We start from the raw sequence: 115,343 nt of genomic DNA, 5'->3' as shown, positions 1-115,343 counted from the left end.
CGGCGACGTGGGCAGGCAGGCCCTGGAGCGGCTGGACCCGGCCCACCTGACGGCCGTCCACCTCTACAGCGGTGCCGACTACCGGCTGATGAAGGCGTTCCTCAACGGCGAGCGGTTCGGCGCCGGGATGGGGCGTCGCCTGGTGCGCCTCAACACCTGGACGATGACCCGGCAGATGGCCGAGGTCGGCGCCGCGGACCTCCTTCCGATGACGCTCCGCCGACAGCCCGGTTTCGCCGCACTGTTCGACGCGATGTGGGAGGTGGACGACCTCCAGGAACCGACCCCCGAGGTGGCCCGCCTGCGCCGCCGCCTGGACGCGATGGCCGACTCGCTGTACGAACAGCTCTCGCTGCACGTCGACATGGCGATCGAGGCGCTGGAGATCCTGCCCCCGCTGAACGAGGACGTCTGGTGGGGCGACCGCGGGATGCCGGGGCCGCTGGGCGCGCCGCCGGCGGACGGACCGGTGTACGGCCGGGACGGCATCACGATGCCGTTCTTCCGCAGCACGGCGCGCTCGCGAGAAGAAGCGCTCGGCTTCATGTACCGGAGCAAGGGCATGCCCGGCGACTCGCATCGCGGGCTGGTGCACGTGGCGGGCTCGACGGCGCGGGAGGTCAACCCGTTCGCGGTCCTGCCGCTGGAGACGGAGGCCCTGTATCCGCCGGGTGCCTCCTTCGACATCTCCACCCGGGCGGTCGTTCCGAACGACCGGCGGGAGGAGTCGTACGAGTCCATCGATGTCACGGAGGCGACGCCGCGTCACGACGCGTCCCGTACCGCTCGGCCGATCGCGGAACTCGGCTCCACGGACGATCTGTTCGGCATCGGTTCGTCGACCGCTGCCGCCGAGGACGGGCCGCGCCCCGCGCCGGTGGTGCGGCCCGTTCACGGGGAGGACGGCGAGCTCATCGGTGTGGCGTCGTTCGACGACGCGGACTGGGCGGTGCGGCGGGAGCAGTACGCCCGGCTGGGCAGTGCGACGGGCTTCGTGTCGTGGGAGCGGGACGGCGAGGACCGGCCGGTCGCGACAGAGCGGGAGCTGCCGGGTGGCGGCACGGCCGACGGTACGTTCTTCTTCGCGTCGCACGGCGGTCCCGAGGGGCTCGCGCTGGTCACCGAGGACGGTGGCGTGCGGCGGGACGACGGCTCGTACGCGGGGCGGTTGCTGCGGGCGGCACGGGGCCGTGGCTTCCGCAGTGTGACGGTGCTCGCGTGCGGACCCGGCGATGTCCCGCGAAGCGAGGCGGAGGCCCGGGCGCGGGCCAGGCGGATGGCGAACGGGGCGGGGCTGCCGGTCCATCTGCCGGTGGGACGCTCGGCGGTGTCCGACGGGCTGCCGCAGCTGCTGGAGGACGCCGACGGGCGGGCCACGGGATGGGTGACGGAATATCCGGACGGCTTCTCGGGTCCCCGCGTACCGGCCCCGGGCGCGGGAACCGGCGGGCGCGTCACGTTCGGCTATCCGGCCCCTGAACAGTTCAACGCCACGGGCAGTGTGCGGGACGCCACCCCGGAGCAGATCGAGGCCATCGACGCGGCCGGGGAAGCGACCTGGGCGGTGTCGGCCTGGCAGCCGACCGGGGCCCCGGACACGGCACGGTTCACGAGCCTCTACCGGGACCGTGAGTGGCGACAGGCCGGCGTCGACTGGGAGGACTCCCTCGCCGAGGTGCTGAGCGATTCCCCCGAACTCGCCGAGGCGGTCGGGGACGTGGTGCGAGGGGTCCTCGACATGCTCGCCGAGCGCAACGGGGAAGAGGCCGCCCTGCGCGCCTTCTTCGCCCCGGACGAGACGCCGGCGGACCCCGTCGCCGAGCTGGGACAGCTGCTCGACGCGCCCCCGGGGTCAGAGGCGCTGGACGGGCTGATGAGGGCCCTCCTCCACGCCGCGTACGCCGTCCAGGGGCTGCCCCGCCAGGTCGAGGAGGCCCTGGACGGGACCGGCGACGGCTTCGGACGGGGCATGGCGGACAGCGCCTACCGTGCCGTGTACGACAGCCGTGGTTTCCGTCGGGTGGGCGGTGCGCGAGGTCCCGCGCTGCGCCTGCTGCGGATGGCCGCCGCGCTCGACCTGCCGTCCACCCTGCTGCCGGCGTTCCGGGCCGCCCTGGTCGCCTGGATGATTCCGACCCATCTGCAGTCGCTGCACGAGGTTCTGCGCGCCTCCCACCTGATCGGAATGGGCACCCCGGACGAGCGTGCCGCCGCCGCCCGTGACGGTGCCTCGCTGCACACCTGGGCGGTGGGCCACTTCTTGGAGAGCGGGCTGATATCGCCCGACACCGACGGCGGCGCGCTCGACGCCCTGGCCCCACCGCATCAGGCCATCTACCAGCAGCGCATGACGTTCCCGTCCGAGGTCACCGAGACGATGGACGTGCCCGACGCCCTCGTCGCGATGGCCGATGCCGCGCTCGACGGCGAACTCCCGCCCCGGCCCACCGGCAGGCTCCTCGTCATGTCCGGGTGGCTGAACCGGTACGGCGAGCGTGGCATGGAGGCGCTCAGGCGACTCACCCCGGCCCATATGACGGCCCTGTACCTCTACAGCTCGTACGACTACCGGTTGATGAAGGCGCTGCTCAACGGCGAGCGCCTCGGCCAGGGCGTCAGCCGTCACCTGGTGCGCTTCCACACCTGGCGTTACATCCTCGACTCGGCGCGCGAGGAGGAGCTGGACATGGCGCCGCTCACCCTGGTCAGCCAGCCCGACTTCACCGACGTGTACGAAGAACTGTGCGCCCTGCCCGATCTCGATGCGCCGAGCCCGGAGCTGGCCCGGCTGCGGCGCCGCGTGGACATGATGGCCGACCGGCTCCACGGCGAGCTGAAGCTGCACATCGACATGGCCATCGAGGCGCTGGAGATCCTGCCGCCCGTCGGGCGGACCTCCTGGTGGGGCGAGCGGGGAGCGCCCGGACCCCTGGACGCGCCGGCCGTGAACGGCCCCATGTACGGCGACGCGACGATCGACGTACCGTTCTTCCGCAGCACCTCACTCCTGGTCCAGGAGGCGACCGAGTTCGCACTGGGCGACAAGCCGGTTCCCGCGCGTTCGCACCGCAAGCTGATCGAGGTCAGGGATTCGACGGCGCGCGACGGCGTTCCCTTCCTCAAGCATCTGTCGGAGGGAGAGGCGCTGTATCCGCCGGGTATGAGGTTCAACGTCCTCAGCCGACGGCTCGTCGCCACCGAGAAGCGGCCGTCGATGCTGCGCGAGGTGGTCGAAGAGGCGACCCCGATGCCGGACAGCCTCGCCGCGACGTCGCAGGCCGACCCGCTTCCCTACGCCCCGGCCGAGTTCGAGGACTCGGTGGACGATCTGTTCGACCTCGGTGCCCTCGACTCCGACCTGTCCGACGCGGGCGCGTCGGACACCGACGCGTACTCCGACCTCGGCACGGACGTCGATTCCCGCCTCGGTGAAGAGGACCCCTCCGACGCACCGGCCCCCGTCTATCCGGAGCCCGACTACTGGAACACCCCGTGGGCGGGCCACGAGACCGCGCCGTCCGCGGAGGGGATCGCCGTCCAGGAGATCCGTGAGGACGGCCGGACGGTCGGCAAGGCGTCCTTCACCCGGCGCGACTGGGCGCTGCGCGAGCCCTTCTACGGCCATCTGCCCAAGGCCACGCACTACACCGAGTGGAGTCGCGGCCCCGGCGGGGAACGTGTGGCCCGGCGGCGCCCGCTGCCCGCCACGGGAGACTCCGGCACGTTCTTCTGGACGTCCCACGGCACGGAAAGCGGCTACGCCGTCGTCCGCGAGAACGACATGCCCGTCGGCGCCGACAGCGAGATGGTGGGGCGCCTCCTCGGCCAGGACCTGGCCGCGGCGGGCTTCACCAGCATCACGGTTCTCGCGTGCGACCTCGCCGCGGGCACGGGCACGGGCACCGCCACCGGCACGAACACCGGCACCGCGCCACGGGGCGACAGTCTGCGGCGCGCCGTCGAACGGGCCCGGGGCATCGCCGACGCCACCGGCCTGGACGTGTATCTCAACACCGGCCGGACGGCGGTCACGCCCGGTCGGGACGAGGAAGGCGATCCGACGGCCGACATCCACCTCCTGGAGTCCGCCGACGGCAGCCCCACGAGCATGCTGCACGTCCCCCCGAGGTCCCGGGCCGGCTCGGACCCGAGCCTCCCCGAGCCCCCGGTGTCCGCCGTGGAACCGGGCCCGCCCGCGCCCGCCGGCCCACCCTGGTCGGTGCCCGGATGGCAGGTCGCCGGAACGCCGGAGGCCGTGCACTTCGCCCCGCTCTACGGGCAGCGCGAGTGGCGACAGCTCAGCCTCCACTTCGAGCAGACCCTGGCGCGGAAGCTGGCCGCCGACCCCGAAAGCGCCCAGGGCGTCGCGAGGGCCGTCGCCCGGCTCCACCACGTCCTGGCGCGGCGGCACGGCGTGCCCGCCGCGGACCGTGCCTTCTTCCAGGGGCCGGAGGCCGAGCGGTGGCTCGGGGAGCCGGACGCGGTGCGCCGTTTCCTGGAGTCAGGGCCGTCCGTGCACCAGCTGATGCAGGCGTTCGGCCGCGCGGCCTACGGCGGCCAGGGGCCCGTCACCCTGCTCCACACCCTCCCCGGCTGGCTCCGCTCGCCGCGACCGCCCCGGCCGCAAGGGAACCGGCGGGGCGCGTACCGGACCGCGCACGACCCGCGCGGGTTCCGGTACGTCGGCGGGACGGTCGGCCCGGCCCTGTGGCTGATGCAGGCCTACCGGGCGATCGGGGCGAGCGGGCCCGAACTGATGGCCTTCCGCAAGGCGCTGCTGGCCTGGTCGATCCCGGCCGACACCCATTCCCTGCACGAGGTGCTGCGCGCCTCGCACCTGGTCGGCCTGGGTGCCGAGGCGGAGCGCACCGCGGTCGCCCGCGACGGCGCGCGGCTGCACCAGTGGGCCGGGCGCGCCTTCGGTATCGGTCCCTCCCTGCCGCACCACCACGCCTATGACCGCAGGACGCGCTTCGAATCCAAGTACCAGGTCGCCGTTCCCGAGGACATCGGCAAGGCGCTGAACGCGGCGCTGACCGGGACCCCGATGGAGTCCCAGGAGGAACGGGTCGAGGTGACCGAGAAGTGGCTGGAGCGGTTCGGGGAGCGGGGCCGGGCGGCCCTGCGCGCCCTGAGCCCCGGCCACCTGACCGCGCTGTACCTCTACACCGGCGAGGACCACAAGCTCTTCAAGACCTATGTCACCGCCGGCCGCTTCGGTGAGGCCGTCGGCCGCTGGATGATCAGGCAGCAGGTGTGGCAGTACGCGCGACAGGACGCCACGAGCGAGGACCCGATCCTGCCGGAGCTGCTGATCTCCGACGAGGACCTCGGCGACGCGATCGACGAGTTGCGGCAACTGGGCCCGGACGCGACCGGACCGGCCGTCGCGGAGGTACGCCGTGCGGTGAACCGCGTCGCCGACCGGGTGTACGACGATCTGGCCCTGCACACCGACATGGCGGTCGAGGCCCTGGAGATCCTGCCGCCGGTGAACGGACAGGTGTGGTGGGGCGGCTGGCTCCCGGGACGCCTGGACGAGATCCAGCAGGACTCGCCGCTCGTCACCGGGACCACGATGTACATGCCGCGGTTCCGCAGCACCACCGAGGACGCGTCCACGGCGGTGGGGTACACACGGGGCGACATCCAGGAGATGGACGGCGCTCAGGACCGGCACGCGATGCGGGGGTACGTGGAAGTTTCCACCGCCCGCGTGGTGACGCCCTTCTCGGCGTGGATCGAAGAGGACGAGGTGCTCTACCCGCCGGGCATGGCCATGAGCATCGTCGGCCGCGACATCGAGACCGACCCCAATACCGGGGAACTGTTCGCCGACTACGAGCTGGTGGAGGCGCCTCCCTACCCGCACACGGCCTACCACAACGCCGAGGACGACCCGTCGCCGCGGATCGTGGAGCTCGCCGACGCCGAGGACACGGACCCGGCACCGTCGCACACGGACCCGGCACCGCCGCACACGGACCCGGCACCGCCGCCCGGGGAGGACACCGCCGTCGGCCGTGAGGCAGCCGCGGATGCGGCGCCGTCGGACGCTGCCGCGCCCCGTGCCGGCTACCGGCGCACCGGGCCGTACGCCGCCGAGCTCGACGGCACCGTCTTCGCCCTCCACGAGTCGCCGGGGGAGGGCGACCGGAGCGTCGACACCCTGCTGTTCGCCCTCCGGTACGTGGCGACCGACGCCCTCCAGGAGGCGGGCATCGAGACCCTCGACGACTTCCGCGACTGGCTGGACCGCTCCCTCACCGACGACGACGTGTCCGAGGTGACGGTGCCTCCGCTCGACGGGAGCCGGAACCTTCCGTTGTGGCTCCTGGACAAGGTCGGTGAACCCCTCGACATCTCCCGGCGCACGGAGGGAATGCTCCTCGGCGATCGGCTCCCGGCCTCGCTGTTCTCCCTGAGCCCGGCCCAGCGTCTCCGGGTGCTGATAACCGATCCCTCCTACGGGGACGAGAGCGCGGAAGTACCGATGGGGCCGCTCGTGGCGACGACGGCTCGCGGGCTCGGGGTGCGGGTGGCCGTGGCGGGCCAGGACGGCGAGATGACGTTCCACGGTGACCCCACCGTCCACGGTGACCGCACCGGGAACGTACCCCCCGCCCTCCTGGTCCAGGACGGGGACCGCCACCTCGCCGGGCTTCCGGACGGGCCGGGCGACACCACCACCGGGAGCGAGGCGCGGCTGCGCCGGGTGGCGGACGCCCTGTCCTCCGCACCGGTGCCCGTACGGCGACGGCTGGCGACGCGGCAGGCACCGGGCTGGGTCCGGGGCCGCATCCGCTACATGGAGGAGGCGGAGCGCTTCGAGCAGCGGCTGGCCCGGTATCTCGGCGGTGACGAAGCGGCCAACGCCCAGCTCGGCGTGGTGGTACGCGAGCTGTGGAAGCGGGCCGTGGAGGCGGGCCGCTGGTCGGAACTGGGCTCGGACGACCCCGCCGTCGACGGGGCGGTGGGCACCGGCCGGGAGCGGCTCCAAGCGGTGGTGGAGTCGGGCAATCTGCGGGAGCGGATGGGCATGCTGTGGATCGGTGCCCAGTCGCCGGACAGGCATGGAGGACTGATCTCGGATCTGTTGGGCAGCCCTGAGTGGACCCCTGAGGTGATCACCGCCGAGTACCGGGCGTCGAGGCCGCCGTCGGATGTGATGACGGCCTACCAGGAGCTGAGCGCGCGGTCGGACAGAACGCCCGAGGAGCAGGCGCTGATGGCCGACGCCGAGCGGACGCTGCGGGCGCAGGTGCGTCCCGAGGACCTGTCGCCGCCGCTGAGCGAGGCCGAGCGGGCCCTGATGCCGGACGAGTCCGTCCCGTGGATCCCGGGGATGAACCGCTTCGAGATCGCGATGGACAGCTTCCCGCAGTCCGACGGCGAAATGGACGGCAGCCTGGTCCGGGCCGGCACGTCCGGCTCGGCCCACCGGCTGTTGGCGCAGGTCGTGAAGATGCGGGACGTATGGGGCCTGGACGTCGACCTGGGCCTGGTGCGCCTCGCGCTGATCGCCGAGATGGTGCAGGCGGAGCATCACTCCCTGGACGAGATCATGCGGGGCTCCCAGCTGGTCTTCGACGAGCTGCGGGAGCGCGGCACTCCGGAGTCACCGGACCTCGACTACACCGACAACTGGGGCCGTTACTGGCGCATCGCCCCGCTGACCGAGGCGGAGCTGCGGGAGCATGTGGCCGTCGACGGCAAGTTCCCCGATGAGCACGCTCTGGAGACGGAGGGCCGGCCGACCGGCGGGGAGCCGGCCGACCCGGAGGTGGACGCGTGGCTGGCGGCTCACCGGGACGCCCTTGAGGATGTTCTGGACGTCCTGGCGGCACTGAGCCCCGATGGTCTGCCCGGTTCCGATGTCCTGGACGTCCTGGCGGCGCTGAGCCCCGATGGCCTGCCCGACTCCGATGGCCTGCCCGACCCCGACGACGGGGTCCTGACCGCCGAGCGGCTGGAGCACCTGGTCGACGCCTGGTTCCGCGCGCGGGGCCTGACCCCGTCCGGCTCCCTGGCCGACGACCTCGGCCGCATACTGAACGACCGTGCATAACATCCCAGCGAGGAGCTCATGAACGACAACACCGCCGCCGGAGCGCCCACCGCCGAGGCCGGGCCCGCCGACGACACCGCGCCGCCGGTCCCCGCGGAGATCGAGGAAGCCGCCCGGCTCGCTCCCGACCACTGGCTGGGCATGGTCGACCCCGCGTGGTCCGGGGAGGGCGAACCGCCGAACTGGGCGGTGGTGGGTCAGTGGAGGTCCGGCCTGGACGGTGAGATCGAGGAGTGGCGCCCCAACGAGGAGTACCGCCCCTCGCCCCAGGCGCTCGGCTGGCCCGCGCCGACCGACCCGGTGGACGAGGCGGTCCAGCTCGCGGCCACCGGCTACGGCCCGGGTGAGGCGGTGCCGCGGACGCTTGCCGTGGCGGAGGTCGCCGTCCTGCTCGGCCCCGGCGGCGTCCCGTTGTCGGCCACCTCGCCCGACGGGGCGTCGGTGGTGCCCGTCTTCACGTCTCCCACGTATCTGCACGCGGCCGGGCGCTTCGGCTACGAACTGACGCCCGTGCCCCAGGTGGTGGACCGGATACCGGAAGGCCATGTGCTCTACCTCAACCCCTCCGGACCGGTCGGTATGACCGTGGAGAGCGACGCCTTGCGTCAGGCGGTCGAAGCGGCGGCCCGGGAGGCGGGGGACGGGGAGAAGTCCGAAAGGCCGTCGGCTCCCGCGCGCTCCTCGACGGCCGGTGGCGCGGAGGTGCCGAAGCGTCCGGTCACCGAGACCTCCGCCGGAGCCCGGGCGGGGGGAGGGACCGGCCAGGATCCGGCCCTCGGCCTCGACAACTGACCGCGGCGCACCGCGCACCGCTCATCGAACCCCGCACCGCGCACCGCTCATCGAACCCCGCACCGCACATCGCACATCGAACCCCGCACCGCGCACCGCTCATCGAACCCCGCACCGCACATCGCACATCGCACACCGATGGAGTTGCCTCCCATGACGAGCCCTTCCGGTCCTCCGGACCACGAGCCTGAGAACACCGCCGAGGCGGGCCCCTCCGAGGTCCAAGGCGGCCCGTCCGCCGTGCTCAAGGGCCAGGAGGGTTTCCGGGAGCCGCCCGAGGACTACGTAAAGGCCGCCAAGGTGGCCCCCAACCACTGGCTGTCCATCATCGATCGGCACTGGAGCGGTGACGAGGGCGAACCCCCGCCCTCGTGGGCGAGCCTCGGGCGCTGGCGCAGCGACGAGAACGGGGAGATCGTCGAGTGGGAGGTGAACACCGAGTACCGTCCTTCACCCGACGCGCACGGCTGGGCCCCACCGGTCGGCCCCGTGGACGCCGCCGTGCAGCTGGTCGCCACCGGATACGCCTCGGAGGATTTGTTCGCCCTGATGCTCGCCGACGCCGAGGTGGCCGTATGCGTCGATGAGACCGGTGGCCTGGCGGTGACCGAAGCGGAGGACGGTACAGAGGCCGTGCCCGTCTTCTCGACATCACCGGAACTGGAGGAGGACAAACTGCCTCCGCACGAGGTGATGTTCGTGCCCGATCTCCTGAACCGGTTGCCGGAAGGCAAGGAGGTGCTGTTCCTCAGCTCCTCCGCTCCGGTGGGGCAGCTCGTCACGGCGAGCGCGCTGCGGGCGGGCAAGGCCGAACTGGAGCAGTACGAGGCGGAGGGGGCCTTCGACGAGTGGCCGCCCGCGTCCACGTCCGCGCCTGCCGGTGGCCCGCCCGAGGGCATCGCGGATCTGCCGGACCTCGGGTCGGTCGAAGGCTGGCCCGACTTCATGACGGATGAGCAGCCGCCGACACCCGGGAAGACGGACGACGGATCCGGTACCGGCGACGGGACAGCGGAGGAGCGGAAGCGTCCCGGTCCCGGAGCGGCGGAAGAGAACTGATACGCCCGTGTCCCCGGCGGAGACCGCCGGGGACACGGGTTACGTCCTGTCAGAACCTGGGACGGTGCTTCACTTGCGCGGGAAGTACCACTGGTGGTTGTTGAAGTTCTCGGCGGCGCACGGGTAGATGATCAGGTCGCGGTTCTGGTCGTTCGCCGACTGCGAGTCCAGGCACTGCTGGTTGCTGGCGTAGTTCCGGACCCAGTACGTACCGTCCGGCCGCGGGTCCAGCCACCACAGCTGGTTGTCGGCCGTCGTGCCGTTGCAGGGAAACTCCGTGACCCTCGTCGCCACTCCCACGGACCCGTGGCCGGGCAGGTCCATGCAGAGACCGTCCATGACGTTCCGGATGAGGAAGAGGTCCTTGCCTCCCGGCCCGGCCTTGGGCAGCTTCCGCTCCAGGTTCCACAGCTGGTTGTCGTCCGTGTTGCTGTTGCACGCCGACTGGTGGACGGGACCGTCGTTGACCCCCTTGCTGAACCCGGGTATGTCGGCGCAGGTCTTGTTCGTCCAGTTCTTGACGAGCACGCTGGTCACCACGGACGGCATGCCGCCGGTGTCCGCCTTGACCACCGCCTTGGGCTTGGGCTTCGACTCCTTCTTCTTCGAGGCCGAAGGGCTCGGAGACGTCTTGGGGGCGGGCGGCTGCGTCTTCGGGGATTCGGGAGCCTTGGTCGTCTTCTTGGCGACCGGGCTCTTCGTGGGGGACGGGGATTCGGCGACGAACACGCCCGCCTTCCGCTGCTCGTCGTCTCCGAGGACGGTGTCGGCCGCGCTCGACGAAGAGGTGTTCTCCTTGCGGTCGTCATCCGAGTTGGTACCCAGGAGGAGCAGCGGTACGGAGACGAGGATGGCCCCCGCTATGGCGGCGCCGGCCAGCATGGGTTTCCTGGGGCGTCCGGGGACGCCCGGGTCGGCGGCGGAGGCGCTGCCGCCGGAGGCAGCGGTCCCGGTGGCGGCGGTCGCCGCACCACGCGGCTCGGCGTTGCTGCCGGTGGTGGCCGCGGCGGCGGTGGAGGTTCCGGCCTTGGCGGAAGTCCCGGCCTTGGCGGAGGCGCTCGTGGCCGGGGCGTCGGCCGCGGCGGCCGTTTCGGTGCGCTCGCCGGAGGCCCGCTCCTCGCTCGGGGCGCCGGAGGAGGCGCGCTCGCTCTTCCGCCCACCGGTCCCGGACGCGCTGCCGGATCCGGATGTGGTGCTGACCGCGCCGGACGTGGCCGTACGGGATGTGCTCCTCGGCGATCCGACGCCGCTCGTGGTGTCTTCGCCGGCACGCGAGGCGGTGCCGGATTCCGCCTTGCCCGGAGCGGATTCCGACTCCTTCGTCGTCCCGCTTTCTCTCTCGCTCTTGTTCCCGGCGGACGATACCTCGGCTGAGGAATCGGCGCTGGTCCGGCCGCGCGGCGCCGGGGTGCCTGAGGCCTGCTGCTGGTCGGGCATGGGTTTCTCCTCGTGGCCACGGAGTGGAGCCCGTGGCACTGGGGGCAGTTGGAGGGATCGTGGTGATGGGGCGTGCGTAGGGCGTACAGGGGTGTGTACGGGTCTCACCGGTATGGGGAAGACGGCCCTGCTGCGGTGGCGGTTCCACCACCGCGGCCGACGCGATGCGCCCGGGGCGTGCTCAGGAGCCGGTCGCCCCGGGCCCGTTCGTGCGGTGCACGGGCCGGGCGGGAGGCCGGAACGGATGAGGGCGGAGGGACCGGAGGTTACGGGGAGGGACCGGAGGGTACAGAGGGACGCCTTCCCGGTACAGTGCGCCTCATTGGTCCAGACGAGATGACCGCCACAGTGGAAATCCAGGAGTTCGGGATACCGTTGACCCTCGATCAGCGTACACAGGCCATCCTCCACGAGGATCGACCGGCGGCGGGGAACGAGTGCCTGACGATCCGTCAGAATATTCGGCCGTGGTGGGCTCGTCGGAGGAGAGGCAGTGTCGCCTCTGTCGCGACCCGGCATCCCTGGTCACTTGATATTCATCTACCGCACGCTGTCGGGCAATCGGATGGAGCGCTCGCTCAATGGTCTGCTCCATCAGACTGCCAACTGTGAAAGGTGACTTCTAAGGTGTGGAACACGTCTTGTGCTTCTGGAGGGCGTGCCGGTGAGTGAGCGCGACGAACAATCCTTCCCGGACATAGTTCCCCCGTCGGCGTCGGCGTCGGCGTCGGCCACCGGTACCGCCGGAGCCGGAGCCGGAGCCGGTGTCGGTGTCGGCGACGCGGTCGCTGCCGGTGTCGCTGCCGACGAACCGATGCCCGAACCGCCCCAGGAAGTCATCGAGGCCGCCCGGCTTCTCCCCGACCAGTGGGTGAGCGTGCCCGACCCCGCCTGGTCCGGCGACGGAGTGCCGCCGGACTGGGCGGTTCCCGGCCGGTGGCGCACGGACTCCACGGGTGAGATCACCCAGTGGGCGGACAACGAGGACTACCGCCCCTCCCCGGATGCCCTCGGCTGGCCGACGCCCACCGACCCGGTCGAGTCCGCCATCCAGCTCGCGGTCACGGGGTACGGCCCCGCCGAGGAGGTCCTCCGTACGCTGGCCGCCGCCAAGGTCGCGGTGCTCACCGGCCCCGACGGCGAGCCGCTGGCCGTGCGGTCGTCGGAGGGCGGACCGGTGATCCCCGTCTTCACCTCGCCCGCGTACTACCGCGTCGTCGGGGCGTTCGCCGCCCGGCTCGTACCGGTGGCCGACCTGGTCGGGCAACTTCCCGACGGGCATTCCCTCTACGTCAACCCGACCGGGCCCGCGGGCATGGTGATGGAGACCGAGGCACTGGTCGAGGAGATCGGGGCCCAGGAGCGTGGTGAGCCGCGGCCGACGAGCGTGAGCGAGTCGGGCGAGGAGAGGGCGCCGTCCATCCAAGCGGTACAGGTGGGGGACGCGGCGGCCGACGGTTCGGCGCCGCAGACAGCTGACCTTCCGGCGCTGACCGATGTGCCGGAGACACTTGACCTTCCGGAGCCGATCAACTTTCCGGAGCCGACCGCGCCCGCGGTCCCCGCTGACCTGTCAGGCCCGGCAGGTCAGGCGGATCCTGCTGAGACCGCGGGGGCTCCGGCCGACAGGAGGATTCAGCCGTGACACGGTGGGGCGGTGCCTTCACCCGGCGTCGCGGAGGCCGGTCCTCGGTCTCGACGGGGCGCGAGCGGACCGGAGCCGTACCGGCGAACCGGGACGAATCCACCGGTGACGGGGCGGACCAGGCCGTCCTGGTCGAGGACTACGACGGTCTGCTGCTGCTCCGTTCACCCTCGGACGAGACGCTGAGCCCGGCCGATGTCACCGATCTGGCCCGTGGGCTGTACTCCGACGACGGAACCGTGACCGTGATCGCGGGCACCGACGGCGTGACGGCCGCCGCCTTCTGGCCCCGGCTGAGTGAACTGCTCGACTCCCTGCGGGAGTCGGGCACCGAGACCGTACAACTGGTCATGGCCGGCGCCGGGCACGACACCAAGGAACGGCCCGCCACGGCGCGCCGGATCGCCGACGCCTGGCGGCTGGAGGTGAAGGCGCCGGACGGGCCCGCCGTGGTCGTGCCCGGCGGCTCGCTCTTCGTGCCGTACGCCTCGGTTGGGTCGGGTGCCTCCGCAGGTTCGGGTGCCTCCGTCGGGTCGGGAGTCGACAGAGGCTGGTGGCGGTTCGCGCCGGGGGAGAATCCGGAGCCGCTGGGACCGCGCAGCCCCGCGCCGCCGTGGCAGACGGCGTTGCGCGGTGTGCCGTCGAGGACGGACGGCGGATCCGTGGTCGAACAGATCCCGGCGGGGCTGCTGGTACGGCCCGCCGAGGCCGCCGCGTCGCGGCTGGGGGACCTGTACCACGCGGTACCGGTCGATCCCGGACGCCTGACCGTGGTGGTCGGTGTGCCCTACGGCGAGGACGTCTCGGCGGCGGAGGTCGCCGGTGTGCTCGCCGCCCTGCCCGAGTCGGTGAGGTTCCGCCTACGGCTCGCCCCTGGAGGCCTGCGCGATCTGCTGCCGCTGGGCCAGTCGGTGTCCGATCAGCTGGACACCGAGGTGGAAGTGATGACCGGTCTGCCGCTCAGCGCCTCCGGCGGCCCGATGGGCGCGTATTCCGTACGGTCCGTTCTGGTCGGTCCCGACAGTGCGCCCAGGTGGCTGCCGTTCGTGGACGCCGTCATGTGCAGCCCGGCCCGTGGTGCCGAAGAGCCGCCCGCCCCCAGGCTGTTGCGGTGGTCCCCGCCGCTGCGGGGCCCCGCCCGCCCGGAAGAGGGCGTGGTGGGCCTGGACGACCGGTGGCAGGTCACGGTGACCAGGGCGGGCCTGTGGGTCGGCCCGCGCGGAGGCCCCGGCCTCTCCCATACGACGCGCAAGGTCAGCTCCGAAGGCCCGGTCGTCGAAGTGGGTGTTCCCGGCGAGCGGATGGACGCTTCCCTGACGCCGGCCCTGTCCGGACTGCTGGACTCCTTGGCAGTGGACCTGCGCGAGCGCGCCACCCTGCACGTCCACGGCATCGCCATGGACGGCGGCCGCGAACTGCGCCGCCTGGCGGCGCAGCACGGGCTGCGGACCCTCCGTTACGCGTCGGCCGCACCGGTGGCCCGGGGCGCGGAACCGGGACGGGCCACGGTTCCTCAGCAGGCCGGGGCGGGGGAAGAGGCCGGAGGCCAGATACGGGCCGGAGGGCAGATACGGGCCGGCGGCCAGGTACGTACGGAAGGCCACGTACGGGCTGAAGGCCCGGCAACGACCCCGGGGCCGGGACAGACCGCGGGATCGGGACGGACCGTAGCGCCGGGGGCGGCCGCCGTTTCGGGAGGGCCCGCCTTCCCGGGACGGCCCGTCTCTCCGGGGCGGCCCGCTCCGGAGCGGGCCGACGAGGCGCGTCGACCCGTGGCTCCCGCACCGAACTCAGCGGATGTACGTCCGGCGACCGGCGCCGGTCCTGATGCCGGCGCCGGTGCCACGGCTGGTCCCAGGACACGTCCGGCAGCCGCTCCTGGTGCCAGTGCCAGTGCCAGTGCCAGTGCAGCCGGCGCCGGTGCCGGTCCGGCGGCCGGTTCCCGGCCGGGTCCGACCGCGGGGCGCAGCCCCGCACCGAGTGCGCCGCAGGGCCGGCCGAGGACGGCACCGAACCCGATACCGAACCCGATGCCGAACTCCGGGCCGGACACACGGTCGACGCCCGTGTCCGGAGCCGGTGAGCCAGGTACTGCCGGGCGCCCCACATCCGCCGGGCCGCGCGGGGAGGCCGAGAAGCCGGAGGACCGGAAACCTACGACGGCGCCCGGACCGACGCGTACGGTCGGCGGGACATCCGTGGCGGGAGAGGCGGGTGAGGCGGGGCACGGCCCAACACCCGTACGACGGCCGGTTTCCGGCGCGCCCGCCGGGGCCGCATCCGGCCGACCACTGGGTCAACAGCCCGGTGCCGGACCGGAATCCGCCCAGGGCTCCCCACCCGGGCCCGCGACTCGTCCTCGGTTCCCGGCACCCGGCTCGACTCCCGCTCCGGGACACGTGCCCGCTCCGGTTTCTGAGACGGCTCCGCGTCCCGAGAGGGTTCCGCGTCCCGAGAGGGTTCCGGCTCCCGAAAGGGGCCCCGCTCCCGAGGCCTCTCCGGCTCCCGCGCGGGAGAGTCGATCCACCGAGCGCGAGGGTGTCGCCGAGAAGCCCGCCGTACGGTCGGCTGCCCCCGGCGAACCGGGCGGGGCTTCGGTCCCGGCCCCGGCGCGGAAACGGACGGTTCCGGCTGCCGACTCCCCGGCCACCGGGCCCAACTCGGCCACCGGGCCCCGCCCGGACACCGGCTCAACCCCGGCCACAGGGCGCGGCTCTGACACAGCCCCCGCCCCGAACACGGGCCCCAGCCCGTCCGCATCCGCATCCTCGTCCTCGGGCCCCAGAGCCCGTATCCAGGCTCCACTCGCCCCCGCCCCGCTCGGCCCGGGGCATCGGAGTACGGATGAGGAACGGAACGCCTTCCGGGCGCTCGCCGATGCGGAGTGGGACCGGCACGGTGCGGCCGTGGCCCAGTCGCTCGCCCGTATGCCCGCCCTGCGTGGCAAGGAACAGGAGGCCGCCCGCGCCGACTTGATCGCGCTGCGGCTCTATCTGCGCACCGCGAAGGGCCCGTTGAGCCACGGTGCGGTGACCCGGGCGCTGCGCGAGTACGAGGACGAGATGCTGCCGTACGCGGCGTGCGTGGCGTCGGCGTTGAACAGGCTGCCGTCCTACCGGGGCGCGACGTTGCGCGGCACAGGCGCCGGGTCCGTTGCGGGCGGTGCCGACGCCCCGCTTCCTGGGGCGATGCTTCGCGATCCCGCCCTGGTGAGCGCGGTGCCGCTCGACTCCGCGAACGCGCTCACGACGCCGGACGCCTGCTACGTCATCTGGTCGGCCACCGGTCGGCGCGTACGGCAACTGCTCGGCACCGGTCACGGTGCCGAGGAAGTGGTGTTCGCCCCGGGAACCCTTTTCCAGGTTCTGGACGTCCGTTCCGACGACACCTCCGTACAGATCTTCCTGCGGGAACTGACCGGTCCCCACAACGCCACCGAACGCGATCTCGAAGCGGACCGCGCCGCGCTCGCCCGGCTCGACGAAGCCGTGCGTGGGCGCTCGGCCGCGGCGGGCACCGGTCAGTGGCCGGAACGCTGCGCCGGGCCCATCGGCACCGGACCGTGAGACGACACCAACCGACGACATAAAGAATGAGGGGGCTGAAATGGCCCGTCAGCAAGAGCCTTTCGCCAACACGCCGTCGGAGACGTCGAGTACGTCGAGTACGTCGAGTACGTCCGACGTGACGGTCCGCCGGGCGGTGACGGTGTCGGGGGCGACCTCGGATCCGGGCGACGACCTGGCGCCTGGTGGTCCCCGGCGGGACGGTGTTCCGGCAGCGGCGGACACGGGAAGCTCGTCGACGGGCGCATCAGCCGCCGCGAACGCCCCGACCCCGGGCCGACCGGGCGATTCGGTCCTGCAAGAGGCTGAGGGCGCGGAGCGGGAGGGGCTTGCCCCGAAGAGCACCGACCAGGGAAGCGACGAGCCGAAGAGCGCCGACCGGGGGAGTGACGAGCCGACCCCCGGGGTCGGCCCGGATGAGGCGGGGCGAGCGGATTCGGCGGCTGAAGAAGACACTTCCGCGTCGGCTTCCGCGGCATCAGCCACGGCGGCGCCTTCCGCCGCCACCGCATCGTCCTCCGCCGAAATCGCAACGTCCTCCGCGTCCGCAGCCTCCGCGTCCTCGGCCACCACAGGCTCGGCCTCCGCCGCAGCCGTCGCGCAGGCGCGGGGCGGCGGAGCGGGCTCGGCCACCGGAGAGCAGACGCCCCCGGGCGGTCCCAAGAAGCCGATGCTGGCCGCCGCGGCGATCATCGGGACGATACTGATCGCGGTCCCGGTCGTCGTGTTGCTCCAGAACGACGACGAGCCGTCCCGTCCCGACCGGATCGAGCAGGCGGGCGGCACGGTCCTGGACACCGCCCGGTCCGCGAACCCCGGGGGCGACTACACAACCGAGTCACCGTCGCCCTCGGCCTCACCGACGGTCAAGCCGAGCAACACGGTCAAGCAGCCCCCACCGGCCACGTCGGCGGCGCCGTCCCCTTCGAAGAAGACGGATCCCAAGGCCGATGCCAAGGCCGATGCCAAGGCGGCGGCCGAGGCCCTCCGCCGGAAGGCCAACGCCGCTTCCAGTGCCTCCAGGGTCCTGCTGAAGAACACGACGACCGGCCTGTGCGCCGACGTTCCCGGCTTCGGGAAGGGAGCGAACGAGACCCGGGTCAACCAGTACCCCTGCAACGGCACGGACGCCGACAACCAGCTGTGGGACCTGGTGGTCAGCGACAAGGACGGCGGCCCCAAGGGAGCCGCTCTCTTCCAGATCCGCAACAGCAAGGACAGCCTCTGCCTGGATCTTCCCGGTCGCGGTGCCACACCGGGGATGACCCGGGCCCAGCAGTACGCGTGCGATCTGGACAATGACAATCAGCGGTGGTGGCTCGACCCGCGGCCGGACGGTACGTACTGGATCCGCAACTTCGTCAGCGACGGCCTGTGCCTGAACGTGAAGGGGAAGGCGGACCGCCGCAACGATGTCCCGCTCGACCTCGGTCAGTGCGAGGACACCAGCGCCGACGACGACCGCTGGACCTTCGCCTGAGCCGAGAGTTCCACCGCTGTCCGGGCCCGGCCCGGATAGCGTCGCGGCCCGGTGTACCCGTCTGACGGGAGTACACCGGGCCGACTTGGGGCGCTCAGCGGGCCGGACCGGCGGATCCGGTCAGGGGCGCGATCAGCAGGTCTTGCGCACGTACTGGCTGTTGCCGGGAACGGTGACATTCACATCGCGCAGAACGACGCTCAGCCGGCTGCCGAACTCGGCGCACGTCTTCTTGAAGGCGGACTCCTGGTACTCGATCACGATGACGTTGTTGCCGAATCCCTCGGTGTAATCACCGCATTCATCCCACTCACCGCACTCTTCCGCGATCGCGAAGTCGAGTCCGGTCTCCGCTCGCGCGGTGGAGAAATTCACGGTGTTCTTCTGCGCCATCGCCAGATTCTTCTCATGGGCGTATGAGGAGAGCGACTTGATGAACGCCTTGGCGTTGGCCTCGCTGATCAGGCCCTCGGACCGGTCGTAGCTGTCGAGGTTGTCGGGCTCCACGGCATTGAACTTCTTGCTCGCGCAGCTGTCGATCCAGGTCTTCACCTTCGCGGCGATCCGGTCCCGCTTGGCGGCCGTACGGATGTCCAGCAGGGCTTCCCCCCAGCCGCCGTCGTACACGATCTCCCCGGACGAGTCCCGCAGCAGCAGGTCGGAGTCCCACTCGCTCTCCGCGCCTTCCTGCGCCTGGAAAGCGTTGACGTAACAGATGTTGTACAGCCCCGCCGCCGGAGAAGCCGTGTGGTCGCGGCTGACCACCTTCACTCCGGCCGGCGGTGTGTAGGCCCCGCCGATCTGATAGTCGAACCCCTCGTGAACCGGCGGCAGGGTCACGGCCTGTGCCGCCGCGCCGGCGGTGGAAGCGGCGAACAGCGGCGTGATCACCGCTGCCGCGAGGACCGCCGCCGCGGTGGTGAGACTCCGACGGGAACGGACACGATTGCTAGGCACCTTCGAACTCCAGAAGATGAGGGGGATACGTCCCCGCCTCGGACCCGAAACGGTCCTGGCGACTTTGTCCGGGCTTGCGGCCCACAGGCTGCTTACCGGCTGGGCGTACCTCTGTCGCCGAGTGCTCAACTCCGGCGTCCCATGGAGTAAAGCGAGTGGAGAACACCGTGTCAATGAAACGAAGTTGCTCGGATTGCGCGAATCCGCAGTGCATTGATACGTGAAACCCGCCCATAACAAGGGCAAGTTGCACTCGTTCGCGCAGGACGATGCTCGCAATACGCTGAAACTGAGCGTATTGCGCGGACACTTGAGGGTCTCCGGGAGGGGCAGTCGAAGACCGGCACGCGCCAGGGCAGGGGTGGCGGAAACCATTCGCCTTGGACACTCGCGCCGGAAATGGCCGGGCGTATCGGCCGGATGGCCGCGGCCGGTGACACCGCCGACGCGGAGCGTGAGCCGTACCCGGGCGCACGAGCGTGAAGCGACGAGCGGCCGGGCCCGCACGAGAGAGCCCGGCGGGGAAACCGTGCGGAGCGAATCACGCGGAAGATCAGATGTGCGCCGTCCGACCGGTGCGAACCCCTCCCGGAGGAGGGGTTCGCACCGCGCGTAGAAGTGCCCCCGGCAGGACTCGAACCTGCGGCCAAGCGCTTAGAAGGCGCCTGCTCTATCCACTGAGCTACGGGGGCCGATGGTGGCCTCGGTGGCCCGGAGTCCCAGTGGGGCTCCGTGGCCTGCCGGGGACAAGGATAAAGCTCCGATCACCTTGACCCGGTTGCTTCACGTGCGTGGCACGATGTGGAGGTTCAGTGAAGCGAACCGATAATCGCAGGCGGGTGCGATTCACGCATCGCTTTTGGCCTCTCGCGCCCCGGGTGTTGTGCACTCGTTATGCCTGTGCCCCACTCGTCCCGTCTGTCCTGTGCGATTGACCGGCGCGCAGGGATGTCCATACGCTTCAAAAAGGCTCCAAAATTGGGCATTCTTCGCATGTGGTGACCTTGGATGTACGGCCCCAGCTGATCGACGCACTCTCCGCACTGCGCGACCGTGTCGCCGCCGTGCGTCTTCCACTGCCGCTCACCGGGGCGCCCCGGGCCCGGCAGACGAGGGCCGAGCTGCTCGCACAGCTCGACGACTATCTGCTTCCCAGACTCAGGGACCCCGAAGCGCCCTTGCTCGCGGTCGTCGGCGGATCCACCGGTGCGGGTAAGTCCACGCTCGTCAACTCCCTTGTGGGGCGCCGGGTCAGTGAGGCGGGGGTGCTGCGGCCCACCACGCGCACGCCTGTGCTGGTGTGCCACCCCGAGGACCACCACTGGTTCGCGGGAATGCGGGTACTGCCGCATCTCACGCGCGTATGGCTGCCGCAGCAGGAGGAGGATGACGGGGGGCCCGGGACGGAAGGAGCCGAGAAGGAAGCGCTCCGTATCGACACCGCTTCCTCCCTGCCGCGCGGGCTCGCGCTGCTCGACGCCCCCGACATCGACTCGCTCGTCGTGGACAACCGGCTGCTGGCCGCCGAGTTGATCTGCGCCGCGGATGTGTGGGTGATGGTGACCACGGCCTCACGGTACGCGGACGCCGTGCCGTGGCATCTACTGCGTACCGCGAAGGAGTACGACGCGTCGCTCGTGACCGTACTCGACCGGGTGCCGCACCAGGTGATCGACGAGGTGTCACGGCAGTACGGGGCGCTGCTCAGACGGGCCGGGCTCGGGGACGTCCCCCGGTTCACCATTCCCGAACTGCCCGAGTCCGCGGGCGCCGGGAGGGGGCTGCTGCCCACCACCGCCGTCGCGCCGCTGCTCGCCTGGCTCGCGCACCGGGTGCAGGATCCGGCGGCCCGGCAACAGGCCGTGGCGCGTACCGCGGCCGGGGTCATCCACTCGCTGAACGTACGGATGCCGGAGCTGGCCGGGGCGGTGGCCGCGCAGTACGCCGCGTCCGTACGGCTGAAGGGCACAGTGGAGGAGGCCTACGCGGCCGAGGGGGAACGGGTACGGCGCCAGCTTCAGCGGGGCGCGGTGCTCGCCGGGGACGCGCGGACGCGCTGGCGCGGCTACCCCAGGGACAGCTCGGCGCGGGAACTGCTCGACTCGCTGGTGGAGAGCCTGGGCGCGCTGTTGCAGTGCGCGGTCGCCGCCGCCGACGAGCGGGTGGCGGAAGTCTGGCAGCGCGAACCGGCGTCCGGAGCGGTCGACGTCTCGGGCCTGGACGCCGAGTCGGCGGAACGGGTCGGGATGGCCGTCCGCCGCTGGCGCCGGGTTCTCGAGGAACTGGCCGAGGAGGAGGTGCGGCAGCTGGAACGGAACGCCGCGCCCGACTCCGAGACGGTGGCCGCGCTTCTCGCGGCGGCCCTGCTCGGCGGTCGGCGGGCGCGGCTGGCCGGGGAGCGGCTCGCGGAGCGGATCGGAGTGCAGGCGGCGGTACGGCTGCGCGACCGGGGCGGCGAGCTGGTGACGACGTACATCGACCGCGTACTGCACGGGGAGCGCGACCGGCGGCTGGCGCCCCTCGACGCGCTTGAGGTGACCCCGGAGCCGCAGGGCGAGCTGATCGCCGCGCTGTCCGTGGTGCAGAAGGAGAGGTGACCGAGATGCCCAAGATGCCCGAGGGAGCCCCCGTGACGGACGAGATCTCTGTGATGAACAAGGTCAAGGGTGCTGGTGGCGCTGGTGGCGCTGGTGGTGTGGCGGAGGCCGGCATGACCGAAGAGGCGGTCGGGGCCGGGGCGGTCCCCGTTGCCGGTGACGCCGACTCCACCGGCAACTGGGACGACGGGCTCATCGCCCGGCGCGTCGGTGAGAAGGACGATCTGGACGGCGGTACGGACGGATTCGACGGCCTGGGGGGCGGCCTGGTGGCGCTGGCCGGCCCGGAGAGCCTGAGCGGTCTCACCGGCGCACGGGACGGCGTCGTGGCCGCCCCCGGCGAGCGCGGGGCGCACACGCCCATCGGTGGCCCGTACCGGGGGCCGCTGCGGGTACGTCTCGACGCGCTGGGCGAGCTGGTCGGGCTGTCGAGGACCCGGGTCGAGGGATCCGTCCTGGCCGAGGCCGGGCGCGTACTGGACGAGGCGTCCGCCCGTCAGCGGCTGTCCTCGCGCCACACCGTCGTCGCCATCGCGGGCGCGACGGGCAGCGGCAAATCGACCCTGTTCAACGCCCTGGCCGGGGTGCCGATCTCCGAGACCGGCCTGCGCAGGCCGACGACGTCCGCTCCCATCGCCTGCACCTGGACGGACGGCGCGGCGGGGCTGCTCGACCGGCTCGCCATCCCCGGGCGGCTGCGCCGCAGGCCGCTGGCGGGCGGCGACGGCGACGAGGAGTTGCACGGCCTCGTCCTTGTCGATCTTCCCGACCACGACTCCGCCCTCGTCGTCCACCGTGAGCAGGTGGACCGGGTGCTCGGGCTCGTGGACGCGGTGATCTGGGTCGTGGACCCCGAGAAGTACGCGGACGCCGCCCTGCACGAGCGCTATCTGCGGCCGCTCGCCGGATACGCGGAGATCACCTTCGTCGTGCTCAACCAGATCGACCGGCTCCCCGGCGACGCCACCGACCAGGTGCTGGACGATCTGCGCCGGCTCCTCGACGAGGACGGCATGGCGCTCGGGGAGCACGGCGAGCCGGGCGCCACGGTACTGGCGCTCTCCGCGCTCTCCGGGCAGGGCGTGGGGGAGCTGCGCGAGCTGCTCGGACTGTTGGTGCAGGACCGGAACGCCGCTGCCCGGCGCCTCTCCGCCGATGTGGACGCGGCGGCCGGGCGGCTGCGCTCCGCATACGTCGCCGAGGGGCGCGCCGGGCTCGGCGAGCGCTCCCGCGAGCAGTTCGTGGACCGGCTGGCCTGGGCGGTCGGCGCGGTGGCCGCGGGCGAGGCGGCGGAGCGCGAGTGGAGCAGGAACGCGGGGCGCGCGTGCGGGACGCCGTGGCTGCGGCTGTGGCGCTGGTACGAGAGCAAGCGGACGCCCGGCGGCGAACTCCCGCAGGCCCCGGAGATCGTGGAGGAGGAGCTGACGGCACGGCAGCGGGTCGAACAGGCCGTACGTACGGTGGCGGAGGACGCGTCCGCCGGGCTGCCCGCGCCGTGGGCGCACTCCGTGCGCGAGGCGGCGCTACGGGGCGCTGAGGGGCTCCCCGAGGCGCTGGACGCGCTGGCGGTGACGGTGGGGGCGCCGAGCGGCCGGCCGCCGCGGCCCGCCTGGTGGCCCGCGGCCGTGCTGGCGCAGGCGTCGATGACGCTGCTTCAGTTCTACGGGGCGCTCTGGCTGGTGGGGCAGATCCTCGGCGTACTGGACCCGGGGCTGCTCCCGCCCGTGCTGGTCATGCTCGCCGGGATCATCGGCGGGCCGTTCGTGGAGTGGGCCTGCGGTGCGGCGGCCAGGGGGCCCGCACGGCGGTACGGGCAGGACGCCGAGCGGCGGCTGCGCGAGGCGGCGGCGGGCTGCGGGCGGGCGCGGGTGCTGGACCCGATCTCGGCGGAGCTGATGCGGTACCGGGAGGTGCGGGAGCAGTACGTGACGGTCTCGGGTGTGACGGCGTGACCGTACGAGCAGGCGGGCGAGGAGCCGACGCTGTGTCGAGCAAGTGGGTTTGTTCCAGGGCGAGTTGCCGTGATCGGGTGTGAGCGACTTACGGAGGAAATGGGGAGGCATACCCGCACGATCGGGTGACGGGGTTTTCCACAACTGACAGGTAATCCACAGGTGTCAGCAGATTTTTTCCGTCCGGTCCAGCATGGATTCAGTCAATGCAGCGGGCTGGAAGGGGGAGTTATGAACGACACCGTGGTGACGCTGGTGGGGAATGTGGCAACAGCGGTGGAATTCAGGGAGTCGGTCACGGGCGGCGCGGCGCGGTTCCGGTTCGCGGTGACCTCGCGCCGCTGGGACCGGCAGCGGAGCGTCTGGACGGACGGGCCGACGAGCTTCTACACGGTGTGGGCGTGGCGGACGCTGGGGGCGAATCTGGCCGCTTCGGTCTCCGTCGGTGAGCCGCTCGTGGTGCATGGCCGGCTGAGGGTGCGCGAGGAGGAGCGGGACGGGCAGCGCAGGGCGTCCGTCGAGATCGACGCGGTCGCGGTCGGCCACGATCTGTCCCGCGGGACGTCGGCCTTCAGACGTGTGGCCAGGGCGACTCCGTCACTGACGGAGCGTCACAGCGGCGCGACGCAGGGCCAGGGCCAGGGGCAGGGGCAGAGTCAAAGGCAGAGCCAAGGGTGGGGCCAGGAAAGCGGACCGGGAAGCCGTGAGCCGGTCCGTGAGCCGGCTCGTGAGCCCGTCCGCGGGGTGGTTCAGGGGGAGGCGTGGCCGTCCGGCCCGGCGGTGGCGCCCGCGGACGCTCCGGCCGAGGCGTCCGCGGTGGTTCCGGCATGATCCACCGGGGTCGACCAGGCTGCCCTGGGCGGAAGTTGTGGAGATTTGTCGATACTGCCTGCCCTATTCCGGAGCCCTGCGGGAGGGTCGATAACGATTCCGATTCGGAACGGTTGGCTGAGCGGCCGGGCGAGCTTCGGCGGTTCTCGCCTTCCTTAGTATTCCCAGTACTTACGGGGCACTTGAGTCTGCCGGCGAGGCATCCCCCGATGCGTTCACGCGCGAGAAGGCCTTGCTCGAAGGGGAATTCTGTGTTTTCTGCGATATCTGCGTCACCGGTGCGGAGGCGCGGCGCCGCCCGGCTCGGCGCCGCGGTGGTGGCCTCGGTTCTGGTGGCAATGGGCTCTCTGGTGGGCGGCGGCGCGGCCGTCGCGGACGAGGTGCCCCCGCACCAGGGCGGCGCTGCCGCCACCCTGGACGGCCTGAGGACCTACGACGGCGCCGTGCTGCACGCGGAGGGCGGGGACCAGCAACTGCCCGCCGGACTGTTCGAGATGACCGTGGACGGCGGCGGCAGTCTCAAGACGTACTGCATCGACATCCACAACCCGACACAGGACCAGGCGACCTACCTGGAGACCCCCTGGGACCAGACCTCGCTCGGGGCCAACCGGAACGCCGGCAAGATCCGCTGGATCCTGGAGCACTCCTACCCGCAGATCGACAACCTCTCGGAGCTGGCCAGGAGTGCGGGCACGGGAACGCTCACCGACAAGACCGCCGCGGCCGGCACCCAGGTGGCGATCTGGCGTTACTCCGACGGCGTCGACGTCGACGCGACGGACCCGCAGGCCGAGAAGCTCGCCGACTGGCTGGAGAAGAGCGCCCGGACCAGCGCGGAGCCCAAGGCCTCGCTCACCCTGGAGCCGGGTGCGGTCTCCGGCAAGGCCGGCGAGAAGCTCGGTCCTGTCACGGTCCGCACCGACGCCGCCGGCGTCACGGTCGCGCCGCCCGCCGACGCGGCCGACAGCGGCGTCAGGATCACCGACAAGGAAGGGACACCGGTCAGCTCCGCGGTCAACGGCACCGAGTTGTACTTCGACGTCCCGGAAGCAGCCTCCAGCGGCACGGCCTCGCTCGGTGTGCAGGCGACCACCTCCGTGCCGGTAGGCCGCGCGTTCGCCGGGGTGACCAAGAGCCAGACGCAGATCCTGGCCGGGTCCAGCGACTCCACGGTCTCCGCGACCGCGACCGCGAACTGGGCCGAGCAGGGCGCGATACCCGCGATCACCGCCGAGAAGAACTGCGCCGAGGGCGGCGTCGACGTCACCGCCGCCAACCGGGGCGACGAAGCGTTCACGTTCGACCTCGCGGGCACCGAACACTCGGTCGCGGCGGGCGGGTCCGAGACCTTCACCGTCCCCGTCGGCGAGGACGAGGCGTACGACTTCACGGTCGCGGCTGCCGGGTTCACACAGACCTTCAAGGGGGTCCTGGACTGCGTGACCACCAGCGACGCGGGACCGGTGACCCAGCAGGCCTCCTCCCGGCCCCTCCCCGCCACGGCCGGGGGTTCCTCCGCGGGAGCCACGGACAACCTCGCCGCGACCGGTTCCTCCAGTGCCACCCCGATGATCGCGGGCGTCGCGATCGCTCTCGTGGTGCTCGGCGGCGCCGCGGTGTTCCTCCTCCGTAAGAAGCAGGCCGCCGAAGCCCCGGGAGGCTCCTCGGCCTCCGAGGCCCCGTGACCCGACCCGTGACGCCACGCGTCACGGACAGTGGGTGAGTGACCCCGCGCGCTGCGTGACCACGCGTGCGCCGTGGCCCCTGGCATGTGGAAGCGTGCGGGGGCCACGGCCGTACGGTCGCCGTACCACCGGCGCGCGGCTGCCGTACGGCTCTCGACGGACTGCCCCACGGCCCTGACCTGGGAGCGTTCCCGCGAGCGCGGCCGCGAGCCGCGCGGGGACGACCGTGAAGGAGTCGCGGAGCAATCACGGAGCGGTTGGAGAGCAGAGGGGGAGGAGCGGTCCGGGGAGCGATACGGGTTTCCATCGGGGGATGGACGTCAGGCAAGATGGGGTGTATCTGCCCTCACGCGGCGGAGCCGCACATTGGCCCTTCTCGATTGCCGGACGGTTTCTCTTGGCTGAGTACATCTACACGATGCGCAAGGCGCGTAAGGCGCACGGCGACAAGGTCATCCTCGATGACGTGACGCAGAGCTTCTTGCCGGGCGCGAAGATCGGTGTGGTGGGACCCAACGGCGCCGGAAAGTCCACCATTCTGAAGATCATGGCCGGTCTGGAGCAGCCGTCCAACGGCGACGCGTTCCTGTCCCCGGGCTACACCGTCGGCATGCTCCTCCAGGAGCCGCCGCTGGACGAGTCCAAGACCGTGCTGCAGAACGTCCAGGACGGCGCCGCCGAGATCATGGGCAAGCTCCACCGCTTCAACGAAGTGGCAGAGCTGATGGCGACGGACTACTCCGACGCCCTCATGGAGGAGATGGGCAAGCTCCAGGAAGACCTCGACCACGCCAACGCGTGGGACCTGGACACCCAGCTCGAACAGGCCATGGACGCGCTCGGCTGCCCGCCCGGCGACTGGGCCGTCACCAACCTCTCCGGCGGTGAGCGCCGTCGCGTCGCGCTCTGCAAGCTGCTGCTCGAAGCGCCCGACCTGCTGCTCCTCGACGAGCCCACCAACCACCTGGACGCCGAGTCCGTGCAGTGGCTGGAGCAGCACCTCGCCAAGTACCCCGGCACCATCGTCGCCGTCACCCACGACCGGTACTTCCTCGACAACGTCGCCGGCTGGATCTGCGAGGTCGACCGCGGCCGTCTCCACGGCTACGAGGGCAACTACTCCAAGTACTTGGAGACCAAGCAGGCCCGTCTCAAGGTCGAGGGCAACAAGGACGCCAAGCGCGCGAAGAGGCTCAAGGAAGAGCTTGAGTGGGTCCGCTCCAACGCGAAGGGGCGGCAGGCCAAGTCCAAGTCCAGGCTGGCCCGTTACGAGGAGATGGCCGCCGAGGCCGACAAGATGCGGAAGCTGGACTTCGAGGAGATCCAGATCCCGCCGGGCCCGCGTCTCGGCAGCATCGTCGTCGAGGTCGAGAACCTCTCCAAGGCGTTCGGCGACAAGGTCCTCATCGACGACCTGTCGTTCACGCTCCCGCGCAACGGCATCGTCGGCGTCATCGGCCCGAACGGCGCGGGCAAGACCACGCTGTTCAAGATGATCCAGGGCTTCGAGGAGCCGGACTCCGGCACCATCAAGGTCGGCGACACCGTCAAGATCAGCTATGTCGACCAGTCGCGCGGGAACATCGACCCGAAGAAGACGCTGTGGGCGGTCGTCTCCGACGAACTCGACTACATCAACGTCGGCCAGGTCGAAATGCCCTCGCGCGCCTACGTCTCCGCCTTCGGCTTCAAGGGCCCGGACCAGCAGAAGCCGGCCGGGGTGCTCTCCGGCGGTGAGCGCAACCGCCTCAACCTGGCGCTGACCCTCAAGCAGGGCGGCAACCTGCTGCTCCTCGACGAACCGACCAACGACCTCGACGTCGAGACCCTGTCGTCGCTGGAGAACGCGCTGCTGGAGTTCCCCGGTGCGGCCGTGGTCGTCTCCCACGACCGGTGGTTCCTCGACCGGGTCGCCACGCACATCCTGGCGTACGAGGGCGACTCCCGGTGGTTCTGGTTCGAGGGCAACTTCGAGTCGTACGAGAAGAACAAGGTCGAGCGGCTCGGCGCCGACGCCGCCCGCCCGCACCGCGCCACCTACAAGAAGCTCACGCGGGGCTGATATGACCCGGCACATCTACAGCTGCCCTCTGCGCTGGTCGGACATGGATGCCTTCGGGCACGTCAACAACGCGGTCTTCATCAGTTATCTGGAGGAGGCCCGGATCGACTTCATGTTCCGGCTGGCGCCGGGGGACGGCTCGCCGTCCTTCTCCGGCGGTTCCGTCGTCGCCCGCCACGAGATCGACTACAAGCGGCCGTTGCTGCACCGGCACGAGCCGGTGACCATCGAGTCGTGGGTGACGAAGATCAACGCCGCGTCGCTGACCATCGCGTACGAGATCAAGGACGCGGACCAGGTGTACGTACGGGCCTCGACGGTCGTCGTCCCGTACGACCTGGAGGCCGAGCGGCCCCGGCGGATCACCGCGGAGGAGAAGGCGTATCTCCTGCGGTACGTGGACGATGACGACAAGGGTGCTCTCGCCGCATGACAGCACCGGTCCAGACACTGGAGTTCGCCGACGCGAGGGAGGCGGCCGACCTCGGCGCCTTCCTCGCCCGGCTGATCCACTACGACCGTGCCGCCGCCGTCCGGCTCCAGGCCGGCGGCGGGGCGCTCGCGGTGTTCGGCCGGCCGGTGTCCTTCGAGGTGCTGGCCATCCGTACGGCCAGGCTGGCCGCCCCGTACGAGCTGGACGTCACCGTCTCCGCCGGTGAACTCCTCGAATCCCTCGACGAGTCGGCGGGCAGCGCGGTGGTCCCGGCGGCCGTCACCGGCCCGCCGTGGGCCGGAATGCTGCCGCCGCGCGGAGGCTGGCAGCAGGTGGCGGGGCTGCCCGGCGAGGAGGCCATCCGGGGCGCGCTGGCCGCCGCGGTCGCCGAATTCCGGGCCCGGGACGAACAGTTGGCGCCGGACGACCGTACGCGCGCGGAGCGCGACCGGATCGGCCGCGAGATCTGGTCCCGCACGCTCGGCGACACCGGCCTCCCGCTGCGGGCCGCGCACGCCGCGCAGTCGCTGGGTTTCCTGCGCCCGGTGCGGGCGATGGTGCCGGCCGCCGCGGCGCCCGAGGAGCCGGTGGCGCTGCTCGCGTCCGGCAACTGGCTCCGGCTCCGTACGCCGTACGGCTCGATCGCGGTACGGCGCGCGGGACTCGGCGGACTCACGGTCACCCCGGCCTGAGGCCGGCCTCAGCGCATACGACGGCGGACCCGGCCGGAGACGTACGGTCGCCCCGGGGATCCGGCGTACGAGCCGGAGGGGAGACCGTCCGGCGGCGTCAGCCCGCGGTGTTCACCATCGAGGCGGCGGCGTAGGTGAGGTAGCTCCACAGCTGCCGTTCGTGCTCCTCGGACAGCCCCAGCTCGTCGACGGCCACCCGCATGTGCTTCAGCCAGGCATCGTGCGCGGCACTGTCGACCGTGAACGGTGCGTGGCGCATCCGCAGCCGGGGATGGCCGCGGTTGTCGCTGTAGGTGCGGGGACCGCCCCAGTACTGCATCAGGAAGAGCGCCAGGCGCTCCTCGGCGGGGCCAAGGTCCTCCTCCGGGTACATCGGACGCAGCAGCGGGTCCTCCGCGACCCCCTGGTAGAAGGTGCGGACCAGGCGCCGGAAGGTCTCCTCGCCGCCGACCTGCTCGTAGAAGGTCTGCTCCTGAAGCGTGCCGCGCGGAATCTCTTTCACCCGTCCATGGTCTCAGACGCGTCGGCCGAGTACATCGGTCCTAGGGCCTCTCGTTTGGATCTTGCCGGGCTCGCGTGCCCTGGCACCGCGCCTCGCCGCGTTGTCGTCACTCCACGACGCTCCGCGTCGCCTCACTCCTCCGCCTTGCGATCCACGGCACCAGACCCCGCTCCCTGATCCGGCCTGATCCAAACGAAAGACCCTAGGACTCCCGCAGATCTCTGGCGGACTCCGGTGTGATTCCGCGGGACTCCCGCGATCCCGGGGCGTGGCAAGGAGGCGAGGCGCACTCGCTTCCTGGCCGCTCACCCAGGAGAGTGGAGGGATGGGCGCACACCGTGCACACCGCGAGGACGAGTACGGCCCGGACGACACGACCGCCGCCGAGGCGCGCGCCGTGCTGGTGCGGGACATCGCGGCGGGCGGGGCACTGGACGATCCGGCCTGGCGGGCGGCGTTCGAGGAGGTGCCGCGCCATGTGTTCGTGCCGTACTACTTCGTCAGCCGCCCCGGCGGCTACGAACGGCTGTGGAGCGGGGACCCGGACCCCGCGAGGCAGCGCCGCTGGCTGAAGGGCGCTTACGCGGACGGGCCGCTCGCGACCCGGGTACGCGACGGTGAGCTGATCTCGTCCAGCAGCCAGCCCTCCCTGATGGCCCGCATGCTGGAGGAACTGGACGTACGGGACGGGGACCGCGTCCTGGAGATCGGCGCGGGCACCGGATACAACGCCGCCCTGCTCGCCCACCGGCTGGGGGACGCGCAGGTCACCACCGTTGATCTGGACCCGGAGATCACGGAGTCCGCCCGCACTCATCTCGCGACGGCCGGTTACCGGCCCGCCGTCGTCACCGGCGACGGGGCGCGCGGGTGCCCGGAGCGGGCCCCGTACGACCGGATCATCGCGACCTGCACCCTGCCGTCGGTGCCGACGGCCTGGCTGGCGCAGTGCCGGCCGGGGGCGCGGATCCTGGCCCCGTTCGCCACCGGGCTGATCGCGCTGCGGGTCGGGGACGGTGGGGCGGACGGCGACGGTGGGGCGGACGGAGTTCACCGCCGCCGTTACGCGGAGGGGCATTTTCTGCACACCGCCGCCTACTTCGTACCGTTGCGCGGTACACCCAGGCCTCCTGGTGCGTCCGGCGGCGGGCCCATGGCGCACCGGCCCCTCGGCGGGCTGCCGAGGCGCACGATCGAGAACGACCTCTTCCGTTTCCTGCTGGCGCTGACAGCGGGCAGCCTGGACCCGCACGAGGCGCTCGCCCTGTGGGAGCAGGAGCGGCGCCCCGGGCGGGAGCGGTTCGGCATCACCGTCACCGGCGACGGGCAGTGGGCCTGGCTGGACGATCCGGCGGGGCCGTACGTCTGGCCACTCAGCCCCTGAGTCCGGTCCGCCGGGTCGCCGCCGATTCGACGGACTCAGACCGCCCCCCAATGCCGTCGGTCTCAGCCCCGGCGGATCGCGATCGTCGTCCAAGCCCCGACATGCACCCGGTCGCCGTCGTTGAGCGGGACGGGGATATAAGGCTTTATCGGGTCCTCGGCGCCGTTGAGCGTGGTGCCGTTGGTGGAGTTCTGGTCGACCACGGCCCAACTGCCGTCCGGCTGCTGGACCAGGACCGCGTGCTGGTGCGAGACGCCCGGGTCCTCCGGCGGGACCGACAGATCGATGTCGGGGGACTCGCCGGTGGAGTGCCTGCGACGGCCGATGGTGATCTGGTTCCCGACGAGCGGAAGGTGCTGCTCGGGGGAGAAGGCCGGCAGATTCAGCCCGGTCGCCTCGGGCCCGCTGCGCTGCATCATCGCCATGAAGTAGTCACGGTCGGGGCCGATGACGGCTGTCCAGCTCGTGGGCGCCTGCTGATACTGCCGCATCGGGTCCTGCTGCTGGGGCGGCCCCTGCTGCTGGTGCTGCGCCTGTTGCGGAGGCGGCTGCTGGGGCTGTTGCGCCTGCGGATGCTGTGGTTCCTGCGGCCCCTGGGCATGCGAGGGCGGCGGCAGCATCCAGTCGTCCTCACCGGCCCCGGGCCTCTGCTGCTGCGGCGGGGCGGCGGACTGCTGCTGGAAGGCGGGCGGAGGCGGCGGACCCTGGTGCTGATACGGCGGCGGAGGCGGCGGCCCCTGCTGGTGCGGCCCCTGCTGGTGCAGGCCGTACGGCGACGGCGGCATGGGAGGCGAGGGCTGCTCGGGCGACAGCGACTCGGCGGGCCGGTTCAGCTGCGAGGGCCGCGAGCCCTGGTAGTCGAACGGATCCGGTGGCGCGGGCGGCCCCGGCTGATGCGGCGCCTGCTGGTGGGGCCCCGGCTGGAGCGGACCGGGCTGGAGCGGTCCGGGCTGGGGCGGTCCGGGCTGGGACTGGAAGCCCGGCGGCAGATTCAGCCCGGGAGCCGGACCAGGCCCCTGACCGGGACCGCCCGGTCCCGGTTGCTGCTGCTGCGGAGCCAGCGGGGTGTACGACGTCGCCGTGTTCGTGAGGAAGTTCCAGCGGCACTCCTCGCAGAACGGAGCCATCGCCTCGCGCGGGGTGCGGCACTGCGGGCACAGCTGGGCCTGCGCGGTGGCGTCGAATCCGGGGCCAGGACCAGGACCGGGGCCCTGACCGGGGCCAGGGCCGGGCGGGTAGCCGTAACCAGGTGCTGGCGGTGGCGGGGGAGGCGGTGGTACGGCCCCCGCGGGAGCGCCTGGTCCGGCCATGCGATGTCCGCAGACCTCGCACCAGTCTTCGGAACCCGACTGGTGTCCGTTCGGGCAGGTCGGCATGTCGGCGCTTCCCCCTCTCCTCATCCGGCCCGCAGGCCGTTGCTCACTGCTGTCGCTCCGGTACGGGCCGCCGCCGTGCCGGCCGCTGCCCTACCGATCGCTGTTCTCGACTGTTCCCGACGTTACTTCTTGACGCGAACGGTCTTGGTGGAGCGCGTCTCAAGAGTCATCTCGTCCGCGTCCTCGACCTTCGCCTTCAGTCGCACAGTACCCGTCGCCGCGTCGACGACGTCCACCACCTTCGAAAGCAGTTTCGCTGTATCCGCGTTCCCCGAGGAAGCCGCGAGCTGTACGGCTCGTCCCAGTTTCGCGGTCGCGCCGTCGAAATCTCCCGACTTGCGGGCATCCAGCCCCTGTTGAATGACCTGAGCCAGTTCGGCCTGGCCCGTGTAGTGCGCGACCTGGGGATTGATGGAGGTGGAGGCCGCCATGTCGTCCGTCCACATGGCCCGTACCAGCCCCTGCGACAGCACCTCGGGCGAGCCGCCTCCCTGCGCGGGAAGGATCAGCGAGACGCGCGCGGCCAGCATCTCCTGGCCGATACCGGCCTCCGGGACCTTGACGCACACGTGGTAGTCGCGCGACTCGTCGCCCCAGGACCCGGTCGGGTAGTCCCCGGCGCGTGGCGCCGCCTCCGTACGCCGCTCGGTCAACTCCTCGACCGTGGGTGCCACTTGCTTGACGAACGCGATCTCCGCCCCGACCGGAGTCCACAGCCGCAGCGCCACGTCCGCGACCTCCTTGCCCATCACGTTCTCCATCATGTGCGTGAAGTCCGCGGCCAGGCCCGCCGGATCGGCGACGATATCGGCGGTCCCGAGCAGCGCGGAGGCGACTCCGGTGACCTCCTTCACCTCCCAGTCCGTACCCACGCCCCGGGCGTCACAGGTGAAGCGGCCCGCGACGGCGTCCAGCGTCGCCCTCAGATCCACCGCCGATTCATGCTCGTTACGGCCGTCGGTGAGCAGAATGCCGTGCCTGATGGGGGCGTCGGCCGAGGCCAGCAACCGGTCGGCCAGCCGCAGCCAGGTGCCGATCGCCGTACCCCCGCCCGCGCTGAGCCGGCGCAGCGCGTCCTTGGCCTGGGCCCTGGACCCCGCGTTGGCCACCGCCAGGCGGCCGTTGCCCGGGAAGACCTCCTTCGCCACATGCGTACCGCCGACGATCGCGAACGCGACGCCGTCGCGCAGGGTGTCGATGGCCGCTGCCGTGGCATCGCGCGCGTTGCGCATCTTCGTCGGCGGGTACTCCATCGATCCTGAGCAGTCGACCATGATCACCACGGCCGCGTCCGGGCTGTGCCCGGGAGCGGACGCCGGGGTGGCCGAGGCCCTCGCCAGAGGCACTCCGCCGGTGGTGCCGCCCCCCGTCGAGGTGACCGTGACGATCGCGTTGACCTCGCGCCCGCCCTCGGGCAGGTACGCGTTCTGGTACACGTCGACGGAGAACTGCGGCACCGTCGACTTCGAGAAAATCGCCATCCGTATCGGCTCCTTGGCGCTCCACGTAGCAGAGACAAGTGAAAGACAAAAGACAGTCGAAAATCGAGAAATCACGGGGGGCTGCACGGTAAAGGACGAAAAGACCGGAAGGCCAAAAGACCAAAAGGTCTCAGCAAAGCGGACATGAGTGGTCGAGAACGGGCAGAGCGGGACTCACGCCGTGTTGTAGGCGGATCCTGCCCCTCGTGATGGCACGGCGAACGGCAGTACAGCCACTGTTACGTTGTCGTGGCCCCCACCGTCGAGCGCGTGCCCGACCAGTACCTGGGCCGCGTGCAGCGGACGTGCGGCGGCATCGGACGGCAGCGCCCTGGCCATCTCGTCCGCGCCCTCCGCGTAGTTCCACAGGCCGTCCGTGCAGACCACCACCACCCCCGGGCGGTCCGGTTTGAACGACGCGGTGTGCGGCTCCAGTTCGTACGCGTCGGCGCCGAGCCAGCCCGTGATGGCGTGGGCGCGATCGTCCGCGTACGCCTGCGCCTCGGTCATCAGCCCCGCCGCGACCATCTGCGCGGCCCAGGAATCGTCCTCGGTGAGCCGGGCGGGCGGGCCGCTCCGGTCGTCGGGAACCCAGTACACCCGGCTGTCGCCGACCCAGCCGATGATCAGCAGACCGCTCGCCACCACCGCGCCGACGATCGTGCACGCGGGGGCGTTCTGATGGCGGTGAGCGTCGCGGTCCAGTGCGCTGGGCGGTGATGCGGCAAGGGAGTTGACCGCGTCGCCGGCCACCACGATGGCGTCGTGCATCGCCTGCTGCGGGTGCGTACCGCGCTCCAGCGCACCCAGCAGGGACTCGTTCGCCGAGGACGCGGCGGCGGCCGAGGCATCGTCGGGGCGGGTCGCGGAGGACACGCCGTCGCAGACGACCGCGACCACGGCGGGCGAACCGTCCGGCAGGGCGGCGGACGACACGGCGAACGCGTCCTCGTTACGGTGATGGCGCAGCCCGCGGTCGCTGACCGCCGCCACCGCGCCCAACTCCTGCTCCATATGGTCACGCTCGCGCGGCTGGGCGTGCCCGCAGTTCTCGCAGTAGCCGTCGGTGTCGACGCGGCCGACGCGGCAGGCCACGCACACCTTGGAACCGGGCGGGGCCGTCAGGGCGGGATCGGCGGTCCGCGGATCGACCGGGTCCCCGGCCGGACCGGCCGCCGCTTCGACGGAGGCCGAGGCGGGGACCTGACTTGTGGAGACCGGCTCCATGGAGACCGGCCCCGTGGAGACCGGCCCTGTGGCGCCCGGACCTGTGGTGCCCGGCCCCGTGGAGACCGGACCTGTGGCGTCCGGTGCCGACCCGGGCGATGCGGGCGCGTCCGGTGCCGACGCACCCCGTACGGGCGCCCCGGGTACGCGTGCCAACGGCGCCGGCAGCTCGAAGTCCCCCGGATGCGGGGGCAGTCGAGAACCGCTCGACTCCAGTTCCAGCAGCTCCTCCGCGCGATACGTGGCCGCGTCCGTGGCCGAGCTGTCCGTACCGGCGGCCGTGGGCCACTCCGTACCGGCGACCGGAACGCCGTCCGGCGCGTTGTTGATGACGAGCGTGGGATGGTCGCCCGGAGGCGGCGGCACAGCCGACAGGTCGTGACCGCACGCCCCGCAGAACAGGTCGCCGGACTCCAGCGGCTCCTCGCAGCTGGGGCAGACCGGCCGAGCGGCCGGATGGGGCATCTGGGACATCAATCACACCCACGTCCGAGGGCGGAAACGGTTTGCCCGCTCCACCAGTTCGATCCTCTCCTCGCCGCGCTGAGCGAGCCGGGCGAGCACCCGGTACGAGCGTTCCAGTCCGAAACGCAGCCCGCGTTCGTTCACCTCGCTGCCGAGCAGCGAGGTCTGAGCGGGACGGGTTCCGGGACTACCGGAGAGTACCCAGTCCAGAGCCGTCCCCAATACCTCGGTCGACAACTGTTCACGCCGGACCGCGTCCAGACCGAACCGCTGGAGCGCGGACACCTCGTCCGCGGCCGCCGTCAGATCGTCGATCAGCCGCGGCTCAGCGCCGGATCCGGGGGCCGGCACGTCCGGACCGCGCCGGCGCAGCCGGGCCCGTACGGCCGCGACCCGCGCCGCCGTGTAATGGATCGACGACTCGGGCACGGACTCCAGGGTCCGTACGGCACCGGCCCGGTCACCGGCGGCCAGTCGCACCCGGGCCAGGCTGAACGCGGCACTCACATAGTTCGGGTCGGTCGTCCAGACGAGCCGGTAGTACGCGGCCGCGTTGTCCAGTTGACCGAGCATTTCCCAGCAGACGCCCAGCGCCAGCTTCGGGGCCGGTTCGCCGGGGAACGCGTCGTAGACCGCGTCGAAGGAGTCCGCCGCGAGCTCGTGATCGCCCGTCATCAGCGAGGTGACCCCTCGGTACCAGACGATCCGCCAGTCGTCGGGACGGCCTTCCTCCAGGGCGGCCAACTCTCCGGCCGCGGCGGCCAGGTCGCCCATTTCCAGCCGGGCCCGCAGCTCGCGCAGCCCGCGCTCCACGGACTCGGTGGGGGTGCCGGCCAGTGCGGCGAGCGCCTCGGCGGGGGCGGCGGCCGTCAGACCGGCCAGGAATCCGGCGTTCGGATCGTTCGGATCGACTTTCGGTACGGGCAGTGCCAGCGCGGTCGCGTGGGCGTCGACCGGCGTCAGCATCGGCCGGAGCGCCGGGCCCGTACCGCCGACCGCCGGTGGCAGGGCCGGGGGCGGCGGAAAAGCAGGGGCCCCCGGAGCTCCCGTAGAGCCCGTGAGACCGGCGGCGGGCCCCGCGGTCACCGCCCTCACCGCACTCGTACGACGGCCGAACAGGCCCCTGCGCCCACCGCTCCCGGCCGACCCCGCCCGCACACCCAGCCGCGAGACGTCATCCGTCAGCTCCGGGAACAGCTCCGTGTCCGTGATCCGCAGCTCAGGGCCGAACAGCGTCGACAACGAGGGGCGCGGCTGTCCCGTCTGGAGCGCCACGACCTCCCGCAGCACTCCCGTCAGCTGCTCCGCCATCTCCTGCGCCGACGAGAACCGCCGCGCCGGATCCGGGTCCGTCGCCCGCACCAGCAGCCGGTAGAAGGATTCGTACGTCCGGAAGACCTCGATGTTCCCGGGGTCCGGGAGCGAGTCCACGAACACGTTCGCATAGCCCTGGAAGTCGAAGGCCAGCACGGCCAGGGTGCGGGCCACCGTATAGAGATCGGAGGCCACCGACGGGCCGGTCTCCGCGACCTCCGGCGCCTGGTAGCCGACGGTGCCGTATATCGCGGAGTCCGCGTCGTCCATCCTGCGGACCGCGCCCATGTCGATGAGTTTGAGCTGGTCCTCGGTCTGAATCGCGTTGTCGATCTTGAAGTCGCAGTACAGCAGACCGCGGCTGTGCAGATGGCCGAGCGCCTCCAGCGCCTCGATGCCGTACGCGCACGCCTGCTCGACCGGCAGTGGATCGCGGCTGCCGGTCTCCGTCCGCAGGTCGGTCAGGATCTCCTTCAGCGACTTGCCGCCGACGTACTCCATGACGATGTAGCCGTCCATGGAGCCGGTGCGCTGGTCGAGGTGTTCCACGAAGTTGTAGATGCGGACGATGTTGGAGTGCTCGATCTCGGCGAGGAAACGGCGCTCGGAGATCGCCGCCTCCATGGCGTCCTGGTCGCCGGTGTCGAGCAGGCCCTTGAGGACCACCCAGCGGTCCGAGACGGCGCGGTCGACCGCGAGATAGATCCAGCCCAGGCCACCATGGGCCAGACAGCCCATGACCTCGTACTGCCCGTGCACGACATTGCCCGTGTGCAGCTTCGGCACGAACGAGTACGGATGCCCGCACTTGGTGCAGAAACCTTCCGTACGCCCCGGCCGGTCGCCCCGCGCGCGGCCCACCGGCGCCCCGCAGTCGGAGCGCGAGCAGTACCGCTTCCGCTCCGGCACTTCCGGTTTCTCCATCACGGCGGACCGCGGGTCGGGACGCGGTACGTCCGGTACGGAGACCAGGCCGGCACCCAGCCGGTTGCGGCCCGAAGCGGACGCGGACGAACCGGAACTGCGCACCGACACCGACCGCGAGGACTGCTGCCCGGACAGCCGGCCCGAGACCGAACGCCGCGAGGTGGACGACCGCGAGGAGGACCCGGAGGAGGCACGGGTGGCGCCGCCCGACGAGGCACGCGCGGAACCGCCGCACCCGGAGCCGCCGCTCCGGCCGCTGCCCCGTGCGGACGGCACCCCGGCCGGCGGGAGGACGGGGGCCAGACCGCAGGTGTCGCAGTACATCTGACCGCCGCCCATGTCTTCGTACGAGCCCTCGCAGCCCGGGCGCTGGCAGGCGTTCTTCGCACTCATCTGTTCCCCCGCCCGCCTTCTCTTCCCTCTGCCGCGTGCGCCTCCGAAACATGCGTCATGCGTCCCCCTCGCCCGTCATGCGTCCCCCGCGCCGTCGACCGGCCCCGGCCGGCCCGGGACCAGAACGTCCGCCGCGGCCCGCTGGTAGCGCAGCACCGCCTGTTCGGCGACGCGCAGATCGCAGGGCGCGCTCCACAGCATCCGGCGGGCCGCGTCGTACCGCTCGACGAGCAACGGGTCCTCGGCCATGCCGTGCCGGGCGACCTTCGCCTTGTACGCGTCGAGCCGGCCGCGCAGCTCCGCGCGGACCGCCAGCGGCGCCGTGACCGCTGTCAACGACTCGCGGGCCCGCAGCAGTTCGTCCTCGGCGTCGCGCTCCAGCGACTCCAGCAGCGGCGAGAGCCGGTTCCACTGGGCGTGCCTGCGGTACTCGGCGGCGGTCGAGAGCCGCTCCTGGAGCGCGGTCGGCGGCCCGCTGACCGCCGGCACCTCGGACGCCGCGATCTTCGCCAGCACCTCGCCACGCGCCGACCGGGCCTCGGTGAGCGTACGGTCCGCGCGCGACAGGACGTCACGCAGCCGCTTCAGCCGCTCCTCCGAGTCCTGACGCACCGCGAGAACCGCTTCGATCTCCCGCCGTACGTCCTCCAGGGCGCGCGCCTCCCGGTCGTAGCGCTCGGTGTCGGGACGGCCGCCGCCCGGGGCCGAACTGCCCAGCGCGGGACGCCAGAAGGCCAGCGGATCGGAGACCACCTGGGCGCGCAGGGTGCTCAGCTCCCGCGTGATCGACTCCAGGTCGTCACCGGCCGGATGCTCCCCGGGCCGTACGCCGACGGAGTGCGCCAGCGAGCGGGTGCGCCGCAGCTCCGCCGAGAGCAGATCGATCCGGGCCGGCAGCGCCGACCAGACCGCGTCGGCGATCACGACCATGTCCAGGGAGGACGCGTACAGCTCGTTCATCCGGGACACCAGCTCGGCGAGGGTGAAGTGCTCGGAGAGCCTGGCCGGGGTGCTGAGGGCCGCCGGCCCGCTTCCGGCGGCGCCCGCGACGGTGACCGCGCGGCCGCGCAGCGTCTCGGTCAGCTCCACCAGATCGTCGCGGTTCGGCCAGCGCCGCCTGGCACGCGCCTCCTGGGCGCCGGTCAGCGCCTCGGTGTAGCTGTCGAAATACGTCCACAGCAAGGTGATCGACTGTTCGGCGGCGGCCCAGCGGTCCTTGGTGACCCCGGTCAGCTCGGCCCCTTCGAGGAGTCTGCGGCCGGAGTGGTCCTGGAGGGCGAGCAGCGAGGTCTCGATCGCCTCGTACTCCGCTTCGAGGCGTGCCAAGGCCCGGTCCACCTCGTCCCGGTCCATCACCGGTCCCGGCGGCCTCCCCGACGAGTCGGGGAAGGAACCCATGACGCCCATCGATCACCTCTCCGCTCGTGTCCCTGCCCTGCCTTGTCCTGCTGACCCGCTCTGTCGCGCACTGCCCTGTCCTGCGCCGCTCTGTGCCGCCCTCGTCCTGATCCCCGCCGGGCCGGCCGGTCTCGTCAGTCGACGACCGGCGGCTCGGTTATTCCGGGCAGTCCCGCCTTCAGCCAGTTGTTGTACGACTTCATCCAACGGCTGTCCTTCCCGCCCGCGCGATATTCCTCCAGTACGTGATTCACCCGGCCCACCAGATCGTCGTTGCCCAATTCGGCGGCGACTCCGTAGTACTCCGGGGGCAGCGGCTCCCCGACCAGCTCGACGTCCGGGTCCTGTGCCGCCTGGCCGGCCGCGAGCGCGTTGTCCGTCACCACCGCGTCGACCTCGCCCAGTTGGAGCCGCACCAGGCAGTCGAGCTGGTTGGCCACGATGTACTCGGGCTTGTCGAAGACCGCGCCGTACGACTTCTTCTTCAGAGCCGTGTACGCCGTCGACTTCCTGGCCGTGCAGACCCGCTTGCCGCGCAGCGTTTCGTCGAACCCCGTGACCGGCGACCCCTTGGGAACGAGGACCTGCTGGCCCACCTGGAAGTACGGCGTGGAGAACGTCACCTTCTCACTGCGCTCGCAGGTGATCGTCATCGTTCTGACAACAAGGTCGACCGTGCCCTCCGCCAGCGCCTTTTCCCGCTGTTCGGTGGGGATGGCGCGGAAGGTGATGTCCCGTTCACTGCCGAGAATGTCCGCGGCTATGGCCTTGGCGAGATCGATGTCGAAGCCTTCCAGCTCACCGGTGTCCGGATTGCGGGAACCCCAGCGATAGCTGTTCTGGTCGACACCGACGACGAGTTTCCTCGCACTGCCCTGACGGTCCCGGATCGCCTTGACGCCCGGGGCGTTGTTGTCGTCGGAGGGCGGGACGGGCTCCGGGTCCGTGCAGGCGTCGGTCTGCGCGGGCACGGCAGTGGCGGTCCGCTGCGCGGCCCGTTCCGACCGCTCCGTGGCCGCGTGGGGCAACTGCGGCAGGGCGAGCGCGGCGGTCAGCGCACAGGCGCCGGCCATGGTCGACACGCCACCCCAGCCATGGAGCCTGCCGGACCGGCGGGACGTGTGGGACCGGCGCGACACGTAAGGCCGACGGGACACGTAGGACCAGCGGGATACATAGGGCCAGCGGGACACGTAGGACCAGCGGGGCCGGCGAGGCCTCTTCTCGGACGTCATCCCCGCGCCTCTCACCGGTACTCCGAAAGCCTGCGGCCCATGCCCAGGATCGCGCCCACCGCGCCCAGCAGACCCAGCACCGCACCCGCACCGATTCCCAGTCCGTACAACGCGGTCCTGCCCTTCTCGGCGGACCGGGAGAACTCCTTCTTCTCCTGAGCCAGCGCCTTGTCCAGCTCCGCCCGCACCTCGTCGAACGACTCGCCCGTGGTGCCCTTGCCGCCGATGACCTTCTTCAGCGCGGCGTCGAAGTCACCGGCCTTGTCCGTGGCGGCCACCGACGTGTGGAGCTCACGCCACCGGGCGGCCGAGGCCTGCGCGGCGCGCACCGGTTCGGCGCCCGCCTCGTTGTCGGCGAGCTTCCCGGCCCTGCCGAGCGCGGTGTCCAGCCTGCCCATGCTCGCGTTGAAGTCCGTCTCGTACTGGTCGTGCCGACCGTCCTCCGTAAGGACGGAGCCCCGCGCGATCAGCGTGAGATTCTCACTCGCGCGGGCCTTGAGGAAGCTGACCCGGGCGTCGTTGAGAGCCTCCAGCGATGCCTGGCCCTGCTCCTGCGCGTTGTCCAGCTGCACGCGCGCGACGGTCTGCCCGGCGGCCAGCCAGAGCAGCAGCACGGTGGACGCGAGGGTGGCGGCGACCAGGCCCTGGTTGAACACCCTGTTCGTCTTGCGGTAGGTGCGCCGCTGCGTCCAGACGAGGCCGCCCAGCGCCGCCACCCCCAGCGCCGGCGAGACGTACGGCCACAGCCGCGCGTCGTCGTTGTCCTGGGCGAGCCGTGCCGTCTCCGCGTCGTACAACTTCTGTGCGGCGGGCAGCAGTTCCTCGGTCATCACCTGGTTCGCGTACTGCAGATAGGCACCGCCCAGCGGCAGCCCCTGCCGCTCATTGGCACGGGCGCGCTCGATCAGCCCTGTGTACCGGGGCAGGCCCTCGTTCAGCGTGGCTATCTGCCGGCCCGACTCGCCGGAACGGTCCGTATGGGTGGCCGCGTTGATCAGCTGCTTGGACGCCTTCTCGATGTCGCCCCGATAGCGGGACGCCATCTTCGCGTCCTCCTCGAAGCGTTCGCGCTCGTCGGCCCGCGTCCGCGTGTTCTGCGCACCGGACAGGAAGCCGCCCGCCGCTGCCGAGTCCGCGTCGGCCAGCCATCCGTAGATGTTGGCCGCGTCCTCGCTCAGCGGCTGGCTCCGCTCCACCACGTCGTTGGCGGAGGTGAACCGGCCGGACCCCTCCACTGTCGCCGCCGCCCCGAACGCCAGGACCAGCACGGCCAGGGCCGCGCCGATGATCCTCAGCCGCCCCGGCTCCGTCGTCGCCGCGGCGCGAAGCCGCGCTCTGGTCTCCGTCCACGCGCTGTGCCGCCCCGGCGGCGGTCCCGCCGGTCCGCCCGGAGCCGGTGGTGCCGACGGGCGCGCGGGCGCATGCGTCGGCGCCGATGGTGGCGCGGTGCGCACATTCGGCGGGTATGTCACGTGACCTCCCCCTCGGTCATTTGACGACGACGGTGCGGCCCCCGGCGGATTCGGGGGGACAAACTCCCGGTCAGCAGTATGGCGCCAGGGACCGACAACTACACCAGGCCTGACTGGATCTTGTTACGTACCGGGCTGCTTCCGAGCTGTGCCGGGCGGTTCCGAACTGTGCCGACCTACGTTCCCCATCGCGTACCGTGCCGGCCGTCGAGCCGTCGAGCCGTCGAGCCGTTGAACCTTCGGCCCTTTCGGCCCTCCGGCGGCAGCGCGGTCTCCGCTCTTCTGTGAATACGCCGGACACCGTTGATCGGTTCCCCTCCACGGGAGTTCGTACGCGTTCGGATGAATGAGACCGACCGGCAATTGGGGGCGGATGCAGCGGCGGCCGTGCCACGCGCCGGGGCCGGGCGCGCGCGCCCGGCGTGCTCACGTGTAGTGCGCCCCCAGCCGCGCGTGTGCCTCCGCGCTCGCCCGTACGTGGTCCAGACCCAGCTGCGCCGCACCCAGCACCGGCGGAGCCGTCACCACCTCGACGACCGCCTTGGGCGCCTTGACGGCCAGCAGTTCCCCGATCCGGTCGTCGAGTTGCGGATGGCGGGCCGCCAGCACACTCCCGCCCAGCAGCACCGGCGCCACCTCGTCCAGCAGCCCGAGCCTGCCGAGCGCGACCGTCGCCAGCGCCACGACCTCCTCGGCCAGCCGGTCGACCAACGACCGGGACACCGCGTCACCCGCCGCGCCGGTCGCGAACAGCACCGGCGCCAGCTCATGCCTGCGTACGTACGGGATGCGCCCCAGGTGCAGCGCCTCGATCAGCTCGTACATCGACCCCAGGCCGAAGTGCCCCGGCAGCGTCCGTACCAACTCGGTCGGTTCGCCCCGGCCGTCCTCCGCGCGCGCCGCGAACCAGAGCGCCTCCTCCGCGAGGCCCCCGCCGCCGCCCCAGTCACCGGAGATCCGGCCGATCGCGGGGAAGCGGGCGGTGCGGCCGTCGGGCAGCATGCCCACGCAGTTGATGCCCGCGCCGCATACGACGGCGACGCCCCGCGGCGCCGCACCGCTCGGCAGCCCGGCCCGCAGTATCGCGAAGGTGTCGTTGCGCACCTCGGTCGTACGGCCCCACCCCCGCGCGTGCACGGCCGCCGTCAACTCCCGCTCCTCGGCGGGGAGATCGGCGTTGGCCAGACACGCCGACACGTGATCCACGGCATGATCCACGACATCCCGCTCCGGCAGTCCCGCCGCCGCGAGCGCCTCGGCGACCGCTGCCGCCAGCGCGTCGGTCGCCGCCTCGATCCCGACGGCCGGTGGCTGGAAGCCGCCACCGCGGGCCGTTCCGAGCACCGACCCGTCGGGACCGATCACGGCCACATCGGTCTTGCTGTTCCCCGCGTCGACAGCCAGGACGCTCCCGCGCCCCGCCGCCGGACCGGCCACGCCCGTACGCCCCACCGCACTCGTACACCCCACCGCACCCATACGTCTCACCGCACTCGTACGCCCCGCCACGCCCGTACCGCCGACCGTCCCCGCGTCCGTCGCTCCGGCCACACCCGTACCCCCGTCGAGATCCCCGCTCACGCCCACGCGAGATGCTCCCGGTTGTGCGCGATCAGCTGGTCCGTGAGCGTCTCCGCGTATGCGTACTGGCCGATCAGCGGGTGGGACAGCAACGCCTTGAAGACGCGGTCCCGGCCGCCGTGCAGCGCGGCCTCCAGCGCCAGGTCCTCGTACGCCGAGACATTCGCGATCAGCCCCGCGTACAGCGGATCCAGCGCGGGCACCGCCAGCGGCACCGCACCCGACGTGCTCACCCGTGCCTGGACCTCGACGACCGCGTCGGGCGGCAGGAACGGCAACGTGCCGTTGTTGTACGTGTTCACCACCTGGACCGGGCTGCCCTCGCCCCGCAGCAGCGAGGCCGCGAGGTCCACCGCGGCCTCCGAGTAGAAGGCGCCGCCGCGCTTCGACAGCAGCTCCGGCTTCTCGTCCAGCGCGGGGTCGCCGTACATCTCCAGCAGCCGCTTCTCCATCTCGGCCACCTCGGCGGCCCGGGAGGGCTTGGTGCCCAGTTCGCGTACGGCCTCGTCGTGCGCGTAGAAGTACCGCAGGTAGTACGACGGTACGACCCCGAGCCGGTCCAGCACCGCACGGGGCAGCCGCAGATCCGCCGCGAGCGCGTCGCCGTGCTTCGCCAGCAGCTCGGGCAGTACGTCGGCACCCTCCGGGCCGCCGATGCGCACGCCGCGCTCCCAGGTCAGATGGTTGAGTCCCACATGCTCCAGATAGACCTCGGACGGGGCGACCTCCAGCAGCTTCGCGAACCTGCGCTGGAAGCCGATCGCCACATTGCACAGACCCACGGCCTTGTGACCGGCCTGGAGCAGCGCCCGGGTCACGATCCCCACCGGGTTGGTGAAGTCGATGATCCAGGCGTCGGGGTTGGCGCGCCGTACCCGCTCCGCGATGTCGAGGATCACCGGAACCGTCCGCAGCGCCTTGGCCAGACCGCCCGCGCCCGTCGTCTCCTGCCCGATACAGCCGCACTCCAGCGGCCAGGTCTCGTCCTTCAGACGCGCCGCCTGCCCACCGACACGCAGCTGGAGCAGCACCGCGTCGGCGCCCGCGACACCCGCGTCCACGTCCTGGGTGACGGTGATACGGCCGGGGTGCCCCTGCTTGGCGAAGATCCGCCGGGCCAGCCCCCCGACCAGGTCGAGACGGTCGGCCGCCGGGTCGATCAGGACGAGTTCCCCGATCGGCAGCGTGTCCCTCAAACGGGCGAAACCGTCGATGAGTTCGGGTGTGTAGGTCGATCCGCCGCCCACCACTGCGAGCTTCATGATTCTCAGCCCTTCACTCCGGTCAGTGTGACTCCCTCGACGAACGCCTTCTGGGCGAAGAAGAACACGAGGATCACGGGGGCCATGACCAGGACGGTCGCGGCCATGGTCAGATTCCAGTCGGTGTGGTGCGCGCCCTTGAAGGATTCCAGGCCGTAACTGAGGGTCCAGGCGGCCGGATTCTCCGAGGCGTAGATCTGAGGTCCGAAGTAGTCGTTCCAGGCGTAGAAGAACTGGAACAGCGCCACCGCCGCCACTCCCGGTTTGGCCATCGGCAGCACAACCCTGAGCAGCGTACGGAATTCACCGCAGCCGTCGATCTTCGCGGCGTCCAGATACTCGTCGGGAATGGTCAGCAGGAATTGCCGCAGCAGGAAAATGGAGAACGCGTCGCCGAACGCCATCGGAATGATCAACGGCCAGAGCGTGCCCGACAGATCGAGCTGCTTCGCCCAGAAAAGATACATCGGAATGATGATCACCTGCGGCGGCAGCATCATCATCGAGATGACGAGCATCAGTGACAACCGGCGTCCCCGGAAGCGGAATTTCGCGAGCGCGTACGCCACGGGGATCGACGAGATCACCGAGAGGACGGTGCCGAGTCCCGCGTACAGCAGGGTGTTCTTCCACCAGGTCACAAAGCCCGGGGTGTCGAAGACCTTGGCGTAATTGCCCCACTCCCAGGTGTCCGGGGTGAGATCGCGGGTGAGTGCCTGCTGGTCGCTCATCACCGAGGTCAGGAAGAGGAAGACGAACGGCAGCAGGAAGAAGAGCGCCGCCGCGACGCCCAGGGCATGGACGGCGATCCAGTGCAGCAGCGCCCTGCGGCGCGCGGTCCGGGCGGCGGGCGTACGGTCCGGAGTCGCCGGCCGGGGTGCTCCGGTCGGCGCGGTCGCCGGGTCGAGTACGGACGTCATCTCAGCCACCCGCTCCGATCAGTCCGCCGCGCCGCCGCATCAGCAGCGCGGTGAAGGCCATGGCCAGAAGGAACAGCACCAGCGCGACGACACACGCCGCGCCGTAGTCGAAGCGCTGGAAGCCCAGGTTGTAGACCAGTTGGGGCAGCGTGAGTGTCGACTTGTCGGGATAACCGGGCTCGAACTGCTGGCCGGAGCCGCCGATGACACCGGAGGCGACCTTTCCCGCGACCAACGGCTGGGAGTAGTACTGCATCGCGGAGATCACCCCCGTCACCACGGCGAACAGTACGATCGGCGAGATGTTCGGCAGGGTCACGAACCGGAACCGCTGCCAGGCCGACGCGCCGTCCAGCTCCGCCGCCTCGTACTGCTCCTTCGGTACGTCGAGCAGCGCGGCCATGAAGATCACCATCAGGTCGCCGATGCCCCAGACGGCCAGCAGCGTCAGCGCCGGCTTGGACCAGGACGGGTCGTTGAACCAGCCCGGAGCCGACAGGCCGAGCTCCCCGAGGACCGTGTTGACCGGCCCCGTACCGGGATTGAGAAGAAAGACGAAGGCGAGCGTCGCGGCGACCGGCGGCGCCAGATATGGCAGGTAGAAGAGGGTGCGGAAGATCCCGGTACCGGTCTTGATCCTGGTGATCAGCAGCCCGGTGCCCAGCCCGAAGACCACCCGGCAGGCCACCATGACGACGACGAGCCAGAGCGTATTGCGCAGCGACGGCCAGAACATCGGATAGTCGGTGAAGACATACGACCAGTTCCCGAGGCCGTTCCAGGAGGGCGGGTTGAAGCCGTCGTACTTCATGAAGGAGAAGTACACGGTCGAGATCAGCGGATACGCGAAGAAGACGGTGAAGCCGATCAACCAGGGCGACATGAACGCCGCCGTACGCAGCGCCGACCTGCGGCGCTTCGAACGCGGCGTATGCGTGGTCATCGAAAACGACTTCCGGGCCCGTTACTTGGCCTGCTCGATATCACGGTCGATCTGCCGGGCGGTTTTCTCCAGACCGGCCTGGAGATCCTTCACCGCGCCCTTCTCGTACTGGAATCCGAAGTCCTGAAGCGTCTGCTGGTAGGCCGAACCGTTGACGGCGGCCGGGGGTGTGCTGGACCCGGGGTGCCGCGCGATGTCGAGGAACGTCCGGAAGCGCGGATCGAGCTTCAGGCCGGGCGACGCGAGCGCCGCGAAGGTCGACGGCACATTGCGGATGGCGTTCGCGAACCGGACAACCGCCTCGGTGTCGGTGGTCATGTATTTCATCAGCTCCCACGCGGCGTTCTGCTTCGTGCTCTGCGGGGCGATACCCATGATGGTCCCGGAGAGGAAACCCTTGCCGTAACTGTCGCGCTCGTCGTCCGCCACCGGCATCGGCGCCACCCCGATCTCGAACGGAACGTCCGCGTCCTCGGCCATCCCGAGCCGCCATTCGCCGTCGAGCTGCATCGCGACCTGGCCGGTGTGGAACGGGTGCTTGGCGCCCCACTCGTCACCGAACGTGCTGCGGAACCTCTCCAGTTTCCCGTAGCCGCCGAGGTCGTCCACGAGCTTCTTCTGATACGTGAACATCTCCGCGAAAGCAGGGTCCTTGGCGACGGCGGACTTGCCGTTCTTGTCGAAATACGTGTGGTCCCAGCTCGACATGTAGTGATCGACGACCGTTTCGTAGCCGTGATAGGTCGGCATCAGACCGACCTGCTCATAGCTGTCGCCCTTGGTCTTCGTGAGCTTCCTGGCGTCGGCCGCCAGCTCCGACATGGTCTTCGGCGGCGAGGTGATCCCGGCCCTCTTGAAGGCGTCCTTGTTGTAGTAGAGCCCGTACGCGTCGCTGAGCAGCGGCAGCGCGCACCGCTTGCCCTCGAACCGGGTGTACTCCAGCAGCACCTTCGGGAAGATCCTCTCCGGATCGAGCCCGGACTTCTCGATGAACGGCTTCAGATCGGCGAAGGCGCCCGACGAACAGAACTTGCCGACATTGGACGTGGTGAAGGAGGACACCACATCGGGCCCGTTCGAACCGCCCGCGCGCAGCGCCTGGTTGAGCTTGTCGTCATTGATGTTGCCGACGACCTTCACCGTGATGTTCGGGTGGGCCTTCTCGAACCGGTCGATGTTGTCCTGGATCGCCTTGGTCTCGGCGGGCGCGCTCCACCCGTGCCAGAAGGTGATCGAGGTCCTGGCGTTCGGATCGTCGGACGCGCCGGCCCCCGACTGGCCGGTGCACGCGGTGGCGACGACGGATATCGCGGCGACCGCCAGGGCGGAAACGGTCAGACGTCGGTTCTTGGACATGACGGTACTCCCGGGTGGTCGAGGTTCGGGAAGGTGACGTACGGGGAGGCGCGCGGGGAGAACAGGGACGTACGCGGCGCGGGTCGAGGGAGTGAACCGCGGGTCGAGGGGGTGAACGCGGATGCGACCGTGGTGGTCACCGTGGACCGATGCCGACGTGAGGGGCCGTCAGCGCGAGGTGTCGAAAAGCTCGTCGCGCGTGGTCGCGAGAGCGCTCTCCAGGGCGCCCCGCAGTACGGGACGGTGCTGGACCTCGCCGACGAGGAGCCGGGGGCGGGACGCGGCGAGTTCGGCGAGTTCCGCCTGGACCAGCGCGCGCAGCGGCTCACCGCCGGCGGCGATCACCCCGCCCGCGAGGATGATCAGTTCGGGGTCGAGGACGGCGGTCACGGAGGCGAGACCGGTGGCGAGGCGCTGGGCGTACAGCCCTAGCAGCTCGGCCAGTTGACCACTCTCCCCGTGCCGGTCCCGCTCGTCACCGGCCTGCTCGCTCCCGCCGGCCTGCTCGTCACCGGCCCGCTCGCTCCCGCCGGCCCGCTCGTCACCGGCCCGCTCGCCGTCCTCCCCGTACCGGGCCGCGGCCCGTGCCAGCAGCCCGGCGGCGACATCGACGTACGGCTTCTCCGGGGTGTCGAACCCCAGCGACTTGGCGAGCCTCGGCACGGACTGCGCGCCGGCCAGTTCCTGGAAGCCACCGCTGTTGGCCCTGACGACCTGTCGTACGAGCGGAGTTCCGGGGACCGGCAGGAAGCCCACCTCGCCGGCGCCACCGGTGAAGCCGCGGTGCAGCCGCCCGCCGATGACCACGGAGGCGCCGAGCCCCTCCTCGTTCCACAGCAGGACGAAGTCCTCGTGGCCACGGGCAGCTCCGAGCCGCTGCTCGGCGACCGCCGCGAGGTTCACGTCGTTCTCGTACTCGACGGGCATCGGCAGGGCCGCGGCCAGTTCGTCGAGCAGGGTGGGGGAGTGCCAGCCGGGCAGATGGGACGCGTACCGCAGCCGCCCGGTGGACGGGTCGAACGCGCCGGGCGTGCCGATCACCACCCGGCGGACCTCCGCGCGCGTCAGCCCGGCCGCCTTCACGGCCCCGTCCAGGGCGTCCGTCACCTGACGTACGACACCGTCGGTGCGGCGGCCCGGAGTCGGCAGTTCGAACTCGCCGACCGTGGCGCCGGTGACATCGGCGACGGCGGCGAGGATCCGCCGCGGGTTCACATCGAGCGCGGCGGCGTACGCGGCCCGCGCGTTGACGGCGTACAACTGCGCGTTGGGACCGGGACGGCCCTCGGTGGTCCCGGTGGCGACAACGAGTCCGGCCGCTTCGAGGCGGGCCAGCAACTGGGAGGCGGTGGGCTTCGACAGCCCGGTCAGCTTCCCTATGCGCGTCCGCGACAGCGGCCCGTGGAGCAGCAGCAGATCGAGGGCGGCCCGGTCGTTCATGGCCCGCAGCACCCGTGGAGTTCCCGGCGACGGAGTGGTGGATCCGGTCACGGCCTGGCGCCTGCCTTTCGACTGCTGCTCGCTCGCAAACTCACCGACGACAGCGCTGTTAGGAAAGTTTCCTATCAGGCAGGGAACGTAGGCCGGTGGCCGGGAAGCCGTCAATACCTTCTGGCACAACACACCCCCGCGGCAACCAAAGAGTTACCCGCGGGGGCGCGGAGACAAAGGAGTGAGCGGCCGGGTCTACTTCGTGAGGTTCGTGGGCGGAGCTAGCGGGGACGCCGCCAGCGACTGCGGCGAGGTCGGACTGGCCAGCGCCGAGGGAGCCGACACACCCGCCGTCGGGTCGGTCGCCGCGCCGTCCTCCGTCGCGATCAGGATGCCGCCGACGATCTGGATGCCCGCCTCGTCGAACGCGCGCTTGATCCGCCAGCGCAACTCGCGCTCCACGCCCAGCGACTGGCCCGGCATCGTCTTCGCCGAGAGCCGCACCGTCATCGAGTCCAGCAGCACCGAGTCCAGGCCGAGCATCTCGACCGGACCCCACAGCCGCTCGTTCCACGGGTCGTCCTTGGCCATCTTCTCGGCCACCTGTGTGATGACCGTACGGACCCGATCCAGGTCCTCCGACGGCCTGACCATCACATCGACACCGGCCGTCGCCCAGCCCTGGCTGAGGTTGCCGATCCGCTTGACCTCGCCGTTGCGTACGTACCAGATCTCGCCGTTGTCGCCCCGCAGCTTCGTGACACGCAGGCCGACCTCGATCACCTCGCCGGACGCCACACCCGCGTCGATCGTGTCCCCGACGCCGTACTGATCCTCAAGGATCATGAAAACGCCGGACAGGAAGTCGGTGACGAGATTGCGCGCACCGAAGCCCAGCGCCACACCCGCGACACCCGCGGACGCCAGCAACGGGGCCAGATTGATGTTCAGCGCCCCCAGCATCATCAGCGCCGCCGTACCCAGGATCAGGAACGACGTGACCGACCGGAGCACCGACCCGATGGCCTCGGACCGCTGACGCCGCCGCTCTGCGTTCACCAGCAGACCACCGAGCGCGGTGCCCTCCACCGACTGAACGCTGCGGTTCATCCGCTCTATCAGCTTGGTCAGGGCACGGCGGATCACATGACGCAGAACAAGCGCGATCACCAGGATCAACACCATGCGCAACCCGACGCTCAGCCACGTGGACCAGTTCTCCTCCACCCAGCTCGCCGCGTCGGTCGCCCGGTCCGCGGCCTCGTCCAGAGTGACGGGGTCGGGGGGTGGAGCGGCGGCGGCCAGCGGAGCGGACCAGGACACGACAGAGACCTCCAGGTAGGGCCGGACAGGTTGCCGGGCTGGCCAACCACACTAACGGGGCAGTGCGGCCATTCCGGTGCTCCGCCAGGGGGAGAGACACGACTCACGTGTACCCCGTACGGGCCGGGAGCGGCCACCTGCACGGCAGGACGTGGTGTGGTCGAAAACACCCCGAGGCCGTTACCTGGACGTGGTGGCGTTTCGACCAGGCATGAGGAGAGACTGAGTACAGATCGTCCCGGCGCGAGCCACGCGCCGCCGGCGTACAAGGAGGCACCCGTGCCGCACGTTCTGGTCCTCAACGCGTCGTACGAGCCGCTCGGCGTCGTACCGCTCCGCCGCGCGCTCATCCTCGTCCTGGAGAACAAAGCCCTCTGCCTCGAGGAATCCGGCGCCTTCATGCACAGCGAAACCCGTGTCATCCCCGCACCCAGCGTCGTACGCCTGAAGCGCTTCGTACGCATCCCCTACCGGGGCCCCGTCCCGCTCACCCGCCGCGCGCTCTTCGCCCGCGACGGCGGTCGCTGCATGTACTGCGGTGGCGTCGCAACCAGCGTCGACCACGTCATTCCGCGCAGCCGTGGCGGGCAGCACGCGTGGGAGAACGTGGTGGCGGCCTGCCGCCGCTGCAACCACGTCAAAGCGGACCGACACCTGAGGGAACTGGGCTGGAGACTCAACCACCAGCCGGCCCCACCATCGGGCCTGGCCTGGCGAATCATCGGAACGGGACACCGCGATCCGAGGTGGCTTCCGTACCTACAACCGTACGGAGCGGAGGACGCCATGGCCCGAATCGACGGCATCTCGGCGTGATTTTTGGGGCTCGGTCCGCCTCCGGGGCCGGGGGCGACGGCTGGGCTGAGGTTCAACAGACTCGGTGCGAAGGCGGACGTCTCCGCACCGCCGCGCGCGGCCTTCTTTTTTGGGCTCGGTTCGCCTCCGGGGCCGGGGGCGACGGGTGGGCTGAGGTTCAACAGACTCGGTGCGAAGGCGGACGTCTCCGCACCGCCGCGCGCTGCCTTCTTTTTTTGGGCTCGGTTCGCCTCCGGGGCGCCTCAAGCCACTGTCGACGGTCGACCGTGCTCGCCCCCTCGTTCCTCGGGGCCTGCGCGCGCTCTCCCTTACGACAGCGGCGCGCCCCTTCGGCTCACTCGCCGGCGGACGACCCAACCAGAACGCCCAGGCACCCCAACCCCAGACCCGCACCCACACCCCAACCTCAGCCCCCACCTCACCCCACCAGCCCGGGGCGGAGAGACCACTCCAGCCCCACACCACCGGGCCGGGGGAGAGATCCCCCACCGGGGGGCGGCCGTACGGAACCACGAGGCGGCCCGCGGACGGGGAACCGGCGGGAGGGGGACGGGGTCGCAGGAGGTGACGTGTCCGGACGTAGAGCGTGATTTGTGCCGCTCACGAACCCACACCCGAAAAGCACACCCGCACGCGGCGTAAATCATGCAGTCCGGACATGCGCCTCCGGAGGCCGCGGCCCCCGCACCCACCACAAACCGGCGCCCACGGACCACGGCCCCCGCCGGACGGCGCACCGCCCCCGCCGGACGGCGCACCGCACCCCGCCCCCGCCTCGCCGGACGGCACCCCTCACCCCGCCACCCCATACGCCTCCACCGAGAACAGCGAGTACCCGAACCGCGTCCCCCGCCCCTCCCCCTGCACCCGCAAGAACCGCGTCTCCCTCGCGTCCATGCCCACCACCTCGCGCCCGCCCGCCCCGTCCCTCACCGTCGCCGCGGTCCGCCAGTTCCGCCCGTCCGCCGAGACCTGGATGCGGTACCGGCTCGCGTACGCCTCCTGCCACCGCAGCACCACTCGGCCGACCCGTGCGGGCCGCGCCAGTTCCACCTGCCACCAGGCGCCGTCCTCGACGGGGGAGGACCAGCGGCTGACCGGATCGCCGTCGATCGCGGCGGACGCCGGGAAGTCGGCGGTCTCGTCGCCGGAGGAGGTGGCCCTGCCGGTGCGGGCGAGGTCCGGGCCGTCGGTACGGGGCGAGGCCCGTACCGTCAACGTACGGGCGTCACCGGCGAAGGCGAACGGCACCTCGTACGTACCGGCCGGGGTGCCCGCGGGGACGCTGACCTCGACGGGAACGGTTGTACGGGACCCGCGCGGCACCGTCGTCTCCTTGGGCACTTTCACCCGAATGCCGGAAGGCGCCTTCGCGGTGAGTCTGCCCCGTACGTCGACGGGCCGCCGTGCGGACAGCCGGGCCTCGACCGTCTCGGGCTTCCCGCCGATCTGGGCGCCGGTCTCGCCCCGGGGCAGATCCAGTTCGGCTTGCGGTTCGTCGGCGAACCAGGGCACGACGTGGCGGATGGCCGGCGCCGCCCCGGACGCGCTCGGTCCCACGACGCCGGATCCGAGACCCGCGCCGGTCCAGCGGATCCGTATGGCGTCGGCCCGTACTCCCTTCGCGGCCGTCTCGGTCCAGCCGCTCGTGGAGAGCGAGTCCAGCGCGCGCCAGCCCTCGCCGGGGACGTGGACCTCGACGCTCGCGCCGGCGCCCGTGCCGGGTTCGGTCATCGTGTTCACCGTTTCGAGGGATCGGGTCCTGCCGAGGTTGACGGTGTAGGACTGCGCGTCCTTGCTGATCTTCTCGCCGGTCTCGTCAGTCTTGCCGGTCCCGCCGCTGTTGCCCGCCGAGTTCGCCGAGTTCGCCGCGTTCGGGGCGCGGTCCGTGCCTGTCCAGGCCGACGACTCCTTGACCGCCCGGTCGAGGAAGGGGCCGAGCACACCCTTGCCGACCGTGGCCCGACTCGCCCGGGCGGCCTCGCGCAGTGGTTCCAGCGCCAGCGAGTCCTGCCAGGCGCTCGCCCCGTCGCCGCGGTCCTGGGCCTGGAGCATGTCGATGGCCAGCTCACCGGCCTCGCCGTAGCGCGCCAGCTGGTCGAGCCAGGGCCGCACCTCGTCGTCCAGCCGCCCCTCCTCGCCGGAGCCGGAGCCGGCGCCTCCGGCGGCTGCGGCGAGCCCGGCCGCTCCCGCGAGTCGCCGCGGGGCCTCCCGCATCACCGTGAAGGCCGCCCGGAGCCTGCTCGCCGCCGGGTCCCCGGCCGCTGGGTGCCCCGTGTCCGTGACGTCCCTGTTCGTACGGGACTCCCAGAAGTCGTCGAGCAGCGGCTTCAGGTACGCGGACTCCGACGGGTCGAGGATGGAGGACGCGTCGTTTCCGGCCAGCGCGCTCAGCGCCTCACGGGCTTCGGTGTCCCCGCCCGCGAGGTCGTTGATCGCGGCCTTCCAGGACTCCTGAGGCTGGTAGCCGCGCGGATTCCAGGCGTAGTCGGCCGCCGTGAACAGCGGGATACGGGACGCGGACGCCTGCTCCATGGCGTTGGCGAGCAGCGCGACCGAGCCGGCGGCGACGGCCGGTTCGCGGCCGGTGTACGGGCCGAGGAAGAGGCGGCCCTGCTCGTAGTCGTTGACCGGATAGTTGTCCATGGTGACCAGGGGGCGCTTGAACGCGGCGCGCGCCCCCACCAGCTCCCGGCCGGTGATCGTGCGCGGTACGACACCGACTCCGGTCCACGCGACCTGTATGCGGCTGTCGAGCGCGTCCGCGAGCGCCTCGCGGTAGTCCGTGGTGCCGTCCTGGTAGTACTCGGTCGGCATCACCGTGAGCGGCTCGGCGCCGCCGTGCCGGTCCGCCAGATGGTCCGCCACCGCGTTGGCCACGCGGGCCTGCGCCTTGGCGGCGGCCTCGGGGCCCGAGCCGAAGGTGTCGGCGTCCTCGTCGCAGTGCCACTCGCTGTAACTGACGTCCTGGAACTGGAGCTGGAAGGCGCGCACGCCCAGCGCCCACATCGCGTCGATCTTGCGGTTGAGCGCCTTGACGTCCGAGTCCGAGGTCATGCACATGGCCTGGGCGGGGGCGACGGCCCAGGCGAGCGTCACATGATTGCGCCGGGCGCGTTCGGCCAGCTCACGGAATTCGGCGCGCTGCGCGGCGGGATACGGATCGCGCCAGCGCACCTGGCGAAACGCGTCGTCGCCGGGCGCGTACAGGTAGCGGTTCTGCTTCGTGCGCCCCATGAAATCGAGTTGCGCCAGTCGTTGCCGGTGGCTCCAGGGCTGTCCGTAGAAGCCTTCCGTGGTGCCCCGTATCGCCGTCCCGGGCCAGTCCCGTATGACGACTCCCGGGACGGTGGGCCGGCCGCCCGCTGTGACGATCAGCTGGCGCAGGGTCTGCACGGCGTGGAAGAGGCCGTCGTCACCGAGCCCGTCCAGGGCGACGGTGGCGCGTCCGGCGACGGTGCCCGCGGCGATGCGGTAGCCGCCGGTCGGCAGGTCCGCGCGCTCCGGCGCGCGCAGGGCGCGCAGCGCTTCTTGCGCGCCGGAGCCCCCGGCTAATAGGACAGGGCCGGTGCCGGCGGTCGGCTCCCCGGGCGCTCTTCCGGTGGACGACGTGGTGTGAACCGTACGGACGCCTGCCGCCCGCAGCAGTTCCGTCAGCTCCTGTACGGCGTACGGGTCGGCTCCGGCGCCGGTGACGACGGTGACCTCGTCCCCGAGCGGCACGGCGGCTCCGGCCGCCCGGATCGTCTGCGGCCGGGGCCAGACGGAGGGGACGGAGGCGTCGCTCCCGCGGCCGGGCGTAGTGGCCGACGGGGCCGCCGGGTCGTGCGGGGCGGCGAGCGCGCCCGGCGCCGAGCCGAGAAGACCGCCGATCACGGCGACCGCGACGGCGGTCGCGGTCCCCTTCATCCGCCCGAGCTGCATGCCCTGCTCCCCTCAGTGTTTCCGTGACCCCACCGAAGTACGGAAATCCTGACGAACGATCTCACCGGAGCGGTCCGGCCGAGCGGCAAGAGCCCACCACCCCGCGATGAGGGTGTCAACGTGCAAGGCCGTTGTGTCCCTTTTGGCTGTTGCCTGTGATAGGCAGGGGCTCCGCCCGCCGCACGGGGATCCGGGAAACAGACCACGGCGAACCGGGGAACAGATCGTGACTCAACCCACGTTTACGGGGGGTACGGGTCTGCGGTCGTGTTCCCTGGGTAGGGGCTCAATAGTTCTGTTCTCCGATCTCTTGGAGGGGCCATCATGGCCGCGACCGCTCAGCTTCTGCCCACCGCTCTTTCCAAACGGACGGAGCCCGCCTTTCTGATCAGCGAGCCGCCGCTCGCCAAGGTCGGTGCGGGGCCTCTGACCAGCGAACCAGCGTTCGCCGACTGCCCTCCTCTCACCAGCGAACCAGCGTTCGCCGACTACGCGCCCCTGACCAGCGAGCCGCCGCTCGCCGCCGACACCGCCCCGCTGACCAGCGAGCCGACCGCGTACGGCACGGCAGGCTGCAACTGCATGGAGTACCCAGGAGTCTGAATGGGCCTGGCCAGGCTCGCCGAGCTGCACGGTGTCGCCACCGCGTACTCACCCTCTCCGGGCGTTACCGTCCCGGTCCCCGACGACACGGTGGTCTCGGTACTGGCCGCGCTGGGCGTCGACGCGTCCACCCCTGTGGCGGTGGACGACGAGCTGAGCCGCGCCGAGTCCGCCGCCGCGAGCCGCCTGCTGCCCCCGACGCTGGTCCTGTGGGCCGCCCCCGACGGCGCGACTCCCGACCTGCCCCCCTCCTTGGCCACGCTCCCGCCCGGTGCGACGCTCCGGGTGGAGACGGAGCGGGGCGAGTCGGTGGAGCTGCCCCAGTCGGGCTCCGCCGTCCTGGTGGAGGCCGAGGAGCTGACGGGGCCCGCCGTCCAGGCCTCCGCGTGGGCGCGGCTGCCTCTCGGGGTGCACCGGCTGGCCGTGGGGGCCCCTGACGGCAGTACGGCCCGGGTCACGCTCGTCGTCGCGCCCGGTCATGTCCCGCAGCCCCCCGCCCGTACGCACGGCTTTCTGGTGCAGCTCTACTCGCTGCTGTCCCGCCGCTCCTGGGGCATGGGCGACCTCGGGGACCTCGCCGAACTGGCCGCCTGGTCGGGGCGGGTGCTGGGTGCGGGGTTCGTCCAGATCAACCCGCTGCACGCGGCGGTCCCCGGCGCCCCGACCGACCCTTCGCCGTACCGCCCGTCCTCGCGTCGCTTCCCCGACCCGGTCCACCTGCGGATCGAGGACATTCCGGAGTACGCGTACGCCCGCGGCCCCGAGCGCGAGCGGCTCGACGCGCTGGTCGAGGAGGCGGCGGCGCTGCGCGAGTCGGTCCTGCGTGAACCAGTTCCGAGTGAATCCGCCCAGGCAGGGCCCGAGGCCCAGGACACGGGTACGGAGACAAGCGGCGCGCTCATCGACCGCGACGCCGTCTGGGCGCTCAAGCGCGCGGCCCTGGACATCCTGGCCACGGCCCCGCTCGGCCCCGGCCGCCGCGCCGCCTACTGCGACTTCCTGGCCGCACAGGGGCAGGCCCTGGAGGACCACGCCACCTGGTACGCCCTCGCCGAGACGCACGGCCCCCGTTGGCGCGACTGGCCGGCCGGGCTGCGCGACCCCCGCTCCGCCGAGACGGCCGAAGCCCGGCGCGAGCTGCTCGAACGGATCGACTTCCACTGCCGGCTGGCCTGGCTCACCGACGAACAGCTCGGAGCCGCCTCCCGGGCGGCCGGGGACGCCGGAATGGCCGTCGGGATCGTCCACGACCTGGCCGTCGGGGTGCACCCCGACGGCGCGGACGCCTGGGCCCAGCAGGACGCCTTCGCCGCCGGGATGTCGATCGGCGCCCCACCTGACGCCTTCAACGCGCTCGGCCAGGACTGGGGCCTGCCCCCGTGGCGCCCCGACGTCCTGGCCGCGTCGGGCTACGCCCCGTACCGCGGACTGCTCACGGGCCTCCTGCGGCACGCGGGGGCGCTGCGCATCGACCATGTGATGGGCCTGTTCCGGCTCTGGTGGGTACCCGAGGGCCAGGAACCCACCCGGGGAACGTATGTCCGTTACGACGCCGAGGCGATGCTCGCCGTCCTCGCCCTGGAAGCGCACCGCGCGGGCGCCGTCGTCATAGGGGAGGACCTGGGCACGGTCGAGCCCGGCGTACGCGAGGCGCTGGAGCGGCGCGGTGTGCTCGGCACCTCGGTGCTCTGGTTCGAACGGGACTGGGCGGGTACGGGGCAGCCGCTCCCGCCCGAGAGCTGGCGCGAGGGCTGCGTGGCCACCGCGACCACCCACGACCTCCCGTCCACCGCGGCCCGCCTCACCGGTGAGCACGTGGAGCTACGGCACCGCCTCGGCCTGCTCACCCGCCCGCTGGAGCAGGAGCAGGCCGACGACCGGGCGGAGGTCGCCGAGTGGCGGCGCGCTCTCGTCGGTCTGGGACTGCTGCCCGAGGGAGGCGGCGACGAGGAGGACGAGATCCGCGCGGTCTACCGCTTCCTGTCGCGGACCCCGGCCCGGATGGTCGGCATCTGGCTGCCGGACACGGTGGGCGACCGCCGCCCCCAGAACCTGCCGGGCACCTGGGACCAGTACCCCAACTGGAGACTGCCGGTCGCGGACTCCGAGGGCCGCCCGATGACCCTGGAGGAACTGACCGCGTCACCACGGCTGCGCGGCCTCGCGGAGGTCCTGCGCTCCCGTACGGCACCCCCGCGCGCGCGGCCGGTATAGGCGTTCGCTACGTTTGCACCGTGGACAAGAAGAACGCTCTGCGCGCCGGCGCCCTGACGGCCGGTACGACGCTGATGATGCTGCTCATGTCGTCCCCGGCCCTCGCGCTGACCCGCGACGACGGTGACCAGCCGGGTGCGGGCCTGAGTGTCGCCGAGACACTCGGCCTCTTCGTGGTGGCCCCGGTGGTGATCTTCGGGATCATCGCGGGCCTGGTGATGGTCCTGGACAAGTCCCGCAAGCAGCAGGCCTGACGCCAGGCCGGCCCGCCAAACCTCACCCCGCGCTCGTGGCACGACCGTGTCGCGCTCACGCTCGCGGGACCATGATCCGAGAACGCCGTCCGGCACAGGTGTACGGGGCGGCGTTTCTGTGCGACGACTTACGGCTACCGACGACGATTTACGGGTGTCGGCGGCGGCGACTTCGGACCGCCGGCGGCGGGACGGCCCCGTAAGGCCGCTCCCGCCACCCGCTCCCGTCAACACGCCCTAGCTGTTACGCGGGTTACGCGGCCCCCGCCGCCTCGTCCGCGGCCTGCGCCCTCAGCGCGCGCTCGACGCCCGCGCGGGACTCCGAGATCAGGCGGCGCAGCGCCGCGTTCGGGCCCGCCGTCGACAGCCAGGCGTCCGTCGCGTCCAGGGTCGACTGCGCGACCTGGAGCGCCGGGTAGAGGCCGACCGCGACCTGCTGGGCCATCTCGTGCGAGCGCGACTCCCAGACGCCCGTGACCGCCGCGAAGTACTTCTCCGTGTACGGAGCGAGCAGTTCACGCTGGTCGGTCTGGACGAAGCCGCCGATCACGGCCTCCTGGAGCGAGTTCGGCAGCTTGTCGCTCTCCACCACCGAGGCCCAGGCCTCCGCCTTGGCGTCGGCGTCGGGGCGGGCCGAGCGGGCCGCAGCCGCGTGGCGTTCGCCCGCCGCCGTCCGGTCGCGCTCGTACTCCGCCGCGATGTCCTCCTCGTCGTGCAGACCGACCGCCGCCAGCCGCTGGACGAACGCCCAGCGCAGCTCGGTGTCGACGGCCAGGCCCTCCACCGTCTCCGTACCGTCCAGCAGCCCCTGCAACAGGTCGAGCTGCTTCGGCGTACGCGCGGTCGCGGCGAACGCCCGTGCCCACGCCAGCTGGTGGTCGCTGCCCGGTTCCGCCGCGCGCAGGTGGGCCAGGGTGGCGTCCGTCCAGCGCGTCAGCCCCGCCTCGCGCCACGCGGGCGCCGCGTACAGGTCGAGCGCCAGCTTCACCTGGCGGTGCAGCGACTGGACGACACCGATGCCCGACTCCTTGGTGATGCCGGACAGCACCAGCTCCAGGTAGTCGCGCGTGGCCAGCTCGCCGTCCCGCGTCATGTCCCACGCCGACGCCCAGCACAGCGCGCGCGGCAGCGACTCCGTGAAGTCCCCGAGGTGCTCGGTGACGACCCGCAGCGACTCCTCGTCGAGGCGGACCTTCGCGTACGACAGGTCGTCGTCGTTCAGCAGGATCACCGCCGGGCGCGGGGTGTTCGCCGGGAACGGCACCTCGGTGCTCGCGCCGTCCACGTCCAGCTCGATCCGGCTCGTACGGACCAGCTTGCCGTTCTCGTCCAGGTCGTAGCAGCCCACCGCGATCCGGTGCGGACGCAGAACGGGCTCGCCCTTCGCGCCCGCGGGCAGCGCCGGAGCCTCCTGCCGTACGGAGAACGAGGTCACGTGGCCCGACTCGTCCAGCTCGATCTCCGGGCGCAGGATGTTGATCCCGGCCGTCTCCAGCCACGCCTTCGACCAGGTCTTCAGGTCACGCCCGGAGGTCTCCTCCAGCGCGCCCAGCAGATCGGACAGCCGGGTGTTCCCGAACGCGTGCGCCTTGAAGTACGCCTGCACGCCCCGGAAGAACTCGTCCTGCCCGACATACGCGACCAGCTGCTTCAGTACGGACGCGCCCTTCGCGTACGTGATGCCGTCGAAGTTGACCAGCACATCGTCCAGGTCGCGGATCTCCGCCATGATCGGGTGCGTGGAGGGCAGCTGGTCCTGCCGGTACGCCCAGGTCTTCATGGAGTTCGCGAACGTCGTCCAGGACTGCGGCCAGCGGGAGCCCGGCGCGTACGCCAGGCACGCGATCGAGGTGTACGTGGCGAACGACTCGTTCAGCCAGAGGTCGTTCCACCACTCCATGGTGACCAGGTCGCCGAACCACATGTGGGCCAGCTCGTGCAGGATCGTCTCGGCCCGTGTCTCGTACGCCGCGTCCGTCACCTTCGACCGGAAGACGTACTGGTCGCGGAAGGTCACCGCGCCCGCGTTCTCCATCGCGCCCGCGTTGAACTCCGGTACGAACAGCTGGTCGTACTTGGCGAAGGGGTAGGCGTAGTCGAACTTCTCCTGGAACCAGTCGAAGCCCTGCCGCGTGACCTCGAAGATCGCGTCCGAGTCGAGGTACTCGGCGAGCGAGGGACGGCAGTAGATACCGAGCGGCACCGACTGCCCGCCCTTCTCGTACGAGCTGTGCACCGAGTGGTACGGGCCGACGATCAGCGCGGTGATGTACGACGAGATGCGCGGGGTCGGCTCGAAGCTCCAGACGTTGTCCTTGGGCTCCGGCGTCGGCGAGTTGGAGACGACGGTCCAGCCCTCGGGCGCCTTCACGGTGAACTGGAAGGTCGCCTTCAGGTCGGGCTGCTCGAACGACGCGAAGACGCGCCGCGCGTCCGGCACCTCGAACTGCGTGTACAGATACGCCTGCTGGTCCACCGGGTCGACAAAGCGATGCAGGCCCTCGCCGGTGTTGGTGTACGCGCAGTCCGCGACGACCGTCAGCTCGTTCAGGCCCTCGTGCAGCTCTTTCAGGGCGATCCGCGAGTCCTCGAAGACGGCGGACGCGTCCAGCGGCGCGCCGTTCAGCACGACCTCGTGCACGGCGGGTGCCACCAGGTCGATGAAGGTCTCGGCCCCGGCCTCCGCGCTCCGGAAACGCACCGTGGTCACGGACCGGTAGGTGCCGCCGTCCTGCGCGCCGGAGAGGTCGAGGTCGATCGCGTACGCATCCACGGTGAGCAGCTTCGCCCGCCGCTGCGCTTCGTCGCGGGTCAGATTGGTGCCGGGCACGCGGTCATCTCCTCGGTATGTGACGTTTTCCGTCATCCTTCCATGTCGCCGCCCGCCGCGAGGTGGCACCGCATTTCCTACCCGGGTAGCATGGAGAGTATGAAGATCAGTGTGAGTCTGCCGCAGGAGGATGTCGCCTTCGTCGACGAGTACGCGGCGACATCGGAATCCGCGTCGCGGTCCGCGGTGATACACGCGGCGATCGAGCTGCTGCGCGCCTCACAGCTGGAGGCGGACTACGCGGTGGCGTTCGAGGAGTGGGACACGGGCGAGGACGCCGCGTTCTGGGAGCGGACCACGGCCGACGGGCTGGCCGATGCGCAGGGGTGACATCTATCTGATCGACTTCGAACCGGTGCGCGGAAGCGAGGCGAACAAGGCGCGGCCCGCCGTGATCGTGTCCAACGACGCGGCCAACCGCTCGGCCGAGCGCAACGGCCGGGGCGTGGTGACGGTGGTCCCGGTCACCTCGAACACCTCCCGTGTCTTCGCCTTCCAGACCGTCCTGCGAGCGGCGGAGTGCGGGCTCGCCAAGGACTCCAAGGCCCAGTGCGAACAAGTGCGCGCGGTGTCGCCCGACCGGATGCGGCAGCGGATCGGGGCGGTGCCCCGACAGCGGATGGCCGAGCTCGACGCGGCGCTGCGGCGGCATCTGGCCCTGTGACCGGGCCATCCGGCCCTGTGCCGGGCCCCGGCGTCGGGGCCCGCTGTGTGGCGTTCAGGAGGGGGAACGCGTACGGGCGGGGCGGACGTCCGTGAGGAGTCCCGCCCCGCCCGTCGGCAAGCGGCTCAGCCCGTCGGCTCAGCCCGTCGGCTCAGCCCTTGAGCTCCGCCTGTCGGCTCAGCCCTTCAGCTCCGCCGCCACCAGCTCCGCGATCTGGACGGCGTTGAGCGCCGCGCCCTTGCGGAGATTGTCGTTGGAGAGGAACAGCGCCAGGCTGTTCTCCGCCGTCTCGTCGTTACGGATCCGGCCCACGTACGAGGCGTCCTTGCCGGCCGCCTGGAGCGGGGTCGGGATCTCGGACAGCTCCACGCCCGGCGCGTCCTTGAGCAGCTCGTAAGCGCGCTCCACGCTGATCGGGCGGGTGAACCGGGCGTTGACCTGGAGGGAGTGGCCGGAGAAGACCGGCACCCGGACACACGTCCCGGAGACCTTCAGCTCCGGGAGCTCCAGGATCTTGCGGGACTCGTTACGGAGCTTCTGCTCCTCGTCGGTCTCGAAGGAACCGTCGTCCACGATCCCGCCCGCGAGCGGCACCACGTTGAACGCGATGGGGCGCTGGTAGACGCCGGGCTCCGGGAAATCGACGGCCGCGCCGTCGTGGGTGAGCTTGTCGGCCTCGGCGACCACCTTCTGCGCCTGGCCGTGCAGCTCGGCGACACCGGCCAGGCCCGAGCCCGACACGGCCTGGTAGGTGGTGGCGATCAGCGCCGTCAGCCCCGCCTCGTCGTGCAGCGGGCGCAGCACGGGCATGGCGGCCATCGTGGTGCAGTTCGGGTTGGCGATGATGCCCTTGGGGCGGTTCTTGATCGCGTGAGGGTTGACCTCGGAGACGACCAGCGGGACCTCGGGGTCACGGCGCCAGGCGGAGGAGTTGTCGATCACGACGGGGCCCTGCGAGGCGACCTTTTCGGCCAGTGCCTTCGAGGTGGCGCCCCCCGCGGAGAAGAGCACGATGTCGAGCCCGGAGTAGTCGGCCGTGGACGCGTCCTCGACCGTGATCTGCCGGCCCTGCCACTCGATGATGGAGCCCGCGGACCGGGCGGAGGCGAAAAGCCGCAGCTCAGCGACGGGGAAGCCCCGCTCGGCCAGGATGCTGCGCATGACCGTGCCGACCTGACCGGTGGCTCCGACAATTCCGACCTTCACTGGGGCTCCTTCACTCGCGACTGTCCCGGGAACGCGTCCCATCATCATGCGTATGTCCCGGGTCCGCTTGTCCAATCCTCTGTCCGAGGGGCGGGACGGTGCCGGTTACGTCACACAGCGCAGCCGGAAGTGGCACGCGGAGGGCCCTGCGCGGGACCGCAGGTCACGCATGGTCACCGTCCGGGTTCGCCGAGGTCCTGTCGGGTCGATCTTGCGGGCCCGGCAAGGACCGGCCGGTCAGGACCCAGGAGCGGTCAGGGCCCAGGAGTCGGAGAAGTCGATTCAGGCCTGGTACGGCGTCCAAGCGCTCTACCCTCTCGGGATGAACCAGGAGCTACGAGTGGCGGCCTACGCCGTGTGCGTACGGGACGAGCGGATCCTCCTCGCACGCTGGGTGGCGAGCGACGGCACCAAACGCTGGACCCTCCCGGGCGGCGGGATGGAACACGGCGAGGACCCCTTCGACACCGTGATCCGTGAGGTCGAGGAGGAGACCGGCTACGTGGCCGAGATGACGGCGCTGCTCGGTATCGACTCGATCCGCCGCCGCTACCCCCGCAAGCTGGGCCTGTTCGCCGACTTCCAGGGGCTGCGCATCGTCTACGAGGGCCGTATCACCGGGGGTTCGCTGCGCCCCGAGATCGAGGGGTCGACCGATCTGGCCGCCTGGCATCCGCTCGACGCGGTCCACGGTCTCGACCGTGTCGAACTGGTCGACATCGCGCTGCGGTTGTGGCGGGAGCGGCCCTCCCTCGGCCGTGCCGTCGTCAACGGCTGAAAGCACTCGCCGGGATGGTCGTGGAGAAGGTGACGGGCCGTTCGTACGCCACCGAGATCGAACGCCGCATCCGGGGGACCAGGGCCCGGCCGGCCGACGCTACGGGCTCGGCCTCGCCCAGCAGAAGGTGGCCTGCGGCAAGGAGGTCTGGGGTCACAGCGGGGGGATACACGGCTCGACGTCCATCGCGGTCACCACCCGGGACGGCAGCCACTCGATCGCCCTGAACTTCAACGCCGACTGGACGGGTAACCCGGGCAAGGTCGTTGACGCGGAGTTCTGCGGCTGAGGACTCCGGAGCGACGGGGACTGAAGCGACGGGGACTGATGGGGGCGGGCGGCCGTGGCCACGCGGCCGCCCTCCTCACTGTGCCCCGGGCCTCATCGCGGCAGGACGACCACATGCGCCGCCGGATCCCGGCGGTCCGCCGCCGTCAGGGCCGTACGGACCACCGTCGCCTGCTGCTCCATCGACTCCCGCAGCTTCCTGGGCGTGAGATGCACGACGGTGATGCCGAGCCGTTCCAGATGCTCGCGTTTGCGGACGGTCGCCGACCACTGCGCGTCGTCGTCGGACCAGTCACCCTTACGGCCGCCCTGCCGCTGCGCCCGGGTGTCCAGTTCGACGGCGACCGCCTGCTCGGGCCAGTAGGCGTCCGCACCGCCCAGATGCGGTCCGCCCGGCAGCCGCAGGTCGACGTTCCACACCGGTGCGGGCAGCCCGTACGTCCGCACCATCTCGTACAACCGCCCCTCGGCCAGCGAGCGCCCCTCGGCGAGCAGCGTGTCCACCGCGTCCACCACATGGGGCCGCACCAGGAGCCCGGACTGGTTCAGCTCCCGTACGAGCGCGGCCGGTTCGCAGTGCCCGCCGCGTACCGCCTCGGTCAGCAGTCCGACCACGGAGTCGGCGTCGGACAGCTCGGCGACCGCGTCGGCCACCGCACGCCCCACGGGCGCCACCGGCACTCCGTCGATCTGTTCGGACCGGGGGAGGGCATGGGCGCGGATGATCCGGGCGCAGCCCGTGGACCGCAGCCGCCGGGTGCGCGGTACGAGCACATTGATGTGCGTGAGGGAGGGCACCGAGGGGGTGGACGAGAAACCGTGCAGCGCCAGCGCCGCGAGGCCCGTGATCATCACCGCGCTGTACGGGGGCGCGGTCGGCGCCTGAGGCCCGGACGGCCGCTGGGCCGACTGCGGCCCGGTCTGCGCCGGCACCCCCTTGGCGCCGTCCGCGCTCGGCCGCACCGCGTACAGCAGCACCGCGTGCAGCCGCTCCTCGCTGGTCGGCGGGCCCGCGTGCAACACGTAGACCCCCGGCAGCAATTGCTGCCAGGGGCCGCCGGGCCGGCACCGGGCGGCGACCCGGCCGGCCGGGACGCCGTGCTCACGCAGCTGCGCGAGGGAGAGCACGCGGTGCTGGACGTCACCGGAGAGGTTGGTGAGGAGGAGGGGGACGGCGGGGGCATTGTTGTTCATGTCCCGGGATCTCCCCATGCCTCACCCGACCTCAACCCTTGTTACGCCTTCATCGACAAAACCGGACAAGTTCGGCTTAAAGTACGGGAGTTCGACGGCCGATCAGGATGCCCACCCGGATGTCCGGGCAACCATCTTTCGCCCGTTCAGCCCGTTCAGCCCGTTCAGCCTGTTCAGCCCGTTCAGCCTGTTCAGTCCGTTCGGCCTGTCCGGCCTGTCCGGTCCGTTCAGATGGCCGTCGCCGCCGCGGCGTCGCACTCCTGCCCGCGCAGCGCCCGTGCCAGATCGTCCCCCGCCTCCAGCACCAGCCTGCGCAGCGCGGGCGCCGCGTCCTGGTGCGTGTCGAGCCAGGCGTGCGCCGCGTCCAGCGTCCGACGGTCCCCCTGAAGCGCCGGGAACAGCCCCCGCACCACATCCATGGCGATCTGGATCGAACGCTCCGTCCACACCCGCTCGATCACCTCGAAGTACCTGGCCGCGTACGGCGCGAGCAGCTCACGCTGGGCGGGCTGTACGAAGCCGGAGATCGTCGCCTCGACCAGCGCGTTCGACAACGCGTCCGACTCGACGACCTGCGCCCAGGCCTGCGCCTTGACCGAGGCCGAGGGCCGGGCCGCCAGGCAGCGCATCTGGTGGCGCTTGCCCGACGCCGTGTCGTCCCGGGCCAGTTCGGCCGCGACGACGGACTCGTCGGCGAGCCCGTGCGAGGCCAGCGGCTCCAGGAAGGACCAGCGCAGCTCCTGGTCGACGACAAGGCCGTCGATCTTCGCCGTACCGTCCAACAATCCCCGCAGGAGCTGGAAGTCCGCCTCCGTCGTCGCGACCGACGCGAAGAAGCGGGCCCAGGTCAGCTGGTGCTGGCCGGCCGGCTCCGTCGTCCGCAGCTCTCGCAGCGCGCCCTCGGCGAGCAGTTGTCCGCCCTGCTCACGCCAGTTCGGCGCCGCGTAGTGGGTGAGTGCGGAACGCGCCCAGGTGTGCAGCATCTGGAGCACGCCGATGTCCGTCTCGCGGCCCGCGTGGGTGAGCACCAGCGCGATGAAGTCCCGGGTCGGCATGAGCGCGTCCCGCGTGAGGTTCCACAGCGCGGACCAGCACAGGGCGCGCGCGAGCGGGTCGGCGAGGTCGCCGAGACGCGCCCGCAGGGTGTCCAGCGAGCCCGCGTCGAAGCGGACCTTGCAGTACGTCAGATCGTCGTCGTTGACGAGGATCAGTTCGGGCTTCTCCGCCCCGGCCAGCTCGGTGACGACCGTGCGCGGCCCGGCCACGTCCGTCTCGGCCCGCGCGTACCGCACGAGTTCGCCCTCCGGCGTACGCCGGTACAGCCCGATGGCCACCCGGTGCGGCCGCAGTTCGGGGTGCGACTCGGGGGCGTCCTGCACGACCGCCAGCTCGGTGATCCGGTCCTGGGCGTCGTACAGCACCTGCGGGGTGAGCGAGTTGACCCCGGCGGTCTGGAGCCAGGAACGCGACCAGTCCGCCATGTCCCGCCCCGAGGTCTCCTCCAGTACGGACAGCAGATCGCCCAGCCGCGTGTTCCCGTACGCGTGCCGCTTGAAGTAGCGCCGCGCGCCTTCCAGGAACGCGTCCTTGCCGACGTACGCGACCAGCTGCTTCAGCACCGACGCGCCCTTGGCGTACGTGATGCCGTCGAAGTTCAGCTTGGCGTCCTCCAGATCACGGATGTCGGCTGTGATCGGGTGGGTGGACGGCAGCTGGTCGGCGCGGTAGGCCCAGGACTTGCGGTTGTTGGCGAAGGTGATCCAGCCGTCGGTGAAGCGGGTGGCCTCCACCATCGAGAAGGACCCCATGAAGTCGGCGAAGGACTCCTTCAGCCACAGGTCGTCCCACCACCGCATGGTGACCAGGTCGCCGAACCACATGTGCGCCATCTCGTGCAGGATGACGTTCGCCCGGCGCTCGTACGACGCCCGCGTGACCCGGCCGCGGAAGATGAACTCCTCGCGGAAGGTCACCAGACCGGGGTTCTCCATCGCGCCCAGGTTGTACTCGGGCACGAAGGCCTGGTCGTACTTCCCGAAGGGGTACGGGTAGTCGAAGTGGTCGTGGAAGAAGTCCAGGCCCTGCTTGGTGATCAGGAAGACGTCGTCCGCGTCGAAGTGCCGGGCGAGCCCCTTGCGGCACAGCGCGCCGAGCGGGATCTCCAGGACCGTGCCGTCGTCGAACGTACGCCGGTAGGAGTCCGTCACATAGTGGTACGGGCCGGCCGCGATGGCCGTGATGTACGTCGAGATGGGCTTCGTCTCCGCGAAGTGCCACGTGTTGGCACGGGGCTTGGCGCCGGGTTTGGCGCCGGGCTCGTCACCTGGCTCGTCGCCCGGCCTGTCGCCCGGAGTGCCCTCGCCGTTGCCCCAGACCGTCCAGCCCTCGGGCGCGGTCACCTCGAAGCGGTACGGCGCCTTGAGGTCCGGCTGCTCGAAGTTGGCGAAAACACGACGGGCGTCGGCCGGTTCGTACTGCGTGTACAGATAGACCTCGCCGTCCTCCGGGTCGACGAAGCGGTGCAGGCCCTCGCCGGTCCGGCTGTACGCGCACTGAGCGTCCACCACCAGCACGTTCTCCGCCTGGAGGTTCTCCAGCGCGATACGCGAGCCGTCGAAGACGGCGGCCGGGTCCAGACCGGTCCCGTTGAGGGTCACCGAGGTCACGCTCGGTGCGATCAGATCGGCGAAGGTGGCGGCCCCCGGCTCCGTACAGCGGAACCGGATCGTCGTCACCGAACGGAAGGTCCGCGGACCGCCCGGACTCTCCGGCGTACCACTGTCCCGCGCATCCGCGCCGGGCGCACCGCCGTCCGGCGTCGAGTCGACCGCCGAGCGCAGGTCGAGGGCGACCTCGTACCCGTCTACGGACAGCAGGCCCGCCCGCTCGCGGGCCTCGTCGCGGGACAGATTCTCACCGGGCACGGTCACTCCTTCGTGGCTCGCCTTCAGGGCACGTTCAAAACCGGACCGATCCTCGCATGTGCCACTGACAGGCGGTATCCGGGAATGCCCTCCGCGGTCCGGCACGTTTGCGGTGGAGAGGCGTACCGCAGCCGTGATGAGGAGAGACATGTCTGACAAGACTCCTGTTGATTTCTGGTTCGACCCGCTCTGCCCCTGGGCCTGGATGACCTCGCGCTGGGTCCTCGAAGTCGAGAAATTCCGTGATATCGAGGTCCGCTGGCACGTGATGAGCCTGGGGGTCCTCAACGAGGACAAGCTGGACCAGCTCCCCGAGCAGTACCGGGAGAACATGCTCCCCGGCGGCAAGTCCTGGTGGGCGGTCCGCGTGGTCATCGCCGCCCAGCAGCTCCACGGCGACGAGGTCGTCGGCAAGCTCTACACGGCGCTCGGCACCCGTTTCCACAACCGGGGCGAGGGCTCGACCCGCGAGGCGATCGCCGGCGCCCTGGCGGATGCCGGACTGCCCGCCGACCTGATCGACTACGCGGACTCCGACGCGTACGACACCGAACTGCGCGCCTCCCACAAGGAAGGCATCGACAAGGTCGGCCAGGAGGTCGGCACGCCGGTCATCGCCGTCCCCGGGGCGGACGGTGAGCAGATCGCCTTCTTCGGCCCGGTCGTCACTCCGGCGCCCAAGGGCGAGGAGGCCGCGAAGCTCTGGGACGGCACGCTGATGGTCGCGTCGATCCCCGGTTTCTATGAGATCAAGAGGACCCGCACCCAGGGCCCCATCTTCGACTGACCGGCCCCCGTCCATCGACCGGTCCCGTCCACCGCCCGGCCTGTCGGCGGGACGCGGAAGGACCCCCGCGAGTCATGTCCTCGCGGGGGTCCTTCGTCATTCCGCCCGCCGGTGAAGGTTGAGAAGACGATCACGAGCAGGACGTTTACCTGTCCCCCGCCCGCGGAGCGAGCGGGGGAGTCAGGGGGCCTACGGCGCCAGTAGCAGGTTGTTCGCGCGCTCCTTCGCGGCGGCGTAACGCTTCGCCACGTCCTGCCAGTTGACGACCTCCCACATCGCCTCGATGAAGTCCACCTTCTGGTTCTTGTACTGGAGATAGAAGGCGTGCTCCCAGGCGTCGAAGACCAGCACCGGCACCGATCCCTGGCCGACGTTGCCCTGGTGGTCGTAGACCTGCTCGACGATCAGGCGCGCGCTGACCGGCTCGTACGCGAGGACTCCCCAGCCCGATCCCTGGGTGGTCGCGGCGGCCTTGGTCAGCTGGGACTTGAAACCGGCGAAGGATCCGAAGGACTCGGCGATCGCGTCCGCGAGTTCGCCGACACCGTCCGCGGCCAGCGGCTCGCCGCCGCCGTCACCGGTCATGTTGTGCCAGTAGATCGAGTGCAGGATGTGGCCGGAGAGGTGGAAGGCGAGGTTCTTCTCCAGCCCGTTGATCGCTCCCCACGACTCCTTGTCGCGCGCCTCCGCCAGCTGTTCGAGGGTGTCGTTGGCGCCTTTGACGTAGGCCGCGTGGTGCTTGTCGTGGTGCAGCTCGATGATCTGCGGGTTGATGACCGGTTCGAGCGCCGCGTAGTCGTACGGAAGCTCAGGAAGCGTGTACATGGCCATGTGTCCGGGCCCTCCGACCTCTTATTGCACATCTTATGCAAGTGCAGGCTAGCAGCAAGTGACTGGATGCGATCTTTATGACACCGGCACCTCCGACAACGTCCAGGCCTCCGCTCTGTCGGTGACCGACGGTGTCCCGGCCAGGACCGGTGGGCTAACGTCGGGCTGTTCCGAACCGTCCTCACGCCCGCGGAGTCCCCATGAGCACCGTCGCCGCCACCCCTCGAACCGGAGTCGTTCTCGCCGACCTGCTCCCCGCCACCCGCACCCGGGACATCGCCCTGGTCGCCGGGGGAGCGGTGCTCACCGGTCTGGCGGCGCAGATCGCCGTCCCGGTCCCCGGCTCGCCCGTCCCTGTCACCGGCCAGACCTTCGCCGCGCTGCTCGTCGGCACCGCCCTGGGCGCCCGCCGCGGTTTCCTCTCGCTCGCCGTCTACACCCTGGTCGGGATGGCGGGCGTGCCGTGGTTCGCCGACGGCAAGTCCGGCCCCGGCGGCGCCTCCTTCGGCTATGTCCTCGGCATGCTGCTCGCCGCGACGGTGGTGGGTGAGCTGGCCCGGCGGGGCGGTGACCGCTCCGTACTGCGTACGGCCGGGACGATGGTGGTGGGCTCCGCGGTCATCTACGCCGTGGGCGTGCCCTACCTCGCGATGTCCGCCGGCCTGTCACTGAGCGCCGCGGTCGCGGCCGGCCTGGTTCCCTTCCTGCTGGGTGACGCGCTCAAGGCGGCCCTGGCGATGGGCGCGCTGCCCACCACCTGGAAGCTCATCGGCCGCCGGGACTGACGCCGTTCGTGGCCGGCCGGCTCCTCCGTTCCATCGTTACCGTTCACCGGAAGCGGTTCACCGGGTTCACCGGAACAGGCTCGCCGGGTCGTATGCGGCCTTCAGCCCGGCGAGCCGACGCTCCGTCTCCGCGCCGTACAGGCCCTCCGTACGGGAGCCGTCGGCGAAGCCGAAGTTGCGCGAGCGGCCCACGGTCAGCGGGGCGAGCCGCCGGAACACCCGGTCGTACAGTCCCCGGACCGTCCCCGGGTCCGTCCCGTCCAGCGGTGACAACACCCGTACCAGGAAGCCCGCTTCGCGGTGCGGCACGGCATTGGGCACGTCGGGCTCCTTCGCGAGCGCCCCGCCGAGTTGGTTGATCTGGACGACGCACATCATCGGTGCGCCGGGACCGGTCAGCGCCAGTACGTCCATGAGCGCGTCGGCGTCCGGCTCCCGGAGCATCGCGCTGTCCCCGTAGTACGCGTGCGGATGCTCGGGATCGCTGTGGATGGACGCGGAGTCGGTGTACGGCATCTCCCGCAGCGAGTCGCTCAGCGCGGGCCCGGCGGCCCGCAGCGGCGCCACCAGCCGCTCGCCCGCCGCCTCCGTCCCGGTGTGGGCCACCCGTACGGACACGGTGTACCGGCCGCGCAGCGGCTCCGGCACCATCGGCAGATCCGGGAACTCCATCACGGACAGGCTCGACGTCACCGTGTCCGGCACGGTCCGGGTCCACTCCAGATACGTCCGCACCACCGCGCCCACCAGCTCACCGCCGAGCAGCAGCGAGCCGCCGTAGAGCCGCGCGACCGGTAGGAGCCCGATCTCCAGCGCCGTCACCACCCCGAGGCCGTGCCCGCCACCGCGCAGCGCCCAGAACAGCTCGGGCTCGCTCTCCGGCGTGACGCGGAGCAACCGGGCGTCCGCGGTGACGAGATCGAGGGCGCGCACATGGTCGGCGGCGTATCCGTACTCCCGCGCCAGCAGCCCCAGACCACCGCCCAGGGTGTACGAGACGGCGCCGACGCCGGGCGCGGAACCGTTCGGCGGGGCCAGGCCGTGGGGCGCCGCCGCCTCGATGACCTGCCGCCAGCGCACGCCCGCCTCGATCCGGGCGGTGCGCGCCGTCGCGTCGATCCGTACGCCGTCCATCCGCCGGGTGGTGATCAGGACGCCGCCCTCCGAGGCCCCCGGCAGCCCGTGGCCCGTGGCCTGGACGCGGACGGGCCACCCGTGGGCCGCCGCACGGGCGACGGCGGCCCGTACGTCCTCGGCGTCGGTGGCGCCGACGACCAGCTCCGGGCGCGGGGCGAAGCCCGTCTGGAAGCCCGCGATCTCGGCTTCGTAGCCGGGATCGCCGGGACGGAAGAGGGCGGTGGTGTCACGGAAGTCGAGGGCGGTGCGGTCGTCGGACATGAGTGAGGCTCTCCGTTCGCTCGGTGGGGGTCCACTCGGTGCGTACGGAGAGCCTCACGGCATAACCTGACAGTTTCCGTCAGGTTATGACCACGGTTATGACCGCTCTCTTCGTGTCAGGGTCCGGTCCGTTCACGTCCGGTCTGTCGCCTCGGCTTCGACCTGCCCGGTCGGTGCCGCGTCCCGGCGCTCGCCGGACGCCTGTCCCGGCACCTGTCCCGGTACCTCGGCCGCGGCCTTCTTCTGGCGGGATTCCCGTACCAGCGAGATGCCCACCACGATCGCCGCCACCAGCAGCGACAGCAGCACCTGCTCCCGGCCGGCGTCATCGGTGAGCATGTAGACCAGGATGAACGAGATCATCGCGATGGTCGCCCAGGTCAGATACGGGAAGAGCCACATCCGTACGACCAGCTTCTCCGGCGCCTCGCGCAGGATGATCCCGCGCATCTTCAACTGCGTGAAGCAGATGACCAGCCAGACGAACAGCGCCACGGCACCCGACGAGTTCAGCAGGAACGCGAACACGGTGTCGGGCCACTGGTAGTTGAAGAAGACCGCGACGAAACCGAAGAGGACGGACGACAGGATCGCGGCCTGCGGCACGCCACGCGAGTTCGTCCGGGCGAAGGCCTTGGGCGCGTCGCCGCGACGGCCGAGCGAGAAGGCCATCCGGGACGCGGTGTAGAGGCCGGAGTTCAGACAGGACAGGACGGCCGTCAGCACGATGACGTTCATGACCTGACCGGCGTGCGGGATCCCGATGGAGTTGAGGGCCGCGACGTACGAGCCGTCCTTGGTGATCGACGGGTCGTTCCAGGGGAGCAGCGTCAGCACGACGAGGATCGAGCCCAGGTAGAAGACGGCGATCCGCCAGATCACGCTGTTGGTTGCCTTGGCGACGGCGCGCTGCGGGTCCGAGGACTCACCCGCCGCGAGCGTGACGATCTCGCTGCCCATGAAGGAGAAGACGACCATCAGGACACCGGTGAGTATCGCGCCGGGGCCCTTGGGCAGGAATCCGCCGGAATCCGTGAGATGCGCGAAGCCCGCGCCCGGATTGTCCGATCCCGGCAGCAGCCCGAACACGGCCAGCAGACCGATGACGACGAACGCGGCGATCGCCACGACCTTGATCCCGGCGAACCAGAACTCGAACTCGCCGTAGGACGCGACGGATCCGAGGTTCGTGGCGGTCAGTACGACCATCACGATCAGCGCCCAGGCCCACTGCGGTACGGCGGGGACCCAGCCCTCCAGGATCTGCGCGCCCGCGGTCGCCTCGACCGCCAGCACGACGACCCAGAAGAACCAGTACAGCCAGCCGATCGAGAATCCGGCCCAGCGCCCCAGCGCGCGGTCCGCGTAGGCGGAGAAGGACCCTGAGCTCGGCTGCGCGGCCGCCATCTCGCCGAGCATCCGCATCACGAGCACGACCATCGCGCCGACCAGCGCGTACGACAGCAGAATGGCCGGCCCGGCGGCGGCGATGCCGGAACTGGATCCGACGAACAGGCCGGCCCCGATCACACCGCCGATCGCGATCATGGACAGATGACGGTTCTTGAGACCGGCCTGGAGGCCGTCGGAGGACTGAGTGTCCCCGGATTCACCGGGAGTTCTGTCCTCGGTTGAGGGGGGCAGGGAGGCCATGCAGGTGTCCTTACGTTTGCAGTCCGCTCGGCGGGGCGAGCTCCCCGCATTGAAGCCGCCGTTCCCCGGAATGCGGAAGGGAATATTCCGTATCTTTACCTGAAGACGGTTGCGGGGACGTTACTCGACGGGTCACGTGAATGCGGAGCCCCGACCCGCTGACCGATACCCAGCCACACGCCGACCACACCACGCGTGCCACACTTCGCCCCATGCGCGTGTACCTCGGTTCCGACCATGCCGGCTTCGAACTCAAGAACCACCTTGTGGAATGGCTCACAGCCCACGGCCACGAGCCCGTCGACTGCGGTCCCCACGTCTATGACGCCGAGGACGACTACCCGCCGTTCTGCCTGCGCGCCGCTGAGCGCACGGCGGCGGACGCGGACAGCCTCGGCATCGTGATCGGCGGCTCCGGCAACGGCGAGCAGATCGCCGCGAACAAGGTCAGGGGAGTGCGGGCCATCCTCGCGTGGAGCGAGGCGACGGCGGCCCTCGGCCGTGAGCACAACAACGCGAACGTCATCTCCGTCGGCGGCCGGATGCACACCCGCGACGAGGCGACCTCCTTCATCGAGGTCTTCCTGAAGACGCCGTACTCCGGAGTGGAGCGCCACTCACGCCGGATCGAGATGCTCTCGGCGTACGAGACGACGCACGAGCTGCCGCCGGTCCCGGCGCACCACCCGCGGCAGGACTGACAGCCCCGGTTCACTCTGTGCCGCCGGGCCCGGCCCGGGTCCGGCGGCACAGCCATGCCGCATCCGGCCGCCCCGGCCGTCTGAAGATCTGCGGCCGTCTGAAGACCTACGGCCACCTGAACACCTACGGAGACACCGTGCCCGAGGGGCATACGATCCACCGCCTCGCCGAGGACCACCTCGACCGCTTCGGCGGCCGGCCGGCCCGGGTCAGCAGCCCGCAGGGCAAGTTCGCCGACAGCGCGGCACTCCTCGACCGCCGTGTCCTGGCGGACGTGGACGCCCACGGCAAGCACCTCTTCCTCGGCTTCGGCGACCACGGCTGGGTCCATGTCCACCTCGGTCTCTTCGGCAAGCTGGGCTTCGGTAAGGCCCCGGCTCCGCCGCCCACCGACACCGTCCGCCTCCGGCTGCTCAACGACGACCACTACGCGGATCTGCGCGGCCCGACCACCTGCGCGCTGATCACCGCCCCGGAGAAGCAGGCGATACACGACCGCCTGGGCCCGGACCCGCTGCGCCCCGAGGACGACGGCGAGAAGGCCTGGGACCGGATCTCCCGGTCCCGTACGACCGTGGCCGCCCTGCTCATGGACCAGAAGGTCATCGCCGGAGTCGGCAACGTCTACCGCGCCGAGGTGCTCTTCCGCGGCGGCATCGACCCGTACCGCGCGGGCAAGGACCTCACCCGCCGGGAGTGGGACGTGATCTGGGCGGATCTGGTGGCGCTGATGCGCGAGGGCGTACGGCACAACCGGATCGACACCGTCCGCCCCGAGCACACCCCGGAGGCGATGGGCCGCCCGCCGCGCGTCGACGACCACGGCGGCGAGGTCTATGTGTACCGGCGGGCCCGGATGGCCTGCCACCTGTGCGGTGCCGAGATCCGTACGGAATCCCTCGCGGCCCGCAACCTCTTCTGGTGTCCGGGCTGCCAGCGCCACTAGAGGCCTAGAATCCGTGCGGCAGCCAGGGCGCGAGGTCCGACGCGAAGGCGGCCGACGCCGCCGTCAGCGCGCCGGGGCGCACCTCCGCGACCCGCCCCGCGCGCGCCAGCGCGGTCAGGGACACCCCGCCCAGATACGCGGCGCCCAACTCGTTGACGGACAGCGCCAGATCGGGCCGATCGGCGGTGCGCTCGCAGGACGCGCCCTCGGTGTCGCCGGACAGCCGCCAACGCCCCTCGTTCCAGGGGCAGAAGGAGTCCTTCACCTCCAACACCACGTCCAGGGGCGCCCGGTACGTACGGGCCGCCAGCGCCGCCCCCACCTCCACCGGCCGCAGATGCAGCGAGTCCCGCAGCCCCGGACCACACCGCCGGACGTCGGAGACCAGGTACTGGAACGGGTCGTCCACCGGCCGGTCCTGCGCCCGGATCGTCGAGGTCAGATCGACCCCGAACAGGAAACGCCAGAGCTCCGCGTACGCCACCGGGTCCAGCGCGTACAGATCCCGCAGTTCGATCACGCCCTTGGGGCCCGACGCGTCCCATTGCGGCCTGTTGTGGAAGAGCGTGAACCCCACGACCTCGCCGTGCCGTTCGGCCAGCACACACTGGAGCGGCGACATGCCGTCCTTGGCCGGCTCGCCGTCCACGACGGGCATCCGCTCCCAGCCGGACCGACGGGCGAGCATCCCCGGCCGCTCGGCGACCTCCGCCGCGTACACCGCCTCGCACGCGTCCCGTACGGCCGGGTCATCCGGTTTCACCCGACGAAGACGTACATCACCGGGCCCTTCGGGTACCGAGATCCGCACCCGGGCCGTGTCGATCTCGGCCGAGAGCCGCTGGGTCGCGACGCCGTATCCGTACCGTCCGTAGATGACCGGCTCGGACGCCACCAGCACGGCGAGAGGCTCACCCCACGTGCGGACGTCGTCGAGTTGGCGCCGCATCATCGACGTAAGTAACCCGCGCCGCCGGTGGGTCGCCGCCACGCTCACCATCGTCACGCCGGCCGCGGGCACCCCCGCGCCGCCGGGGACGGTGAGCCGGAGGCTGAACGCCCCCGTGGTGCCTACGCATTCGTCCCCGTCCCAGATCCCGATCGAGCGGTCGAACTCGGTGAGGTCCCGGTACAGCGCGCGCTCGGCCGCCGGCTTGGCGAGACCTCCGAAGGCCAGCTCGAACGACCTGTGCCAGCGGTCCCATTCAGGTGGTTGCAAGACCCGCAAATCCGTAGTCATATGCCATCAGTACCAGGCGTGCACGGGCGAGGCGACCCGATTTCGAACGCAATGTCACGGGGGTCCCCCTGCACGGTGTGCACGCGGATCGGTAAGGTCCACAACAATGGCCGGCGTCGCGCGAGCGGATTCGTACTCGGCCCGGATGCGCAAGGCGCTGCACCGGGTCCGTACCGGCGTGCGCAAATCCGGGGTCGACTACTTCCGCGGTGACGGCTCCGACTGGATCGCGCTCGTCGGCCTGCTGCTCACCGTCCCGGCCATCGCCCTCACGACGATCGCCATACCCGTGTGGTGCGCGCCCTCCGCGCTCGTCCTCCCGATCGTGGCCGGCGGGCTGCTGCTGCGGCCTTCGAGCCTGCTCAGCCTGTACGCCGCCGCGGCGGCCGCACTGATCATCGAGTCGATGGTCCTCGGCCCGTACCCGGGAGGCCCCGGCCGGGTCACCCCCGGCACGGTGCTGGTGGTGGCCGCCTGCGGACTCTTCGGACTGCTGATAGCCCAGTTCAGAGCCCGGGTCGGGGTGCCGTGGCGGCGCGGCGGGACGATGCTGTTCGATCTTCGTGAACGTATCCGGGTCCAGAGCGCCCTGCCCCGCCTCCCGGAGGGCTGGCACCGCGAGATGGCGCTGCGCCCGGCCGGCGGCCAGTCCTTCTCCGGCGACTTCGTCGTGGCGGCCCGTACGAACGGCGACCGCACGCTGGAAGTCGTCCTCACCGACGTCTCCGGCAAGGGCATGGACGCGGGCTCCCGCGCCCTCCTGCTCTCGGGCGCGTTCGGCGGCCTCCTCGGCTCGCTCCCGCCCCACAGCTTCCTCCCGGCGGCCAACGGTTATCTGCTCCGGCAGAACTGGGAGGAGGGCTTCGCCACCTCCATCCACCTCGTCCTCGACCTGGACTCGGGCGACTACGAACTCCTCTCGGCGGGCCACCTCCCCGCCCTCCAGCTCCACGCGGGCAGCGGACGCTGGGAGGAGAAGTCGGGCGAGGGGCCGCTGCTGGGGGTCTACGACGGAGCCCAGTTCGACCCGGTCAAGGGCTCCCTGCGACCCGGCGATGTGCTGATGCTCTTCACGGACGGCCTGGTCGAGGCCCCGGGCCGCGACCTCGGCGAGGGCATCGACCGCCTGACGGGCGAGGCGGACCGTTATGTCACCCCGGGCTTCGAGGGCGCGGCCTGGCACCTGATCGAGGCGGTGGCGAAGGACGTGAACGACGACCGGGCGCTGCTGTTGATCTGCCGCGCGGCCTGACGTCGACAGTGGCTCACCGGCTGCGGTGAAGCGGCCGGTGACAGTGAAATGGCCGCGACGTTCTGCGCGCCGGGTGACCGAGTGACGGGCGGAACGCCGCGGCCGGGGAGCGGCGCTGGGCGGTGTGGTGTGCGTAGGCCTGGCAAGGATGCGAGGGGAGCGAACGTAACGGATTCAGGTCGTCGCCGGTGCCGCCTCTCGTGAGGAATCGCCTCCCTCGGGGGCGCCACGGCCGTCTCCGTCACCACCGCCGTCCTTGCCGCGGCCCGGCAGGATGCGGGCCAGCACGTGCGAGCGGCCGGCGGCCAGCGGGCCCAGGACCGCGAGGACCAGGACGTACCCCGCGATGAACGGGGCGAGCCGCTTGTCCAGACCCGCGCCCGCCGCCATGGTGGCGAGGATCAGGGCGAACTCGCCCCGTGCCAGCAACGTGGTCGAGATGTTCGCCGCCGGCCCGGAGCCGAAGCCGAAGATCCTGGCCGCGGACACTCCCGCCGCGATGTTCATCACGAGCGTCACGACCACGGCCGCGAGTACGGGCCACAGCACGGTCGGCAGATCGCCCGGGTTGATCGACAGACCGAAGGCGAAGAAGAAGATCGCGCCGAACGCGTCGCGCAGTGGGTGGACGAGCTTACGGATCCGGTCGCCCGACGTCGTACCGCCGAGCATGAGGCCGACCATGAACGCGCCGATGGCGTCCGCGACCCCGAACCACTCGGAGACACCCGCCACGAAGACGGCGATCCCGAGGAAGGAGATGACCAGCAGCTCGTCGTCCTTGGTGGCGACGAACCGGCCGACGACCCTTGTCCCGTACCGCGCGGCGAGCGCGAGCAGGAGCAGGAAGCCGAAGGCCTTGCCGCCGTCCATCAGGGCGGCGGAGAGGCTGTCCGCACCCGACAGGATCGGCTGCAGAGCGGCGAGATAGAGAGCCAGGAAGATGTCCTCGACGACGATGATGCCGAGGATCGGCTTGGTCTCCGGGTTGCCGATACGTCCCAGGTCGACCAGGACCTTGGTGACGATCGCGGACGAGGAGATGCCGAGGACACCGGCGAGCACCAGCGCCTCCGACGTGCCCCAGCCGAGGGCGAAGCCGAAGCCGAGGCCGGCGCCCACGTTCAGCGCGAGATACGTACCGCCGGCGAGGGCCATCTTCCGGCCGCCCGCCTTGAGGTCGTCCAGATGGAATTCCAGGCCCAGGTAGAAGAGCAGCAGCACCAGGCCGAGAGCGGAGAGCATCTCCAGGTCGTGCGGGTCGGAGACCAGCACGATGCCGGGGGTGTGCGGGCCGAGGAGGATCCCGGCCAGGATGAACAGGGGGATGGTGGGCAGTTCGATACGCCCGCCGAGTCGGGCGAGCACGGCGGCGGCGAGGAAAGCGCCGCCCATGGCTATGAGGGTCTCTGCGTGTCCGATGGGATCGTTCCTCCGTTAAGTCAAGAGAGCGTCAAGGAACCGTCAGTAATTAGTTTACCAAAGGATTATCTGACGACCCGTCAGTCAGTGCTCGCGACGACTCCACCAGGGGTTCTGTGGGGCGACAGGTGGAGTCGGACGCATACCGTGTCTCACTCGGACCGAGGTCACTCCGGCTCAGGAGCCCGCCTCGCGCACAGCGCGAATCCCGGGCCGCCTCGTCGTGCTGGACGAGGCGACCCGGGATTCGTGGTGCTGGGAAGTACGCGCCGGACGCGTCAGTCGCTGGGGCTTACGAGCGGGACGCCGAGGTGGCGGCGGCGGGTACCGGCTCGGGGGCGGGTGTCCGGGCGGGCGAGTCCGGGGCGGCGATCGGAGCCACGACCGGCGTGGCGCCCGCTTCCTTCGTCGCAGTCGCAGTCGCAGTCGCAGTCGCTGTCGCTGTCGCCGTCGTCCGGGCGGAAGCCCGGGCCGGGGCCGGGGTCGGCGCCTCGTCCCGCGTGAACGCCCACTTCATCTCGGGCTCGGTCGCGAAACGCAGCAACCGCCGTACGGGAGGCGAGCACAGCGCCGTCACCGCGACGGCGGCCGCGAGGGACAGGACGACCTTCCCTGCGGGCTCCTTCAACCAGGGGTAGGTGTCGAAGACCCCGGCGAACTTGGCGCCCTTGATCAGGAATCCGTGCAGCACGTAGCCGCAGATCGTGCCCGCGCCCAGTGCGGTGAACCAGGTCCGGCGCCCCGGCACCCAGGCCAGGAATCCGGCCGTGAGCAGCAGGGAGCAGCCGAAGAGCGCGAACGTCATCACGGGCCCCGCCCACCAGGGGGAGTCCAGCTGCTGGGCGCTGGTGTTGTGGTAGAGCCAGCCGTTGCGCATCCGGGTCGCGGCCCAGTACGAGAACGCCAGCGCGCCGGCGAACAACGGTACGGCCAGCAGCCGTACTTCGCGCCGTCGGACCATCTGGAAGTGCTCGGGCTTGAGGCACAGACCCACGACGAAGTACGGCGCGAACTGGAGTACGCGCTGGAGGTCGAGGTCCTCACCGATGCTCGGGGTGAGGGAGGCGAGCGAGGCGATGACGAGCGAGACCGCCAGCGGGTGGCGCAGGGAGCGCCAGAGCGGGGTGGTCAGCCGCCAGACGAACAGCGCGATCAGGAACCAGGTCAGGTACCAGGGGTCGATCAGGCTGATCGGATGGTCGGGAGTGTCGTCCGCGTACCGCTTGAAGAGCGAGTAGGCCGTCTCGAAGACCACGTACGGCACGGCGATGCCGGTGATCATCCGCTTGATCTGGTGCGGGCGCGCGGTGAAGCTCCGCGAGAAGTAGCCGGAGATGACGATGAAGGCCGGCATGTGGAAGCTGTAGACGAGCAGGTAGAGCGCTTTGGTGGCCCGGCTTCCGTCCATGACGGGTTCCCAGGAGTGCGCCACGGCCACGAGAACGATCGCCAGGTACTTGGCGTTGTCGAAGAACGCGTCTCGCCTGGTGGACGTCGGAGGGCGATCCGCCGCCGACTTGGCCGAAGGCCGACCGGTCGGCGTCGGCGTGTCGGCCACCACGGGCCGAGCCGTTCCGGTGGTGGGCTCCGGCTCCCCGATGCGCGGGGACGGGGACGTCTCATATCCATGTGGCGCCTGGAACATTTGAGGCACCCTAGCCCTGCTTAACGCAATTCGTAAAACCTCCTGGCCAGGTAGGAGATTCGAATCTGAAACCGCCGACAACCGGGCGCTATGCGCCAATTAATCGGTACTAAATGGTGCATAGCGGCAAGCTGTGCCCTGTGTTGTCACGCCCGGTCAATTGTGTCCCCGGCCACCACGTCACCACTGCGGAGAATGATCTGTGAATGAACTGTGTGCCCCCTGAATGGGGTGGCTCGAATTCACGTCCGTATTTATCGGCCGGATGGCATGCCCCGCACGCGCGAGACGCGTGTGAGCCCCGGCATGCAGGGTGTGGGGCTGGCGTGATTTCGACGGCGATGATTCGTCACCGGGGGCCACATGCGGGGATGTTGATGGCACGATGGTTCTGAACGGGGTGTCCGACGTCGTGCGCTCCGGTCGCTGGGCCAGTCGGACCGACCGAGGGTGTGATCAGTAGTGGCTATTTCACTGTCTGTGGTGCTTCTGTTGGCGATCATCCTCGTGGTGTTCATCCGCGGCGGCTCCCTCAAAGCCGGACCCGCGATCGTCGCGATCCTGTTCGGCTTCTTCCTCGCCTCCACCAACATGGCGCCGTCGGTGAACAGGTTCCTCAACTCGATAGCCGAGACGATCAACCAGATCAGTTTCTGACGGATCGGCTTCCAACGCCCTTACCGGTCATGGCATCAGCTACCGGTCACGGCATCAGTCGCGGTCCCGGTCCTTCTGGCTCTGCGGGGCCGTGTGGGAAACATCGGGTCGGGTGGGAAAGATCCAGGAACGCCTCCGGCCCGACCGGTGGCGTACGCACACGGATCGGGCCGGAGGTCATGGAGCGGGCGACGGGAATCGAACCCGCGTAGCTAGTTTGGAAGACTAGGGCTCTACCATTGAGCTACGCCCGCACACTGCGCGCCGCAGGTCATGCGACCCGGGCACGGACAACATCGTAGCGGGTCCAGGCCGTTCACCGCACACCCGTACAGACGGAGTGCGCGGGTGCCCGGTAAAGGGGCCGACGCGGGGCCCGCGGGCATGTACCCTACGTGTCGCACCGACGGGGTGTGGCGCAGCTTGGTAGCGCGTCCGCTTTGGGAGCGGAAGGTCGTCGGTTCGAATCCGGCCACCCCGACCAGCAATCAAGATCACGTTGTGGGCCTGTTCCTGCTTGCGGTTACTATGCAAGTTGCGTGCCCGCGTGTCTGAAGAGTCTCTGAAGATCTGAAGAACCGGGCCGATTCGCTGGGGCCGCCGCGGTGCGGCGGACACAGCAGAACCCCAGAATCAGCCACCAAGGAGACCGAACCGTGAAGAGCGCCGTGGAGACCCTGAACCCGACTCGGGTTCGGCTCACAGTCGAGGTGCCCTTCGAGGAGCTCAAGGACAGCCTCGACGCGGCGTACAAGAAGATCAACCAGCAGGTCACGGTGAAGGGCTTCCGCAAGGGCAAGATCCCGGCCCGCGTCATCGACCAGCGGTTCGGGCGTGGTGCTGTGCTGGAGGAGGCCGTCAACGACGCCCTCCCGAAGTTCTACACCGACGCGGTCAACGAGGGCGAGCTCAATGTCCTCGGCCAGCCCGAGGTCGACATCACCGAGCTCAAGGACGGCGAGCTGCTGGCCTTCACCGCCGAGGTGGACATTCGTCCCACCATCGAGATCCCGGACTACTCGGGTATCGAGGTCACTGTCGATGCCATCGAAGTCACCGACGAAGAGCTTGAGAAGTCCGTCGAGCAGCTCCGTGACCGCTTCGCCTCCACCAACCCGGTCGAGCGCGCCGCCGCCGAAGGCGACGTCGTGACGATCGACCTGGAGGCCAAGGTCGACGGAGAGGTGCTGCCCGACGGTGTCGCGAGCGCCGTGCAGTACACCATCGGTTCCGGCGAGCTGCTCGACGGCATCGACGAGGCCGTCACCGGCCTGGAGGCCGGCGGCGAGGCCACCTTCACCTCAGAGCTGAAGGGTGGCACCGCCGAGGGCAAGACCGCCGAGGTCAGCGTCAAGGTCACTCAGGTCGCCGCCCGTGAGCTGCCCGAGCTGGACGACGAATTCGCGCAGATGGCGAGCGAGTTCGACACCATCGAGGAGCTGAAGGCCGACAGCCGCAAGCGCCTTGAGAGCTCGAAGCAGTACGACCAGGCCACCCAGGCCCAGGAGCGCGTCCTCGACGAGCTGCTGAAGCTGGCCGAGGTCCCGATCCCCGAGAAGCTGCTCGCGGACGAGATCAACACCCGTAAGCACAACCTGGAGCACCACCAGCTCGGTCAGATGGGCCTCGACCTCGCGAAGTACCTGGAGATCCAGGGCAAGACCGAGGAAGAGTTCGATGCCGAGACCAGGGAGCAGGCGGTCAAGGGCATCAAGACCCAGTTCATCCTCGACGAGCTGGTCAACAAGGAGAAGCTGAACGTGAACCAGGAGGAGCTCACCGAGCACCTCATGCGTCGCGCGCAGTCCTCCGGCATGTCCCCCGACGAGTTCGCCAAGGCGGTCGTCGAGGGTGGCCAGGTGCCGATGCTCGTCGGCGAGGTCGCCCGCGGCAAGGCGCTCGCGGTGGTCGTCGAGGCCGCCAAGGTCGTCGACACCAACGGTGAGCCGGTGGACCTCGATGACGACGAGGACGAGACCGCCGAGACGGTCGAGGCCTCCTCCGACGCGGACGCCACCGAGGCCGAGGCCGACGCTCCCGCCGAAGCCGCCACCGAGGCCTCCGGCGAGGCCACGTCCGACAAGGCCGAGGGCAAGGGCGACAAGACCGAGGCCTGAGCGGTCTCGTTCTGATCGCGAGTCGCGAGGATCCGACCGCGAGATCCGACCGTGAGGATCTGACCGCATGGATCTGATCATGAGGATCCCGCGGATCGCGTGGATCGTAAGGACGGGCCCCGGACGCGACATGCGCCCGGGGCCCGCCCCGTCCCGCTCCGGACACATGTGGGCAGGGCGGTGGAGAGCCCAACGCAGGGCGGCGGAGGGCCCCAGCGGGCTCACGGGCCCGCCGAGCCCTCGTACGGGCCCGCTGAGGCCCGTACGAGGCCCCAACTACCTTGCGCTCCCAGCGAACAGCAACGGAAGCGGGATGGCGCCCGCCGACCAGCGCGTTAGGGTCCATGAATACGAGGGCAGGGGAGTCTCCCGTCCCCGGTACGAAGACGCTGAGACGGCCAAAGCCGTCAGAGACGAGCAGGTGTATACGTGACGAATCTGATGCCTTACGCCGCCGGTGAGCCGTCCCTCGGTGGTGGCCTCGGCGACCAGGTCTACAGCCGGCTGCTCGGAGAGCGGATCATCTTCCTCGGCCAGCAGGTCGACGACGACATCGCGAACAAGATCACGGCGCAGCTTCTCCTCCTCGCGGCAGAGCCCGAGAAGGACATTTTCCTTTACATCAACAGCCCGGGTGGCTCGGTGACGGCCGGTATGGCCGTGTACGACACCATGCAGTACATCCCGAACGACGTGGTCACCATCGGTATGGGCCTCGCCGCTTCGATGGGTCAGTTCCTGCTGACCGGTGGCGCCGCCGGCAAGCGCTTCGCGCTGCCGCACACCGACATCCTCATGCACCAGGGTTCCGCCGGCCTCGGTGGCACCGCCTCCGACATCAAGATCCAGGCCGAGCAGCTTCTCCGTACGAAGAAGCGCATGGCCGAGATCACGGCCCGCCACAGTGGTCAGTCCGAGGAGACGATCATCCGCGACGGTGACCGCGACCGCTGGTTCACCGCCGAGGAAGCCAAGGACTACGGCATCATCGACGAGATCATCTCCGCTGCTTCGGGTGTTCCGGGCGGCGGCGGCACGGGGGCCTGAGCAGTACGGTCCCGCATCAGCCGGCCCAGCCCACCACACGCCACAGGAACGCCACAGGATGGTGAACACCCACATGAACATCAACGCCGCGAGCGGCCTTTACACCGGCCCCCAGGTGGACAACCGTTATGTCGTCCCGCGCTTCGTGGAGCGCACCTCGCAGGGCGTGCGTGAGTACGACCCGTACGCGAAGCTCTTCGAGGAGCGCGTGATCTTCCTCGGGGTGCAGATCGACGACGCCTCCGCCAACGACGTCATGGCGCAGCTGCTCTGCCTGGAGTCGATGGACCCGGACCGCGACATCTCGATCTACATCAACAGCCCCGGCGGCTCGATGACGGCCCTCACGGCCATCTACGACACGATGCAGTTCGTGAAGCCGGACATCCAGACCGTGTGCATGGGCCAGGCGGCCTCGGCCGCCGCCGTACTGCTCGCCGCCGGTTCCCCCGGCAAGCGGCTCGCCCTGCCGAACGCGCGCGTGCTGATCCACCAGCCGTCCAGCCAGACCGGTCGTGAGCAGCTCTCCGACCTGGAGATCGCGGCCAACGAGATCCTGCGGATGCGCGCTCAGCTGGAGGAGATGCTGGCGAAGCACTCCACCACGCCGATCGAGAAGGTCCGCGACGACATCGAGCGCGACAAGATCCTCACCGCCGACGACGCGCTCGCGTACGGCCTGGTCGACCAGATCGTGTCGACCCGCAAGACGACGGCCGCTGCGGCCGCCTAGGGCGTACAGGGCGTCGCGGGCCAGGCGGGACTTTTCACAACGCGCCCTGGACGCCCGCTGCCCGGCCAGGCGCCCCTGGCGCGGGACACACAGGTCGTCATGGAGTCCACGACCATGTGAACCGCGCCAAGGGGGGCCCGAACCGAGGCCCGGGCAAGGTACCGTCGGATATGAGGCACAGGAGCCGCTGAACCAAGCTGCTCCCAGGCGAAGGGGAAGCACCTCGTGGCACGCATCGGTGATGGCGGCGACCTGCTCAAGTGCTCGTTCTGCGGGAAGAGCCAGAAGCAGGTGAAGAAGCTCATCGCAGGTCCCGGTGTGTACATCTGCGACGAGTGCATCGACCTCTGCAACGAGATCATTGAGGAGGAGCTCGCCGAGACCTCCGAAGTGCGGTGGGAGGAACTGCCCAAGCCGCGCGAGATCTACGAGTTCCTCGAGGGGTACGTCGTCGGGCAGGAGCCCGCGAAGAAGGCCCTCTCGGTAGCGGTCTACAACCACTACAAGCGCGTCCAGGCCGGCGAGAACGGCGGCGGCTCCGGACGCGACGACGCGATCGAACTCGCGAAGTCCAACATCCTGCTGCTGGGCCCCACCGGCTCCGGCAAGACGCTCCTCGCGCAGACGCTGGCGCGCATGCTGAACGTACCGTTCGCCATCGCCGACGCGACGGCGCTCACGGAGGCCGGCTATGTCGGCGAGGACGTCGAGAACATCCTGCTCAAGCTGATCCAGGCGGCCGACTACGACGTCAAGAAGGCCGAGACCGGAATCATCTACATCGACGAGATCGACAAGGTCGCCCGCAAGAGCGAGAACCCGTCGATCACCCGCGATGTCTCCGGCGAGGGCGTCCAGCAGGCCCTCCTGAAGATCCTGGAGGGCACCACCGCCTCGGTCCCGCCGCAGGGCGGACGGAAGCACCCGCACCAGGAGTTCATTCAGATCGACACGACGAACGTGCTCTTCATCGTGGGCGGCGCCTTCGCCGGCCTGGAGAAGATCATCGAGTCGCGTGCGGGCGCGAAGGGCATCGGCTTCGGCGCGACGATCCGCTCGAAGCGCGAGATCGAGGCGAGCGACCAGTTCCAGGAGGTCATGCCGGAGGACCTGGTGAAGTTCGGGATGATCCCGGAGTTCATCGGCCGCCTCCCGGTCCTGACCTCGGTCCACAACCTGGACCGTGAGGCACTGCTCCAGATCCTGGTCGAGCCGCGCAACGCGCTGGTGAAGCAGTACCAGCGCCTCTTCGAACTCGACGGTGTGGAGCTGGACTTCGACCGCCCGTCGCTGGAGGCCATCGCCGACCAGGCGATCCTGCGCGGCACGGGCGCGCGCGGTCTGCGGGCGATCATGGAAGAGGTCCTCCAGTCGGTGATGTACGAGGTCCCGTCCCGCAAGGACGTGGCCCGCGTGGTCATCACGGAGGAAGTCGTGCACTCCCACGTGAACCCGACGCTGGTCCCGCGCGAGCCGAGGATCATCAAGAACGACGGCCGCCACGAGAAGTCCGCGTAGCGGTAGTAGCGGTCGCGGATAACGCGTACGTACGCCACAGGGGCGCCCGACCGGGCGCCCCTGTGGCATGTACGGCATCCACGGATTCGGTTGTCCGACCGTGACTACGTGACTACTTGACCTCGACGCGCACTTCGTCGCGCAGCTTGGCCGCCTGCGTGGCCGCGTCTTCGAGAGACATGCTCTTGCCCGTGAGGATGGCTCCGGCGTCCGAGGACCCCGTGTACACCAGGGTGCTGTGGTCGGCCCAGATACACATCGGCACGGTGAAGCTGCCGGGACCGCCCGCGGCGGCGCCCGCGCCGGTCATCGTCAGCTTCATGTTCTGGCACTTCAGCACGCCGTTCTCGAACCCGGCGGGCGTGAACTCCTGGGGCTCGCCGACGAGTTCGGGCGCCTCTTCGCCACTGCTCGACTTCTCGGAGTTCTTCTTCATCTCCGCGAACATGGCATCGACGACCTTCTCCGGGTCCTCGATCTGACCGTAGAAGCCCGAGAAGTTGAGCGTCTTCTGGGTGGCGCCCTCACCGGCCGTGTAACCGGCGCCGGTCTGAGTGGCGTCGGTGACCCCCCACTTCTTGGCCTCCGCGGCGTCGCTGTCGCTCATGCCGTTGCTGCCCGAGCCGCTGCCCTTCGTGTACGCGCCGTCGAGCACGGTCGCGGGCGTCGTCAGCTTGTACGTCTTGCCGTCGTCCGCCACCGAGCTACTGCCGCCGCCGACCAGGAAGTACGCGCCGCCCGCGATCACCGCGAGGGCCACGACGCAGACTCCGACGACGAGGCCCGTCTTCTTCTTGGGAGCCCCGGCCGGAGGGGGCGGCGGGTACTGGCCGCCGTAGGGGGGCTGCTGGCCGTACTGCGGCTGCTGCGGCTGTCCGTAGGGGCCGGGCTGGCCCTGCTGCGGGTAGCCGTACCCGGGCGGCGGCGGGGGACCCTGCGGCGCCTGCTGCGGGTAGCCGTAGCCGGGCTGCGGCGGCTGCTGGCCGTACGGACCAGGCTGCTGGGGCGGCTGCTGACCATACGGTCCGGGCTGCTGGGGCGGCTGCCCACCGTACGGGCCCGGCTGGTTGTAGCTCATCTGGTCATGTCCCCTCGTAATGTTTATGCGCTTCGAACATCCTGACGGAAGGAGCGAGCGCCCCGGTCATCGGGGGCCGCACCGTTACCGAACATCTCGTTTCAATACGGGGCTGTGACACCTCTAAACTGAACCGCGTGACCGACAACGCTCAGCAGCAGCCAGCCAGCAACCCCGAACTGCCGACCCAGTACGTTCCGGCCGAGGTGGAGGGGAAGCTGTACGAGCGCTGGGTAGACCGCGGTTACTTCGAAGCGGACGCCAAGAGCGGCAAAGAGCCGTACGCCGTCGTCATCCCGCCGCCGAACGTCACCGGCAGCCTGCACCTCGGGCACGCCTTCGAACACACACTGATCGACGCCCTCACCCGCCGTAAGCGCATGCAGGGGTACGAGACGCTGTGGCAGCCCGGGATGGACCACGCGGGCATCGCCACGCAGAACGTGGTCGAGCGCGAACTGGCCAAGGAGGGCAAGTCCCGCCACGACCTGGGGCGCGAGGCGTTCGTCGAACGCGTCTGGCAGTGGAAGGACGAGTCCGGCGGGCAGATCTCCGGACAGATGCGGCGGCTCGGGGACGGTGTCGACTGGTCGCGTGAGCGCTTCACGATGGACGAGGGCCTGTCCGAGGCCGTCCAGACCATCTTCAAGAAGCTGTACGACGACGAGCTGATCTACCGCGCCGAGCGCATCATCAACTGGTGTCCGCGCTGCCTCACCGCGATCTCCGACATCGAGGTCGAGTACCAGGACGACGACGGCGAGTTGGTCTCGCTGAAGTACGGCGACGGTGACGACTCCGTCGTCGTCGCGACGACGCGGGCCGAGACGATGCTCGGTGACACGGCGGTCGCGGTCCACCCCGACGACGCGCGGTACGCGCACCTCGTCGGCAAGCGGATCAAGCTGCCGCTCACCGACCGTACGATCCCGGTCGTCGCGGACGAGCACGTCGACCCGGAGTTCGGCACGGGCGCGGTCAAGGTGACCCCGGCCCACGATCCGAACGACTTCGAGATCGGCCGCCGGCACGACCTGCCGAACATCGCGGTCATGGACGAGCGGGCCGTCATCACCGTGCCGGGTCCCTTCGAGGGGCTCGACCGGATGGAGGCGCGCGCCGCGATCGTCGCCGCGCTGCGGGCCGAGGGCCGCATCGTCGCCGAGAAGCGTCCGTACACGCACTCCGTCGGACACTGCTCGCGCTGCAAGACGACCATCGAGCCCCGGCTGTCCATGCAGTGGTGGGTCAAGGTCGGGCCGCTGGCCAAGGCCGCCGGTGACGCCGTCCGGGACGGACAGGTCAAGATCCACCCGGCGGAGATGGAGCCCCGCTACTTCGCGTGGGTCGACAACCTCCGCGACTGGTGCATCTCGCGCCAGCTGTGGTGGGGCCACCGCATCCCCGTCTGGTACGGGCCGGACGGCGAGGTCGTCTGCGTCGGTCCCGGTGACGAGGCGCCCACCGGTGACGGCTGGACGCAGGACACGGACGTCCTGGACACCTGGTTCTCGTCCGGGCTGTGGCCCTTCTCCACGCTGGGGTGGCCCGAACAGACCCCGAGCGTCGAGAAGTTCTATCCCAACTCCGTCCTGGTCACCGGCTACGACATCCTGTTCTTCTGGGTCGCCCGGATGATGATGTTCGGCCTGTACGCGATGGACGGCACCCCGCCGTTCGGCACGATCGTGCTGCACGGCATGGTCCGCGACCAGTTCGGCAAGAAGATGTCGAAGTCCTTCGGCAACGCGGTCAATCCGCTGGACTGGATGGACACATACGGCTCGGACGCGGTCCGCTTCACCCTCGCGCGCGGCGCCAACCCGGGTGTCGACGTGCCGATCGGCGAGGACTGGGTCCAGGGCTCCCGGAACTTCGCCAACAAGATCTGGAACGCCACGCGGTTCGCGATGATGAACGGCGCGACCGTCGAGGGCGAACTGCCCGACGCGGCCGACATGTCCGCCACCGACCGGTGGATCCTGTCGCGGCTGAACGCCGTGGTCGCCGAGGTCGACGCGTACTACGAGGACTACCAGTTCGCGAAGTTGTCGGACGCGCTCTTCCACTTCGCGTGGGACGAGGTCTTCGACTGGTACGTGGAGCTGTCCAAGACCGCGTTCTTCGCGGGCGGCGAGCCCGCGAAGGTCTCCGGACGCGTCCTCGGCGAGGTGCTCGACGTCACCCTGCGGCTGCTGCACCCGATCGTCCCCTTCGTCACCGAGACCCTGTGGACCACGCTCACCGGCAAGGAGTCGGTCGTCATCGCCGACTGGCCGGCCGACAGCGGATTCCGCGACCCGGCGGCCGAGCGCGAGATCGAGCACCTCCAGCAGGTGATCACCGAGGTCCGCCGGTTCCGCTCCGACCAGGGGCTCCAGCCCGGCCAGAAGGTCCCGGCCCGGCTGGACCTGACGGGTACGTCGCTCGCGGCGCACGAGGCGGCCATCCGCCAGCTGCTGCGCCTCCAGCCGGAGGGCGAGCCCTTCCACGCGACGGCGACGCTGCCGGTGTCGGGGGCGACCGTGGCCCTGGACCTGTCCGGCACGATCGACGTCGAGGCGGAGCGCAAGCGCCTGACGAAGGACCTGGGCGCGGCGGAGAAGGAGAAGGCGCAGGCGACGGCCAAGCTCGGCAACGAGGCGTTCCTCGCGAAGGCCCCGGACAACGTGGTCGACAAGATCCGCGGCCGGCTCGCCAAGGCGGAGGCGGACATCGAGCGCCTCACCGCGCAGGTGGCGAACCTGCCCCAGGGCTGACGGACCCGGGCTTACGGGACCTGTCCCAGGGGCCGCGGAGCCCTTACGCGGCGTTCGTGTGTACGAGATCGATCCCTCCTGACCGCGCTGGTCAGGAGGGATCGACGCACTGGTGAGGGCCTTCGGAGGCGGGGGCCGATCCGCTGTCGGTGGTGCTCCGTAGACTGGTCACGTGAGCGAGCCCCGTCCTTCCGACCAGCCCGGCGAGTACGACGACTTCGATGAGATCGTCGACGCCGAGACCGACCGAGACCCCGACCTCGCGGTGATCGAGGCCGGCAGCCGCACCCTGCGCGCCCAGGCCGGGCCCGTACAGGGTGACGGTGTTCCGGACCGTCCCGAGGACCCCGAGGTGGACAAAGCGCTGCGCGCCGTCGAGCAGGAGCTCGCGGGCCGCTGGGGCGAGACCAAGCTGGAGCCGTCCGTCGCGCGGATCGCGGCGCTGATGGACGTGCTGGGGGACCCCCAGCGTGCCTACCCGTCGATCCACATCACCGGCACCAACGGCAAGACGTCCACGGCCCGCATGATCGAGTCGCTCCTCGGCGCCTTCGAGCTGCGCACCGGCCGGTACACCAGCCCGCACGTCCAGTCGGTGACCGAGCGGATCAGCCTGGACGGCGCCCCGGTCTCCGCCGAGCGGTTCGTCGAGACGTACGCGGACATCAAGCCGTACATCGAGATGGTCGACGGCATGCAGGAGTACCGGCTCTCCTTCTTCGAGGTGCTGACCGCCATGGCGTACGCGGCCTTCGCAGACGCCCCGGTGGACGCCGCGGTCGTCGAGGTCGGCATGGGCGGCAGCTGGGACGCGACGAACGTCATCGACGGCTCGGTGGCCGTCGTCACCCCGATCGATCTGGACCACACGGACCGGCTCGGGTCCACACCCGGCGAGATCGCTCTGGAGAAGGCCGGCATCGTCAAGCCGGGCGCGACGGTGATCCTGGCGCAGCAGCCGGTGGACGCCGCCCAGGTGATGCTCAAGAAGGCCGTCGACGTGGACGCGACCGTCGCGCGTGAGGGCATGGAGTTCGGGGTGGTCGCCCGCGAGATCGCGGTCGGCGGCCAGCTGCTGACCCTGCGCGGCCTCGGCGGTGAGTACGAGCAGATCTTCCTCCCGCTGTACGGCGCCCACCAGGCGCACAACGCCGCGGTGGCGCTCGCCGCCGTGGAGGCGTTCTTCGGTATCGGCGCGCAGCACGCCCGCAAGCTGGACCTGGACACGATCCGTACGGCGTTCGCCGCGGTCTCGTCGCCCGGCCGCCTGGAGATCGTCCGGCGCTCGCCGACGGTGGTGCTGGACGCCGCGCACAACCCGGCCGGGGCCCGCGCGGCCGCCGACGGCATCACGGAGTCCTTCGGCTTCAGCCGGCTGATCGGGGTCGTGGGAACCAGCGACGACAAGGACGCCCGGGGCGTCCTCGAAGCGCTGGAGCCGATCTGCGCCGAGCTGGTCGTCACACAGAATTCCAGCCATCGCGCGATGGACGCGGACACGCTGGCCGGTGTCGCCGTCGAGGTCTTCGGCGAGGACCGGGTCCAGGTCGAGCCGCGCCTGGACGACGCGCTGGAGGCGGCGATCACGCTCGCCGAGGAAGAGTCCGAGTTCGCCGGGGCCGGGGTGCTGGTGACCGGTTCCGTGATCACGGTCGGCGAGGCCCGGCTGCTCCTGGGGAGGCGCTGAATCCGATGCGTACGCTCTGTGCGTCGACCTTGATCGGTGAATTCTTTGTGATCGGTTTCGCCGGGCTGGTCGCCATGAAGTCGGACGACCTGCCGGTGAACACGGTCTGGACGGTCTGCGGCGTCGCCATGCTGGTGTCGCTGCTGCTCTGCGGGATGATCACCCGCCCCGGTGGGCTGCAGCTCGGCTGGGCGCTCCAGATCGCGCTGATCGCCAGCGGTTTCGTCGTCCCCACGATGTTCTTCCTCGGCGCCGTCTTCGCGGCGCTGTGGTGGGCGTCGATCCACTACGGCCGCACGATCGACGAGGCGAAGGCCCGCTGGGCGGCCCTGGCCGAGTCGGAGGACACCGACGCGGGGCAGCCCCAGGCGGGCTAGGACCTGTCCGGAAAGGGTCCGGGTGCTGCCGGCTCGGAGGGCCCCGGTAATCTCCACTCCACCGCACCCGTTCGCCTGCCTGCAAGGAGCCGCACACCATGTCCCAGCGCACTCTCGTCCTCCTCAAGCCCGACACGGTCAGGAGGAAGCTCGTCGGTCAGGTCATCGGCCGTATCGAGAGCAAGGCGGGCTGGACCATCACCGCGCTGGAGCTCCGCACGCTCGACCAGGACACGCTGGAGCAGCACTACGGCGAGCACAAGGGCAAGCCCTTCTACGAGCCGCTGGTCGAGTTCATGGCTTCCGGGCCGGTCGTCGCGCTCGTCGTCGAGGGCGAGCGGGTCATCGAGGGTGTTCGCGCGCTCGCCGGCCCGACTGACCCGATCGCCGCAGCGCCCGGGTCCATCCGGGGGGATTTCGGTACCATCGTCCGGGAGAACCTCATCCATGCCTCGGACTCCGAGGAGTCCGCCATTCGGGAACTGAAACTCTTCTTCCCGGGACTTTCCTGACCGAGTGTCAGCCAAACGGAGCTGATGACCTGGGGCGACCGAAGGAATTCGGTCGCCTTTGGGTATATGTGAGCCGCTTCCGGGAACGCATCGCACCGACACTTCGTCACCCTTACTGAGGTGGGCCACCGCGTCGTCGGCGTTCCGACGGCACTACGATGGGAGCCTCCAAACCGCAGCACCCACCTCGCCATCCTGAAAAGTCGCCAATGCTCGATTTGGGAAGGCCAGACGCATCCTCATGGGGAACAACATGTCGTTCATCGGCCGTGACATGGCTGTCGACCTCGGGACCGCCAACACGCTGGTGTACGTCAGGGGCCGGGGGATCGTACTCAACGAGCCGTCCGTGGTCGCCATCAACACCAACACGGGCGGCATTCTCGCGGTCGGCGCCGAAGCGAAGAAAATGATCGGCCGGACGCCGGGCAACATCGTTGCCGTCCGGCCGCTGAAGGACGGCGTGATCGCCGACTTCGAAATCACCGAGCGCATGCTGCGCTACTTCATTCTCAAGATCCACAAGCGGCGCTATCTGGCCCGCCCGCGGGTCGTCGTCTGCGTTCCCTCCGGCATCACGGGCGTCGAGCGCCGTGCCGTCATCGAGGCATCCACCCAGGCCGGCGCGCGCCAGGTGCACATCATCGAGGAGCCCATGGCCGCCGCCATCGGTTCCGGGCTCCCCGTCCACGAGGCGACCGGGAACATGGTCGTCGACATCGGCGGTGGCACCACCGAGGTCGCCGTCATCTCGCTCGGCGGCATCGTCACGGCGCAGTCGATCCGGGTCGCCGGCGACGAGTTGGACAACGCGATCATCCAGCACATCAAGAAGGAGTACTCCCTCCTCCTGGGTGAGCGGACCGCCGAGAGCATCAAGATCACCATCGGTTCGGCGTACGACCTCGACAAGGACGAGCACACCGAGATCCGCGGCCGTGACCTGGTCTCCGGCCTGCCGAAGACCGTGGTGATCTCCGCGGCCGAGGTCCGCAAGGCCATCGAGGAGCCGGTCAACGCGATCGTCGACGCGGTGAAGACGACGCTCGACAAGTGCCCGCCCGAGCTGTCCGGCGATGTCATGGACCGCGGGATCGTGCTCACCGGTGGCGGCGCCCTGCTGCGCGGACTCGACGAGCGGCTGCGCCGGGAGACCGGGATGCCCATCCATATCGCCGAGGACCCGCTGGACTCAGTGGCGCTCGGATCCGGTAAATGTGTCGAAGAGTTCGAGGCTCTCCAGCAGGTACTGGACGCACAGCCCCGCCGGTGACGGAATATCCGAATCCGTCGTACGGGCCCTCAACTTCCCGTACGGCGGATCGTTGATATACAGGCAGAATCATTCCTACGAGGAAGGCACGGCCGCCGCACGTGAGGGACACACGAGAGAGCCGTTTGCTCCTGGTGCTGCTGATCGCCATCGCGTTCGCGCTGATCACGGTGGATATCCGTGGGGGTGAGGAATCCCCGGTCGACGGCGCGCGGCGGGCGGCCGCGACGGTCTTCGGCCCGGTGGAAAACGGCGTAGCCTCCGCCGTCAATCCGGTCGGCAATGCCATAGGAGCCGTACGGGACTCCGGCGCGCGGCACAATCGCATCGCCACTCTCCAGCGCGAGAACATCGCGCTCAAGCAGCGGCTCGGCAGCGACGACCGCAACCGCAGCCGGGTGCGCGAACTCGACAAGATGCTCCACAAGGCGGGCGCGGGCCAGTACGGGATCAAGGGCGCCGAGGTCATCGCCATAGGGGCGGCCCAGGGGTTCTCCTGGACGGTCACCATCGACGTCGGCGCCAACGACGGCATCACGCGCGATATGACGGTTCTCAACGGTGACGGTCTGGTCGGCCGTGTCACCACCGTCGGCCCGAACACCGCGACCGTACTGCTCGCCAACGACCCCGACTTCACCGTCGGTACGCGCATGGAGAGCTCCGACGAACTGGGCTTCGCCACCGGTCAGGGCGACCGCCCGCTCTCCGTCCAGCTCCTGAACGGCAAGGCGAAGATCAAGAACGGCGACCGGCTGGTCACCTTCGGATCCAGCAGGGACAAGCCCTTCGTACCCGGAGTCCCGGTCGGCGAGGTCGTCCGGGTCGACCCGTCCGGCGGTGACCTGACCCGGAACCTTTACGTACGCCCCTTCGTCGGCTTCACCAAGCTGGACATCGTCGGTGTCGTGGTCGAGGCCCCCCGGGAGGACCCGAGAGACACGGTCCTGCCGCCCAAACCCAAGGCGGAGCCCACACCGACCGTCACCGTCACGGTCACCCCCTCGCCGGAGGCCGACGCGGACCCCAACGCCGAAGGCGAAGCGGCCGGTAATCCCAATGCCGACGTGAACGCCGTCGACCCCAACGCGAACGCCAACGGCAACGCCGATGCGGCCGGCAATGACGATGCCGCCGGCAACGGCCAAGCAGACGAGCAGGAGTAGGGCTGATCCCCATGCGCTTCAACCGGATTCTGCTCTCGACCACACTGGTCGTGGTAGCCCTGGTCATCCAGGTGTCCGTGCTGGCCCGGTTGCAACTCCCCGGTGCCGTCCCCGACCTGATGCTTCTCGTCGTCCTCGCCCTGGCCTTCGTGTACGGGCATGTCAGCGGCGCCCTCATCGGATTCGGCGCCGGGCTGCTGGCCGACCTGGTCCCGCCCGCCGATCACGCCGCGGGCCGCTACGCCCTGGTGCTCTGTGTGATCGGCTATCTGGCCGGGCTAGCCCGCCCCGAGAAGGGGCAGATGAGATCGGCACTCGGCCCGATGACCGCGGTCGTCGCCGCCGCGCTCGGCTCGACCCTGCTGTACGCGAGCGTGGGCGCCCTCGTCGGTGACACCGCCGCCCGCCATGTCGGTCTCGGCAGCCTGCTGTTCACCGCGGCGGTCTACGATCTGCTCCTCGCGCCGTTCACCGTGCCACTGATCATGGCCCTGGCCAGACGCGCGGACAACGATCCGCTGGCCGAGACCAACAGCGGCAACGGCGGCGATGTCGCAGCCGGCTGGCTCACCTCCGGCACCGGCCTGCGGATCGGCGGCCAGCGCGGCGGGCTGCGGTTGAAGGCGGCCAAGAACCGCGCGGCACGAGCCGGACGGATCAAGGGGGTCAAGCGACTGTGACACCGCACGACCCGGTGCCGTACGCGGACCGCCCTCCGCGCGCGGCCCAGGCACCGTCCGCCCGTACCGCCCGGACAACCCGCACAGCTGGTACCGCCCGCACTACTCGTACCGCCCGGACAACCCGCACAGCTGGTACCGCTCGGGCAACCCGCACCGCCCGGGCCCGTACCGCCCGTACCGCTCGGACAACCCGTACCGCCCGTGGGGGGTCGCAGTGAGCAATATTCCGGAGACCGGGCGGACACCGCGGGTCCAGATCCGGCTCATCGTCATCCAGGTCCTCGTCTTCTCCCTCCTCCTCACCCTCGGCGGCCGGCTCTGGTACCTCCAGATCCGCAACGGCCAGGAGTACACGGACGAGGCCAAGAACAACCACGTACAGCAGGTCGTCGACCCGGCCGTCCGCGGCTCGATCCTCGACACCCGCGGTGTCGCCCTCGCCGACAACGAGACCCGGCTCGTGGTCTCCGCCAGCCGCACCGAGCTGATGAAGACCAAGGACGACGGCAAGGCCGTCCTCACCCGTCTCGCCGATGTCCTGGACATGAAGCCCAAGGACGTCATGTACAAGGTCAGGCTCTGCGACGCGAAGACCCCCCAGCCCTGCTGGAACGGTTCGCCGTACCAGCCGATCCCGGTCACCGACGAGGCCACCACCCAGCAGGCCCTCCAGATCCGGGAGCGCGCCGAGGACTTCCCCGGTATCACCGCGGAGCCCACCGCCGTACGACGCTACGCCGCGCCCGGCCTCGCCAACACCGCCCAGGTGCTCGGCTACCTCTCGCCCGTCACCGACGAAGAGATCACCAAGGCCCTGGACACCGACTCGCCGTACCTCCGTTCCGACCAGGTCGGCCGCTCCGGCCTGGAGCGCACGTACGACAAGGAACTGCGCGGCAAGGCCGGCGTCACCCGCTACGAGGTCGACAACCTCGGCCGGGTCATCGGCCAGGCGCAGAACGACGAGGCCCAGCCCGGCGCCAACGTCGTCACCTCCATCGACGCGCGCGTGCAGGCCGTCACCGAGTACGAGCTGAACGAGGCCATGAAGGCCGCCCGCAAGGAGATGGACCGGAACACCAACGAGCGCTACAAGGCGGACTCGGGCGCCGCCGTGGTCATGGAGGCGAAGACCGGCCGGGTCGTGGCGATGGCCTCCCAGCCGACGTACGACCCCAACGCCTGGGTCGGCGGTATCTCCGCCAAGGAGTACGCCAGGCTCACCGGCAAGAAGTCCAACTTCCCGCTGCTGAACCGCGCGATCCAGGGCCAGGCGGCCCCCGGCTCGATCTTCAAGGTCATCTCGTCGACCGCGGCCGTCAACGCCGGATACAAGTTCAACGGCAACTACCCCTGCCCCAGCTCGTACAACGTCGGCAGCCAGGTCTTCAAGAACTTCGAGTCCAAGGGCTACGGCTCCATCACCCTCGGCAAGGCCCTCGAAGTCTCCTGCGACACCGTGTTCTACGGTCTCGCGCACAAGGAGTGGCAGAAGGACGGCGGCACCAAGCCCAAGAAGAACGCCAAGAACTGGTTCTACAAGACCGCCCACCAGTTCGGCCTCGGCAAGGAGACCGGCATCGACCTCCCCAACGAGGTCGCCGGACGCGTCCCGGACCGCGAGTGGAAGCAGAACTTCTGGGAGGCCAACAAGGACGGCTGGTGCAAGCAGGGCAAGAAGGGCGGCACCTACGTCCAGCAACTCGCCTACGAAGGCTGCCTCGAAGGCAACCTGATGCGCGCCGGTGACTCCGTGAACTACTCGATCGGCCAGGGCGACACCCTCGTCACACCGATCCAGATGGCCACGATCTACTCGGCCATCGCCAACGGCGGCACCCTCTACGACCCGACCGTCGGCAAGGCGGTCATCAGCGCCGACGGCAAGCAGGTCAAGGAGATCGCGCCCAAGTCCCACGGCAAGCTGCCGTTCAACCAGAAGACGCGCGACCAGATAGACGAAGCCCTCGCGGGTGTCGCGACCCGTGGCTCCGCCGCCTGGCGATTCGGCGGCTGGCCGCAGGACAAGATCCCGATGCACGCCAAGACGGGTACGGCCGAGGTCTACGGCAAGCAGACGACCTCGTGGTTCGCCTCGTACACCAAGGACTACACGATCGTCATGACGATCGCGCAGGGCGGTACGGGCTCCGGAGCCTCAGGGCCCGCCGTCCGCAAGATCTACGAATCGATGTACGGGCTCAACGCCAAGGGCGACCAGGACGTCAAGAAGGCGCTCATGCCCCAGCCGCGCGTCGCGCTGCCCAAGATCCAGCCGGACGGTTCGATCGACGCGCCGAAGGTCAGGCCGTACGAGCCGGAGCGGGAACTCCCGCCGGACCAGCAGGTGCTCGCCGGGCCACCCGGCACGACGACGACCCGGAGGGACTGAGCCATGGCCGGTACAAGTGGCTTCTCGGTCTCCGGATACGGTCCGGAGCGCGGCGCCTGGGCGCGGCTCGCCGCCCGCGACTCGATGGTGCGCCGACTCGACTGGCCGCTGCTCTTCTCGGCCCTGGCCCTGTCGCTCCTGGGCTCCCTGCTGGTCTGGTCGGCGACCCGTAACCGCACCCAGCTGAACCAGGGCGATCCGTACTACTTCCTCCTCCGCCACCTGCTCAACACCGGCATCGGGCTCGCCCTGATGGTCGGCACGATCTGGCTGGGGCACCGCACCCTGCGCGGCGCCGTCCCGGTGCTGTACGGGCTCTCGGTGGTCATGGTCCTGCTGGTCCTGACCCCGCTCGGCGCCACCATCAACGGCGCGCACGCCTGGATCGTCATCGGCGGCGGCTTCACGCTCCAGCCGTCCGAGTTCGTGAAGATCACGATCATCCTGGGCATGGCGATGATGCTGGCGGCCCGGGTGGACGCCGGGGACCAGCCCCATCCGGACCACCGCACGGTCGCGAAGTCCCTCGGCCTCGCCGTCCTCCCGATGGTCATCGTCATGCTGATGCCGGACCTCGGCTCGGTGATGGTCATGGCGGTCCTCGTGCTCGGCGTACTGCTCGCCTCCGGCGCCTCCAACCGCTGGATCATCGGCCTGGTCAGCGCCGGTGTGGCGGGCGCCGTCGCGGTCGCGGCGCTCGGGGTGCTCGACGAGTACCAGATCAACCGCTTCGCGGCCTTCGCCAACCCGGAACTCGATCCGGCGGGCGTCGGCTACAACACCAACCAGGCGCGGATCGCGATCGGTTCGGGCGGACTGTCGGGGACCGGGCTCTTCCACGGCTCGCAGACCACCGGGCAGTTCGTGCCCGAGCAGCAGACCGACTTCGTCTTCACCGTCGCGGGCGAGGAACTGGGCTTCCTCGGCGCGGGACTGATCCTGCTGCTGCTCGGAGTGGTCCTGTGGCGGGCCTGCCGGATCGCGCGGGAGACGACCGAGCTGTACGGCACGATCGTGGCCGCCGGCATCATCGCCTGGTTCGCGTTCCAGTCCTTCGAGAACATCGGGATGACGCTGGGCATCATGCCGGTGGCGGGCCTGCCGCTGCCGTTCGTCTCGTACGGCGGTACGGCGATGTTCGCGGTCTGGATCGCCGTGGGACTGCTCCAGTCGATCCGGGTGCAGCGGCCGATAACGGCCTGACCGACCACCGTCCAGACCAGCCCGATCAGGCTGATCGATGTGGAGTCCGTACGGTCGGATGGGCTTCTGGGGCTGCCCTTGGGCGGCCTCAGCGACTAAATTCGGTACATGACGGACACAAAGCGAGAGATCGAGCGGAAGTACGAGTTCCCCGCGGGCGGCGGGCCGTCCGGGCTGCGGGATCCATCGGGTCCATCGGGTCTGTCGGACCTGCCGGATCTGAGTGAGGTCGACGGGGTCTCGTCCGTCTCCGCGCAGGGCGTCGTGGAGCTCGACGCCGTCTACTACGACACCGCCGATCTGCGCCTCGCCGCCGACCATCTCACCCTGCGCCGCAGAACGGGCGGCGACGACGCGGGCTGGCACCTCAAATTCCCGGTGTCCACCGGCATCCGCGACGAGATCCAGGCGCCGCTCGCCGACACCGTGCCGCGTGACCTGGCCCTCCTGCTGCGCTCCCGCGTCCGCAACGCCGAGCTGATCCCGGTCGTACGGCTGCGCTCCTCCCGCGCTCTCGGCCACCTGGTCGACGCGGAGGGCGCGCTGCTCGCCGAGGTGAGCGTCGATGCCGTACGCGCGGAACGCCTGGGCAGGGCCGTGGTGGCCACGTCGTGGACCGAGGTCGAGGTGGAACTGGCCGACGGCGCCGATCCCGCGCTCCTCGACGCGGTGGAGAAGCGGCTCCGCGAGGCGGGCCTGCGCCCGTCGTCCTCGGCGTCCAAGGTGGGCAGGGCGCTGGCCGAGACATCGGGGCCCGTGGGGGCCGGGGCGAAGAAGGCGGCGTCCGCGCGGGGCGGCTCCGGGAAGCGGGGCGGCTCCGGGAAGTCGGCCCGAGGGGGGAAGCATAAGGGCGCGCCTGAGAAGAAGGCCGGGCCCGCCACCGCGGGCGACCACGTACTGGCCTACCTCCGCACGCAGGCCGACGCGATCATCGCCCAGGACCCCGCCGTCCGCCGCGACCTGCCGGACTCCGTGCACCAGATGCGGGTCGCCACCCGCCGGATGCGCTCCGCGTTCCGTACGTTCCGCAAGATCGTCGACCGGACCGTCACCGACCCGGTCGGCGAGGAGCTCAAGTGGCTCGCGGCGGAACTGGGCATCGACCGCGATCACGAAGTGCTGAACGAGCGGCTGCGGGAGCGGTTCGACGCGCTGCCGGGGACGCTGCTCCTCGGCCCCGTACGCGCCCGGCTCCAGACCTGGAGCGTCGCCCAGCGGGCCGGATCGCGCGAGCGGACACTCGCCGTACTCGACAGCGCGCGCTACCTGGCCCTGCTGGAGACGATCGAGGCGCTCCTCGCCGACCCGCCACTGCGGCCGGACGCCGGCGCGGTACCCGACAAGGCGTTCTCCAAGGCGGTTCTCAAGGTCTACGACCGGCTGGCGGGCCGGATCGACCACGCCCTGGCCCTCCCGCCCGGTGAGGAGCGTGACCTGGCCCTCCACAGCGCCCGCAAGGCGGCCAAGCGCGCCCGGTACGCGGCCGAGGCGGCCCGGCCCACGCTCGGCGGGCCGGCGAAGCGGTTCGCGAAGCGGATGAAGGCCGTACAGAACGTGCTCGGCGACCACCAGGACAGCGTGGTGGCCCGTGAGGCTCTGCGGGCCCTGGCGGTCCAGGCCCACGCGGCGGGCGAGTCCGCCTTCACCTGGGGGCTGCTGTACGGGCAGGAGGAGGCGCGGGGCGATCGCAGGGAGCGGGAGCTGCCGGGGGTGTGGGAGGAGGCGTCCGCCCCCCGTTTGCGGGCGGCGCTGCGGGGGTGAGCCCCGGGGTAGTCTGGATGGTCACCCAGCTGCCCGCTCACGAAGGTTCGCTATGCCTGTCGCATCGGTCTTCCCACAGCTCGAAGCTCTGCTCCCGCATGTGCAGAAGCCGATCCAATACGTCGGTGGTGAGCTCAACTCCACGGTCAAGCCGTGGGACGAGTGCGATGTCCACTGGGCGCTCATGTATCCCGACGCGTACGAGGTCGGGCTGCCCAACCAGGGCGTCATGATCCTTTATGAGGTACTGAACGAGCGCGAGGGCGTGCTCGCCGAGCGTACGTACAGCGTCTGGCCGGACCTCGAAGAGCTGATGCGCGAGCACAAGGTCCCGCAGTTCACGGTGGACTCGCACCGGCCCGTCAGCGCCTTCGACGTCTTCGGGCTGAGCTTCTCCACCGAGCTCGGCTACACCAACATGCTCACCGCCCTGGACCTCGCGGGTATCCCGCTGGCGGCCAGGGACCGGACCGTCGACCACCCCATCGTGCTCGCGGGCGGCCACGCGGCCTTCAACCCCGAGCCGATCGCGGAGTTCATCGACTGCGTGGTCATCGGCGACGGCGAGCAGGCGGTCCTGGAGATCACCGAGATCGTCCGGGCCTGGAAGGCGGAGGGCCGCCCCGGCGGGCGCGAGGAGGTCCTGTTCCGCCTCGCGAAGACCGGTGGCGTGTACGTGCCGGGCTTCTACGACGTCGAGTACCTCGCGGACGGCCGGATCGCCCGTGTCGTACCGAACAGGAGCGGTGTCCCGTGGCGGGTGTCCAAGCACACCGTCATGGACCTGGACGAGTGGCCGTACCCGAAGCAGCCGCTCGTACCGCTCGCCGAGACCGTCCACGAGCGGATGTCCGTGGAGATCTTCCGCGGCTGCACCCGCGGCTGCCGCTTCTGCCAGGCCGGGATGATCACGCGCCCGGTGCGCGAGCGCAGCATCACCGGCATCGGTGACATGGTCGACAAGGGGCTGAAGGCGACCGGCTTCGAGGAGGTCGGCCTGCTCTCGCTGTCCTCCGCCGACCACAGCGAGATCGGCGATGTCGCCAAGGGGCTCGCCGACCGGTACGAGGCGGACAAGATCGGCCTGTCCCTGCCGTCCACCCGTGTCGACGCCTTCAACGTCGACCTCGCCAACGAGCTGACCAGGAACGGCCGCAGGTCCGGTCTGACCTTCGCGCCCGAGGGCGGCTCCGAGCGGCTGCGCAAGGTCATCAACAAGATGGTCTCGGAGGAGGACCTGATCCGTACGGTCTCCACGGCCTACGGCAACGGCTGGCGGCAGGTGAAGCTGTACTTCATGTGCGGCCTGCCGACCGAGACCGACGAGGACGTCCTCCAGATCGGCGACATGGCGGTCAACGTCATCGCCGAGGGCCGCAAGGTGTCCGGGCAGAACGACATCCGCTGCACGGTCTCGATCGGCGGGTTCGTGCCCAAGCCGCACACCCCGTTCCAGTGGGCGCCGCAGCTGAGCGCCGAGGAGACGGACGCCCGGCTGGAGAAGCTCCGCGACAAGATCCGCGCGGACAAGAAGTACGGCCGCTCGATCGGCTTCCGCTACCACGACGGCAAGCCCGGCATCGTCGAAGGCCTGCTGTCACGCGGCGACCGGCGGATCGGCTCGGTCATCCGCGCGGTGTACGAGGACGGTGGCCGCTTCGACGGCTGGCGCGAGCACTTCTCGTACGACCGCTGGATGGCCTGTGCGGAGAAGGCGCTGCCCGAGTTCGGGGTGGACGTGGCCTGGTACACGACGCGTGAGCGCACGTACGAGGAGGTCCTGCCCTGGGACCACCTGGACTCCGGTCTCGACAAGGACTGGCTCTGGGAGGACTGGCAGGACTCGCTGGACGAGACGGAGGTCGAGGACTGCCGCTGGACGCCGTGCTTCGACTGCGGCGTGTGCCCGCAGATGGACACGGAGATCCAGATCGGCCCGACGGGGAAGAAGCTGCTGCCGCTCACGGTCAAGTGACGCCCAGGAAACCCCCGGTCGGCGTGGTCGGGGGTTTCTGCGCCCGCTCGGAGTCGGTTCACACGGTCACGCCGCGGTAAGAGGCCCATGACCGGGCCGCCTCGGCTATGGCCCTGAGCCAGGACGCGTCCGGCTTGCGCTCGGCGAACGCACGATGCATGCGCAAGGTGGCAGCGGCGAACGCATCGATCGCTTTCGGATCCGCGTCCGTCCAGGCCGCGCAACCCGACGCCCAGGATTCGGCGCGCTCGGCGCTGTGCCCTGCCGAGATCAGCTGCACAACCAGACAGGCCGGGTCGATGAACGCCGCGCCGCGAGTGGGCCACGACCAGTCGACCGCCCAGGTGTTCTGATCTCCGATGATCAGGTTGCTCGGGTTGATGTCGGTGTAGAGCAGAGCTTCGCCTTGGAGGAGAGAGGCGTCGGCGTCATCCGTGGCGAAGCGGTTCCAGCGGGTCTCAAGCCAGTCGCGGGCCATCTCGGGGAGATCCACTTCGCCGATCCGGTTGAGGGTGTCGACAATCGCGGGGAGGTCGGGTGAGCCCGGAGCGAAGTCGGAACCTCGTCCGTCGACCCAGTCGAAGCCGAGCACGTGCCATGTGTCATCTTCGGAGTGCCACTTGAGAGTTGGCGAGATAGGACATGCGGCCGGGTTGATCAGCCGTTCCCGGATGATCGAGTCGCGCCGGCCTCCGGGCCGGTTGCGTACGGCCTTGACGAAGAACCGGCCCTTCTCACACTCGATCAGGGCCGCGACATCCGAACTGAACCCACGCGGGGTGGGCCGGAAGTCGGTCACGTCTCCGGTGTGAGGGTGGAGCAGGGACCAGAACTCCGGTCCGGGGGCGTTGCGATTCATGAGCCTTCAGTTCCTCGGGGTGCACTCAGTGCCCGGGAAGCCGGGGCTGCATTCATCGTCGTTGTCGTCATGCCTTTCGATGTTGGTCCGGGTCCGGTCGTGACTGCGGCGACGGGTCATTCCCTCGTGCTCCTCAGCCCGGTCCGAGTAGTAGGACGTGGCGAGGCTGACTCCCCTGCGCTGGAAGATCTCCCAGCATTCGTTCGAGACGTGCACCAGGTTGCTGAAGACCTCGACGTGCAGGCCGATGGTCAGGGCGTGGTCCACCAGGTCCGTGAAGTCCGGGTGCATGGTCGGCTCACCGCCGATGAACTGGATGTTGCGCACCCCGTAGGCGGTTGCCTGGTCCAGAACGCTGATCCAGTCCTCCCCAGTCATGGTCCCGTGGGTGCCGTCCGGCCCCGACGCGTTGTAGCAGTGAGTGCAGTTGAGCTGGCACTTCCGTGTCAGGTCCAGCCACAGAAGCCGAGTCGTGGTCTTCTCTGCCGACGTGGGTTCGACGCTTGTGATCACTGTTATGACCCCTCTCATTGGATCGTGCGTTGACTTTGCTGGCCCGCCCCGGCTGCTCGGCCTGTCCTTCTTCACGGGGTTGGCGAAGCAGCCGGGGCGGGCAGTGGAACCCCTTCTCCTCCGAGGCTTTGTCTCGCCGCAGGGGAGGCCGAGTGTCTTCTACTCGGAGAGGAGCGGGGCTTTGTACCCGTCCTGCATCGCGAGGTGCCGGCGGACGAGGCCGTCAAGCTCGGTGATGCAGTCGGAGCAGGCGAAGAGCGGAGCGTGCGCCCCGCTGGACCAGACAGGGCCCACCCACGAGACGGTGACGCCCTCCCGGCGGCAATAGAGCCAACAGGCCCCGACGACCCATTCACGCTTGCCACCGGGGAGCGGAGGGATGGCCTCGCTCACGGCGACTCCGGTCATCAGGGGGACGCCTCCAGCTCGGCGGTCCTGTGCTCGATCGGCCGGTAGACGCGGTGTGGTTGAGCCATGCGCCAGGGAGCGTGGGCGTCGAAGATCAGGACCTTCTCGCCGCCGGGGCCGGCAGACCTCATATCTCTGATCGGGTGATACACGCCGTCGAGGAGAACGCTGTCCCCCACCCGCACATCCAGGGGGTGCACGTCGGTGGCGTAGGTGTTGATCGGTGTGCGAGGCGGGCGAGACCGGAAGGGGAGGGGCATCATCCGCGCCACACCGCCAATACGAGGGTGCCGCCCAGGGTGCCGATCGTCGCTACGCAAATGGCCTGCTCCGTGCGGGGGCTCACTCGGTGCCCTCCAGAGCTTCCGCCTTCCTGCCGCGACCCACCTGACGGAGCTGGTAGACGGCGACAGTCGTACGAGTGGCCAAGGCCAGGGCCCGCATGTGCTCGTACGCGAATCCGGGAGGCGTGGTCTTGCTGGGCCGCACGTCGTCGCTGAGCAGTTTCCGAGCCGTTTTGTGCAGCTCTCGCGACTGGGGAGTCTCAACGTCCCAGATCTCGCTGTGGATCAGGAGTGCGAGGTGTCCACGAAGCTTCGCTGTCGTCGAATCCACCCACCATCGCTCGGGGAGCGAGAGACGGATTTCGAGGGCCTGCTTCACGGTGTGCGCGATCGTCGTCAGGTCGACCGCGTACGGTTGAGAAGTGGGGATGCTCTGTTTCGTCATGCCGCCGGTTCCTCCGTTGCCCTTGCTATCTGGCGATGCTTAGTCAACGGCGGATGAGGTATCCGGGACAGGTGAAACAGGCGGCGGCCCCACCTCACAACCCCGGTGATTTTTACCCTTTGCCCGCGTCCCCGAGGTTGCTCGGAGCTAGCGTGGGGCCATGTCCTTGGTGAACCGGCAGCTTGCAGACCGCATTGCGGAACTTGGCTTGAGTCAGGCCGAGTTGGCACGTCAGGTCAATGCTGAGATCGATCTTCTAACGGCGAAACCTGGCAACGTCACTGACTCGGATGTGCGCCGATGGCTACGCGGTAGGACAAAGTGGCCGCAGGATCGCATCAGGCTGTGTCTGGAACGGGTTCTCTCCGCCCGTGCCGAGGATCTAGGGTTCGTGCCCCGCAAGAAGAGCAGTGCACCATCGGAGGAGGATCCTTTGCGCCGCCGTACGTTCCTCTCCGCAGCGAGTGGCTCGGTCTTGGTCGTTGGGGCCTCGGATACCAGCGACCACGGACGACGGGGCTTCAATCTCGGCATCAATGATGTCCGGCGCTTCCATCAGGACTACGTGGCCATCCTTCGGCGGGACGATGCGGGACGGGGCACTCAGCAGGTAGAGAACCTGGCGGTGGAACTGGCTTCTCGAATCCAGTCCGCTCTAGCCGTGTCCACTGCCTCAACTCGCTTACAGGACATGCTTTACAGGCTCGCCGCAGAGGTCATCAGCTCGGCAGCCTTCGCCTCGATCGACGCCAGCGCACCGCAGCGGGCACGTGTACATCTCGGTCAGGCTCTGACCTTCGCTGGTCTGTCCCGGGACAGTGAGGCGATGTATCACGTCTGGGACCACATGACCCTGACATCCAGTCAACGGGAGAACCACGCCGAAGCCGTCGCCGGCGCAGAGGTCTTGAAGCGCTCGTCAATCGCACGGCGAGACCCGCTGTACTCCTTTCTCGGGCACATGCGTTGTGCCAACGGACTAGCCCGTCTGCGGCGGCGGTCTGAGGCCTTGCGCGCCCTCTCGGATGCGGAGCGGGCCTTTGCCCGCATTGCCGACCAGCAGCGCCCCGAGTGGGTCAGGTTCTATGACAACAGTGAGGTTGACGCTCTGTCCTCGTTCACGTGGACGGCACTCGGGGATCACGGACGCGCCGAATACTGCCTGCATCGCACCCTTGCGGCCATCCCAGGAGGGCGGGTCCGTAACCGAGCTTTGTATACCGCTCACCTGGCCCTCGCTCAAGCCAGGCAAGGGGATTTGGAGCTTGCCTGTGCAACGAGCCGGCGGGCGTACGTGATGCTGCCTCCGTCTTCCGGATCGCGACGCACGATCAACACTCTGGCTGCGACACGCAAGGTGCTCGTAGCCTCGGGATCGAAGACCCCTGAGGTCATCGAGTGGATTGAGGAGTCCGGGCAATGGATCTGAAGCGCTACACGCACGCCGACGCGCGGGATGTGCGTTCTTTGCTGCTGGACATCCACGACGAGGCATACGCCGATGACCCGGCCCCGTTCAACTCGCGTGAGCGGTTCTCCTACTTCGTTGATCTCTGGTCGTCACGGGAGGACTGGCAGTGCCTCTCAGGCTGGGAACAGGGTGGCCCGGTTGGCTATGCCTACGGTTCGAAGTTCAAGCCGGGCGGGTGGTGGAAGGGGCACCGGCGTCCCTCTGACCTCAAGGGCTCTGTGTTCGCCCTGTCCGAACTCATGGTTGTTCCCAAGTGGCGCGCCACTGGACGGGCACAGCAGATCCACGACGCGCTGCTCGAATCGGTGTCGGCCGACGTGGTTACCCTCCTGGTGGACACTGGGCATCCCAAAGTCCAGGCCCTGTATGAGCGCTGGAACTACAGCAAGGAAGGCGAGACGAAGCCCTCCGACGATTCCCCGCTGTATGCCGTCATGGTCCGGGAGCTGTAAGCAGCTGCTTGCTGAGTCTCTGATCATGGGCCTGCCGCCTGAGACATGTGAGCTGTTGCCTGTCCGGAGGTGTGCCGGCCAGTGAGCGTCCGCGGGGTGAGCCGAGGCGCGCGCCCTGTCGGGGGAGGGAATCCGTGGCCGGGCTTCGGCGCGCGTGCACAATGGCGTGATGCCGCAGTTCATCGCCCCTCATGTCCGTGTCCAGGACTCCTTCCTCGACGCGATGAAGGAGTTCGTGGAAGAGGGAGCCGATGAGCGGTCCTTACTCCTCCATGAAATGGAGGAGTACGCCACCACCTGGCACCGGCCCGAAGTCTTCGCGTCGTACGTGGAGCGGCTCAACGCCGAACCCTTGGAGGAGACTCCGCGCATCGAGGGCTGGGTTCCCAACACCACCCTCTGGTACGTCGAGGGCGACACCTTCCTGGGGCGCCTCGCCATCCGGCACCGGCTCAACCCGTTCCTGCGTGAAGTGGGCGGCCACATCGGCTACGCCGTACGCCCCAGCGCCCGCCGCCGGGGCTACGCCACCGCCATGCTCGCCGCCTCGCTGCCCGTGGCCCGGGGGATCGGCATCGAGTCCGTGCTGGTCACCTGCGACACCGACAACACGGCCTCGCGCAAAGTGATCGAGGCGGCCGGCGGTGTCCTGGAGGACGTGCGCGGCGGGAAGCTGCGTTTCTGGATTCGGACGGACGGCTGAGAGCCGTGTCCGCGGGATTCCCCGGACCGGGTGTATGGGAGCGCGGGCGGGGCAGGACAGCGTGTGGGACCGCCGGTCCAAGCCTGGGGAACCTCTGGCGGACCGTGCGCGTACTCTGGGTAGTACAACGATCGTCCCCGGCGCGGACCCCGCACCCGAGATCTCCTCGTACAGGCGGGGCTGAGCCGGGACCCGGGGGCAGCCCCGATGTCCGAGGGTGGCGCGTTACCGCGTACCGCCCGCACCGAGGAGAAGAACCACTGGGCAAGCGACAGCCCGAAGGCCCGCCGCCCGCACCGGCGGTGCAGCGCATCCGACTGCGCTACACCAAGCGCGGCCGCCTCCGGTTCACCAGCCACCGTGACTTCCAGCGTGCTTTCGAGCGGGCGTTGCGCCGCGCCGAGGTGCCCATGGCCTACTCGGCGGGGTTCACCCCGCACCCGAAGGTGTCGTACGCCAATGCCGCCCCCACCGGCACGGGCAGCGAGGCCGAGTTCCTGGAAATCGCCCTGGCGGAGGCGTGCGATCCCGACAAGCTGCGGGAGCTGCTCGACGAGTCGCTGCCGACCGGTCTCGACATCATCGACGCTGTCGAGGCCCGCACCTCGGGACTCGCCGACCGGCTGACCGCTTCCGTATGGGAGCTGAGGCTGGACGGCGTCGGCCCGGAGGAGGCCGGACATGCCGTGTCCGCCTTCCTCGCCGCCGAAACGGTCGAGGTCGAGCGTCGTACGAAGAACGGCATGAGGACGTTCGACGCACGGGGCGCCGTGGTCGGCCTGGAAGTCGCCCAGTCGGCGGCCGATAGGCCGGGGGACGGGCCCTGTGCGATACTGCGCCTGGTTGTTCGGCACGTGACACCTGCCGTGCGACCCGACGACGTCCTGTCCGGTCTCCGAGCTGTGGCCGACCTGGCGCCGCCGGTCCCCGCAGCGGTGACCAGGCTGGCGCAGGGGCTCTTCGACGAGGAGACCGGCACGGTGACCGACCCGCTCGCGCCCGACCGCGAGGCAGACCGGCCCGCCCCACCCAAGGCCGCCGGATCCGCCGCCGCGAAGGCGCCGGAAGGTGCAGGTTCCGCGTAAGGCGGTCGTTGTAGCGCAGCCCTGGTACTCGGCAGTCACCGGGCTCGGGCGGCGCACTGACCAGAAGACTTTCGCCAGGCCGTGCGTACAACGCGTAGGGAACCGGCGAGCCAGACATAACAGCTCCCGTGCGGCGCCCGCGCCCCGGACGGCGGCATTCGCGCACTGCGCGGGCCGCGGCCGGACCGGAATCAGGCGTGGCGCCCGGGAGCGTGACGGGAGAACCGCCCGCATGCTTGAGCCCACAGAACCCGGCACCCCCGGGGACACCGACAACGAAGACAACAACACACCCAGCGACACGCTGCCGCCGCGGCGCAGGCGCCGCGCGGCGTCCCGCCCGGCGGGCCCGCCCACCTCGGCCGCCGAGGCCAAGGGCGCTGAGAGTGTGACGGAGACCGTCGCTCCGGCCATACCGGCCGCCGAGGCCGCGGGGGCGGCCCAGAGTGACGCGAGCGCCACCGTGGCATCGCAGGAGACATCATCCGCCGAAGCACCCGCGCCGCGTGCGCGTCGCCGTGCGACCCGTAAGGCCACCGCTCCTGAAGCCGTGGCTCCTGAGGTCGCCGTTTCCGAGGTGCCTGCCGCGCAGCCCGCCGAGGTCGCTCAGGCCGCTGTGTCGGAGGAGCCGGCCGCGCCGCGTGCGCGCCGTCGTGCGACCCGTAGGGCCGCCGCTCCTGAGGCCGTGGCTCCCGAGACGACCGTTTCAGAGGCGCCCGCCGTTCCCGAGGTGCCAGCCGCGCAGCCGGCCGAGGTCGCTCAGGCCGCTGTGTCGGAGGAGCCGGCCGCGCCGCGTGCGCGCCGTCGTGCCACTCGTAGGGCCACCGCGCCGGTCGGCGCCCCCGAGGCCGCTTCCGGGACCGTGGCTCCCGAGGTCGTCGCCGAGCCGGTGAAGGTGGCGGAGACCGCCGAGGTCGCGGCCGTGGAGAGCCCGGCCGAGGAGGCCGCCCCCGCCGCGCCGCGTGCGCGTCGCCGTGCCACCCGCAGGGCCACCGCGCCCGCCGGTGCGCCGGGGAACGACGACAAGCCGGTGAGTGACGACAAGCCGGCGGCGGACAACGGGACCGTCGCGGGTGAGGGCCTCCCGCAGGGCGCCGTCGCGCAGATCGCCGCTGACGAGGAGAACGTCCAGGCCGCCGAGAAGGCCGCCACCCGTGGCCGTACGCGCCGCAGGGGCGCCGCGCCCGAGACCGCCACGGCCGCTCCTGAGGCGGAGCCCACCAGCGAGAAGGCCAAGGACAAGGCCGCTGAGAAGCCCGCTGAGAAGCCCGCGGGGAAGCCTGCGGAGAAGGCCAAGGCCAAGCCGAAGGAGACCGAGGCGCCCGAGCGCTCGCGCCGCCGTTCCGCGCGGCCCGCCGTCGCTGTCTTCCAGGCGCCCGTCTTCACCGAGCCGATGTTCCAGACCCCGGAGACCGCCGCCGCTGCCGCGGCCGCCGCCGGACCCGTGGACGACGAGGACGAGGACGAGACGCAGACGCCTGTCGCGGCCGCGCCCGCGCCGGAGCCCGCCGGCCGTCGCCGTCGCCGCCGTCGTGGTGAGTCCGCCGAGCCCGCAGCGGTCGCTCCGGCCGCCGAGCAGACGCCGAAGGCGCCGGTGGAGGAGCCCGAGGCCGAGGCGGAGCAGTCCGACGACGCCGAAGGCGACGACACCGCCGAGTACGAGGACCGTCCCTCGCGCCGCCGTCGCAGGGGCGGCCGTCGCCGTCGCCGCGGCGAGTCCGCCGAGGCGGACGAGGCCACGGACGAGCAGCAGGACGAGCCCGCCGACCGCACGGACCGCGCCGACCGTTCCGAGCCCGCCGCCGACCGTTCCGAGGACGGGGACGGCGGCCGGGAGGCCGACGCGGACGACGAGGAGCAGGACGAGGCCGAGGGCCCCTCGGGTTCGGGCGGTTCCTCCAGCAGCCGTCGCCGGCGCCGCAGGCGCCGTCGCAGCGGTGACGGCGGTTCCGACGCGGAGTCGGGCGGCGACGACCCGGAGCGTACGGTCGTCAAGGTCCGTGAGCCGCGCAAGAAGGAAGAGCGCGAGCACAGCACCAGCTCCGACGAGGTGCAGTCCATCAAGGGCTCGACCCGTCTGGAGGCCAAGAAGCAGCGCCGCCGCGAGGGGCGCGAGCAGGGTCGCCGCAGGGTGCCGATCATCACCGAGGCGGAGTTCCTCGCCCGCCGTGAGGCCGTCGAGCGCGTGATGGTCGTCCGCCAGAGCGGCGAGCGCACCCAGATCGGTGTCCTCGAGGACGACGTGCTCGTCGAGCACTACGTCAACAAGGAACAGGCCACCAGCTACGTCGGCAACGTTTACCTGGGCAAGGTGCAGAACGTACTGCCCTCCATGGAGGCCGCCTTCGTCGACATCGGCAAGGGACGCAACGCCGTCCTGTACGCCGGTGAGGTCAACTTCGAGGCGCTGGGCATGGCCAACGGCCCGCGCCGGATCGAGACCGCCCTCAAGTCCGGCCAGTCGGTGCTCGTCCAGGTGACGAAGGACCCGATCGGCCACAAGGGCGCGCGTCTGACCAGCCAGGTGTCGCTGCCCGGCCGTTACCTGGTCTACGTGCCCGAGGGCTCGATGACCGGCATCAGCCGCAAGCTGCCCGACACCGAGCGCGCGCGGCTGAAGACCATCCTCAAGAAGATCGTCCCCGAGGACGCGGGCGTCATCGTCCGTACGGCCGCCGAGGGCGCCAGCGAGGACGAGCTGCGCCGCGATGTCGAGCGGCTCCAGGGGCAGTGGGAGGACATCAAGAAGAAGGCGAAGAGCGGTAACGCGCCGACCCTTCTCTACGGTGAGCCCGACATGACCGTCCGGGTCGTCCGCGACATCTTCAACGAGGACTTCTCGAAGGTCATCGTCAGCGGTGACGAGGCGTGGCAGACCATCCACGGCTACGTCGCGCACGTCGCGCCGGACCTGTCCGACCGGCTGACGCGCTGGACGAGCGAGGTCGACGTCTTCGCGACGTACCGCATCGACGAGCAGCTGATGAAGGCGCTGGACCGCAAGGTCTGGCTGCCGAGCGGTGGCTCGCTGGTGATCGACAAGACCGAGGCCATGATCGTGGTCGACGTCAACACCGGGAAGTTCACCGGCCAGGGCGGCAACCTCGAAGAGACCGTCACCAGGAACAACCTGGAGGCGGCCGAGGAGATCGTGCGCCAGCTGCGGCTGCGCGACCTGGGCGGCATCGTCGTCATCGACTTCATCGACATGGTGCTCGAATCCAACCGGGACCTGGTGCTGCGGCGCCTGCTGGAGTGCCTGGGCCGGGACCGTACGAAGCACCAGGTCGCCGAGGTCACCTCGCTGGGGCTGGTCCAGATGACCCGGAAGCGGGTCGGCCAGGGGCTGCTGGAGTCGTTCTCCGAGACCTGTGTCCACTGCAACGGCCGCGGTGTGATCGTCCACATGGAACAGCCCGTGGCGTCCGGTGGCGGCGGTAACGGCAAGCGTTCCAAGAAGCGTGGCCGTGGCGGTGCGTCCGGTACGGAGCACGAGCACGAGCACGTCGATACGGCGACGGAGACCGAGGCCGAGAACGAGACCGAGGCCGAGGTCGCGGCGGAGGTGGCGGCGCCGACCGCTCTGCCCGAGCCCGAGTTCGTCCCGGACGAGGAGTTGTTCAGCAGCGTGGCGGAGGCGGAGGCGGCCGTACGCGGCCGTTCGCGCCGCCGTGCGTCGCGCAAGGCGTCGGCCCCGGCCGGTTCGCCGAAGGCCGCGGAGCCGGAGGCCGCTCAGGTGGTGGAGACCGCTCCGGTGGCGGAGGCGGCCGTCGAAGCCCCGGTGGCCGCTCCCGTACAGGAGCAGGCGCCTGCCGAGGACGCGGCTCCCAAGGGACGCCCGCGCCGTCGGGCCACCCGTAAGGCGTCGGCTCCGGCCGGTTCGCCGAAGGCCGCGGAGACGGCTGCCGCCGCCGAGGTGGTCGTGCCCGTCGCCGCCGAGCCCGAGGCCGTGGCGGAGCCCGCCGTGTCCGAGCCGGTCGCGTCCGAGGCGCCCGCCGTCGAAGACGCGCCTGTCGCGGCCCCGCCGCGCGCACGCCGCCGGGCGACCCGCAAGGTCACCGCGCCGGCCGGTTCGCCTTCGAGTACCGAGGACGCGGCGGTCGTCGTGGTGGAGTCGGCCAAGGCCGACGCGCCCGCCACGCCGGAGGAGTCCGAGCCCGAGGCTCCCGCGCCGGCCAAGAAGACGGCCCGCAAGGCCGCCACCAAGAAGGCCCCGGCGAAGACGGCGGCCAAGAAGACGGCCGCCAAGAAGACGACGACCGCCAAGAAGACCGCGACGAAGAAGACGGCGGCCAAGAAGACGGCCAAGTCGACGACGAAGAAGACCGCGGCGGCTGAGCAGCAGGCGCCCTCGGGCGTGACGGCCTCCACGGAGGACTGACCGCGGACTGACCGCGCCGGGGCGGGGGGGGGGGGCCGGGCCGGGGGGGGGGGGGGGGGGGGCCCGGGGGGGGGGGGGGGGGGGGGGGGGGGGGGGGGGGGCCCCCGCTGGTACCGCATCGGCAACCGCCAGCCCTCGTGCCGGGCCAGCCTGGACGCGTCTCGTGCTTCGGCCTCCGAGATGCCGCCCTTGGCCGTCA

The 115,343-nt window shown here is 70.4% G+C and carries 82 protein-coding genes and 3 tRNA genes (1 of these 85 running past the window's edge); 48 read left to right on the top strand and 37 right to left on the bottom strand.

The features are described 5' to 3' along the window. From ACIQD6_RS32245 to ACIQD6_RS32235, 3 genes are all read left to right on the top strand, one after another. Positions 1-8,068 carry the final stretch of a lonely Cys domain-containing protein gene (locus ACIQD6_RS32245; protein ID WP_401889485.1) on the top strand. The gene continues 51,839 nt to the left of window position 1, outside the view, so 8,068 of the gene's 59,907 nt are visible here — the last part of the coding sequence; the start codon falls outside the window, past its left edge; the stop codon is at positions 8,066-8,068. Between the two features lie 18 nt (positions 8,069-8,086). Continuing rightward, entirely contained in the window at positions 8,087-8,860 is a 774-nt protein-coding gene (locus tag ACIQD6_RS32240; protein ID WP_401889482.1) for a type VII secretion system-associated protein, read from the top strand. 153 nt (positions 8,861-9,013) lie between these two features. Then, entirely contained in the window at positions 9,014-9,919 is a 906-nt protein-coding gene (locus ACIQD6_RS32235) for a type VII secretion system-associated protein (RefSeq protein WP_401889480.1), read from the top strand. Positions 9,920-9,988: 69 nt separating this feature from the next. On the opposite strand, the gene ACIQD6_RS32230 is transcribed toward ACIQD6_RS32235, so the two are convergent. After that, a complete protein-coding gene (locus tag ACIQD6_RS32230; protein WP_401889477.1) occupies positions 9,989-11,356 on the bottom strand; it encodes an RICIN domain-containing protein in 1,368 nt (455 codons plus the stop codon). 664 nt (positions 11,357-12,020) lie between these two features. Between ACIQD6_RS32230 and ACIQD6_RS32225 the strand changes: the two genes are divergently transcribed. The 3 genes from ACIQD6_RS32225 to ACIQD6_RS32215 are packed head-to-tail and all read left to right on the top strand — an operon-like array spanning position 12,021 to position 18,047. Further along, a complete protein-coding gene (locus tag ACIQD6_RS32225; protein ID WP_401889475.1) occupies positions 12,021-13,001 on the top strand; it encodes a type VII secretion system-associated protein in 981 nt (326 codons plus the stop codon). Then, positions 12,998-16,567, top strand: a complete 3,570-nt coding sequence (locus tag ACIQD6_RS32220; protein WP_401889473.1) for a hypothetical protein — start codon at positions 12,998-13,000, stop codon at positions 16,565-16,567. The genes ACIQD6_RS32225 and ACIQD6_RS32220 overlap by 4 nt, the downstream gene beginning before the upstream one ends. Before the next feature lie 40 nt (positions 16,568-16,607). Beyond that, on the top strand, positions 16,608-18,047 hold the full coding sequence (locus ACIQD6_RS32215) for an RICIN domain-containing protein (RefSeq protein ID WP_401889470.1): 1,440 nt from the start codon (positions 16,608-16,610) through the stop codon (positions 18,045-18,047). A 132-nt stretch (positions 18,048-18,179) separates the two neighbouring features. Here the strand turns inward: ACIQD6_RS32215 and ACIQD6_RS32210 are convergent, their stop codons facing one another. Further along, positions 18,180-19,004 (bottom strand): endo alpha-1,4 polygalactosaminidase, encoded by an 825-nt coding sequence (locus tag ACIQD6_RS32210; RefSeq protein ID WP_401889468.1) that lies wholly within the window; start codon positions 19,002-19,004, stop codon positions 18,180-18,182. A 619-nt stretch (positions 19,005-19,623) separates the two neighbouring features. Then, positions 19,624-19,696 (bottom strand) — tRNA-Arg (locus ACIQD6_RS32205). Between the two features lie 312 nt (positions 19,697-20,008). On the opposite strand from ACIQD6_RS32205, the gene ACIQD6_RS32200 reads away from it, so the two are divergent. The 7 genes from ACIQD6_RS32200 (at position 20,009) to ACIQD6_RS32170 (ending at position 29,259) form a co-directional block, all read left to right on the top strand. Continuing rightward, on the top strand, positions 20,009-21,601 hold the full coding sequence (locus tag ACIQD6_RS32200) for a dynamin family protein (RefSeq protein ID WP_401889499.1): 1,593 nt from the start codon (positions 20,009-20,011) through the stop codon (positions 21,599-21,601). 5 nt (positions 21,602-21,606) lie between these two features. Beyond that, positions 21,607-23,553 carry a GTPase gene (locus tag ACIQD6_RS32195; protein WP_401889497.1) on the top strand — a complete coding sequence of 649 codons (1,947 nt, stop codon included), beginning with the start codon at positions 21,607-21,609 and terminating at the stop codon, positions 23,551-23,553. 231 nt (positions 23,554-23,784) lie between these two features. Continuing rightward, positions 23,785-24,384 (top strand): single-stranded DNA-binding protein, encoded by a 600-nt coding sequence (locus ACIQD6_RS32190; protein ID WP_401889466.1) that lies wholly within the window; start codon positions 23,785-23,787, stop codon positions 24,382-24,384. Between the two features lie 251 nt (positions 24,385-24,635). Further along, the gene (locus ACIQD6_RS32185; RefSeq protein WP_401889464.1) at positions 24,636-26,072 is read left to right on the top strand and encodes a Cys-Gln thioester bond-forming surface protein; all 1,437 of its coding nucleotides are present in this window, start codon (positions 24,636-24,638) and stop codon (positions 26,070-26,072) included. 397 nt (positions 26,073-26,469) lie between these two features. Next, on the top strand, positions 26,470-28,134 hold the full coding sequence (gene ettA, locus ACIQD6_RS32180; RefSeq protein WP_401889461.1) for an energy-dependent translational throttle protein EttA: 1,665 nt from the start codon (positions 26,470-26,472) through the stop codon (positions 28,132-28,134). Position 28,135: 1 nt separating this feature from the next. Continuing rightward, on the top strand, positions 28,136-28,567 hold the full coding sequence (locus ACIQD6_RS32175) for an acyl-CoA thioesterase (protein WP_401889458.1): 432 nt from the start codon (positions 28,136-28,138) through the stop codon (positions 28,565-28,567). Further along, positions 28,564-29,259 (top strand): hypothetical protein, encoded by a 696-nt coding sequence (locus ACIQD6_RS32170; RefSeq protein WP_401889455.1) that lies wholly within the window; start codon positions 28,564-28,566, stop codon positions 29,257-29,259. The genes ACIQD6_RS32175 and ACIQD6_RS32170 overlap by 4 nt, the downstream gene beginning before the upstream one ends. Before the next feature lie 97 nt (positions 29,260-29,356). Here the strand turns inward: ACIQD6_RS32170 and ACIQD6_RS32165 are convergent, their stop codons facing one another. Continuing rightward, the gene (locus ACIQD6_RS32165; RefSeq protein WP_401889452.1) at positions 29,357-29,761 is read right to left on the bottom strand and encodes a globin; all 405 of its coding nucleotides are present in this window, start codon (positions 29,759-29,761) and stop codon (positions 29,357-29,359) included. Positions 29,762-30,086: 325 nt separating this feature from the next. On the opposite strand from ACIQD6_RS32165, the gene ACIQD6_RS32160 reads away from it, so the two are divergent. Beyond that, positions 30,087-31,145 carry a methyltransferase domain-containing protein gene (locus tag ACIQD6_RS32160; protein ID WP_401889450.1) on the top strand — a complete coding sequence of 353 codons (1,059 nt, stop codon included), beginning with the start codon at positions 30,087-30,089 and terminating at the stop codon, positions 31,143-31,145. A gap of 62 nt (positions 31,146-31,207) precedes the next feature. Here ACIQD6_RS32160 and ACIQD6_RS32155 read toward each other — a convergent pair whose 3' ends face one another. The 14 genes from ACIQD6_RS32155 to ACIQD6_RS32090 all read right to left on the bottom strand — a co-directional run bounded on the left by ACIQD6_RS32155 (position 31,208) and on the right by ACIQD6_RS32090 (position 51,249). Further along, the gene (locus ACIQD6_RS32155; protein ID WP_401889447.1) at positions 31,208-32,521 is read right to left on the bottom strand and encodes an FHA domain-containing protein; all 1,314 of its coding nucleotides are present in this window, start codon (positions 32,519-32,521) and stop codon (positions 31,208-31,210) included. Positions 32,522-32,643: 122 nt separating this feature from the next. Continuing rightward, on the bottom strand, positions 32,644-34,002 hold the full coding sequence (locus ACIQD6_RS32150) for a VWA domain-containing protein (RefSeq protein WP_401889445.1): 1,359 nt from the start codon (positions 34,000-34,002) through the stop codon (positions 32,644-32,646). A 174-nt stretch (positions 34,003-34,176) separates the two neighbouring features. Beyond that, a complete protein-coding gene (locus ACIQD6_RS32145; protein ID WP_401889443.1) occupies positions 34,177-35,703 on the bottom strand; it encodes a protein phosphatase 2C domain-containing protein in 1,527 nt (508 codons plus the stop codon). 3 nt (positions 35,704-35,706) lie between these two features. After that, complete coding sequence (locus ACIQD6_RS32140; RefSeq protein WP_401889440.1) at positions 35,707-38,328, bottom strand: tetratricopeptide repeat protein; 2,622 nt, start codon at positions 38,326-38,328, stop codon at positions 35,707-35,709. A gap of 75 nt (positions 38,329-38,403) precedes the next feature. Then, positions 38,404-39,735: a hypothetical protein gene (locus ACIQD6_RS32135; protein ID WP_401889437.1), complete on the bottom strand. Its 1,332-nt coding sequence runs from the start codon at positions 39,733-39,735 to the stop codon at positions 38,404-38,406. 125 nt (positions 39,736-39,860) lie between these two features. Further along, entirely contained in the window at positions 39,861-40,799 is a 939-nt protein-coding gene (locus ACIQD6_RS32130) for a glutamate ABC transporter substrate-binding protein (RefSeq protein ID WP_401889435.1), read from the bottom strand. Positions 40,800-40,972: 173 nt separating this feature from the next. After that, positions 40,973-42,433 (bottom strand): hypothetical protein, encoded by a 1,461-nt coding sequence (locus ACIQD6_RS32125; RefSeq protein ID WP_401889432.1) that lies wholly within the window; start codon positions 42,431-42,433, stop codon positions 40,973-40,975. Between the two features lie 426 nt (positions 42,434-42,859). After that, positions 42,860-43,912 (bottom strand): N-acetylglucosamine kinase, encoded by a 1,053-nt coding sequence (locus ACIQD6_RS32120; RefSeq protein WP_401889494.1) that lies wholly within the window; start codon positions 43,910-43,912, stop codon positions 42,860-42,862. Between the two features lie 98 nt (positions 43,913-44,010). After that, positions 44,011-45,276 (bottom strand): 6-phospho-beta-glucosidase, encoded by a 1,266-nt coding sequence (locus ACIQD6_RS32115; RefSeq protein ID WP_401889430.1) that lies wholly within the window; start codon positions 45,274-45,276, stop codon positions 44,011-44,013. Positions 45,277-45,281: 5 nt separating this feature from the next. Then, entirely contained in the window at positions 45,282-46,196 is a 915-nt protein-coding gene (locus tag ACIQD6_RS32110) for a carbohydrate ABC transporter permease (protein ID WP_401889427.1), read from the bottom strand. A gap of 1 nt (position 46,197) precedes the next feature. Further along, positions 46,198-47,139: a carbohydrate ABC transporter permease gene (locus ACIQD6_RS32105; RefSeq protein WP_401889425.1), complete on the bottom strand. Its 942-nt coding sequence runs from the start codon at positions 47,137-47,139 to the stop codon at positions 46,198-46,200. A 21-nt stretch (positions 47,140-47,160) separates the two neighbouring features. Next, positions 47,161-48,495: an ABC transporter substrate-binding protein gene (locus tag ACIQD6_RS32100; RefSeq protein WP_401889422.1), complete on the bottom strand. Its 1,335-nt coding sequence runs from the start codon at positions 48,493-48,495 to the stop codon at positions 47,161-47,163. A 168-nt stretch (positions 48,496-48,663) separates the two neighbouring features. Further along, entirely contained in the window at positions 48,664-49,935 is a 1,272-nt protein-coding gene (locus tag ACIQD6_RS32095) for an ROK family transcriptional regulator (RefSeq protein WP_401889491.1), read from the bottom strand. A 246-nt stretch (positions 49,936-50,181) separates the two neighbouring features. Then, positions 50,182-51,249, bottom strand: coding sequence for a mechanosensitive ion channel family protein (locus tag ACIQD6_RS32090; RefSeq protein ID WP_401889419.1), 1,068 nt, complete (start codon positions 51,247-51,249; stop codon positions 50,182-50,184). A 279-nt stretch (positions 51,250-51,528) separates the two neighbouring features. Here ACIQD6_RS32090 and ACIQD6_RS32085 point away from each other — a divergent pair, with 279 nt between their 5' ends. Further along, positions 51,529-52,065 carry an HNH endonuclease gene (locus ACIQD6_RS32085; RefSeq protein ID WP_401889416.1) on the top strand — a complete coding sequence of 179 codons (537 nt, stop codon included), beginning with the start codon at positions 51,529-51,531 and terminating at the stop codon, positions 52,063-52,065. A gap of 792 nt (positions 52,066-52,857) precedes the next feature. On the opposite strand, the gene ACIQD6_RS32080 is transcribed toward ACIQD6_RS32085, so the two are convergent. Next, positions 52,858-55,989 carry a beta-N-acetylglucosaminidase domain-containing protein gene (locus tag ACIQD6_RS32080; RefSeq protein ID WP_401889414.1) on the bottom strand — a complete coding sequence of 1,044 codons (3,132 nt, stop codon included), beginning with the start codon at positions 55,987-55,989 and terminating at the stop codon, positions 52,858-52,860. Positions 55,990-56,313: 324 nt separating this feature from the next. Between ACIQD6_RS32080 and ACIQD6_RS32075 the strand changes: the two genes are divergently transcribed. The 3 genes from ACIQD6_RS32075 to ACIQD6_RS32065 are packed head-to-tail and all read left to right on the top strand — an operon-like array spanning position 56,314 to position 59,060. Further along, complete coding sequence (locus tag ACIQD6_RS32075; protein WP_401889411.1) at positions 56,314-56,592, top strand: hypothetical protein; 279 nt, start codon at positions 56,314-56,316, stop codon at positions 56,590-56,592. Then, positions 56,593-58,806 carry a 4-alpha-glucanotransferase gene (gene malQ, locus ACIQD6_RS32070; RefSeq protein ID WP_401889409.1) on the top strand — a complete coding sequence of 738 codons (2,214 nt, stop codon included), beginning with the start codon at positions 56,593-56,595 and terminating at the stop codon, positions 58,804-58,806. A gap of 20 nt (positions 58,807-58,826) precedes the next feature. Continuing rightward, positions 58,827-59,060: a hypothetical protein gene (locus tag ACIQD6_RS32065; protein WP_401889406.1), complete on the top strand. Its 234-nt coding sequence runs from the start codon at positions 58,827-58,829 to the stop codon at positions 59,058-59,060. 253 nt (positions 59,061-59,313) lie between these two features. Here ACIQD6_RS32065 and pepN (ACIQD6_RS32060) read toward each other — a convergent pair whose 3' ends face one another. Further along, entirely contained in the window at positions 59,314-61,890 is a 2,577-nt protein-coding gene (gene pepN / locus ACIQD6_RS32060) for an aminopeptidase N (RefSeq protein WP_401889403.1), read from the bottom strand. Between the two features lie 99 nt (positions 61,891-61,989). Between pepN (ACIQD6_RS32060) and ACIQD6_RS32055 the strand changes: the two genes are divergently transcribed. After that, positions 61,990-62,220, top strand: coding sequence for a type II toxin-antitoxin system ParD family antitoxin (locus tag ACIQD6_RS32055; protein ID WP_401889401.1), 231 nt, complete (start codon positions 61,990-61,992; stop codon positions 62,218-62,220). After that, positions 62,207-62,554, top strand: a complete 348-nt coding sequence (locus ACIQD6_RS32050; RefSeq protein WP_401889399.1) for a type II toxin-antitoxin system PemK/MazF family toxin — start codon at positions 62,207-62,209, stop codon at positions 62,552-62,554. The genes ACIQD6_RS32055 and ACIQD6_RS32050 overlap by 14 nt, the downstream gene beginning before the upstream one ends. 177 nt (positions 62,555-62,731) lie before the next feature. Here the strand turns inward: ACIQD6_RS32050 and ACIQD6_RS32045 are convergent, their stop codons facing one another. Then, the gene (locus ACIQD6_RS32045) at positions 62,732-63,760 is read right to left on the bottom strand and encodes an aspartate-semialdehyde dehydrogenase (RefSeq protein ID WP_401889396.1); all 1,029 of its coding nucleotides are present in this window, start codon (positions 63,758-63,760) and stop codon (positions 62,732-62,734) included. Positions 63,761-64,082: 322 nt separating this feature from the next. Here ACIQD6_RS32045 and ACIQD6_RS32040 point away from each other — a divergent pair, with 322 nt between their 5' ends. Beyond that, positions 64,083-64,538 (top strand): NUDIX hydrolase, encoded by a 456-nt coding sequence (locus ACIQD6_RS32040; RefSeq protein ID WP_401889394.1) that lies wholly within the window; start codon positions 64,083-64,085, stop codon positions 64,536-64,538. On the opposite strand, the gene ACIQD6_RS32035 is transcribed toward ACIQD6_RS32040, so the two are convergent. The 3 genes from ACIQD6_RS32035 to pepN (ACIQD6_RS32025) form a co-directional block, all read right to left on the bottom strand. Beyond that, entirely contained in the window at positions 64,528-64,695 is a 168-nt protein-coding gene (locus tag ACIQD6_RS32035) for a hypothetical protein (RefSeq protein ID WP_401889392.1), read from the bottom strand. The two genes, ACIQD6_RS32040 and ACIQD6_RS32035, sit on opposite strands and share 11 nt — an antisense overlap. A gap of 224 nt (positions 64,696-64,919) precedes the next feature. After that, entirely contained in the window at positions 64,920-66,020 is a 1,101-nt protein-coding gene (locus tag ACIQD6_RS32030; RefSeq protein ID WP_401889390.1) for a hypothetical protein, read from the bottom strand. A 227-nt stretch (positions 66,021-66,247) separates the two neighbouring features. Continuing rightward, a complete protein-coding gene (gene pepN / locus ACIQD6_RS32025) occupies positions 66,248-68,944 on the bottom strand; it encodes an aminopeptidase N (protein ID WP_401889387.1) in 2,697 nt (898 codons plus the stop codon). A gap of 148 nt (positions 68,945-69,092) precedes the next feature. Between pepN (ACIQD6_RS32025) and ACIQD6_RS32020 the strand changes: the two genes are divergently transcribed. Further along, positions 69,093-69,731 carry a DsbA family protein gene (locus ACIQD6_RS32020; protein WP_401889380.1) on the top strand — a complete coding sequence of 213 codons (639 nt, stop codon included), beginning with the start codon at positions 69,093-69,095 and terminating at the stop codon, positions 69,729-69,731. 189 nt (positions 69,732-69,920) lie between these two features. Here the strand turns inward: ACIQD6_RS32020 and ACIQD6_RS32015 are convergent, their stop codons facing one another. Beyond that, on the bottom strand, positions 69,921-70,562 hold the full coding sequence (locus ACIQD6_RS32015; protein WP_401889377.1) for a superoxide dismutase: 642 nt from the start codon (positions 70,560-70,562) through the stop codon (positions 69,921-69,923). A 200-nt stretch (positions 70,563-70,762) separates the two neighbouring features. On the opposite strand from ACIQD6_RS32015, the gene ACIQD6_RS32010 reads away from it, so the two are divergent. Then, the gene (locus ACIQD6_RS32010; RefSeq protein ID WP_401889374.1) at positions 70,763-71,347 is read left to right on the top strand and encodes a biotin transporter BioY; all 585 of its coding nucleotides are present in this window, start codon (positions 70,763-70,765) and stop codon (positions 71,345-71,347) included. 66 nt (positions 71,348-71,413) lie between these two features. Here ACIQD6_RS32010 and ACIQD6_RS32005 read toward each other — a convergent pair whose 3' ends face one another. Further along, positions 71,414-72,745 (bottom strand): FAD-binding oxidoreductase, encoded by a 1,332-nt coding sequence (locus tag ACIQD6_RS32005; RefSeq protein ID WP_401889372.1) that lies wholly within the window; start codon positions 72,743-72,745, stop codon positions 71,414-71,416. A 132-nt stretch (positions 72,746-72,877) separates the two neighbouring features. Continuing rightward, positions 72,878-74,398: an amino acid permease gene (locus ACIQD6_RS32000; RefSeq protein WP_401889370.1), complete on the bottom strand. Its 1,521-nt coding sequence runs from the start codon at positions 74,396-74,398 to the stop codon at positions 72,878-72,880. A gap of 212 nt (positions 74,399-74,610) precedes the next feature. Here ACIQD6_RS32000 and ACIQD6_RS31995 point away from each other — a divergent pair, with 212 nt between their 5' ends. Together ACIQD6_RS31995 and ACIQD6_RS31990 are read left to right on the top strand one after the other, a co-directional pair. Then, on the top strand, positions 74,611-75,099 hold the full coding sequence (locus ACIQD6_RS31995) for a ribose-5-phosphate isomerase (RefSeq protein ID WP_401889367.1): 489 nt from the start codon (positions 74,611-74,613) through the stop codon (positions 75,097-75,099). Positions 75,100-75,236: 137 nt separating this feature from the next. After that, entirely contained in the window at positions 75,237-76,046 is an 810-nt protein-coding gene (locus tag ACIQD6_RS31990; RefSeq protein ID WP_401889363.1) for an Fpg/Nei family DNA glycosylase, read from the top strand. Positions 76,047-76,050: 4 nt separating this feature from the next. Here ACIQD6_RS31990 and ACIQD6_RS31985 read toward each other — a convergent pair whose 3' ends face one another. Continuing rightward, on the bottom strand, positions 76,051-77,286 hold the full coding sequence (locus tag ACIQD6_RS31985) for a GNAT family N-acetyltransferase (protein WP_401889361.1): 1,236 nt from the start codon (positions 77,284-77,286) through the stop codon (positions 76,051-76,053). Between the two features lie 106 nt (positions 77,287-77,392). Here ACIQD6_RS31985 and ACIQD6_RS31980 point away from each other — a divergent pair, with 106 nt between their 5' ends. Continuing rightward, entirely contained in the window at positions 77,393-78,538 is a 1,146-nt protein-coding gene (locus tag ACIQD6_RS31980) for a PP2C family protein-serine/threonine phosphatase (protein ID WP_401889359.1), read from the top strand. Between the two features lie 174 nt (positions 78,539-78,712). On the opposite strand, the gene ACIQD6_RS31975 is transcribed toward ACIQD6_RS31980, so the two are convergent. Further along, positions 78,713-79,933: a cation:proton antiporter gene (locus ACIQD6_RS31975; protein WP_401889357.1), complete on the bottom strand. Its 1,221-nt coding sequence runs from the start codon at positions 79,931-79,933 to the stop codon at positions 78,713-78,715. A 319-nt stretch (positions 79,934-80,252) separates the two neighbouring features. After that, positions 80,253-81,605: an acyltransferase family protein gene (locus ACIQD6_RS31970; protein ID WP_401889356.1), complete on the bottom strand. Its 1,353-nt coding sequence runs from the start codon at positions 81,603-81,605 to the stop codon at positions 80,253-80,255. Positions 81,606-82,067: 462 nt separating this feature from the next. Here ACIQD6_RS31970 and ACIQD6_RS31965 point away from each other — a divergent pair, with 462 nt between their 5' ends. After that, positions 82,068-82,262, top strand: a complete 195-nt coding sequence (locus ACIQD6_RS31965) for a hypothetical protein (protein WP_401889354.1) — start codon at positions 82,068-82,070, stop codon at positions 82,260-82,262. Between the two features lie 180 nt (positions 82,263-82,442). On the opposite strand, the gene ACIQD6_RS31960 is transcribed toward ACIQD6_RS31965, so the two are convergent. Further along, positions 82,443-82,516, bottom strand: a tRNA-Gly gene (locus ACIQD6_RS31960). A gap of 153 nt (positions 82,517-82,669) precedes the next feature. On the opposite strand from ACIQD6_RS31960, the gene ACIQD6_RS31955 reads away from it, so the two are divergent. The 5 genes from ACIQD6_RS31955 to clpX all read left to right on the top strand — a co-directional run bounded on the left by ACIQD6_RS31955 (position 82,670) and on the right by clpX (position 87,677). Beyond that, positions 82,670-82,746, top strand: a tRNA-Pro gene (locus tag ACIQD6_RS31955). 172 nt (positions 82,747-82,918) lie between these two features. Further along, the gene (tig, locus tag ACIQD6_RS31950; RefSeq protein ID WP_401889352.1) at positions 82,919-84,379 is read left to right on the top strand and encodes a trigger factor; all 1,461 of its coding nucleotides are present in this window, start codon (positions 82,919-82,921) and stop codon (positions 84,377-84,379) included. A 441-nt stretch (positions 84,380-84,820) separates the two neighbouring features. After that, positions 84,821-85,426: an ATP-dependent Clp protease proteolytic subunit gene (locus ACIQD6_RS31945; protein WP_401889488.1), complete on the top strand. Its 606-nt coding sequence runs from the start codon at positions 84,821-84,823 to the stop codon at positions 85,424-85,426. Positions 85,427-85,484: 58 nt separating this feature from the next. Further along, positions 85,485-86,159 (top strand): ATP-dependent Clp protease proteolytic subunit, encoded by a 675-nt coding sequence (locus ACIQD6_RS31940; RefSeq protein ID WP_401889350.1) that lies wholly within the window; start codon positions 85,485-85,487, stop codon positions 86,157-86,159. Between the two features lie 225 nt (positions 86,160-86,384). After that, on the top strand, positions 86,385-87,677 hold the full coding sequence (gene clpX / locus ACIQD6_RS31935; RefSeq protein WP_401889348.1) for an ATP-dependent Clp protease ATP-binding subunit ClpX: 1,293 nt from the start codon (positions 86,385-86,387) through the stop codon (positions 87,675-87,677). A 112-nt stretch (positions 87,678-87,789) separates the two neighbouring features. On the opposite strand, the gene ACIQD6_RS31930 is transcribed toward clpX, so the two are convergent. Beyond that, positions 87,790-88,755: a hypothetical protein gene (locus ACIQD6_RS31930; protein ID WP_401889346.1), complete on the bottom strand. Its 966-nt coding sequence runs from the start codon at positions 88,753-88,755 to the stop codon at positions 87,790-87,792. Between the two features lie 137 nt (positions 88,756-88,892). Here ACIQD6_RS31930 and ACIQD6_RS31925 point away from each other — a divergent pair, with 137 nt between their 5' ends. The 11 genes from ACIQD6_RS31925 to ACIQD6_RS31875 all read left to right on the top strand — a co-directional run bounded on the left by ACIQD6_RS31925 (position 88,893) and on the right by ACIQD6_RS31875 (position 104,543). Further along, positions 88,893-91,514, top strand: a complete 2,622-nt coding sequence (locus ACIQD6_RS31925; RefSeq protein WP_401889344.1) for a valine--tRNA ligase — start codon at positions 88,893-88,895, stop codon at positions 91,512-91,514. 172 nt (positions 91,515-91,686) lie between these two features. Continuing rightward, complete coding sequence (locus ACIQD6_RS31920; protein ID WP_401889342.1) at positions 91,687-93,201, top strand: bifunctional folylpolyglutamate synthase/dihydrofolate synthase; 1,515 nt, start codon at positions 91,687-91,689, stop codon at positions 93,199-93,201. A 5-nt stretch (positions 93,202-93,206) separates the two neighbouring features. Further along, complete coding sequence (locus tag ACIQD6_RS31915) at positions 93,207-93,578, top strand: DUF4233 domain-containing protein (protein ID WP_401889341.1); 372 nt, start codon at positions 93,207-93,209, stop codon at positions 93,576-93,578. A 98-nt stretch (positions 93,579-93,676) separates the two neighbouring features. Next, entirely contained in the window at positions 93,677-94,090 is a 414-nt protein-coding gene (gene ndk, locus ACIQD6_RS31910; RefSeq protein WP_401889338.1) for a nucleoside-diphosphate kinase, read from the top strand. A 253-nt stretch (positions 94,091-94,343) separates the two neighbouring features. Then, positions 94,344-95,363: a rod shape-determining protein gene (locus tag ACIQD6_RS31905; protein ID WP_030352375.1), complete on the top strand. Its 1,020-nt coding sequence runs from the start codon at positions 94,344-94,346 to the stop codon at positions 95,361-95,363. Positions 95,364-95,464: 101 nt separating this feature from the next. Next, positions 95,465-96,529 (top strand): rod shape-determining protein MreC, encoded by a 1,065-nt coding sequence (gene mreC / locus ACIQD6_RS31900; RefSeq protein WP_401889335.1) that lies wholly within the window; start codon positions 95,465-95,467, stop codon positions 96,527-96,529. Between the two features lie 11 nt (positions 96,530-96,540). Further along, positions 96,541-97,209 (top strand): rod shape-determining protein MreD, encoded by a 669-nt coding sequence (mreD, locus tag ACIQD6_RS31895; RefSeq protein WP_401889332.1) that lies wholly within the window; start codon positions 96,541-96,543, stop codon positions 97,207-97,209. 217 nt (positions 97,210-97,426) lie between these two features. Next, a complete protein-coding gene (mrdA, locus tag ACIQD6_RS31890) occupies positions 97,427-99,604 on the top strand; it encodes a penicillin-binding protein 2 (protein ID WP_401889330.1) in 2,178 nt (725 codons plus the stop codon). A 3-nt stretch (positions 99,605-99,607) separates the two neighbouring features. Further along, a complete protein-coding gene (gene rodA / locus ACIQD6_RS31885; protein ID WP_401889327.1) occupies positions 99,608-100,807 on the top strand; it encodes a rod shape-determining protein RodA in 1,200 nt (399 codons plus the stop codon). A 108-nt stretch (positions 100,808-100,915) separates the two neighbouring features. Beyond that, entirely contained in the window at positions 100,916-102,568 is a 1,653-nt protein-coding gene (locus tag ACIQD6_RS31880) for a CHAD domain-containing protein (RefSeq protein ID WP_401889324.1), read from the top strand. A 52-nt stretch (positions 102,569-102,620) separates the two neighbouring features. Then, positions 102,621-104,543, top strand: a complete 1,923-nt coding sequence (locus ACIQD6_RS31875) for a TIGR03960 family B12-binding radical SAM protein (protein ID WP_401889321.1) — start codon at positions 102,621-102,623, stop codon at positions 104,541-104,543. Between the two features lie 58 nt (positions 104,544-104,601). On the opposite strand, the gene ACIQD6_RS31870 is transcribed toward ACIQD6_RS31875, so the two are convergent. The 5 genes from ACIQD6_RS31870 to ACIQD6_RS31850 form a co-directional block, all read right to left on the bottom strand. Beyond that, complete coding sequence (locus ACIQD6_RS31870) at positions 104,602-105,402, bottom strand: phosphotransferase (RefSeq protein ID WP_401889318.1); 801 nt, start codon at positions 105,400-105,402, stop codon at positions 104,602-104,604. 6 nt (positions 105,403-105,408) lie between these two features. Continuing rightward, positions 105,409-105,933: a radical SAM protein gene (locus tag ACIQD6_RS31865; protein WP_401889316.1), complete on the bottom strand. Its 525-nt coding sequence runs from the start codon at positions 105,931-105,933 to the stop codon at positions 105,409-105,411. A gap of 141 nt (positions 105,934-106,074) precedes the next feature. Continuing rightward, on the bottom strand, positions 106,075-106,323 hold the full coding sequence (locus ACIQD6_RS31860; protein WP_401889313.1) for a hypothetical protein: 249 nt from the start codon (positions 106,321-106,323) through the stop codon (positions 106,075-106,077). Further along, on the bottom strand, positions 106,323-106,454 hold the full coding sequence (locus tag ACIQD6_RS31855) for a hypothetical protein (protein WP_401889310.1): 132 nt from the start codon (positions 106,452-106,454) through the stop codon (positions 106,323-106,325). Before ACIQD6_RS31855 ends, ACIQD6_RS31860 begins: the two co-directional genes overlap by 1 nt. Positions 106,455-106,665: 211 nt before the next feature. Then, on the bottom strand, positions 106,666-107,052 hold the full coding sequence (locus ACIQD6_RS31850) for a hypothetical protein (RefSeq protein WP_401889308.1): 387 nt from the start codon (positions 107,050-107,052) through the stop codon (positions 106,666-106,668). Positions 107,053-107,212: 160 nt separating this feature from the next. Between ACIQD6_RS31850 and ACIQD6_RS31845 the strand changes: the two genes are divergently transcribed. The 5 genes from ACIQD6_RS31845 to ACIQD6_RS31825 all read left to right on the top strand — a co-directional run bounded on the left by ACIQD6_RS31845 (position 107,213) and on the right by ACIQD6_RS31825 (position 115,144). Then, positions 107,213-108,481: an XRE family transcriptional regulator gene (locus ACIQD6_RS31845; protein WP_401889306.1), complete on the top strand. Its 1,269-nt coding sequence runs from the start codon at positions 107,213-107,215 to the stop codon at positions 108,479-108,481. Beyond that, positions 108,472-108,975 carry a GNAT family N-acetyltransferase gene (locus ACIQD6_RS31840; RefSeq protein ID WP_401889303.1) on the top strand — a complete coding sequence of 168 codons (504 nt, stop codon included), beginning with the start codon at positions 108,472-108,474 and terminating at the stop codon, positions 108,973-108,975. Before ACIQD6_RS31845 ends, ACIQD6_RS31840 begins: the two co-directional genes overlap by 10 nt. Before the next feature lie 169 nt (positions 108,976-109,144). Further along, on the top strand, positions 109,145-109,678 hold the full coding sequence (locus ACIQD6_RS31835) for a GNAT family N-acetyltransferase (protein ID WP_401889301.1): 534 nt from the start codon (positions 109,145-109,147) through the stop codon (positions 109,676-109,678). A 302-nt stretch (positions 109,679-109,980) separates the two neighbouring features. Further along, complete coding sequence (locus tag ACIQD6_RS31830) at positions 109,981-110,763, top strand: TIGR03936 family radical SAM-associated protein (protein WP_401889298.1); 783 nt, start codon at positions 109,981-109,983, stop codon at positions 110,761-110,763. 232 nt (positions 110,764-110,995) lie between these two features. Beyond that, complete coding sequence (locus ACIQD6_RS31825; protein WP_401889295.1) at positions 110,996-115,144, top strand: Rne/Rng family ribonuclease; 4,149 nt, start codon at positions 110,996-110,998, stop codon at positions 115,142-115,144. Positions 115,145-115,343: the final 199 nt, after the last annotated feature.

The sequence above is a fragment of the Streptomyces sp. NPDC088400 genome, from assembly GCF_044753355.1.
In the GTDB taxonomy this organism is placed as follows: Bacteria; Actinomycetota; Actinomycetes; order Streptomycetales; family Streptomycetaceae; genus Streptomyces.
Note: the sequence above shows the minus strand (reverse complement) of the source record. Positions and strands in the feature narration are given on the sequence as shown.

What these genes read in the sequence shown, in the direction of transcription:
- ACIQD6_RS32160 (WP_401889450.1), top strand. Translation starts at nt 30,087, where the DNA reads ATGGGCGCACACCGTGCACACCGCGAGGACGAGTACGGCCCGGACGAC.
- ACIQD6_RS32215 (WP_401889470.1), top strand. Translation starts at nt 16,608, where the DNA reads ATGGCCCGTCAGCAAGAGCCTTTCGCCAACACGCCGTCGGAGACGTCG.
- ACIQD6_RS32040 (WP_401889394.1), top strand. Translation starts at nt 64,083, where the DNA reads ATGAACCAGGAGCTACGAGTGGCGGCCTACGCCGTGTGCGTACGGGAC.
- ACIQD6_RS32230 (WP_401889477.1), bottom strand. Translation starts at nt 11,356, where the DNA reads ATGCCCGACCAGCAGCAGGCCTCAGGCACCCCGGCGCCGCGCGGCCGG.
- ACIQD6_RS32170 (WP_401889455.1), top strand. Translation starts at nt 28,564, where the DNA reads ATGACAGCACCGGTCCAGACACTGGAGTTCGCCGACGCGAGGGAGGCG.
- ACIQD6_RS32120 (WP_401889494.1), bottom strand. Translation starts at nt 43,912, where the DNA reads ATGGGTGCGGTGGGGTGTACGAGTGCGGTGGGGCGTACGGGCGTGGCC.
- ACIQD6_RS32005 (WP_401889372.1), bottom strand. Translation starts at nt 72,745, where the DNA reads ATGTCCGACGACCGCACCGCCCTCGACTTCCGTGACACCACCGCCCTC.
- ACIQD6_RS31975 (WP_401889357.1), bottom strand. Translation starts at nt 79,933, where the DNA reads ATGGGCGGCGCTTTCCTCGCCGCCGCCGTGCTCGCCCGACTCGGCGGG.
- ACIQD6_RS31840 (WP_401889303.1), top strand. Translation starts at nt 108,472, where the DNA reads ATGGATCTGAAGCGCTACACGCACGCCGACGCGCGGGATGTGCGTTCT.
- ACIQD6_RS31880 (WP_401889324.1), top strand. Translation starts at nt 100,916, where the DNA reads ATGACGGACACAAAGCGAGAGATCGAGCGGAAGTACGAGTTCCCCGCG.
- ACIQD6_RS32130 (WP_401889435.1), bottom strand. Translation starts at nt 40,799, where the DNA reads ATGGCCGGCGCCTGTGCGCTGACCGCCGCGCTCGCCCTGCCGCAGTTG.
- ACIQD6_RS32080 (WP_401889414.1), bottom strand. Translation starts at nt 55,989, where the DNA reads ATGCAGCTCGGGCGGATGAAGGGGACCGCGACCGCCGTCGCGGTCGCC.
- ACIQD6_RS32235 (WP_401889480.1), top strand. Translation starts at nt 9,014, where the DNA reads ATGACGAGCCCTTCCGGTCCTCCGGACCACGAGCCTGAGAACACCGCC.
- ACIQD6_RS32000 (WP_401889370.1), bottom strand. Translation starts at nt 74,398, where the DNA reads ATGGCCTCCCTGCCCCCCTCAACCGAGGACAGAACTCCCGGTGAATCC.
- ACIQD6_RS31845 (WP_401889306.1), top strand. Translation starts at nt 107,213, where the DNA reads ATGTCCTTGGTGAACCGGCAGCTTGCAGACCGCATTGCGGAACTTGGC.
- ACIQD6_RS32240 (WP_401889482.1), top strand. Translation starts at nt 8,087, where the DNA reads ATGAACGACAACACCGCCGCCGGAGCGCCCACCGCCGAGGCCGGGCCC.
- ACIQD6_RS32195 (WP_401889497.1), top strand. Translation starts at nt 21,607, where the DNA reads ATGCCCAAGATGCCCGAGGGAGCCCCCGTGACGGACGAGATCTCTGTG.
- ACIQD6_RS32095 (WP_401889491.1), bottom strand. Translation starts at nt 49,935, where the DNA reads ATGAACGACCGGGCCGCCCTCGATCTGCTGCTGCTCCACGGGCCGCTG.
- ACIQD6_RS31940 (WP_401889350.1), top strand. Translation starts at nt 85,485, where the DNA reads ATGGTGAACACCCACATGAACATCAACGCCGCGAGCGGCCTTTACACC.
- ACIQD6_RS32140 (WP_401889440.1), bottom strand. Translation starts at nt 38,328, where the DNA reads ATGAGTGCGAAGAACGCCTGCCAGCGCCCGGGCTGCGAGGGCTCGTAC.
- ACIQD6_RS31825 (WP_401889295.1), top strand. Translation starts at nt 110,996, where the DNA reads ATGCTTGAGCCCACAGAACCCGGCACCCCCGGGGACACCGACAACGAA.
- ACIQD6_RS31970 (WP_401889356.1), bottom strand. Translation starts at nt 81,605, where the DNA reads ATGTTCCAGGCGCCACATGGATATGAGACGTCCCCGTCCCCGCGCATC.
- ACIQD6_RS32020 (WP_401889380.1), top strand. Translation starts at nt 69,093, where the DNA reads ATGTCTGACAAGACTCCTGTTGATTTCTGGTTCGACCCGCTCTGCCCC.
- malQ (WP_401889409.1), top strand. Translation starts at nt 56,593, where the DNA reads ATGGGCCTGGCCAGGCTCGCCGAGCTGCACGGTGTCGCCACCGCGTAC.
- ndk (WP_401889338.1), top strand. Translation starts at nt 93,677, where the DNA reads ATGTCCCAGCGCACTCTCGTCCTCCTCAAGCCCGACACGGTCAGGAGG.
- ACIQD6_RS32075 (WP_401889411.1), top strand. Translation starts at nt 56,314, where the DNA reads ATGGCCGCGACCGCTCAGCTTCTGCCCACCGCTCTTTCCAAACGGACG.
- ACIQD6_RS31985 (WP_401889361.1), bottom strand. Translation starts at nt 77,286, where the DNA reads ATGACTACGGATTTGCGGGTCTTGCAACCACCTGAATGGGACCGCTGG.
- ACIQD6_RS31855 (WP_401889310.1), bottom strand. Translation starts at nt 106,454, where the DNA reads ATGAGGTCTGCCGGCCCCGGCGGCGAGAAGGTCCTGATCTTCGACGCC.
- ACIQD6_RS31915 (WP_401889341.1), top strand. Translation starts at nt 93,207, where the DNA reads ATGCGTACGCTCTGTGCGTCGACCTTGATCGGTGAATTCTTTGTGATC.
- ACIQD6_RS32055 (WP_401889401.1), top strand. Translation starts at nt 61,990, where the DNA reads ATGAAGATCAGTGTGAGTCTGCCGCAGGAGGATGTCGCCTTCGTCGAC.
- ACIQD6_RS31860 (WP_401889313.1), bottom strand. Translation starts at nt 106,323, where the DNA reads ATGACCGGAGTCGCCGTGAGCGAGGCCATCCCTCCGCTCCCCGGTGGC.
- ACIQD6_RS32150 (WP_401889445.1), bottom strand. Translation starts at nt 34,002, where the DNA reads ATGGCGATTTTCTCGAAGTCGACGGTGCCGCAGTTCTCCGTCGACGTG.
- ACIQD6_RS32175 (WP_401889458.1), top strand. Translation starts at nt 28,136, where the DNA reads ATGACCCGGCACATCTACAGCTGCCCTCTGCGCTGGTCGGACATGGAT.
- ACIQD6_RS32110 (WP_401889427.1), bottom strand. Translation starts at nt 46,196, where the DNA reads ATGACGTCCGTACTCGACCCGGCGACCGCGCCGACCGGAGCACCCCGG.
- ACIQD6_RS31995 (WP_401889367.1), top strand. Translation starts at nt 74,611, where the DNA reads ATGCGCGTGTACCTCGGTTCCGACCATGCCGGCTTCGAACTCAAGAAC.
- ACIQD6_RS31850 (WP_401889308.1), bottom strand. Translation starts at nt 107,052, where the DNA reads ATGACGAAACAGAGCATCCCCACTTCTCAACCGTACGCGGTCGACCTG.
- ACIQD6_RS32135 (WP_401889437.1), bottom strand. Translation starts at nt 39,735, where the DNA reads ATGGGCGTCATGGGTTCCTTCCCCGACTCGTCGGGGAGGCCGCCGGGA.
- ACIQD6_RS32145 (WP_401889443.1), bottom strand. Translation starts at nt 35,703, where the DNA reads ATGTCCCAGATGCCCCATCCGGCCGCTCGGCCGGTCTGCCCCAGCTGC.
- ACIQD6_RS32030 (WP_401889390.1), bottom strand. Translation starts at nt 66,020, where the DNA reads ATGAACAACAATGCCCCCGCCGTCCCCCTCCTCCTCACCAACCTCTCC.
- ACIQD6_RS31870 (WP_401889318.1), bottom strand. Translation starts at nt 105,402, where the DNA reads ATGAATCGCAACGCCCCCGGACCGGAGTTCTGGTCCCTGCTCCACCCT.
- ACIQD6_RS31945 (WP_401889488.1), top strand. Translation starts at nt 84,821, where the DNA reads ATGCCTTACGCCGCCGGTGAGCCGTCCCTCGGTGGTGGCCTCGGCGAC.
- ACIQD6_RS31905 (WP_030352375.1), top strand. Translation starts at nt 94,344, where the DNA reads ATGTCGTTCATCGGCCGTGACATGGCTGTCGACCTCGGGACCGCCAAC.
- ACIQD6_RS31980 (WP_401889359.1), top strand. Translation starts at nt 77,393, where the DNA reads ATGGCCGGCGTCGCGCGAGCGGATTCGTACTCGGCCCGGATGCGCAAG.
- ACIQD6_RS32190 (WP_401889466.1), top strand. Translation starts at nt 23,785, where the DNA reads ATGAACGACACCGTGGTGACGCTGGTGGGGAATGTGGCAACAGCGGTG.
- ACIQD6_RS32100 (WP_401889422.1), bottom strand. Translation starts at nt 48,495, where the DNA reads ATGTCCAAGAACCGACGTCTGACCGTTTCCGCCCTGGCGGTCGCCGCG.
- ACIQD6_RS32105 (WP_401889425.1), bottom strand. Translation starts at nt 47,139, where the DNA reads ATGACCACGCATACGCCGCGTTCGAAGCGCCGCAGGTCGGCGCTGCGT.
- ACIQD6_RS32010 (WP_401889374.1), top strand. Translation starts at nt 70,763, where the DNA reads ATGAGCACCGTCGCCGCCACCCCTCGAACCGGAGTCGTTCTCGCCGAC.
- mreD (WP_401889332.1), top strand. Translation starts at nt 96,541, where the DNA reads ATGCGCTTCAACCGGATTCTGCTCTCGACCACACTGGTCGTGGTAGCC.
- ACIQD6_RS31875 (WP_401889321.1), top strand. Translation starts at nt 102,621, where the DNA reads ATGCCTGTCGCATCGGTCTTCCCACAGCTCGAAGCTCTGCTCCCGCAT.
- ACIQD6_RS31930 (WP_401889346.1), bottom strand. Translation starts at nt 88,755, where the DNA reads ATGAGCTACAACCAGCCGGGCCCGTACGGTGGGCAGCCGCCCCAGCAG.
- rodA (WP_401889327.1), top strand. Translation starts at nt 99,608, where the DNA reads ATGGCCGGTACAAGTGGCTTCTCGGTCTCCGGATACGGTCCGGAGCGC.
- ACIQD6_RS32115 (WP_401889430.1), bottom strand. Translation starts at nt 45,276, where the DNA reads ATGAAGCTCGCAGTGGTGGGCGGCGGATCGACCTACACACCCGAACTC.
- ACIQD6_RS32015 (WP_401889377.1), bottom strand. Translation starts at nt 70,562, where the DNA reads ATGGCCATGTACACGCTTCCTGAGCTTCCGTACGACTACGCGGCGCTC.
- ACIQD6_RS31835 (WP_401889301.1), top strand. Translation starts at nt 109,145, where the DNA reads ATGCCGCAGTTCATCGCCCCTCATGTCCGTGTCCAGGACTCCTTCCTC.
- ACIQD6_RS32050 (WP_401889399.1), top strand. Translation starts at nt 62,207, where the DNA reads ATGCGCAGGGGTGACATCTATCTGATCGACTTCGAACCGGTGCGCGGA.
- ACIQD6_RS32155 (WP_401889447.1), bottom strand. Translation starts at nt 32,521, where the DNA reads ATGCCGACCTGCCCGAACGGACACCAGTCGGGTTCCGAAGACTGGTGC.
- ACIQD6_RS31865 (WP_401889316.1), bottom strand. Translation starts at nt 105,933, where the DNA reads ATGAGAGGGGTCATAACAGTGATCACAAGCGTCGAACCCACGTCGGCA.